A 114602-nucleotide genomic window follows, 5' to 3' on the forward strand; every position below is an offset into this window, starting at 1 on the left:
TTGATTCTCCCCCTGAGCGCAAGGCGTGCTGTCGACGTTGGCTTTGCCAAGCATCTGGATACCGGCGCGGATCAGCCAGCAGGCCAGGATGAACGGCGCGGTCAATGTGGCCAGACCCATGGCGGCGAACAGCGGGGTGATCAGCAATGCCAGGACGATACCGAGCAATGGCAACCATGGTTGTTCGCGTTGAGCACTGAAGGCGAGGGCGGCGAGCACGGCGTTGTAGCTGCCCAGGCCCAGCAGCGCGGAACTGGTTTCGTGGTGCAGCAAACTGGACGCCAGACCGATTGCAGAAGCCAGCAGTGCCCAGGCAAAAGCGCGGCGATCAGCGATCAGCAAACCGATGGCAATCAACCCCCCGGCCAATGGATGCCCGAGGAACATCACCTGTCCGAGCCCTTTGAACTCGGCTGCGAACAGATTGAGCAGGTTCATCTCGACGTGAGCCACCGGCGCCGACGGTTCGGCGAACAGCAGTAACCCCCAACTCATGGCCACGAACGGCGAGGTGTAGGCCGGTATGGATCGGTTGCGGTACACATGTTTGAGCCATTGTTGCGTGAGCATCGCGCTCAAGCCGCCGGCGGCGAGAATCAGCGGCGGCAGCAGCGGTGACCACGGGAAATACAGGCTCAGCAACAAACCAAGCAGAACGCCGTTGTAACTGAACAACCCGGCCTGGCGATCAGCCTTGGCGTAGTTGCGCCGTTGCGCGGTGAGCAATCCGGCGACGGCGCCCAGCAGCGCACCGGCGAATAACACAGGCGCGGTCAGCAGGATCGCCAGCAAACACAGCAGGCCGCACAGTGGATGGCGCTGGAGGAATATCTGACTGAAACCGTTGAGCAAAGCCTCGGCCCAGTCGGGGCAGTGGGTATTGAAATGTTTGGCAGGCATGGCAGTTCTGAAAGTCAGGGAAACCGGGTCACCCGCATCGCCAGCAGGCTGGCTCCCACACTGAATCTCTGTTCAGTCTTGATCTTGTGAACGACACAAAACCCATGTGGGAGCCAGCCTGCTGGCGATGAGGCCAGTTGTAGCGCTCAAGCATTTTGATTGAAGGAATTACCGCTATCCCCCCAGGTGCTTTTTGAGCTTGAAACGGTGTGGCTTAAATCAATGTTTCGATACGCAGCGAGTTCGTCGACCCTGGCTGCCCAAACGGCACGCCGGCAGTGATCAGCAGCGTGTCACCACGCTCGGCCATTCCCTGCGCCTGGGCGATTTCCAGCGCGGTCGAGCAGACTTCATCGACCTGACGCAGGCGATCGTTGACCACCGAGTGAATGCCCCATGCCACGCTCAAACGGCGCGCGGTCTGCAGGTTCGGTGTCAGGTTGAGGATCGGTGCTTTCGGCCGTTCCCGCGATGCACGCAGGCTCGATGCGCCCGACTCGCTGTAGTTGACCAAAACGGCCACCGGCAACACGTTGCTGATGCGCCGGATCGCGCAACTGATCGCATCGGACACGGTGGCCTCAGCCTTCGGCCGACTGACGTCCAGTTGCGTCTGATAATCCGGTCCGTTTTCCACCTGGCGGATGATCTTGCTCATCATCTGCACAGCTTCCAGCGGATACTCGCCGGACGCGGTTTCCGCCGACAGCATGACCGCATCGGCACCTTCGGCCACCGCGTTGGCAACGTCGGTGACTTCGGCGCGAGTCGGGGCAGGGGAGAAGCGCATCGACTCGAGCATTTGCGTCGCGACGACGACAGGTTTGCCGAGTTCGCGGCAAGTAGTGATGATGTTTTTCTGGATCTGCGGCACGCTCTCGGCCGGGACTTCTACGCCCAGATCACCGCGAGCCACCATGATCGCGTCGCTCAGTTCGGCGATTTCACGCAGTTGCTCAACCGCCGACGGCTTCTCGATTTTTGCCATCAGGAACGCTTTGTCACCGATCAGTGTGCGAGCCTCGAGAATGTCTTGCGGGCGCTGCACAAACGACAGCGCGACCCAATCCACACCCAGCTCCAGACCGAAACTCAGGTCACGGCGATCCTTGGCGGTCAGCGGGCTGAGTTCGAGCACCGCTTGTGGCACGTTCACGCCTTTGCGATCCGACAGTTCGCCGCCATTGAGCACGGTGGTGTCGATCGCGTCGGCGTATTTGGTGACCACGCGCAGGCGCAGTTTGCCGTCGTCGAGCAGCAGATCCATGCCCGCTTCCAGCGCTTCGATAATCTCCGGATGGGGCAGGTTGACCCGGCGCTCATCGCCCGGTGTTGCGTCCAGATCGAGGCGGAATGCCTGGCCGCGATGCAACTGCACCTTGCCGTCAGCGAATTTGCCGACGCGCAGTTTCGGCCCTTGCAGGTCCATCAGAATGCCCAGCGGATAGTTGAGCTGGCGCTCGACTTCGCGGATCCACTGATAGCGCTTGGCGTGGTCGGCGTGATCACCGTGGCTGAAGTTGAGGCGGAAGATATTGACCCCGGCCTCGACCAGTTCGCGGATAGCGTCGATGCCATCGACCGCAGGCCCGAGGGTGGCGAGGATTTTGACCTTTTTATCAGGCGTCATGATTTAGAGTTCTCAAGGATCAGAATGGCGCGGAAGTCGTTGACGTTGGTGCGGGTCGGCTCAGTGACGATCAGCGCGTCGAGTGCCTGGAAGTAGCCGTAGCCGTTGTTGTTATCCAGTTCGTCGCTGGCGCTCAGGCCAAGGGCGGCGGCGCGAACGTAGCTGTCCGGGGTCATGATGGCGCCGGCGTTGTCTTCCGAGCCGTCGATGCCGTCAGTGTCACCGGCCAAGGCGTAGACGCCGGGCTGGCCCTTGAGGCTGTCGGTCAGGCTCAGGAGGAATTCGGCATTGCGGCCGCCACGTCCATTGCCGCGCACGGTCACGGTGGTTTCGCCGCCGGAGAGAATCACGCACGGCGCAGCCAGTGGCTGGCCGTGGTTGATGATCTGGCGGGCGATGCCGGCGTGGACTTTCGCCACTTCGCGCGACTCACCTTCCAGGTCGCCGAGGATCAGCGTGCTGAAACCGGCCTGACGGCATTTCACCGCGGCGGCATCCAGCGATTGCTGCGGGCGGGCGATCAACTGGAAATGACTGCGAGCCAGGCTCGGGTCGCCGGGTTTGACGGTTTCCGACTCGGGGCTTAGCAACCAGTTGCGTACCGACGCCGGGATCTCGATGCCGTAGCGCTTGATGATCGCCAAGGCTTCGGCTGACGTGCTCGGGTCGGCCACGGTCGGGCCGGAAGCGATGACCGTGGCGAGGTCGCCCGGTACATCGGAAATCGCATAGGTATAAACAGTCGCCGGCCAGCAGGCCTTGCCGAGTCGGCCTCCCTTGATCGCCGAGAGGTGCTTGCGCACGCAGTTCATCTCGCCGATGGTCGCGCCGGATTTGAGCAGGGCTTTGTTGATCGACTGCTTGTCGGCAAGCGTGATGCCTTCGGCTGGCAGGGCGAGCAAGGCAGAGCCGCCACCGGACAGCAGGAATATCACGCGGTCGTCTTCGCTCAGGTTGCTGACCAGGTCCAGCACGCGTTTGGCTACGGCCAGACCGGCAGCGTCCGGCACCGGATGCGCGGCTTCGACCACTTCGATTTTTTCGCACGGGGCGCCGTGACCGTAACGGGTCACAACCAGGCCAGATACTTCACCCTGCCAGCAGCGCTCGACCACTTGCGCCATGGCGGCGGCGGCTTTGCCGGCGCCGATGACGATCACCCGACCGGTACGATCGGCTGGCAGATGGGCTTCGAGGACTTGCTGCGGATGGGCCGCGTCGATGGCTGTGGCAAACAGCTCGCGCAGCAGTTGTTGCGGATCGACCGACATGGCGGGCTCCCGGAATTCTTGTTATTGGGATAAAGCGACAACGGTGTAGCGACGCGGTCCTTGTGGGAGCTGGCTTGCCAGCGATTCAGGCGCTGCGGTCGTTCAGGCAGACCGAGTTGATGCCATCGCGGGCAAGCCCGCTCCCACAGGGAGCGAGCCATAGGCGCAGATTATTTCTTGTCGCGAATCGAGAAGTTGGCCATGTGTTCCAGACCCTTGATCAGCGCCGAGTGGTCCCAGTTGCTGCCACCGATCGCCGCGCAGGTGCTGAACACTTGCTGAGTGTTGGCGGTGTTCGGCAGGTTGATGTTCAGCTCCTTGGCGCCCTGCAGGGCCAGGTTCAGGTCCTTCTGGTGCAGGCTGATGCGGAAGCCTGGATCGAAGGTGCCTTTGATCATGCGCTCGCCGTGTACTTCGAGAATCTTGGACGAGGCAAAACCACCCATCAGCGCTTCACGCACCTTGGCTGGATCCGCACCGTTTTTCGAAGCGAACAGCAGCGCTTCGGCGACAGCCTGGATGTTCAGGGCAACGATGATCTGGTTGGCGACCTTGGCGGTCTGACCGTCGCCATTGCCACCGACCAGGGTGATGTTCTTGCCCATGGCCTGGAACAGCGGCAATGCGCGTTCGAAGGCGTCGGCGTCGCCACCGATCATGATGCTCAGGGTCGCGGCTTTGGCGCCGACTTCACCGCCGGACACTGGCGCGTCGAGGTATTGCGCGCCTTTCTCGTTGATCTTCGCTGCGAAAGCCTTGGTGGCGGTCGGCGAGATCGAGCTCATGTCGATGACGATTTTGCCTTTGCTGATGCCGGCCGCAACGCCGTCGGCGCGGAACAGCACGTCATCGACCTGCGGGGTATCCGGGACCATGACGATGATGAATTCAGCTTCCTGCGCGACTTCGCGCGGATTGGCCAAAGCGACGGCGCCGGCGGCAACCAGGTCGGCAGGCGCGGCGTCGTGGTGCGCCGACAGGAACAGGCTGTGACCGGCTTTCTGCAGGTTCGCCGCCATTGGGTGGCCCATGATGCCGGTGCCGATAAATCCGATTTTAGCCATGAGAAAATCCTCTTGTTTTTGTCTTGCTCAAGCAAATAGGGGGAGTTGCTTTTATGTGGGAGCGAGCCTGCTCGCGAATGCGATATGCCAGGCGCCACTGATGGTGAATGTGCCGGCCTCTTCGCGAGCAGGCTCGCTCCCACAGGGTTTTTGCAGTGTTCTTAAATTGCGTTGTGGGTTTTCAGCCAGCCCAGACCCGCCTCAGTGGTGGTCAGTGGTTTGTATTCACAGCCAACCCAACCCTGATAACCGATGCGATCAAGGTGTTCGAACAGGAAGCGGTAGTTGATTTCACCGGTGCCCGGCTCGTTACGGCCCGGGTTGTCCGCGAGCTGCACATGGTTGATCTCGCCCAGGTGCGATTGCAGGGTGCGGGCCAGATCGCCTTCCATGATTTGCATGTGATAGATGTCGTATTGCAGGAACAGATTGGCGCTGCCGACCTGCTCGCGAATCGACAGGGCTTGCGCCGTGTTGTTCAGGTAGAAGCCCGGAATGTCACGGGTGTTGATCGCTTCCATCACCAGTTTGATGCCCGCTGCTTGCAGCTTGTCGGCGGCGTACTTGAGGTTGGCGACAAAGGTCTTTTCAACGGTGGCATCGTCAACGCCCTGCGGACGAATACCGGCCAGGCAGTTGATCTGGGTGTTGCCCAGCACTTGTGCGTAAGCAATCGCCAGATCAACCCCGGCGCGGAACTCTTCAACCCGATCCGGCAGGCACGCGATACCGCGCTCGCCCTTGGCCCAGTCACCGGCCGGCAGGTTGAACAGCACTTGGGTCAGACCGTTGGCGTCGAGCCTGGCCTTGATTTCGGCAGAGCTGAAGTCGTACGGGAACAGGTATTCAACACCACTGAAACCAGCCTTGGCGGCGGCGTCGAAACGGGCAAGGAAATCCTGTTCGGTGAACAGCATGGACAGGTTGGCTGCGAAACGCGGCATGGTGGTCTCCTAAAAACGGATTTGACACGGTGGGTCAGACTGAACGCAATCAGTCCCCTCTCCTGGGGGAGAGGGTTAGGGTGAGGGGGAATCCTGAGTCTGATCCCGATTTTGCGAGCACCGCAAAACCTTTCCCTCACCCCAGCCCTCTCCCGGGGGGAGAGGGAGCTAATTACGTTCAATCAAGCAGCGAAATCGCCGTTGGCGCATCGTTGCCGACCAGCGCCAGGTCTTCGAATTCGTTGACGGCGTTGATCTCGGTACCCATGGAGATGTTGGTCACACGCTCCAGAATGATCTCGACGATCACCGGCACCTTGAACTCTTCGATCATCTGTTCGGCCTTGCGCAAGGCAGGGGCGATTTCCGATGGTTCGAACACACGCAGTGCCTTACAGCCCAGGCCTTCGGCAACTGCGACGTGGTCAACACCGTAACCGTTGAGTTCCGGCGCGTTGAGGTTATCGAAGGACAGCTGCACGCAGTAGTCCATTTCAAACCCACGCTGTGCCTGACGAATCAGGCCCAGGTACGAGTTGTTCACCACGACGTGGATGTAAGGCAGTTTGAACTGAGCGCCGACCGCCAGTTCTTCGATCATGAACTGGAAGTCATAGTCCCCCGACAGGGCCACGACTTTACGGCTCGGATCGGCCTTGACCACGCCCAGTGCGGCCGGAATGGTCCAGCCCAACGGGCCAGCCTGACCGCAGTTGATCCAGTGACGCGGCTTGTAGACGTGCAGGAACTGCGCGCCGGCAATCTGCGACAGACCAATGGTGCTGACGTAGCAGGTGTCTTTGCCGAACACCTGGTTCATCTCTTCATACACGCGCTGCGGTTTGACCGGCACGTTGTCGAAGTGGGTCTTGCGGTGCAGGCTGGCTTTGCGCTGCTGGCAATCCTGCAGCCAGGCACTGCGATTTTTCAGCTTGCCGGCCGCTTGCCACTCACGGGCGACTTCGATGAACACGGTCAGCGCGGCAGCGGCGTCGGACACGATGCCCAGATCCGGTGTGAATACGCGGCCGATCTGCGTGCCTTCGATGTCGACGTGAATGAACTTGCGACCTTCGGTATAGACGTCAACCGAACCGGTGTGACGGTTGGCCCAACGGTTACCGATACCCAACACCACGTCGGATTTCAGCATGGTCGCGTTGCCGTAGCGGTGCGAAGTCTGCAGACCGACCATGCCGACCATCAACGGGTGATCGTCCGGGATGGTGCCCCAGCCCATCAGAGTCGGGATGACCGGAATACCGGTCAGTTCAGCGAACTCGACCAGCAGATCGCTGGCATCGGCGTTGATGATGCCACCGCCGGCCACCAGCAGTGGGCGCTCAGCCTGATCGAGCAGGGCCAAAGCCTTCTCGACCTGAACGCGGGTCGCGGTCGGCTTGGCCAGCGGCAGAGGCTGGTAAGCGTCGATGTCGAATTCGATTTCAGCCATTTGTACGTCGAACGGCAGATCGATCAGCACAGGGCCTGGTCGGCCGGAGCGCATTTCAAAGAACGCTTTCTGGAACGCGTACGGCACTTGGCCCGGTTCCAGAACAGTGGTCGCCCACTTGGTGACTGGCTTGACGATGCTGGTGATGTCGACAGCCTGGAAGTCTTCCTTGTGCATACGGGCGCGGGGTGCCTGGCCGGTAATGCACAGGATTGGAATCGAGTCGGCCGAGGCGCTGTAGAGCCCGGTGACCATGTCGGTACCGGCAGGGCCGGAAGTCCCGATGCACACGCCGATGTTGCCGGCCTTGGTGCGGGTGTAGCCCTCGGCCATGTGCGAGGCGCCTTCAACGTGGCGAGCAAGGACGTGATCGATGCCACCGACTTTCTGCAAGGCGGAGTACAGCGGGTTGATTGCAGCGCCCGGAATGCCAAAAGCGGTATCAACCCCTTCACGGCGCATCACCAGAACGGCGGCTTCGATTGCTCTCATTTTGCTCATGGTTTTGTGCCTCTTTACGTTTTGTAATTGTATACAAGTGGCTTTGCGCAGAGTGTATTCACGGCGGACGGCGCAGGTCAATCCATTTTCTCAAGCGACTGTTTCATTCGTCGGAAGCCGGTTCTGCTGTGGCTTTTCGTCGCATGTGGCGCTTTTCGAGAATTATTGTATACAAAAAAATAACTCATTGTGTTCTATTTGTTGCATCGGACTGCGGCACTTAAGCGCAGCTCCACGACTTTCCCTATAACAAAATGAGGACGGCCCCATGAGCGCTTTAACCTTGAAAGTCGCAGTCAACCTGGTCAACGAAGCCATCAGCGCAGGGCGGGGCATCAATGCCGCGCCGTTGACCATCGCGGTACTCGATACCGGCGGCCACCTGATCACCCTGCAACGCGAAGACGGCGCCAGCCTGCTGCGCCCGCAGATCGCCATCGGCAAAGCCTGGGGCGCGATTGCGCTGGGCAAGGGCTCACGCCTGCTGGCAGTGGATGCTCAACAACGCCCGGCATTCTTCGCGGCACTCAACAGCACGGGGCAGGGTAGCGTCGTACCGGCACCGGGCGGTGTGTTGATCCGCGATCAGGCGGGGAATTTGCTGGGTGCGATCGGGATTAGCGGCGACCTGTCGGACATTGATGAGCAGGTGGCGATCAAAGCGGTGCAGGCGCTGGATCTGAGGGCGGATGGGGGGGTGGCTGCTTGATCTTTAGCGTCTGACCGATAGTCATCGCTGGCAAGCCAGATCCCACAAGGTTTTGTGTCGTTCACCCGTTCTGCGTTCGACTCAAAAACCTGTGGGAGCTGGCTTGCCAGCGATGGCGGCTTGATGGACACATGAAGAAAAAAGACTAAATCAGCCAGATGGATCACTGAGGTCTAGCCTTCTGATGAACTCATCATGAAGGGGCAATGGATTGCCTGATTTCCCCGCATCACATCGTCTGCGAGCCGGCCGCTATGCCGAGCCCAACAGAGTCTATCTACTGACAACCAATACACTGAGTCGCGAGCCGGTTTTTGCCGATTTTGCTTTGGGTAGATTGGTAGTTCACCAATTGCGCCGGGCACAAGATCTTGGGTTGGCAAAATCACTGGCGTGGGTAGTCATGCCCGACCACGTTCATTGGCTCGTTGAGTTGGAGAACTGCTCACTGCGCAAGCTGATGCGCGAGACCAAGTCCCTGATTACTCGGGAGGTGAATCTTTGTAGTGGCAGAAGTGGGCAGCTATGGCAGCAGGGCTATCATGACCGGGCACTTCGAAAGGAGGATGATTTGGTGAAAATGGCGCGGTATATCGTCGCCAACCCACTACGGGCAGGTCTGGTTGAGAAGCTCGGCGACTATCCCCTGTGGGATGCCATTTGGATTTGATCTGACACCGGGTTGCCCCTATCGCTGGCAAGCCAGCTCCCACAGGGACCAGTGTCGTTCACAGAATTTGTGTTCGGCACAGAAACCTGAGGGAGCTGGCTTGCCAGCGATGGCCGCGACTCGGTCTCAATCCGGCTCACACCCCTTCAACACCAACCGAATTATCGTCTGCGCCGCGGCTTCATAATCCGCTTCATCCAGCTTGTCCTTGCCGGTGATTGCCGAGATCTGCCAGTCGAAGTCGGCGTAGGTCTGGGTCGCGGCCCAGATGCTGAACATCAGGTGGTTGGGGTCGATCGGGGCAATCTGGCCGCGGTCGATCCAGGTCTGGATGCAGTCGATGTTGTGCTTGGCCTGGCCGTTGAGTTGCTCGACCAGGTCGGCACTCAGGTGCGGGGCGCCGTGCATGATTTCGCTGGCGAATACCTTGGACGCGAAGGGCAGGTCGCGGGAGATGCGGATCTTCGAGCGGATGTAGCCGCTGAGCACTTCGCTCGGCACGCCGTCCGCGTTGAACGGAGTCGAAGCCTGCAAGATCGGCACAATGATGCTTTCCAACACCTCGCGGTAGAGGTTTTCCTTGGACTTGAAGTAGTAGTAGACGTTGGGCTTGGGCAATCCTGCCTTGGCGGCGATGTCGCTGGTTTTTGTCGCAGCGAAGCCCTTGTCGGCAAACTCCTCACTGGCAGCACGCAGGATCAGTTCTTTGTTGCGCTCGCGGATTGTGCTCATAAACCCGGTGGTTCCTTGCCTGTTCTGGCGGTGGCGCATGGTAGCACCGGCCTCGCGCAGCGCTCAACAATGCCCCATGTGGCCTGCGGTCGCGTTATGCTTCGCAACATTCATACATAGAAGGAAACAGGATTCATGGCAGGAAGCAGTTTGCTGGTGTTGATCGACGATATCGCCGCCGTACTGGATGACGTTGCGTTGATGACCAAAATGGCCGCCAAGAAGACCGCCGGGGTGCTTGGCGATGATTTGGCGCTCAACGCCCAGCAGGTCTCCGGCGTGCGCGCCGAGCGGGAAATCCCTGTGGTGTGGGCGGTGGCCAAGGGCTCGTTCCTCAACAAACTGATTCTGGTGCCGTCGGCGCTGGCGATCAGTGCGTTCGTGCCGTGGCTGGTGACGCCGCTGTTGATGGTCGGTGGTGCGTATCTGTGCTTCGAAGGCTTCGAAAAGCTCGCGCACAAATTTCTGCACAGCAAGGCTGAAGATGACGCCGGTCACGCGCAACTGAGCGCGGCCGTAGCCGATCCTGCGACTGATCTGGTGGCGTTCGAGAAGGACAAGATCAAAGGCGCGATCCGCACCGACTTCATCCTTTCGGCAGAAATCATCGCCATCACCCTGGGTGCCGTGGCTGGCGCCACGCTGACCCAGCAAGTGATCGTGCTGTCCGGCATCGCTATTGTCATGACCATTGGTGTGTATGGCCTGGTGGCCGGCATCGTCAAACTCGACGACCTGGGTCTGTGGCTGACCCAGAAGCCTGGGCAAATGGCCAAAAAAATCGGCAACGGCATTCTCGTCGCCGCGCCCTACATGATGAAGGCTCTGTCGGTGATCGGTACGGCGGCGATGTTCCTGGTCGGCGGCGGCATCCTGACCCACGGCGTGCCGGTGGTTCATCACTGGATTGAAAGCGTCGGCGCAGCGGCGGGTAGCGCGGGGTTTGTGGTGCCGGTGCTGCTCAATGGTGTGGCGGGGATTATTGCCGGTGCGGTGGTGCTGGCGGTTGTAACGGTCGTCGGCAAGATCTGGAAAGCTGTCAAAGGTTGAACCCATAACCTTGTGGGAGCTGGCAGACTGGCTCCCACAGTTTTACCGTTGTTGTGTCATGAAAAAGGCCATTCGACTCGCATCGAATGGCCTTTTTTGTACCTGCCGGATCTACTCGGCAATCTGCAACTTGCGCGACTCGGTGTACACGTAGCGCACTTTCTCGTACTCGAACGGTGAATTCAGCTGACCGTAGCGAAAGCCGGTCTGGTAGCGCTTGTCCACCGCGCGCAGGGCCCAGACTTCCGGGTGGTTGGAGCTGACTTCCGAGACGTTGAGGAAGTTGATCGCCGATTCGGTTGTGTAGTCCACGGCCAGACCTGCGGTGTCACGCAGGTTGGATGGGCCGAAAATTGGCAGGACGAAATAGGCGCCGCCCGGTACGCCGTAGAAGCCCAGAGTCTGACCGAAGTCTTCGTTCTGACGCGGCAGGCCCATGGCGGTTGCCGGGTCCCACAGGCCGGCGATGCCGATCGTGGTGTTGAGCAACAGGCGCGCGGTGGTTTCCATCGAGCGCTGGCCTTTGAACTGCAGCAGGCTGTTGACCAGGTTCGGCACATCGCCAAGGTTGTTGAAGAAGTTGCTTACGCCGGTGCGCAGGAAACCTGGCGTGACGTAACGATAGCCGTCGACTACAGGCAGAAACACCCATTGGTCGAAGCGATAGTTAAAGTGGTAAACCCGACGGTTCCACGACTCCAACGGGTCATAGACGGCCAGCGCATTGAGCGTCGAACGTTCGAATTCACGCTGGTCCAGGCCCGGGTTGAACTTGAGTTTGGACAGCGGTTCCTTGAAACCGTCACTGTCGACCACCACCGGTGCGTTGGCTTTGCTGTTGTCGGCCTGGGCCACGCCTGCACAGAGGAACGCTGCTACCAGCAGGAGATATTTAGCCACGGAAGAACTCCAGCATTGCGTCGCTGTTGACGCGGTAGTTAATGTTGCCGCAATGGCCGCCCAGTGGATAAACGGTCAGGCGATCTCCGAAGGTCTTGCGCAGGAAGCCGAGGTCGCCCGGGCCGAGAATCACGTCGTCGGCGTTGTGCATCACCGCGATTTTCGGGCTGTCGTGCAGGTAATCCTTGAGTGCGTACAGGCTGACCTGGTCGATCAGTTGCAGCAGGCTGCCGCCGTCGGTGCGCGCGCGCCACATCGGAATGACCTGTTCGGTCAGGTAGCAATCGAAGTCGCATTGCAGCGCACGCTTGAGGAACGGCGTGAGGCTGGTGCCTTCAGTGATCGGGTATTTCGGCGGGGTGATCAGGCCGCGACGGTTGATCAGATCCGAGGTAAAGGCAATGTCGGCTGCCGAGAAGCGGAACGAAGTGCCGATCAACATCGCCATCTGCTCGTTGCTCAGATGCTGCTTGGACTGCTGGAAGTCGTAAAGCAGGGCGTCATTGAGATCGATGTAGCCTTTCTGCTGGAAGTAGCGGGTCAGCTTGGCCAGCACCAGTTCATAAAAGGTGGTGCTGTTGTTGATGCCTTTAACCTCGGTCTGCACGAGTTTGTCGAGGTTGGTAATAGAGGTGTAGAGATTGACGGGCGGATTGAGCAGCAGAACTTTCTTGAAGTTGAAGCTGCGACGGGTCTCGTCCAGGTGCGCGACGAATGCGGCATCCAGCGCACCGAGGCTATAACCGGTGAGGTAATAGTCGGTGACCGGCACATCCGGATTTTGCGCTCGTACGGCCTGCATCACCCGGTACATGTCTTCGGCGTCTTCTTTTGTAATGCCCGGCGTAGCGAAGCGGGACGCAGCGCTGATGAAGTCGAAGCTGGTCGGTGAAGACAGCTGCACGACGTGGTAGCCGGCCTTGTAGTAGAGCTTTTTCAGGTATTCGTTGAGGGTGCTGTCGAAGCGCGCGCCGGTGCCGGCGATCAGGAAGATCAGCGGCGCGGGTTTGTCCTGTTCGGCGATGCGGTAGGTCAGCTTCTTCACCGGCCAGAAGTTGTCCGGCAGGATGAACTCGCGCTCCGGACGCAGAGTGACGCTGCGGTCCGATTGATTGATGTCGTCGTCCAACGGCAGTTCCGGGCGCAAGTCCGGCGGAGTCGTGGCGATGGTCGCCTCGAACGGGTTGGTCAGGGGATAGCCATAACTGGCGGCGTCGATATCCACCGCCAGTGCGGACGCACTCAAAATAAGGCCGCTAAACAGCGCGGCGAAGCGCAAGGAATGGAGCATGACTGGATCCCTAAGAGGAAGGTGCCGAATGAAGTTCGCAGGCTATGACCACCGTGCTTGCGCCAAAGTGCCATGCCGCGGCACCAAACAGGCAGAATTCGGAGTAATAGTAGCTGGACGATACACTTTGCACTGATCGGATGACTAGTTAACAGTTGTTATTGCTTGCGTATGGTTGGCGGCGGATTAAGCTGGCCGCCGATTTCCGAAGATTGGAGTGCTTCATGTCCCGCCGCTTGCCCGTGATTCTTTTACTCGTTTTGTTGCCATTGTGGCTGGCCGCCAGCTACGGCGCGCGTTATGGCTTCATGGAGGATGGCAAATGGGTGGGGATTTGCGTCGATGAGGCCAGCCGTTGGGAATGTCAGCTGCGAGCCAATCTTGGGCTGATGATTCACTTCAAGGTATTGGGCTGGGCTGCACTGAGCTGTGCGCTGATCGGTTTTGTCTTGCCGGAGCGGGCAGGGTGGTGGTTGGCGGTGTTGGCGCTGGTGTTCGGGCTGCCGGCACTGGCGTTGTACAACACGACGTTGGCGGTGTTTGCCGGGGTGATTGCGGGGCTGCGTCTGGTCCGGGCGTCCCGTAGCGCATAACGGTCAGTCATCGCGGGCAAGCCCGCTCCCACAGGGTATTGGGGAACACCCAGATCTAATGTGGGAGCGAGCCTGCTCGCGAAGAGGCCGGCACAAACGCTGAAGATCAGCGGGTGCGAACGCGAAGGCAGCGCCACAAAGCCACAACCATCAACCCGCTGACCAGTGCCCAACCCCAGGCCTGCTGATTCAGCATGCCTTCCAGATACAACTGCGGCGCAATGCCGGCGCCTATGATGAACGTCAGCAGAGCAATCTCCCGACGCGGCACGCTCACCGGTCGGCACAGATAAACCAACGCAGGCAGCACAAATGCCATGCTGGCAAAGCTGCGATAACGTGCATCGAACACCATCTCGAGCATCATCACCGCTGCCGCAAATCCGGCGGCCGCCACCAGCCATCCCGCACGCCGTTCCAGCAGATTGAAGATGCTTTCACGCCAGCCCGTACGAGCGCTCAGGGTCAGCGCGGCATGCGCCAGCACCAACAGATTCAAGGCCGTCAGCAAGCCGACCCACAGCCATTCGCTGGCAAATCGTGTGGTCACAAATGCCAGATCACCCCAGGCCCCGATCGAGCAAGCGGCGAGCGCGCCCAACAGCGGCAGCACCAATGCCGAGCGCGTATTGCGCACCCGACCACCGAGAAACAGTGTGCCAAGGAAAATCAGACCGCCAACCGCCAGCCACTGCTTCCAGTGCGGCACGTTCGTCACCGGCCCCGCGAGTATGCCTTTGTCCTGACGGTCGGCATCGAACAGCCCCCAATACCCGCCAACCGCGCCTTCACTGGCACGCTTCCATGGCTGATCGAAAGCTTCGATCAGGTTGTAATGCCAGCCTTCTTTCTCGGCCATGGCAACAAAACCACGAATGAACTTTGCTTCGTTGACCCGGCTCGGCAGTGCCGTCTCGCGCTGGCGACCTTCACTCGGCCAGCCGGTTTCGCCAATCATCACGTCCTTGGGCGCGAACTTGTTACCGAATACCTGGCGCACCTGCGCCACATGCTGCAGCGCCGCATCGATATTCGACGGATCGTCTTCCCAGTACGGCAGCAAGTGAATGGTCAGGAAATCCACCGCTGGCGCGACTTCCGGGTGCTTGAGCCAGAATTCCCAGACATCGGCGTACGTCACCGGTTGTTTGATCTGACTTTTGACCTTGTTGATCAGCTTCACCAGCTGTCCGCCGGTGACTTCCTTGCGCAGCAACACTTCGTTGCCGACGATTACCGAACTGACCACGTCCGGGTTGGCGTTGGCCGATGCGATCAGCAGGTCGACTTCCTTTTCGCTGTCCACCGGGTTGCTGTTGACCCAGGCGCCGATCATCAATTTCAGGCCATGTTTACGCGCCAGATCCGGCAGTGCTTCAAGGCCCGTCATCGAGTAGGTGCGGATGCATTCGAAGCGAGTGGCGAGCAGGGCGAGGTCGGCGTCCATGCGCTCCGGGCGCAACTTGAACGGTACGTCGAATGGCGACTGGTCTTTGTCGAACGGGGTGTAGGAGGCGCATTGCAGCTTGTGCGTCGGTGTCGCGGCATCCGGCAGGATCACCGGTTTTCCAAGGCCATACCAGAAGCCGCCGAAGGCAAACAGTCCGAGCAGGCAGGCGAAGAGATAAGGGAGAAAAGGAAAGCGGGACGTCGCGGACATGGTCAGGCCGAATGGCTGCAAAGCGACGCATGTTACCTGCATTTATCCGGCGGTAGGAGGCTCGCATGATTTTGACATGCAAAGTTCGGGCGGATTATTTGGCGTCATTTATATAGACGTGGTTAATGGCCTTCTAATGTCGTTTCTCGTTGCCTTGAGGTCGCTGGCAGAGCAGGTCGCCTTGGGCGTCAGGTTGATGATCGAAGTCGTCAGTAACCCTTATTGATAAATCGCGCTGATGTTCGAATGAGTTTGCGGTCGGGCGTGATGGGGGCGCTGTGCACCATAACAATACGTTGACGATGCCCGGCATCCGTCGGGCGCAGCATTTCGGGGAAGTAACGATGAAGATGCGACGACTTTTAAGCGCAGGTGCCGTTCTGGCGCTTGCGATGAGCTCCACTTTCGCCAGCGCTGAAAAACAGACCCTGAACATCGGTTACGTTGACGGCTGGTCCGACAGCGTCGCGACCACCCACGTGGCGGCCGAAGTGATCAAGCAGAAACTCGGCTACGACGTGAAACTGCAAGCCGTCGCCACCGGGATCATGTGGCAAGGTGTGGCCACCGGCAAACTCGACGCCATGCTCTCGGCCTGGCTGCCAGTAACCCATGGTGATTACTGGACGAAGAACAAGGATCTGGTCGTCGACTACGGCCCGAACTTCAAGGATGCGAAAATCGGCCTGATCGTACCGGAGTACGTCAAAGCCAAATCCATTGAAGACCTGAAAACCGACGACACCTTCAAAAATCGCATCGTCGGCATCGATGCTGGTTCAGGTGTGATGCTCAAGACTGATCAGGCGATCAAGGACTACGGCCTCGACAAATACTCGCTCAAGGCCAGTTCCGGCGCCGGCATGATCGCCGAACTGACCCGCGCCGAGAAGAAAAACGAATCCATCGCCGTCACCGGTTGGGTACCGCACTGGATGTTCGCCAAATGGAAACTGCGTTTCCTCGACGACCCGAAAGGCGTTTACGGTGCAGCTGAAACCGTGAACAGCATCGGCAGCAAAGAGCTTGATGCCAAAGCGCCGGAAGTGGCGAAGTTCCTGAAAAACTTCCAGTGGGCCTCGAAAGACGAAATTGGCGAAGTGATGCTGGCGATTCAGGACGGTGCAAAACCTGACGCCGCTGCTAAAGCCTGGGTAGCCAAGCACCCGGAGCGCGTGGCTGACTGGACTAAATAACCTGACATAGCTTTTTCACCGCGAACCCTGTGGGAGCGGGCTTGCCCGCGATAGCGGTCTGTCGGTTGGCTAATCAGTCGACTGGCATGACGCAATCGCTGGCAAGCCAGCTCCCACAGTTTTTTATATGTGCTTGAGAATGGCAAAGCTGTCATGGCGTTCTACTACTAAGGTCGTCTGGAACCTGGCTCGCAGCCGCATACAGTGGATATCGTTCCAACAATAATCTGTGCTGCGAGGATAAAAACAATGAACGACAGCATTTACCTCTCGATTCAAAACAGTCCCCGATTCAAGGAACTGGTTAGCAAGCGAGAAAAGTTCGCCTGGATTCTTTCAGCGATCATGCTTGGGCTTTACTCCGGTTTCATCCTTCTGATTGCTTACGGGCCGCATCTTCTGGGCGCGAAGATCAGTCCTGAGTCCTCCATTACCTGGGGCATTCCTATCGGTGTCGGGCTGATTCTTTCGGCCTTCATCCTGACCGGCATCTACGTAAAGCGCGCCAATGGCGAGTTCGACGACCTGAACAATGCGATTCTCAAGGAGGCTCAGCAATGATCCGGCGTCTACTGGCTCTATTGAGCGTTGCAGCTTTCGCACCGGGTGCCTGGGCGGCTGATGCCTTGACCGGTGCGGTGGCCAAGCAGCCGCTGAACATTCCCGCGATCCTGATGTTCGTGGCATTTGTCGGCGCCACTTTGTACATCACCTACTGGGCCTCGAAGAAAAACAACTCCGCGGCCGATTACTATGCAGCGGGCGGCAAGATCACCGGTTTCCAGAACGGTCTGGCGATTGCCGGTGACTACATGTCGGCGGCGTCCTTCCTGGGGATTTCCGCGCTGGTGTTCACCTCCGGCTACGATGGCCTGATCTACTCGATCGGCTTCCTGGTGGGCTGGCCGATCATTCTGTTCCTGATCGCCGAGCGTCTGCGTAACCTGGGTAAATACACCTTTGCCGACGTGGCGTCCTACCGCCTCGGGCAAACCCAGATTCGCTCGCTGTCCGCCTGCGGTTCGCTGGTGGTGGTGGCGTTCTACCTGATCGCGCAAATGGTGGGTGCGGGCAAGCTGATCCAGTTGCTGTTTGGTCTGGATTACCACGTTGCGGTGATTCTGGTTGGTGTGCTGATGTGCATGTACGTGCTGTTCGGCGGCATGCTGGCAACCACCTGGGTGCAGATCATCAAGGCTGTGTTGCTGCTGTCGGGTGCATCGTTCATGGCGCTGATGGTGATGAAGCACGTCAACTTCGACTTCAACACGCTGTTCTCCGAGGCGATCAAGGTGCACGCCAAAGGCGAAGCGATCATGAGCCCGGGCGGTCTGGTCAAGGATCCGGTTTCGGCATTCTCGCTGGGTCTGGCGTTGATGTTCGGTACCGCTGGCCTGCCGCACATCCTCATGCGCTTCTTCACCGTGAGTGATGCAAAAGAAGCCCGTAAGAGCGTGCTGTACGCAACCGGGTTCATTGGCTACTTCTACATCCTGACGTTCATCATCGGCTTCGGCGCGATCCTGCTGGTCAGCACTAACCCGGCCTTCAAAGATGCTGCTGGCGCGCTGTTGGGCGGCAACAACATGGCGGCGGTGCACCTGGCCAACGCGGTCGGCGGTAGCATCTTCCTTGGCTTCATCTCGGCGGTTGCCTTCGCGACCATCCTCGCTGTAGTGGCAGGCTTGACCCTGGCGGGTGCTTCGGCGGTTTCTCACGACCTCTACGCCAGCGTTATCAAAAAGGGCAAGGCGAACGAGAAGGACGAGATTCGCGTTTCGAAGATCACCACGATCGCCCTGGCGGTGTTGGCGATTGGTCTGGGCATCCTCTTCGAGAGCCAGAACATTGCGTTCATGGTTGGCCTGGCGTTCTCGATCGCGGCGAGCTGTAACTTCCCGGTATTGCTGCTTTCGATGTACTGGAAGAAGCTGACGACTCGTGGGGCGATGATTGGTGGCTGGTTGGGTCTGGTCAGCGCTGTTGGCCTGATGATTCTCGGCCCGACCATCTGGGTGCAGATTCTGCATCATGAGAAGGCGATCTTCCCTTATGAGTACCCGGCGCTGTTCTCGATGATCATTGCGTTTGTGGGGATCTGGTTCTTCTCGATCACTGACAAGTCGGCGGCTGCGGACCGGGAACGTGCTTTGTTCTTCCCTCAGTTTGTGCGTTCGCAGACAGGGTTGGGGGCGAGTGGCGCGGTTTCGCATTGATCGCTTGATGGTTTTGTAATGTTGTTCTGAATGCCCCGGTTGAGAGATCGGGGCATTTTTTGTGGGCGGTTATCGGGCAGACTGTGTTTTTGTGTGGATCGTGTACATATCCGTTGCTGCGGTGACGGCGGCTTAGGGTTCCGCCCTTACGGCGGGTCACTTTTGACAAGCGCTTCAAAAGTAACCAAAAACGCTTGCTCCTACGTACGGCCCGCTCGCTGGGGCTCGGGGTTCCTTCGCTCCGGGATCGATCCGGGCGCAGCGCCTACGGTTTGCTTCGCCGCACCTCCTCTCGCTGTGTTTGGCTTCGCCAAACGGTCGCTGCGCTCCCACCCCCGGATCAATCCCGGAACGAAGCCTTCCGACGTCGCCTTACAGATCAAAAGCTGCAGCCGAGCTAACGCTCATCCTGTTGAGTGGTGGGAGAGCGATGCGGTCGGCTTAGGTTTTGGGTTGGGTTCGCCCCTCACCCCAGCCCTCTCCCCGAGGAGAGGGAGCCGATTTGTGAGGCTTTCAGAATCTGAGTTCGACTCGGTATCCCAGGTCGGCATAGCTCTGCCAAACACCTCGATCAGTTCCCTCTCCCTCCGGGAGAAGGCTAGGATGAGGGGGCTCTTGATCTTGCTTTGGCTTTGGCTTTGGCTTTTGATTTTTTTGCCCCATCGGCAGGCCGAGCGAAGGTGTTCATCCGGGGGGTAGGCGCGCAGCGCCGTTCGGCGAAGCCGCACCCATCGAAAGGAGGTGCAGCGAAGCAAATCGGAAGCGATGCCCCCGGATGGACACCGTAGCGAGGGAACACTGAGCCTCAGCGAAGTGCCGTACGCCAGGGGCAAAGCCTTTTGGTTCCTTTTTGGCGTTTGAAAAAGGGACTTGCTGTAAGAGCGAAACCGCCAGCGGCAACACCCGCAGTAACAGATATGCCCCAACCAAAAACACAGTCGGCCCACAGGCCGCTGAGACCAAACAAACAAAAACGGCCCCTATGTGAATAGAGGCCGTTTCCGGTGCAACCCTAAGACTTTATAGCAAGACAAATCTTATTTGCGGTCTTCCAGCTTGGTAATGTCACGCGACTCGTAGCCGGTGTACAACTGGCGCGGACGGCCAATCTTGTACGGGCTCGAGAGCATCTCTTTCCAGTGGGAGATCCAGCCAACAGTACGTGCCAGCGCGAAAATCACAGTGAACATGCTGGTTGGAATGCCGATCGCCTTGAGGATGATCCCCGAGTAGAAGTCGACGTTCGGGTACAGCGAGCGTTCGATGAAGTACGGGTCGGTCAGCGCGATCTCTTCCAGGCGCATGGCCAGTTGGAGTTGCGGATCGTTGTTGATGCCCAGTTCCTTCAATACTTCGTCGCAGGTCTGCTTCATCACAGTCGCGCGAGGATCGCGGTTCTTGTAAACGCGGTGACCGAAGCCCATCAGCTTGAACGGGTCGTTCTTGTCCTTGGCCTTGGCGATGAACTTGTCGATGTTGGACACATCGCCAATCTCGTCAAGCATGGTCAGAACGGCTTCGTTCGCACCGCCGTGGGCAGGGCCCCACAGTGCGGCGATACCGGCGGCGATACAGGCGAACGGGTTGGCACCCGAAGAGCCCGCCAGACGCACGGTGGAAGTCGATGCGTTCTGCTCGTGGTCGGCATGGAGGATGAAGATCTTGTCCATGGCCTTGGCGAGCACCGGGCTGATCGGTTTGATCTCGCACGGGGTGTTGAACATCATGTGCAGGAAGTTTTCCGCGTACGTCAGGTCGTTGCGCGGGTACATCATGGGTTGACCCATGGAGTACTTGTAAACCATCGCTGCCAGGGTCGGCATCTTCGCAACCAGACGGATCGCGGAGATTTCGCGATGCTGCGGGTTATTGATGTCGAGGGAGTCGTGGTAGAAGGCCGAGAGGGCGCCGACTACGCCGCACATGACGGCCATCGGGTGGGCGTCGCGACGGAAACCGTTGAAGAAGGTTTTCAGCTGCTCGTGAACCATGGTGTGGTTTTTCACGGTGCTGACGAACTGGGCCTTCTGTTCTGCGGTCGGCAGTTCGCCGTTGAGCAGCAGATAGCAGGTTTCCAGGTAGTCCGACTTTTCAGCCAGCTGTTCGATCGGGTAGCCGCGGTGCAACAGAATGCCGTTGTCGCCGTCGATATAGGTGATCTTCGATTCGCACGAGGCGGTCGACATGAAACCCGGGTCGAAAGTGAAGCGGCCCGTGGCCGTCAGGCCCCGAACATCAATAACATCGGGACCAACGGTGCCGGTTAAAATGGGCAGCTCGACGGGGGCTGCGCCCTCGATGATCAACTGCGCTTTTTTGTCAGCCATGTGGCCTCCTATTTATGCTTGAACCATCAGACAGACCCCCCACGCAGGGCCCGCACCACTATAGTGAGATAAATTCGAATGTCAATTTGCCTAAAGTCTTGCTCCAGAAGGCTTTAACTGCCCTTTTTCCTCGAAATTGACTGCCATTTACGCCTTTTATACGACTTGTGCAATGCGCTATTTGGGGTAGGTGATTGCGTTGTCATTAGTAGCCTAACTGTCTATACTCGGCCACCGACCGCCAAGGGCTTTTGGGCCTGCTTTATTGGGGGTCGCATCCCTGGGTGGTGGTTACCTGACCAGTGCACTCCCCAACAACTTTGCCCTGATTGTTAGGGGCTCTTCAGTGTGAAAAAAAAGCCGTGAAAAGCCAACGACCTGTAAACCTAGACCTAAGGACCATCAAACTCCCCATCACCGGCGTTACGTCGTTTCTTCACCGTGTTTCCGGCATCATCCTCTTCCTGGGCCTGGGCTTCATGCTTTATGCATTGGGCAAATCCCTGGATTCCGAGGAAGGTTTTGCCGAGGTGAAGGCATGCTTGACCAGCCCGCTGGCCAAGTTCGTAGCATGGGGCCTCCTGTCCGCTCTGCTGTATCACCTGGTAGCCGGTGTGCGCCACTTGATCATGGATATGGGCATCGGTGAGACGCTGGAAGGCGGCCGCCTGGGCTCGAAAATCATCGTCGCCATTTCCGTGGTGCTGATCGTTCTGGCAGGAGTTTGGATATGGTAACCAGCGTTACGAACCTTTCGCGTTCGGGCCTCTATGACTGGATGGCGCAACGTGTGTCTGCGGTTGTTCTCGCGGCTTATTTCATCTTCCTGATCGGATACCTTGCAGCGAATCCGGGCATTGGTTACGACCAGTGGCATGGCCTGTTCGCCCACAACGGGATGCGTATATTCAGTCTGCTGGCCCTCGTTGCCCTTGGCGCTCACGCCTGGGTCGGCATGTGGACCATCGCGACCGACTACCTGACGCCAATGGCGCTGGGCAAGTCCGCGACCGCAGTACGTTTCCTTTTCCAGGCAGTATGCGGCGTTGCGATGTTCGCTTACTTCGTCTGGGGTGTGCAGATTCTCTGGGGTATCTGATTCATGGCTAACATTCCAACGATTTCTTTCGACGCCATCATTATTGGTGGCGGCGGTGCTGGCATGCGCGCTGCGCTGCAACTGGCACAGGGTGGTCACAAGACTGCCGTGATCACCAAGGTTTTCCCGACTCGTTCGCACACTGTATCGGCTCAGGGTGGCATCACCTGCGCGATCGCTTCTGCCGATCCGAACGATGACTGGCGCTGGCACATGTACGATACCGTCAAGGGCTCCGACTACATCGGTGACCAGGACGCTATCGAATACATGTGTCAGGAAGGCCCGGCTGCCGTTTATGAGCTGGACCACATGGGGATGCCGTTCTCGCGTACCGAACAGGGCCGCATCTACCAGCGTCCGTTCGGCGGTCAGTCGAAGGATTACGGTAAAGGCGGGCAGGCTGCCCGTACTTGCGCCGCTTCCGACCGAACCGGTCACGCACTGCTGCACACCCTTTATCAGGGCAACCTGAAAGCCGGTACCACGTTCCTGAACGAGTACTACGCTGTCGACCTGGTGAAAAACGCTCAAGGCGAGTTCGTCGGTGTGATCGCCATCTGCATCGAAACCGGTGAAACCACCTACATCCGCGCCAAGGCTACTGTTCTGGCAACCGGCGGTGCAGGTCGTATCTACGCGTCCACCACCAACGCCCTTATCAACACCGGTGACGGCGTCGGCATGGCTCTGCGTGCGGGTGTGCCGGTACAGGACATTGAAATGTGGCAGTTCCACCCAACCGGCATCGCCGGCGCCGGTGTACTGGTTACCGAAGGTTGCCGTGGTGAAGGTGGATACCTGATCAACAAGCACGGCGAGCGTTTCATGGAGCGTTATGCTCCGAACGCCAAAGACCTTGCTGGTCGTGACGTTGTTGCCCGCTCGATGGTTAAGGAAATCATCGCGGGTAACGGTTGCGGTCCGAATGGCGACCACGTGCTGCTCAAGCTCGATCACCTGGGTGAAGAAGTGCTGCACAGCCGTCTGCCAGGCATCTGCGAACTGTCGAAGACTTTCGCACACGTTGACCCGGTTGTTGCTCCGGTTCCGGTTGTTCCGACTTGCCACTATATGATGGGCGGTGTTCCGACCAACATTCATGGCCAGGCGATCACCCAGAACGCTGAAGGCGTGGACGAGATCATTCATGGTCTGTTCGCCGTCGGCGAAGTGGCTTGCGTATCGGTTCATGGTGCCAACCGTCTGGGCGGCAACTCGCTGCTCGACCTGGTAGTGTTCGGTCGCGCTGCCGGCCTGCACCTCGAGAAAGCATTGACTGACGGCATCGAATACGATGACGCCACCGAAGCTGATATCGACGCTGCCCTGTCGCGCCTCAATGCACTGAACAGCCGTACCGATGGCGAAGACGTCGCTACGCTGCGTCGCGAGCTGCAAAGCTGCATGCAGAACTACTTCGGCGTATTCCGTACCGGCGAATACATGCAGAAAGGCATTGCCCAGCTGGCAGACCTGCGCACCCGTATCGCCAACGTGAAAATCAACGATAAGTCGCAGGCGTTCAACACTGCACGTATCGAAGCGCTTGAGCTGCAAAACCTGCTGGAAGTCGCTGAGGCTACTGCCATTGCGGCCGAAGTCCGTAAAGAGTCCCGCGGCGCGCACGCCCGTGAAGACTTTGAAGATCGTGATGACGAAAACTGGCTGTGCCACACCCTGTACTTCCCGGGTGACAAGCGCGTTGCCAAGCGTGCCGTGAATTTCTCGCCGAAAACTGTTCCGACTTTTGAACCTAAGATTCGGACTTATTAAGGGTGGCCGCCATGTTGCAAGTCAGCGTTTATCGTTACAACCCTGATCAGGACGCCGCGCCGTTCATGCAGGAATTCCAGGTCGATACCGGTGGTAAAGACCTGATGGTGCTGGACGTGCTGGCCCTGATCAAAGAGCAGGACGAGGGTTTCTCCTATCGTCGCTCTTGCCGTGAAGGTGTTTGCGGTTCCGACGGCATGAACATCAACGGCAAAAACGGCCTGGCGTGCATCACGCCGCTGTCCGCTGTCGTAAAAGGCAACAAGTTGATCGTTCGTCCGCTGCCAGGTTTGCCGGTTATCCGTGACCTGGTTGTCGATATGAGCATCTTCTACAAGCAATACGAGAAGGTTAAGCCATTCCTGCAGAACGACACGCCGGCTCCGGCCATCGAGCGTCTGCAGTCCCCTGAAGAGCGTGAAAAGCTCGACGGTCTGTACGAGTGCATTCTGTGCGCTTGCTGCTCGACCTCTTGCCCGTCCTTCTGGTGGAACCCGGACAAGTTCCTGGGCCCGGCCGCACTGCTGCAAGCTTATCGCTTCCTGGCAGACAGCCGCGACACCAAGACGTCCGAGCGTCTGGCTTCGCTGGATGACCCGTTCAGCGTTTTCCGCTGCCGGGGCATCATGAACTGCGTCAACGTATGTCCGAAAGGCCTGAACCCGACTAAGGCCATCGGTCACATCCGTAACATGCTGCTTTCGAGCGGCGTGTGATTCAGCTGCTGTAACCGCTGCACCGTAGAGGCTGTGGCGCGGGCTTCAACCCGCGTCATGGCTATAACCAGAGCAGCAGCCACAAGCTGCGGCTCTTATTTTGAAGAAATGAGACAAGCAGGGGCATCCGGGCTGGTACCCGGACTATCAGTGTGATCCTAAGTGGCTTGTTTTAGTCGCTGCATTCGGACTTCTGCAAGTTTGCTCGGTGTCGACATCGATGGTGTTCCCCTAACCGAGGGTGACCAAGCATGCAAGAAAGCGTGATGCAGCGCATGTGGAACAGCGCCTACCTTTCAGGTGGAAACGCTGCCTATGTGGAAGAGCTTTATGAGCTCTACCTGCACGACCCTAACGCTGTGCCAGAAGAGTGGCGCACCTACTTTCAGAAGCTGCCTGCCGACGGCGGCTCTGCCACTGATGTTTCGCACTCCACGATTCGCGATCATTTCGTGCTGCTGGCAAAGAACCAGCGCCGCGCTCAACCGGTTTCCGCCGGCAGCGTGAGCAGTGAGCACGAGAAGAAGCAAGTTGAAGTGCTGCGATTGATCCAGGCCTACCGTATGCGTGGCCACCAGGCAGCCCAGCTTGACCCGCTGGGGCTGTGGCAGCGTCCTGCACCTGCAGACCTGTCGATCAATCATTACGGCTTGACCAATGCCGATCTTGATACGACCTTCCGAGCCGGCGACCTGTTCATCGGCAAAGAGGAAGCGAGCCTACGCGAAATTCACGAAGCGTTGCAGCAGACATATTGCCGCACCATCGGCGCTGAATTCACGCACATCACCGATTCCGAGCAGCGTCACTGGTTCCAGCAGCGTCTGGAAAGCGTGCGCGGCCGTCCAACGTACTCCGCCGACATCAAGAGCCACCTGCTCGAGCGCGTCACCGCCGGCGAAGGTCTGGAAAAATACCTGGGCACCAAATACCCGGGTACCAAGCGTTTCGGTCTGGAAGGCGGCGAAAGCCTGATTCCGATGCTCGACGAGCTGATTCAACGTTCCGGTTCGTATGGCACCAAGGAAGTCGTGATCGGCATGGCCCACCGTGGCCGTCTCAACGTGCTGGTCAACACCTTCGGCAAGAACCCGCGCGAGCTGTTCGACGAGTTCGAAGGCAAGAAGAAGGTCGAGCTGGGTTCCGGTGACGTTAAATACCACCAGGGCTTCTCGTCCAACGTGATGACCACCGGTGGTGAAGTTCACCTGGCCATGGCGTTCAACCCGTCCCACCTGGAAATCGTTTCCCCGGTGGTCGAGGGTTCCGTTCGTGCCCGTCAGGATCGTCGTAACGACCCTACCGGTGAGAAGGTTCTGCCAATCTCCATCCACGGCGACGCGGCATTTGCCGGCCAGGGCGTGGTGATGGAAACCTTCCAGATGTCGCAGACCCGCGGTTTCAAGACCGGCGGTACCGTGCACATCGTGATCAACAACCAGGTTGGTTTCACCATCAGCAACCCGCTGGACTCGCGTTCCACCGAGTACGCGACCGACGTTGCGAAAATGATCCAGGCACCGATCCTCCATGTGAATGGCGATGATCCGGAAGCCGTATTGTTCGTGACTCAGCTGGCCATCGACTACCGCATGCAGTTCAAGCGTGACGTGGTGATCGACCTGGTCTGCTACCGTCGTCGCGGCCACAACGAAGCTGACGAACCGAGCGGCACCCAGCCTCTGATGTATCAGCAGATCACCAAACAGCGCACCACCCGTGAGCTGTACGCTGACAGTCTGACTCAGAGCGGTGTGCTCGACGCTGAGCGTGTTCAGGCGAAAGTCGACGAATACCGCAACGCGCTGGACAACGGTCTGCACGTAGTAAAAAGCCTGGTCAAAGAGCCGAACAAAGAGTTGTTCGTGGACTGGCGTCCGTATCTGGGCCACGCCTGGACCGCGCGTCACGACACTCGCTTCGACCTCAAGACCCTGCAGGAACTGTCCGCCAAGCTGCTGGAAATTCCGGAAGGCTTCGTGGTTCAGCGCCAGGTCTCGAAAATCTACGAAGACCGTCAGAAGATGCAAGCCGGCGGCCTGCCGATCAACTGGGGTTACGCCGAAACCATGGCGTACGCAACCCTGGCGTTCGAAGGTCATCCGATTCGCATGACCGGTCAGGACATCGGCCGCGGTACGTTCTCGCACCGTCACGCTGTTCTGCACAACCAGAAAGATGCGGGCACTTACATTCCGCTGCAGCACTTGTACGACGGTCAGCCACGTTTTGACCTGTACGACTCGTTCCTGTCGGAAGAAGCCGTTCTGGCGTTCGAATACGGTTACTCGACCACCACGCCGGATGCGCTGGTGATCTGGGAAGCCCAGTTCGGCGACTTCGCCAACGGTGCCCAAGTGGTTATCGACCAGTTCATCACCAGTGGCGAGCACAAGTGGGGCCGTCTGTGCGGTCTGACCATGCTGCTGCCGCACGGTTATGAAGGTCAGGGTCCTGAGCACTCTTCGGCTCGTCTGGAGCGTTACCTGCAATTGTGCGCCGAGCACAACATTCAGGTAGCGGTACCGACTACGCCGGCTCAGATCTACCACTTGCTGCGTCGTCAGGTGATTCGCCCGCTGCGCAAACCGTTGATCGTCCTGACTCCGAAGTCGCTGCTGCGCCACAAGCTGGCTGTCTCGACCCTGGAAGATCTGGCCGAGGGTTCGTTCCAGACCGTTATCCCGGAAATCGATGTTCTGGACCCGAACAAGGTCGAGCGCGTTGTTCTGTGTAGCGGCAAGGTCTACTACGACCTGCTGGAAAAACGCCGTGCCGAAGGCCGTGACGATATCGCCATCGTGCGTATCGAGCAGCTGTACCCATTCCCTGAGGACGACTTGATTGAAGTCCTGGCTCCGTACACCAACCTCAAACATATCGTTTGGTGTCAGGAAGAGCCGATGAACCAGGGTGCCTGGTACTGCAGCCAGCACCACATGCGCCGCATCGTTGGCAAACACGACAAATCTCTCGTACTCGAGTACGCGGGCCGTGATGCCTCTGCTGCACCTGCTTGTGGTTACGCATCGATGCACGCCGAGCAGCAGGAAAAACTGCTGCAAGCCGCGTTTACCGTTTAACGCCTTCGCGCACCTGAAACCGAATTTAAGGAACTACAGATAATGGCTATCGAGATCAAAGCCCCCACTTTCCCGGAATCGGTTGCCGATGGCACCGTTGCCACCTGGCACAAGCAACCGGGCGACGCCGTCAAGCGTGACGACCTGATCGTCGACATCGAAACTGACAAAGTCGTACTGGAAGTTCTGGCGACTGCCGACGGCGTACTGGGCGCTATCGTCAAGAACGAAGGCGACACTGTTCTGTCCGACGAAGTCCTGGGCTCCATCGAAGCGGGTGGCGCTGCTGCCGCTGCTCCGGCTGCCGCTGCTGCTCCGGCCGCTGCCCAAGCTGCTGCTGCACCTGCTGCCAGCACCGACGAAGATGCTATCGCCGCGCCTGCTGCACGCAAACTGGCTGAAGAAAACGGCATCAACCTGGCGTCCGTCAAAGGCACCGGTAAAGATGGCCGTGTAACCAAGGAAGACGTGGTTGCCGCTGTTGAAGCCAAGAAAGCTGCTCCGGCCGCCGCTCCTGCCAAGGCTGCTGCACCATCGGCTGCTGCTCCTGTGTTCGCCGCTGGCGACCGCATCGAGAAGCGCGTTCCGATGACCCGCGTTCGTGCCACAGTGGCCAAGCGTCTGGTTGAAGCTCAGTCGAACATGGCGATGCTGACCACTTTCAACGAAGTCGACATGACTGAAGTCATGGCGCTGCGTTCGAAGTACAAGGACCTGTTCGAGAAGTCGCACAACGGCGTACGTCTGGGCTTCATGTCGTTCTTCGTGAAGGCTGCTACCGAAGCGCTGAAACGCTTCCCGGCTGTCAACGCTTCGATCGATGGTGCCGACATTGTTTACCACGGCTATGCCGACGTAGGTGTTGCTGTTTCCAGCGACCGCGGTCTGGTGGTTCCGGTTCTGCGTAACGCCGAACTGATGAGCCTGGCTGAAATCGAAGGCGGCATCGCCACCTTCGGCAAGAAAGCCCGTGACGGCAAACTGTCGATGGACGAGATGACCGGTGGTACCTTCACCATCACCAACGGTGGTACCTTCGGTTCGATGATGTCGACCCCGATCGTTAACCCGCCGCAGGCAGCGATTCTGGGCATGCACAACATCATCCAGCGTCCGATGGCCATCAACGGTCAGGTCGTTATCCGTCCGATGATGTACCTGGCACTGTCCTACGATCACCGTCTGATCGATGGCAAAGAAGCTGTGACCTTCCTGGTGACCATCAAGAACCTGCTGGAAGATCCAGCTCGTCTGTTGCTGGATATCTAAAAAGCAGCTGCAAGCTTTCAGCTACAAGCCTCAAGCTCAAGGCGAGCGGGTGGGCTTGCAGCTTGAAGCTTGCGGCTTGAAGCTTTTCGCTAAAGAGGATTTTTTGAATGTCGCAGAAATTTGACGTAGTAGTGATCGGTGCTGGCCCTGGCGGCTATGTGGCTGCCATCAAGGCCGCGCAGCTGGGTCTGACCACTGCCTGCATCGAGAAGTACACCGACGCCGAAGGCAAGCAAGCCCTGGGCGGCACCTGCCTGAACGTCGGCTGCATTCCTTCCAAGGCGCTGCTCGACAGTTCCTGGAAATACAAGGAAGCGAAAGAAAGCTTCAACGTTCACGGTATCTCGACCGGCGAAGTCAAAATGGACGTTGCTGCGATGGTTGGCCGCAAGGCTGGCATCGTCAAGAACCTGACCGGCGGCGTTGCCACTCTGTTCAAGGCCAACGGCGTTACTTCGATCCAGGGCCACGGCAAACTGCTGGCCGGCAAGAAAGTCGAAGTCACCAAGCCAGACGGCTCGGTAGAAATCATCGACGCTGAAAACGTCATCCTGGCACCAGGTTCGCGTCCGATCGACATCCCACCGGCTCCGGTTGATCAGAACGTCATTGTCGATTCGACTGGCGCACTGGAATTCCAAGCCGTACCTAAGCGTCTGGGCGTTATCGGCGCTGGCGTAATCGGTCTGGAACTGGGTTCGGTATGGTCGCGTCTGGGTTCGCAAGTGGTTGTCCTCGAAGCACTGGACACCTTCCTGATGGCAGCGGACACCGCTGTTTCCAAGGAAGCGCTGAAAACCCTGACCAAGCAAGGTCTGGACATCAAGCTGGGCGCTCGCGTTACCGGTTCTAAAGTGAATGGCGACGAAGTCGTTGTGAACTACACCGATGCCAACGGCGAACAGACCATCACTTTCGACAAGCTGATCGTAGCCGTTGGTCGCCGTCCGGTGACCACTGATCTGCTGGCTGCCGACAGCGGCGTGACCCTGGACGAGCGCGGTTTCGTGCACGTTGACGATCACTGCGCTACCACCGTACCGGGCGTTTTCGCCATCGGTGACGTGGTTCGCGGCATGATGCTGGCTCACAAGGCTTCGGAAGAAGGCATCATGGTTGTCGAGCGCATCAAGGGCCACAAAGCCCAGATGAACTATGACCTGATCCCTTCGGTTATTTATACTCACCCGGAAATCGCGTGGGTTGGCAAAACCGAGCAGGCCTTGAAAGCTGAAGGCGTTGAAGTTAACGTCGGCACCTTCCCGTTCGCCGCTTCCGGCCGTGCCATGGCCGCCAACGATACCGGTGGTTTCGTCAAGGTCATCGCTGATGCCAAGACTGACCGCGTATTGGGCGTGCACGTAATTGGTCCGAGCGCTGCAGAACTGGTTCAGCAGGGCGCGATCGGTATGGAATTCGGCACCAGCGCTGAAGACCTGGGCATGATGGTTTTCTCCCATCCGACCCTGTCTGAAGCCTTGCACGAAGCTGCTCTGGCTGTGAATGGCGGCGCCATCCACATTGCCAACCGCAAGAAGCGTTAACAGACAATAAGAAACCACGGCGGTAACGGCCCGTCGTGAGCCTTGCGAGCAAGACTCACCGCGGAATGTCCGCTGGACGCAGTCTTGCGTAGCTCAGCTACGCAAGCAGCAGTCAAAGGTGGCGCGGCACTCATCACGAGTGCAGCGCCGAATGCGCAGTACCTAACGAAGACGGTAAAAAGCATGAATCTTCACGAGTATCAGGGTAAGCAGCTGTTCGCTGAATACGGCCTGCCAGTTTCCACTGGTTACGCAGTAGACACCCCAGAAGCAGCAGCAGAAGCTTGCGACAAAATCGGCGGCAGCGAGTGGGTTGTCAAAGCCCAGGTCCACGCCGGTGGTCGCGGTAAAGCGGGCGGCGTTAAGCTGGTTCGCAGCAAAGAAGACGCCAAAGCCTTCGCACAGCAGTGGCTGGGCAAGCGTCTGGTGACTTACCAGACTGACGCCAATGGCCAGCCAGTCACCAAGATCCTGGTTGAATCGTGCACTGATATCGCTAAAGAGCTGTACCTGGGCGCTGTCGTTGACCGTTCGAGCCGTCGCATCGTGTTCATGGCTTCCACCGAAGGTGGCGTGGACATCGAGAAAATCGCTCACGACACTCCAGAAAAAATTCTGAAAGCCACTATCGATCCACTGGTTGGCGCTCAGCCATTCCAGGGTCGCGAGCTGGCATTCCAGTTGGGTCTGGAAGGCAAGCAGGTTGCTCAGTTCGCCAAGATCTTCGTAGGTCTGGCCAAACTGTTCAAGGATCACGACCTGGCTCTGCTGGAAGTGAACCCGCTGGTGATCAAGGCTGACGGCGATCTTCACTGCCTCGACGCCAAGATCAACATCGACGCCAACGCAATGTACCGTCAGCCTAAGCTGAAGACTTTCCACGATCCGTCGCAAGACGATCCGCGCGAAGCGCACGCTGCCAAGTTCGAACTGAACTACGTAGCGCTGGAAGGTAACATCGGCTGCATGGTCAACGGTGCTGGCCTGGCCATGGGTACCATGGACATCGTCAACCTGCATGGCGGCAAGCCAGCCAACTTCCTCGACGTAGGTGGTGGTGCTACCAAAGAACGCGTAACTGAAGCGTTCAAGATCATTCTGTCCGACACCAACGTCGCTGCAGTACTGGTCAACATCTTCGGCGGCATCGTTCGCTGCGACATGATTGCCGAAGGCATCATCGGCGCTGTGAAAGAAGTCGGCGTGAAAATCCCGGTTGTTGTTCGCCTTGAAGGCAACAACGCTGAGCTGGGCGCTAAAGTACTGGCAGAAAGCGGTTTGAACATCATCGCTGCTACCAGCCTGACCGACGCTGCTCAACAAGTTGTTAAAGCTGCGGAGGGCAAATAATGAGCGTCCTGATCAATAAAGACACCAAAGTTATCTGCCAGGGTATTACCGGTTCGCAAGGTAGTTTCCACACCCAGCAAGCCATCGAATACGGCACCAAGATGGTCGGTGGCGTTACTCCTGGTAAAGGCGGCACCGAGCACCTGGGGCTGCCAGTGTTCAACACCGTGAAAGATGCTGTTGCTCAAACTGGCGCCACCGCCAGCGTGATCTACGTTCCAGCTCCTTTCTGCAAGGACTCGATCCTGGAAGCGGCTTTCGGCGGCATCAAGCTGATCGTCTGCATCACCGAAGGCATTCCTACCCTGGACATGCTGGACGCTAAAGTTAAGTGCGACGAGCTGGGCGTAGTCCTGATCGGCCCTAACTGCCCAGGCGTTATCACCCCAGGCGAATGCAAGATCGGCATCATGCCAGGTCACATTCACTTGCCAGGCAAGGTCGGTATCGTTTCGCGTTCCGGCACCCTGACCTACGAAGCTGTGAAGCAGACTACTGACGCCGGTTTCGGTCAGTCGACTTGCGTCGGCATCGGTGGTGACCCGATCCCGGGTTCGAACTTCATCGACATCCTGAAGCTGTTCCAGGAAGACCCGAAGACCGAAGCGATCGTGATGATCGGTGAGATCGGCGGTTCGGCTGAAGAAGAAGCGGCTGCCTACATCAAGGCACACGTGACCAAGCCGGTTGTTTCCTACATCGCTGGTGTGACTGCTCCTCCGGGCAAGCGCATGGGCCATGCTGGCGCAATCATCTCTGGCGGCAAAGGCACTGCAGACGAGAAGTTTGCTGCTCTGGAAGACGCAGGCGTTAAAACCGTGCGTTCGCTGGCAGACATCGGCAAGGCTTTGTCCGAGCTGACCGGTTGGGCTGTCAAGTAAGCTTCCCGCTTAGCTGACGCTTTACCAAACAAAGGCCACCTTCGGGTGGCCTTTGTCGTTTTAGAGCGGTTGCAAGCTTCAAGTTGCTAGCTACAAGATAAAAGCTTGCCGCTTGAAACTTGTAGCCTGGAGCGGCTTTTCATACATAAACGCGACACGGAAACGTCGGGTATCGGATAGTTCGCCCTCTAACAGTGCGTTTGTCAGGCAAATTCGTTAGGCTAGCAGCCATTTTTGCGTCTGCCGCCCACAAGGCATGCACCGCGCGTTACGGGTCAGTCCCATACGGATCGACAGCATTTCCCTAATCCCACAGGGCAATCCCCCTCTAAATTCCGATTCAGTAGTGTGGTATTTCCTTAATGAAAGTTTTGAAAGGTCAGGACATCCTGGCACTCGGTTTTATGACGTTTGCCCTGTTCGTTGGGGCCGGTAACATCATCTTCCCGCCTATCGTCGGTTTGCAGGCCGGACCTCACGTCTGGATGGCGGCGCTGGGCTTTTTGATCACCGCAGTCGGTTTGCCGGTGATCACCGTGGTTGCGCTGGCCAAGGTCGGTGGAGCGATGGATGCCCTGAGCAGCCCGATCGGCAAAATTGCCGGTGGTGTGCTGGCTGCCGCGTGCTACCTGGCGGTCGGCCCGCTGTTCGCTACCCCGCGTACTGCAACCGTGTCGTTCGAAGTGGGCCTGGCGCCGTTGACCGGCGAGAGCCCGTTGGCGCTGTTCCTCTACAGCTCGGTTTATTTCCTGCTGGTGTTCTTCATCTCGCTGTATCCGGGCCGTTTGCTGGATACCGTCGGGCGTTTCCTGGCGCCGTTGAAGATCATCGCGCTGGCCGTGCTGGGCATTGCGGCCTTCGCCTTGCCGGCCGGTGATATCGGTCACGGCACGCCTGAATACGTGGCGGCACCGTTCTCCCAGGGTTTCATCAATGGTTACCTGACCATGGATACCCTCGGCGCATTGGTGTTCGGTATCGTCATCGTTAACGCGATTCGCTCCCGTGGCGTCGAGTCGCCAGCGCTGATCACCCGTTACGCGATCATCGCCGGGCTGATTGCCGGTGTCGGTCTGGCGCTGGTGTATGTCAGCCTGTTCCGTCTCGGTTCGGGTAGCCATGAAGTGGCTGTCGGTGCCACCAATGGTGCGGCGGTATTGCACGCTTATGTGCAACACACCTTCGGTTCGTTGGGCAGCGGTTTCCTTGCGGTGCTGATCTCGCTGGCGTGTCTGGTGACGGCGGTGGGCCTGACCTGCGCCTGCGCCGAATATTTTAGCCGTGTGCTGCCACTGTCCTACAAGACGCTGGTGATCATTCTCGCTGTGTTCTCCCTGTTGGTGTCCAACCTGGGCCTGACGAACCTCATTGCCTTCTCGATTCCTGTGCTGACGGCGATTTACCCACCGTGCATCGTTCTGGTCGCCCTGAGTTTCTGCTCGAGCTTCTGGAACGAGCAGGTGCGCATCGTCGGTCCGGTCATGCTGGTGTCGTTCCTGTTCGGCTGCATTGACGCGCTCAAAGGCGCCGATCTGGCAGGTTGGATGCCCGGACCGCTTGCAACGCTGCCACTGAGCGAGCAGGGCCTTGCATGGCTTATCCCGTCCGTGATCACGCTGGTGTTCGCCGTGGTGATCGATAGCGCCCTGGGCAAACGTCGTAGCGCCATCGCCTGACGTTCACCAGGCCCGTCATAAGCGGGCCGGTGACGCTTAAACAGAAATGCCCCGTATCAATCGATACGGGGCATTTTTTATGGGCATCAGGCAGTGTCTTTTTCCGTGAGCTAGCGTCGAAGGGTTGCTTAGGCTCACTCCTACAGGAATCGTGTTCACACATCACAAGGAACCGCATGTCGTTCATCCAGGCCAATCTGATTCATCTGCTCGCCGCACTCTGGTTTGTCATCTGCTGGGGCGGCTATACCCGTTACGCCGGCTGGAAGGCTCGCGACACCGCGTGTCTGGCCAGCGTGCTGCACCTGTACCGCGAAGACTGGATGCGCCGCATGTTGCTGCGCGACAACCGCATCGCGGACGCCAGCGTGATCGGCAACCTGGAGCGTAACGCCTCGTTCTTTGCTTCCAGCACGCTGATTATCCTTGCAGGTATCCTCACCGTGCTGGGCGCTTCCGACCGTGCGGTGTCATTGCTGGCGGATATTCCGATGGTGCAGCAGGCCTCGCAAGGCATGTCGGAGATCAAGTTGCTGTGCCTGGCAATGGTATTTGTCTACGCGTTCTTCACGTTCAGCTGGTGCATGCGCCAGTACAACTTTGCGGCGATTCTGGTGGGCTCGGCCCCGATGATCGGTGAGCGACAAGTCTCGGAGCTGGAGCGCAAAGCCTTCGCTTCGCGAGCGGCGCGGGTGATTTCGATGGCGGCCAACCAGTTCAACTTCGGCCTGCGCTCGTACTACTTCGGCATGAGTATGCTGGCGTGGTTTGTCAGCCCTTGGTTGTTCATGCTGATGAGTGCCGGAGTGGTCGTCGTCTTGTACCGCCGCGAGTTTCATTCCGACGTTCTGGATGTCATGGTCTATACCCCTACAGAGGCGCCCATTCCCGAGGCGAACAAAGAGGTCGTTTCATGAGTATTCCGTTCTGGTGTGTGTTTATCAGTGCCCTGTTGATTTATATCGCGCGCTTGCCGGTGAGCAAGGCCATGAAAGAGCAGGGCGGTTACAACAACCACCTGCCTCGCCAACAGCAGGCACAGCTCACGGGTTACGGTGCGAGGGCACTGGCGGCGCACCAGAACAGCATCGAGGCATTCATATTGTTCGCAGTGGGGGGGCTTATGGCGCATACCACGCAAACAGCGGGATGGCTGATCGATACGTTGGCGATCATTTTTGTAATCGCGCGGATCCTCTACTTGTGGCTCTACCTGGCTGACAAGCCTGCATTGCGCAGCTTGATATGGCTGGTCGGCCTGGTGTGTTCGTTGTTGCTGATGATTAGTCCGACTTTTAAAACTGTCCTGCTCTAAAAAATCATTGCCGATAAAACGCAGGTAAAAGAAAACCCGCACTTGGCGGGTTTTCTTTTGTCACACCAGAAAGCGGATTATTGCTTTTTGGCGGCTTCTTCTTGTGCAGCGGCGTTCGATTCAGCCTGAGCTTTGGCAGCTTCGGCGTTTTCTTTCGCAGCGTCGTTCACTTTATCCTGAGCTTTGTTCATGTCTTGCTGAGCTTGTTCAGCATGTTGGTTTGCATCTTGAGCTTTGTCCTCGGATTTTTTATCGCAGGCAGCGAGACCGAGGGAAGCGGTCAACATCAAGGCAATAGCTAAAGTCTTACGCATGGGGTGTTTCTCCTTATGGAAAATAACTACTGGCCTTAAGAACTCGGCGCCAAGGGTTAAGTTCCTCATTTGTTTCAGATATATAAGATCTTTTTTCAGTGGAACTTTTGCGGTTTTTCTCACTACTGGCAAAAGGCTCTAACGAGAGTAATTATCATATGGCTGAAAACCCCGTTTTTGAGCGTGCCACGCGATTTCTTTCGGCGTTGCGACACTGCCAGGTCCTTGGGTTGCAAGTGCACAGCGCCTCTGTCGATGGGCTCACGGTGATCCTGCCATACAGCACGAAAATCGTCGGTAACCCGCAGACAGGCGTGATACACGGTGGCGCTATCACCTCTTTGATGGACACCGCGTGCGGCATGTCGACCCTGTGCGTACTGCCGGAATTCGAAGTCTGCCCGACCCTCGATCTGCGCATCGACTACATGCACGCCGCAGAACCCCATAAAGACGTTTACGGCTTCGCCCAGTGCTATCGAGTGACGACCGATGTGATCTTCGCTCGCGGCTTCGCCTACCAGGATGATCCCGAGCAGCCGATTGCCCACGTCGTTGGCACTTTCATGCGCATGGGCAAAAACATCAGGGGCACCAAGGGTTTTGGTGGCGCTATCAGGGGAGAGGGCCAATGAGCGACGACCTCAAGGATCAGTTGCAGCGGGCCCATGCGCAAGGCGACTACGCACCGCTGCTCAAGTTGATTCCGTACGCCGGGCTGATCGGCATCGAGTGCTCTCGCGTTGGCGATGACTTGCTGTTCAAGCTGCCGGCGAATAAGGACAACATTGGTAACCCTTTATTGCCGGCGATTCATGGCGGGGTGATTGCCGGGTTCATGGAACTGGCCGCAGCCCTGCATTTATTGATTTTTACCGGGGCGCCGGGTGTACCGAAGATCATCGATTTTTCCCTCGATTACCTGCGCGCCGGGCAGTTTCGCGACACCTGGGCCAGGTGTCAGGTCTGCCGGCAGGGGCGGCGGGTGGCGAACGTTGCGATCACGGCGTGGCAAAGTACCGAAAGCGAACCGATTGCCACGGCGCGGGCGCATTTCAAAATCGATGAGCCCTTGAAATCCTGAACACTGCCCCAAACTCAGATGACAACCCGCCGCAGACCATTCGGGTCGCGGCCAATGCCATCTGATTGGAGTTTGATGACCATGAGTGTGGAAACTCAAAAGGAAACCCTGGGCTTCCAGACCGAGGTGAAGCAGCTGCTGCACCTCATGATCCATTCGCTGTATTCCAACAAGGAAATTTTCCTTCGCGAATTGATCTCGAACGCCTCTGACGCTGTCGACAAGCTGCGCTTCGAAGCCCTGGCCAAGCCTGAGTTGCTCGAAGGTGGCGCAGATCTGAAAATCCGTGTGAGCTTCGACAAGGACGCCAAGACCGTCACCCTCGAAGACAACGGTATCGGCATGAACCGTGACGATGTGATCGCCCACCTGGGGACCATCGCCAAGTCGGGCACCGCCGATTTCATGAAGAATCTGTCGGGCGATCAGAAAAAAGATTCGCACCTGATCGGCCAGTTTGGTGTTGGCTTCTACTCGGCCTTCATCGTTGCCGACCAGGTTGACGTGTACAGCCGTCGCGCCGGCACTCCGGCCAGCGAAGGCGTGCACTGGTCGTCGAAAGGCGAGGGCGAGTTCGAAGTCGCCACCATCGAAAAGCCTGAGCGCGGCACTCGCATCGTTCTGCACCTGAAAGCTGCAGAAGACGAGTTCGCCGATGGCTGGCGTCTGCGCAACATCATCAAGAAGTACTCCGACCATATCGCTTTGCCGATCGAGCTGCCGAAAGAAGTCACGGCTGCCGAAGGCGAAGAGGCGCCAGCGCTCGAGTGGGAAACCGTCAACCGCGCCAGTGCCCTGTGGACTCGTCCACGCACCGAAGTGAAGGACGAGGAATACCAGGAGTTCTACAAGCACATCGCCCACGATTTCGAGAACCCGCTGGCCTGGAGCCACAACAAGGTTGAAGGCAAACTCGAATACAGCTCGCTGTTGTACGTGCCGGCCCGCGCACCGTTCGATTTGTATCAGCGTGAAGCGCCGAAAGGCCTGAAGCTGTACGTGCAACGCGTGTTCGTAATGGATCAGGCCGAGTCGTTCCTGCCGCTCTACCTACGCTTCATCAAAGGCGTGGTCGACTCCAACGACCTGTCGCTGAACGTGTCGCGGGAAATTCTGCAGAAAGACCCGATCATCGATTCGATGAAGTCGGCGCTGACCAAGCGTGTGCTCGACATGCTGGAAAAACTGGCGAAGAACGAGCCTGAGCAATACAAGGGCTTCTGGAAGAACTTCGGTCAGGTCATGAAAGAAGGCCCGGCAGAAGACTTCGCCAACAAGGAAAAAATCGCGGGTCTGCTGCGTTTCGCGTCGACCAACGGCGACGACGGCGAGCAGATCGTCGGTCTGGCTGACTACCTGGCACGCGCCAAGGAAGGTCAGGACAAGATCTACTACCTCACCGGCGAAACCTACGCGCAGGTCAAAAACAGCCCGCACCTGGAAGTCTTCCGCAAGAAAGGCATCGAAGTGCTGCTGTTGACCGACCGTATCGACGAGTGGCTGATGAGCTACCTCAGCGACTTCGACGGCAAGTCGTTTGTTGACGTGGCACGCGGTGACCTGGATCTGGGCAACCTGGACTCGGAAGAGGACAAGAAAGCTGCAGAAGAAGTCGCCAAGTCCAAAGAAGGTCTGGTCGAGCGTCTGAAAACCGCGCTGGGCGATTCCGTTGCTGAAGTGCGGGTTTCCCATCGTCTGACCGATTCGCCGGCCATTCTGGCCATCGGCGAACAGGACCTGGGTCTGCAAATGCGTCAGATCCTCGAAGCCAGCGGCCAGAAAGTGCCGGATTCGAAGCCTATCTTCGAATTCAACCCGAGCCACCCGCTGATCGAGAAACTCGACGGCGAGCAGAGCGAAGAGCGCTTCGGCGACCTGTCGCACATCCTCTTCGATCAGGCAGCCCTGGCTGCCGGCGACAGCTTGAAGGACCCGGCCGCTTATGTGCGCCGCCTGAACAAGCTGTTGGTCGAACTGTCGGTTTGATGAAGTTGTAAAAAAACCCGCTTCGGCGGGTTTTTTCATTCTGGTGTTCAAGTAATCAGGAGTCAGAAATGAGCCAAGTCACAGTACGTTCGGTGATCTATCAGATTGATGGCCAGCCTTATGAAGGTCGGCTTGCATTCGACGCCGAGCACAAAGGCGCCCGTCCGGGTTTGTTGATGGCGCCGAACTGGATGGGCGTCAGCGCTGGCGCTGAAGAAATCGCCAGGTCGGTGGCGGCCGAGGGCTACGTGGTGTTGATCGCTGATGTCTACGGTCAGGCCGTGCGTCCGCAGAACGCTGATCAGGCCGGTGCGGCGATGATGCCGCTCAAGGATGATCGCGCACTGCTGCGCACGCGTATGCAGGTTGCGTTCGAGCAGTTGCAGACTCAGGGCGAAGCGGCAGTCGATACGTCGAAGCTGGCGGTGTTCGGTTTCTGCTTTGGCGGTTGCTGTGCGCTGGATCTGGCGCGCACTGGCGCGCCCGTGAAAGCGGCGGTGTCGTTCCATGGCACGCTGGATTCACCGAATCCTGCGGATGCGCAGAACATCAAAGGCTCGGTGCTTGTGCTTCACGGCGCGTCCGATCCGTTGGTGCCGAAGGAGCAACTGCCTGCCTTCGAAGACGAGATGAACGCGGCGAAGGTGGATTGGCAATTGCTGAGCTACGGCGGTGCGGTGCACTCGTTTACCGACCCGCACGCCAATGTGCCGGGCAAGATGATGTACGACGCGAAGACGGCCAAACGGGCGTTCAAGTCGATGCATGATTTGCTGGATGAAGTGTTCAGCGGTTGATTCAGTTGTCAGGCACTGACTTGGGCGGTGTCTGACAGTGCCTCATCGCTGGCAAGCCAGCTCCCACAGTTATCGAGCCGTTAGCAAAGCCTGTGTTCGACGCGAAAACCTGTGGGAGCTGGCTTGCCAGCGATGGCTGACTCAAAGGCAATACAAGTTCAGGGCAGTTCGATCCGCTCGCTTTCCCCCGGCACCGTCGGCCATTCCCCGGCCGCCCATTTGCGCCGAGCCTCATCTATTGCCGCCGGATCGCTCGCAACAAAATTCCAGTTGATCCGCCTCGGGCCATCCAGCGGTGCGCCGCCGAATACCACCGCGTGAACCTCGCTCTCGGCAAACAGACTCATTTCTTCCCCTACCGGCAACACCACCAGTGCGTGTGGTTCGACCGTTTCGCCGTTCAGTTGTGCATCGCCACTCAATACATACAGCGCCCGCTCTTCATGCTCTGAGGGAATCTGCAATGTGGTCGCCGTTTGCATCTTCACTTCGGCATACAACGTAGGAGAAAGCACCGGGACTGGCGATTCCAGACAAAAGCCTGACCCGGCAATCATCCGAATCTGCACGCCGAGGTTATCGCTGACCGGCAAGGTTGCTGCCGGGTGATGACTGTAATGCCCCGGGCCTTGTTCGTGATCCTTGGGCGAGGCCAGCCAGATCTGCAAACCGTGCATCGTGAAACTCTGATCCCACAGCGGCTCCGGCGTGCGTTCAACGTGGGCAATCGCGCTGCCGGCGGTCATCCAGCTGACATCGCCAGCGCTGACTACCTGATCGGAGCCTAGGCTGTCCTTGTGCTGGAGTTGGCCTTCAAACAGATAGGTCAGTGTTGACAGGCCAATGTGCGGATGCTGTCGGATGTTCATGCCTTTGCCCGTCGGATAAACCGTTTCGAGCATGTGATCAAAAAACACGAATGGCCCGACGCTGCGGCATTTGGCTGACGGCAACGGACGAAGAATCGGCTGGCCTTCGACGTCTTCGGCTCGCGGGCGGATGATCAGGGGTTGCGTGTCCATGGTGCATTCCAGGCTGAGCGGGTGATGCCAGAAGCATAACCCGCCGCTGGCATCAGGATGGTTATTGGCTGTCGAAGCCTTGTGGGGCATGGGTTTCGATGCTGACTTCGCTGGTGGTCATGAGCTTGTGGATCGGGCAGCGGTCGGCGACTCGCAGCAGTTCCTCGCGCTGGGCGTCTGTGAGCACACCTTTGAGGGTGAGGGTGACGTGCAGGGCGTATTTGCCTTTCTGCTCTTCACTGTTATCGCGTTTGACCTCAACACCCACGCCGGTCAGCGGGATGTCTTTCTTCTTCGCGTACATCTTCAGGGTCAGGGCCTTGCAGGCGCCGAGTGCGGCGTCGAAGTAATCGTGCGGCTCTGGCGCCGTGCCTTCGCCGCCGGCAGAGGCCGGTACGTCGGCAAACAGTTCGTGTTCATCGATCTGGACAGTGTGACGAAAACCTTCAGCGGAGACGGTATTGACGGTAACGGTCATGTGAACCTCACTGGCAGTAGGAAAAGTCGTTCGATCAAAAAGACCTTGCAGTTATAGAGCATTGCCAGCGGCACGCGTTCCACTTTCCTGCGGGATGAACCCTTGGGGGCAGGGCGGGGTCTAGGCTATGCCTACTTGTCGGAGATTAATTGTGTCCCTGTATCGTTTGAGTCTTGCCTGCCTGCTGGTGTTTGCCGGTAACGCCGGCGCCCGCGAATACACCTACAGCGATGCGCACCTGCATTACGTGGATTTTTTCCAGGAAACCGCCGGCATGCCGAAATTGCTGACGGCCATGAAGGAAAACTCCATTGAGCATGTGATGATTTCCGGCATTCCCGTGGCGAAGAAGTGGCATGAGGATGAACCGAAACGCCCGCGCTATTACGCCGGTGATGATGCCGACGCCTATTGGTACAGCGCCACCGACGTGATCGTCGCTGATGCAGTGCAAAAACTGACGCCTGAGCAGCGACCCTACTTTCACCCGTTTCTGTCAGGCTTCAACCCTAACGACAAGAACTCCGCCGCACATATTCAGCGCATGCTCGAACTCTATCCGGGGCTGTGGCAAGGCATTGGCGAAGTCTTCACGCGGCATGACGACCTGACGGCGCTGACGTCCGGTGACACGCCGCGCGCCAACAACGAGGCGATGACCAAGATTTATCATCTGGCGGCAGAAAACGATCTGCCGGTAATGGTGCATTCCAACATCACTTCCAAACGTGAGAGAAATCCGCTTTACCTGCAGGAAATCGAAGAGCCGCTGCGTAATCACCCGCACACACGGTTCATCTGGGCGCATGCCGGCACCAGCGCGGAAATCCATCGGCACCAGACACAACTAGACTTTCTCCTGCCGACACTCGCACGCATGCTCGAGGCATATCCGAATCTGTTCATTGATCTGTCGTGGAGCATGCTCACGCCGTATCTGCTGGATGAACACGGCAAGCCACGCCCGGAATGGCTGGCGCTGGTAAAGAAATATCCGGAGCGCTTCATGCTTGGCTCGGATGTCGTAGGGCGATTCAACAAGCTCGGTGAGGAAATGCACAGCTTCGCGCCTTTCCTCGATGCGCTTCCCGAAGAAATTGCACAAAAGGTCGCTCGCGATAACTTCCTGGCGATATTGCCGCGAACAGCGCTCAAGTCCGACAAAATCGCGCTGAATCGTTAATGCCGAGGGTTAGAAGTATTAAGGCGTTTTGATATCACGTTTTCGTCTTACGCAAATTTCTTCCGGGCCGATACCTTCTAGAGCAACCCGCTGTAGGTTGATGCAGCGCTTTTGGAAGGAAGCCAAATTAATGAGTATCCGTAGTCTCAATATTGCCCCGCGTGCCGGCCTCGGTTTTGGCTTGATGGCATTGATGGTGTGCGCCCTCGGGGCGTTCGCTCTGCTGCAAATGTCGAACATGCGCGCCCAGTCCGACGAGGTCGACAACAATTGGCTGCCGAGTGTGATGGCGGTCGGCGAGATGAGTCAGGACATGTTGCGCCTGCGCGCGCTGACCATGCGCCTGTTGCTCAATCGTGATCCGCAGGCGTTGCAGCAGAATGTGGCCAAGCTAGATGAGCTGCGCGGGGTGCTGGGTGAGGCCCAGCAGCGTTATGACGTGCTGATCGTGCTGCCTGAAGAGCGCCAGTTATTCGATCGCTTCAAGGTGGCCGAGCATCAATATCTGGAGCTTCAGGCGCAAGTCTTGCAGTTGTCTGCGCAGAACCGGGTGGAGGAGGCGGCGCGCATTCTCAATGGCGAGATGAGCCCGTTGGCCGATGAAATCGCCGTCGTCCTGCGTCAATTGGTCGAACTGAACAAACACAATGCCAATCTCGCCACCGAGGGCGCGCGGCTGGTGTTCACTCAGTCGCGGGTTTGGGTTGGGGTCATGATCGGCGTTACCGCGCTGATCACCATCGGCCTGGCGCTGTTGCTGACGCGCAGCATCGTCTTGCCATTGGCGCAGTCCTTAGGCGTGGCGCAAGTAGTGGCCGGCGGCGACCTTACCGGTGACATCAATATTTCCGGCAAGGACGAGCCGGCGCGGCTGCTGCAAGCGCTCAAAAGCATGCAGCACAACCTGCGCGACACGATTCGGCAAATTTCCGAGTCGTCCAGTCAGTTGGCTTCGGCGTCGGAAGAGCTGAGTTGCGTCACGGAAGACGCTACGCGTGGGCTGCACCAGCAGAGTCTGGAAATCGAACAGGCGGCTACAGCGGTGAATCAGATGACGGCGGCAGTGGAGGAGGTGGCCAGCAATGCCGTGGCGACCTCCGAGGCCTCGCGCGAATCCGATCGCATTGCCCAGCATGGTCGCCAGCAGGTGCAGCAGACCGTGTCGTCAATCGAATCCCTTGCCGAGGATGTGACGGCCAATGCGACGCAGATGGAAGATCTGGCGCAGAAGGTTCATGGCATCAGCAAAGTGCTGGATGTGATCCGCTCGATCGCCGAGCAGACCAACCTGCTGGCGTTGAACGCGGCGATCGAAGCAGCACGGGCTGGCGATGCCGGGCGCGGTTTTGCAGTGGTCGCGGATGAGGTGCGGGCGCTGGCGCATCGCACTCAGCAGTCGACTCAGGAAATCGAGCAGATGATCGGTGGCATTCAGCAAGGCACGGATTCAGCGGTCGGTTCGATGCAGCAGAGCAATGTGCGGGCGCGTGCGACGCTGGACCTGGCCAAGTCGGCCGGCACTGCGCTGGAGGAAATTGCTTCGGCATTCACCGTGATCAACGAGCGCAATCTGGTGATCGCCAGTGCTTCGGAAGAGCAAGCGGCAGTGGCGCGGGAGGTGGATCGCAATTTGATGAATATCCGTGATCTGGCGATGCAGACGTCGGCGGGTGCGAATCAGACCAGTGCGGCGAGCCAGGAGTTGTCGCGATTGGCAGTGGATTTGAACAGCATGGTGGCCAGGTTTTCAGTTTGAGTGTGTGGTGAGCCCGGGGTTGCCCTCGCCCTAACCCTCTCCCTTGGGAGAGGGCTGGGGTGAGGGGCGAGCCTCGCACCATTCTTCAGGCCAACATTCAGGCAATAAAAAGCCCCGCAATCGCGGGGCTTTTTCACATCACTTCGGGTCAGCTGCCTTTCACAGCCTTGCCGTTGACCGTACCGTCCTGGAGCATGATGTTGTACTCCTTGCCGTCGGTTTCAACTTGTTGCAGGCGAACCAGCAGGTAATCCCAATCCTTGGCGAACCAGAGGACGGTGATGCGCTTGCTTTGTGTCGGGTCGCGTACGCGCTCGACCTTGATCGCATCGATCTTGCCTGCCTTGGTGTCGACTTTTTCCGAGCCAAGCACGCGGAAGTCATAGGTATCGATCTCGCCGTCATCGACCACTTGGTAGCTCATGGTCTTCTTGCCGGCGGCGACGTCATGTTGCAGTGCCAGCTGATAAGTCGATTTGTCGACCATGCCACGGTTCAGCGGGATTTTCACCGCATCGCCACGGTCGGTGCCGGTAACCAGTTTGTTGGTCCAGTCGAAGTCCAGATCAGCCTTCTTCGCCTTGCCCAGACCGCCACGTTCGAAGTGGTAGGACTGAGGCAACAGCGTGTCCTTGTCCAGGGTCAGGGTGCTGGTCTCGGTGAGGCTGGCGATCATCATCGACGCCTTGAAACTGAGCGTCCAGACGCCTTTGGCATCCTTTGACAGGCTGCGCTCGGCAGTGCCGCTCATCGGCAGCTGTTTCCAGTCGGCGGTGTAGCTGGCGGAGAACGGTTGAAGGTCTGCCGCCTGCGCGAAAGGCAGGGCGAGCAGTGCGCAAGCAAATAGCAGGGCGCGACGCATAATATCTCCTAGTGTCGAATCAAATGGCCGCTGGCCGCGAGTAACTGGCCGTCCAGTGAAGCACCTTCGCCCCCGAGTGCAAGTCTGCCTTCGGCAAACCAGCGTACCGCCATGGGGTAGATCAAGTGTTCCTGAGCATGCACTCGCTGCGCCAGACTCTGCGGCGTGTCGTGCAACTCTACCGGTATTACTGCCTGTACGACCAGTGGTCCGCCATCGAGTTCCTCGGTGACGAAGTGGACGGAGCAGCCGTGCTCGGTGTCGCCGGCCTCCAGCGCGCGCTGATGGGTGTGTAACCCTTTGTATTTGGGCAGCAGCGAAGGATGGATGTTGAGCAGGCGACCCTGATAGTGGCGTACGAAGTCAGCGCTGAGAATGCGCATGAATCCGGCCAGTACCACGAGTTTGGGATTGAATTCGTCGATCAGTTCGATCAGGGCAGCATCGAAGGCCTCGCGACCTTCGAAGGCCTTGTGATCCAGCGAGCGGGTGGCGATACCCGCGTCACTGGCGCGTTGCAGGCCGTAAGCGTCGGCGCGGTTGGAAATCACCGCAGCGATGCGGACCGGGCTTTCGCCGGTCCGCGTGCTTTCGATCAAGGCCTGCAAGTTACTGCCGGTGCCGGACAACAGCACCACGACATCACAGGTTGCGGACATTAATGAGCCTTAAGGTTCTTCAGTTCGACCTGAGCAGCGCCTTCGGCAGCGACTGCGATCTGGCCGATGACCCAAGGCTGTTCGCCAGCGTCGCGCAAGGTGTTGAGCGCAACTTCAACGTGCTCCTGAGCCACGCAGATGACCATGCCGACGCCGCAGTTCAGAACGCGGTGCATCTCGGTCTCGTCAACGTTGCCTTTCTCTTGCAGCCAGTCGAACACGGCCGGGCGATTCCAGCTGGCGACGTCGACCACGGCCTGAGCGCCTTTTGGCAGAACGCGCGGGATGTTGTCGAGCAGGCCGCCACCGGTGATGTGGGCCATGGCTTTGACGGCGCCGGTGTCTTTGATCAGCTTGAGCAGCGGCTTCACATAGATACGGGTCGGGGCCATCAGCAGGTCGGTCAGCGGTTTGCCGTCGAGCTGGATGTTTTCGATGTCGGAGCCGGACACTTCGATGATCTTGCGGATCAGCGAGTAGCCGTTGGAGTGCGGGCCGGAGGAAGGCAGAGCGATCAGCGCGTCACCGGTGGCGACTTTCGAGCCGTCGATGATTTCGGCTTTTTCCACGACGCCGACGCAGAAGCCGGCCAGGTCGTAGTCTTCGCCTTCGTACATGCCAGGCATTTCAGCGGTTTCGCCGCCAACCAGCGAGCAACCGGACAGTTCGCAGCCGGCGCCGATGCCGGTCACAACCTGGGCGGCGGTCTCGACGTTGAGTTTGCCGGTGGCGTAGTAGTCGAGGAAGAACAGCGGCTCGGCACCGCACACCACCAGGTCGTTGACGCACATGGCGACCAGGTCGATACCGATGGTGTCGTGCTTGTTCAGGTTCAGGGCCAGACGCAGCTTGGTGCCGACGCCGTCAGTGCCGGAAACCAGTACGGGCTGCTTGTAGCCGGCCGGGATTTCGCAGAGGGCGCCGAAACCGCCCAGGCCGCCCATGACTTCCGGACGCGCAGTGCGCTTGGCGACGCTCTTGATGCGTTCGACCAATGCTTCACCGGCGTCGATGTCTACACCGGCGTCCTTGTAGCTCAGGGAGGGTTGCTTGCTCATGATCCAGGCCTTTAGGGGGGATTCAGGGGTAACGACCGAGTTCAGCGGGGCGCCGAAGTCGATGGGGCGATAGCCTCACGCGAGTTTCGAGGTGCCCGGCTGTTGCCGGTCTGCGAAGGCGCGCGATTTTATCAGGCTTGAGGGGCAGCGGCCATCCTCGTACCGACGGGCAGGGCCATATCACCCGAAATTTTTTGCAATTGAGGCGTACGGCTGCCTGTATAAGGTGTGGCAATTAACCGTCTATCGTTATCACTGTGCAAAAACTTACCGCCGCCGTGTGAATGTTTGGTGCTGGCAGACTGTCACAGCCTTGCCAAATCGGTTCACGCGGCCTGTTCCAGCCGCTCCTGTCGACGGGAATTCTCCATGCGTTTTTGTAAATTGTTGTTTGTGGGCTGTTTGTCTGTGGTCAGCCTGGCGAGTCATGCCGAAAACCTCAAAGGCCTTTATCAAGTGCGTGAGCCGGTCCAGGGCCAGGCTCCGGAGGAGCGTGAACGCGCTACTCAGGCCGCGCTGGATACGTTGGTATTGCGCCTGACCGGTGACCCTAAAGCTGCGCAAAATCCGGGTTTGGCGGCCGTGCGCAAGGATCCGCAGCAGATCATCAGTCAGTTCGGTTTCGATGCCGGGCCGCCGGAGGTGCTGAAAGTCGATTTCGATCCGAGCAGTACCGAGCAGGCATTGCGTCGCGCCGGGTTATCCCTGTGGGGCGCCAGCCGGCCGTCGATACTGAGCTGGTGGCTGAACGACTCGGCCGAAGGTTCGAGTCTGGTCGGTGATGGTCAGGCTGCTGCCGCGCCGTTGCGCACGGCGGCTCAGCATCGTGGTTTGCCGTTGCGTTTGCCGCTGGCTGATCTGAGTGAACAACTGGTCGCCACGGCGCCGGCACTCGAAGGCACGGATGCCGCACCTTTGCGCGATGCGTCGGAGCGCTATAACGCTGACGCCCTGCTGGCTGTGCATGCGCGGGAAGAGGGTGGTCAGTGGCAGGCCAAATGGCATTTGTGGCTAGGTGATCAAAAAGAAGCGGGCAGTGTGCAGGGTGCGGATCAGGCAGCCATTGCGGATGCAGTGATGCGTGCCGTCGCCCAGCGCCTGGCGCCACGCTTTGCTGCCAAGCCTGGGGCAACCGGGCAGCAGACCCTGGAAGTGCAGGGCATGAATCTGGAACGTTACGCTGCGCTGTTGCGGTTACTCGAACCGTTTGGCGTGCGTCTGCAAAGTGTAGATGGCGATCGTATCGTCTATCGGGTCAATGGCAGTGCCGATCAGATGCGTGCGCAGTTGTCGCTGGCCAGGTTGCAGGAACTGCCAGCCGAAGCTCCGGCTCCGGTGGCAGCGCCGCAGCCTGTGGTTGCGGGGGCGGTACCTGTCGCGGCGCCAGCCCCGGCACCTGCGGCGCCGACATTGCGGTTTCGCTGGTAAGTCTTTCCTTATATAGAAACAGTAGGAGTTGTACATGGCCGATACGCGGCGTTGGTTCTGGCTCGGTGGGATAGTCCTGCTTTGCGTGTTTGTGTGGTTATTGCACTCGATCCTCACGCCGTTTCTGGTGGCGCTGTTGCTGGCGTATCTGTTCGATCCGCTGGTGGACCGCCTGGAGAAGCTCGGTTTGTCGCGCACCTGGGGTGTTATCGCGGTGTTCACGTTGTTCACGCTGATCTTCACCGCGCTGATGCTGGTATTGGTGCCGATGCTCGCCAAACAGCTACTGCGCCTGTACGAGCTGGTGCCGCAAATGCTCGACTGGCTGCAGCACTCGGCGGTGCCGTGGGCGCAGTCGAAGCTGGGGCTGTCGGACGGCTTCTGGAAATTCGACAAGGTCAAGGCTGCGATCAGTGAGCACATGGGTCAGACCACCGATATTGTCGGCGTGGTCCTGAGCCAGGCGACGGCTTCGAGTCTGGCGCTGATCGGCTGGCTGGCCAATCTGGTGCTGATCCCGGTGGTGAGTTTCTACTTGCTGCGCGACTGGGACGTGATGATGGCCAAGATCCGCAGCCTGTTGCCGCGTGATCGTGAACCAACCATCGTCGCGCTGGCCGGTGAATGCCATGAGGTGCTCGGTGCATTCGTGCGCGGCCAGTTAATGGTGATGGTGGCGCTGGGGGTGATTTACGCGGCTGGGCTGATGATCGTCGGCCTGGAACTTGGGCTGTTGATCGGATTGATCGCGGGGCTGGCGGCGATCGTGCCGTACATGGGCTTTGTGATCGGCATCGGTGCGGCGTTGGTTGCCGGGCTGTTCCAGTTTGGTGGTGATCTGTATCCGATGGTCGGGATCGTCGCGGTGTTCATGGTCGGTCAGGCCCTGGAAGGCATGGTGTTGACCCCATTATTGGTGGGCGACCGGATCGGCCTGCACCCGGTGGCGGTGATCTTCGCTATCCTGGCCGGCGGCGAGCTGTTTGGCTTCACGGGTGTGTTGCTGGCGCTGCCGGTGGCGGCGGTGATCATGGTGCTAGTGCGCCATATGCACGACTTGTACAAGGACTCCGACATTTATAGTGGTGCTGACGAGCCGCAGCTGTAGCGCAGATGGCCAACCCGGCGAATAGCCGGGTTGGCCCGTGTCTTGCGGGGAATAGTGGCTCGACTGCGTCAGAGAAACTGTCATAAAACCAGTGCGTTAACGCAAACCTTTGATTTTGCTTGGACTCTGTCGCATTGTGCGGTTAGCTTCACGGGTATAAACTTCGCCAACTTTACACAGAGGCCACTAACGGTTCCTTGAGAACTGTTCAGTCAGCATGAAACCGATTCAGCTGCCCCTAGGTGTGCGTCTGCGTGACGACGCCACCTTCATCAACTACTACCCAGGCGCCAATGCCGCTGCACTCGGCTATGTCGAGCGCTTATGCGAAGCCGACGCCGGCTGGACTGAAAGCCTTATCTATCTGTGGGGCAAACACGGCGTAGGGCGTACGCATCTGTTGCAGGCTGCTTGCCTGCGTTTCGAGCAGATGGGTGAACCGGCGGTGTATCTGCCGCTGGCCGAGTTGATGGATCGCGGCACCGAAATTCTCGATAACCTTGAACAGTACGAACTGGTTTGCCTGGATGACTTGCAGGTGATTGCCGGCAAGGCTGATTGGGAAGAGGCGATGTTCCATCTGTTCAATCGTCTGCGTGACAGCGGTCGGCGCCTGCTGATCGCCGCGTCCACCTCACCACGTGAGCTGCCGGTCAAACTGGCTGACCTGAAATCACGCCTGACGCTGGCGCTGATTTTTCAGATGCGCCCCCTTTCCGATGAAGACAAATTGCGTGCCCTGCAATTGCGCGCATCGCGTCGTGGTCTGCATCTGACCGATGAAGTCGGGCATTTTATCTTGACCCGTGGCACCCGCAGCATGAGCGCGCTGTTTGATCTGCTGGAACAGCTCGACCAGGCTTCCTTGCAGGCCCAGCGCAAGCTGACCATTCCCTTCCTGAAAGAAACCCTGGGCTGGTAGCTGGCCCTTGCAGTCTGTGGCTTCCAGCGGGTTTCGGCGTATTTCAGGCGCCAGAAAATCCGCTTTTCTACACGGTGTGCAGGGCGCGTATCGGTTCAAATGGGCTTAAGCGCTTAGATGTAAACGAGAAACCGAGAAGTCACAAAAAGATCGATTGAATTTGCAAATGAGGTTGATAGCGGGCATAGTCTCGCCTTCTTTACAACTATCAGCCACGGTCGTGCCCATGCTAAAGCGCTTCGCACCCCTCGTGCCTCTCGCACTCGTCACCCTGTTATACGGTTGCGCTGCTCATTCTCCAGTTCAAGAGCAGCCTCAGCAGGTCAAGAATTCCGTCACCGCCCAGTCTTCCGTTATTTATCAGGAAGAGCTGGACACCGAAAAAGAACTGTCGGATTTCAATGGCAACAAGCCTTACCAGCTGCCAGTTCTGGCCGACAGTATCCTCGAACGCGGCATGTCCCTGATCGGTACCCGTTACCGTTTCGGCGGTACCTCTGAAGCCGGTTTCGATTGCAGTGGTTTCATCGGCTACCTGTTCCGCGAAGAAGCTGGCATGAACTTGCCACGCTCGACTCGCGAAATGATCAATGTGGATGCGCCGCTGGTTTCGCGCAAAAACCTTGAGCCGGGCGATCTGCTGTTCTTCGCCACCAATGGTCGTCGCGGCCGTGTCAGTCACGCCGGGATCTACCTTGGTGACAACCAGTTCATTCACTCCAGCAGTCGTCGCAGTGGCGGTGTTCGCATCGACAGCCTGGGTGACAGCTACTGGAGCAAGACCTTCATCGAAGCGAAACGCGCTCTGGCTAACGCTCCGACCGTCGTCACCGCTCGCAAGTAATTCCCCGATGCCGCGGCGTTCGCAGCGGCAATCAGGCTCCCGGCAACGGAGTAGACCTAGACTTTACAAGGTGAAGTTAAAGTCTTACTTGAAGTTTGCCGCGTAGCCGCTAGAATCCTGAATCTATATTGATGGCAAACCGCCTGCGTGCTGACGCAGGCGGTTTTGTTTTCTGCCCCTCCGGCAGAAAAAGCCGCAGCCAGATCAGGATGTTCTGCTTATGACCATGTCGGCCCGCCTCACATTGATCTTTTTTGCAGCGCTGCTCAGCGCCTGCGCCAGCCGTACGCCGCCACCAGCACCCGTGGTGCGCGCTCCGGTGGTATTCGGCCCCTCGCAATCATTCTCGCCCGCTGCTGAAGACGTGCTGTTTCGCGCGCTCGGTCTGGTGGGCACGCCTTATCGCTGGGGCGGCAATACGCCGGACTCGGGATTTGATTGCAGTGGGCTGATCGGTTTTGTTTACCGTGATGCGGCGGGTATTTTGCTGCCAAGAACCACACGCGATCTGATCGTGATGCAGGCGCCGAATGTGGGTAAGGAAGGTTTGCAGACAGGCGATCTGATCTTCTTCGCCACCAATGGCGGTTCGCAGGTCAGTCATGCGGGAATTTATGTCGGGGAAGGGCGCTTCGTACATGCGCCCGCAACCGGCGGCACGGTGAAGCTCGATAGCTTGTCGAAGGCGTATTGGCAGAAGGCTTATCTGAGTGCCAAGCGGGTGTTGCAGCCGGAACATCTGGCGCATAACCCATAACAAGTACAACACCAAACCCAATGTGGGAGCGAGCCTGCTCGCGAAAGCGGTGTATCAGCCAACTCACTGTTGACTGATATCACGCCTTCGCGAGCAGGCTCGCTCCCACAGTTGTTTCAGGGCACATCTAAAATCACTTGGTGGCCGACACCCGCCACACTTTGTTGCCCACATCATCAGCCACCAGCAAGCCACCTTGCTGGTCGATCACTACGCCCACAGGGCGACCCAGTGCGTTCTCGTCCTTGTCGAGAAAACCGGTCAGCACATCCACTGGCTGGCCTGTTGGCTTGCCCGCCGCGAACGGTACGAAAATCACTTTATAACCACTGTGCGGCTTGCGGTTCCAGGACCCGTGCTGGCCGATGAATGCGCCTTCCTTGAACTGCGCTGGCAGCTTGTTGCCCTCGGCGAATGTCAGGCCCAGCGAAGCTGTGTGCGGGCCAACGGCGTAGTCTGGCGCAATGGCTTTGGCGACCAGGTCGGGGTTCTGCGGCTCGACGCGCACATCGACATGCTGGCCGTAATAGCTGAACGGCCAACCATAGAAGGCACCGTCCTTGACCGAGGTGATGTAGTCCGGCACCAGATCGCTGCCGATTTCGTCGCGCTCGTTTACTGCGGTCCACAACGCGCCACTGGTGGGCTCCCACGCGAGGCCGTTGGGGTTGCGGATGCCCGATGCGAAGATGCGGTGATTGCCGGTTGCGCGGTCCACTTCCCAGATCGCTGCGCGGCCTTCCTCTTTATCCAGACCGTTTTCGCCGACGTTACTGTTCGAGCCGACTGTGACGTACAGTTTGCTGCCGTCCTTGCTGGCGATGACGTTCTTGGTCCAGTGATGGTTGAGCGTGCCGCCAGGCAGATCGACAACCTTGATCGGCTGCGTCTTGATTTCGGTTGCGCCGGGTTCGTAGTTGAAGCGCAGCAGGCGATCGGTGTCGGCGACGTACAGGTCGTTGCCAACCAGCGTCATGCCGAACGGTGAATTGAGATTTTGCAGGAATACCGTGCGCGTTTCGGCCACGCCATCGTGGTCGGCATCGCGCAGCAGGGTAATGCGATTGGGGCTTGGTACGCCGGCGCCGGCCTTGCCCATGACTTTTTCCATGACCCAGCCGCGCACGCCTTTGCTGTCATCAGGTTTGGGCGGTGCGTTGGTTTCTGCTACCAGCACATCGCCATTGGGCAACACGTAGAGCCAGCGCGGATGATCGAGGCCTTCGGCAAACGCGGCGACTTGTGTGCCTGCCGCAGCGCTCGGCTTACCGCCCGCGGGCCAGCCGACCGCCGGGGCGATATTCACCGTCGGGATCAGGGTTTTGTTCGGTTCGGGCAGTTTCGGTGACGGGCCGGTGCCGTCGATGACCTGCAGGCTGGACGATTCACCACAGGCGGCGAGCCCTCCGGCGAGGGCGATGACGAAAACGAGTTGGGGCTTGCGCATTGCTGATCTTCCCTATGAATGCATTCCTAGTCATAGAGGATCGCACAAGCCCGATGGTTCAACTGCTCAGCCGCGGGCTTCTTTGAACAGCAAGGCAATGCCTGGGTGATAGTTACCGGCCTCATTGCGCAATTTGCGATAGGCGTAGGGGAAATACCAGGCAACGGCGCAGGTGTGTTCCTTTTGCAGGTCGTCGACCATGTCCTGCAATTCTTCCGGACTGGCGCTGTGCTGGGCTTTTTGCGGGGCGACAAACAGGCAGCCGAGCTTGAGGTCGCTGGCGTAGCTGAGGCGTTTGGCGTCGTGGGTGATATCCAGCAGGGGTTGAGTCAGGTTGAGGTTGTTGACGCGTGGCCAGCGTTGCGTGGCCTGGATAAATGCGCGGTCTTCGGCACCCGCCAGAAACAGATCGGCGCGGGCGTTGCGCTCGCCTTCCTCGTTCTGCTTGCGGGTGGCGGTGTCGCGCAGTGTCACCAGTTCGGCCATCCATGCAGCCGCACAGAGCAATCCGAGATTGGCTTTCTCGTCGTGCCAGTAGGGCGTGTCACTGTCGCCGCGCACGGCGTTGTAGCGGTCGATACAGTCAAACCAGCGTTCTAGTACCGGGCGCAGGAACTCCAGGCGCGGATTGCTGATGATCATGCCTTGCATGGTAATCATCCTTATTGTTGTGGTGTGCTTTTGCGGTAAAAGCATGGCTCTTTGATATCATTTGTTTCAGCGTGGCACAAGATTGGCGTCAGATAATTGATCGGCGGCAGTTATTCGCCCGATCCCCCCCTCTTTAATTGACGCTCCACCCCCAACCCTCTAACCTTCGCGGCTTGTTTCAGGTGCTCTGTGACCTGCGTCGACAGAGTGAAACAGGGAAGCCGGTGAGGGTTGTTTTCAAGCGAAGAACAACCACGATCCCGGCGCTGCCCCCGCAACGGTAAATGAGTGAAAACTGCGTCTTGTGCCACTGCTTAACAGCGGGAAGGCGCGCAGTCAGGCGAACGCCGCTCATGAGCCCGGAGACCGGCCTGATCCATCCAGCGGCATCACGGTGGGCGATGCCAGGCTTTTTGCCGTCTATTCTTGTGCCTGCCCGCCGTTATCCAGCCTCAACGGAGAGCTTCCCCCATGACTGATTCCCCCGAGCGTGACGAACGCCACCTGGCGCGTATGCAGCGCAAAAAAGCCGTGATCGATGAACGCATCGCCAACTCCCCCGACGAGTGCGGCCTGGTGCTGGTGCTGACCGGTAACGGCAAAGGCAAAAGCAGCTCGGCGTTCGGCATGCTCGCCCGCGCCATGGGCCACGGCATGCAGTGCGGCGTGGTGCAGTTCATCAAGGGTCGCAACAGCACCGGTGAAGAGCTGTTCTTCCGCCGCTTTCCAGAGCAGGTGCGTTTTCACGTGATGGGCGAGGGCTTCACCTGGGAGACTCAGGATCGCCAGCGCGACATCGCTGCCGCCGAAGCTGCGTGGGCGGTGTCGCGCGAGTTGCTGCGTGATCCGTCGATCGGTCTGGTGGTGCTCGATGAATTGAACATCGCCCTCAAGCACGGCTACCTCGATCTCGATCAGGTGCTGAGCGATTTGCAGGCGCGTCCGCCGATGCAGCACGTGATCGTCACCGGTCGCGGGGCGAAGCCGGAAATGATCGAGATGGGTGACACGGTCACCGAAATGGGCATGCTCAAACACGCCTTTCAGGCTGGCATCAAAGCGCAGAAGGGCGTCGAACTTTGAATCCGCCACGTCACTGCCCGGCGGTATTGATCGCCGCGCCGGCCTCCGGTCAGGGCAAGACCACCGTTACTGCCGCGCTCGCTCGTTTGCATCGCAATCAGGGGCGCAAAGTGCGCGTGTTCAAATGCGGCCCGGACTTCCTCGACCCGATGATTCTCGAGCGCGCCAGCGGTGCGCCGGTTTATCAACTCGATATGTGGATGGTCGGCGAGCAGGAAAGTCGTCGCCTGCTGTGGGAAGCCGCCGCCGAAGCCGATCTGATTTTGATCGAAGGCGTGATGGGACTGTTTGACGGCACACCGTCGAGCGCTGACCTGGCGCGGCATTTCGGTGTGCCGGTGCTCGGCGTGATCGACGGCACCGCGATGGCGCAGACGTTTGGCGCATTGGCGCTGGGCCTTGCGCGTTATCAGCCGGACTTGCCGTTTGCGGGCGTGCTGGCCAATCGCGTGGGGACTTTGCGTCATGCGCAACTGCTTGAAGGCAGCCTCACCGAGGGTTTGCGTTGGTACGGCGCGCTGTCCCGCGAGACCGGGATCGAGCTGCCGAGTCGTCATCTGGGTCTGGTGCAGGCCAGCGAACTGAACGACCTGGATGTTCGTCTCGACGCCGCCGCCCAAGCGCTTGCCAGCAGTTGCGAGGTAGCGCTGCCACCGGCCGTGGAGTTCGCGGCGCCGGAAGTGATCGCTGCCGAACCGCTACTGCAAGGTGTGCGAATCGCTATTGCCCATGATGAGGCGTTTGCCTTCACCTACGGCGCCAGCCTCGATTTGCTGCGGGCGATGGGCGCCGAGTTGAGTTTCTTCTCGCCGATCCGCGACACGCAATTGCCCGAGGCGGACAGTCTGTATCTGCCGGGCGGCTACCCGGAATTGCACCACGTGGCGTTGTCGCAGAACACCGCGATGCTCGACGCGATCCGCGCGCACCATGCGGCGGGCAAACCATTGCTGGCCGAGTGTGGCGGCATGCTTTATCTGCTCGATTCGCTGACTGATGTCGAAGGCACCCGCGCCGAACTGGTCGGTTTGCTGAGCGGCGATGCGGTGATGCAAAAACGTCTGGCGGCATTGGCGCTGCAAGCGGTTGATCTGCCGGAGGGCTCGCTGCGTGGGCACACTTATCATCACTCCCTGACGACGACTGAATTGACCCCGATTGCTCGTGGGCTGAGCCCGAATGGTGGGCGTGGGGCGGAGGCGGTTTATCGCGATGGGCGAATGACCGCTTCTTATGTGCACTTCTACTTTCCATCGAACCCTGCGGCTATCGCAGCACTGTTTGCGCCTCAACTTGAGGCCGCCATCGCTGGCAAGCCAGCTCCCACAGTGGGCGGTGTCATGCCTGAAGAATCGCTATCCCCTGTGGGAGCTGGCTTGCCAGCGATGGGGCCATGACAGACAACGCATTCTCCGAAGCCGAACGCGCAGCGGTCTACAAAGCCATCGCCGAGCGCCGTGACATGCGCCACTTCGCCGGTGGCAGCGTCGCGCCGGAACTGTTGCGGCGCTTGCTCGAAGCCGCGCATCAGGCCCCGAGCGTCGGCCTGATGCAGCCGTGGCGCTTCATTCGCATCAGCGACCGAGCCTTGCGCGGGCAGATCCAGAACCTGGTGGAAGAAGAACGCATCCGTACCGCTGTTGCCCTCGGCGAGCGCAGCGATGAGTTCATGACACTCAAGGTCGAGGGCATCAATGATTGCGCGGAAGTGCTGGTCGCCGCGTTGATGGACGATCGCGAAAAACACATCTTCGGTCGCCGCACGCTGCCGGAAATGGACATGGCGTCGCTGTCCTGTGCGATCCAGAACTTGTGGCTGGCGTCCCGCGCCGAAGGTCTGGGCATGGGCTGGGTCTCGCTGTTCGAGCCCCAGGCGCTGGCCGATCTGTTGAAACTGCCGGAAGGCGCCAAGCCACTTGCGGTGTTGTGCCTGGGCCCGGTCAAGGAATTCTATCCGGCGCCGATGCTGGTGCTTGAGGGGTGGGCGCAGGCGCGTCCGCTCAATGAGTTGCTGTATGAAAATTATTGGGGAGTGAATCAATGAGTGTGGCGTTGTTGAGTGTCGCCGCCGTGGCGCTGGATGCGCTGCTGGGTGAACCGAAACGCTGGCATCCGCTGGTGGCGTTCGGCAACTTTGCCGGACGTATCGAGCAACGTTTCAACGCCGGTGGCCGTGGCTGGCGCAGTCATGGCGTCACCGCGTGGGTGATCGCGGTGCTACCGCTGACGTTGCTCGCCACCGCGTTTTCCTGGGCGCCTTATGTTGGCTGGATCGTCGAGATACTCGCGCTGTATTGCGCCCTCGGCATGCGCAGCCTCGGCGAGCACGTCGAGCCGGTGGCCAAGGCGTTGCGCGCCGATGATCTGGATGAGGCGCGCAAGCGTGTCGGCTATCTGGTCAGCCGCCAGACCCGCGAACTCGACAGCACGGCGGTTGCCCGTGCTGCTACCGAATCGGTGCTGGAGAATGGCAGCGATGCGGTGTTTGCCGCGTTGTTCTGGTTTGCCGTGGCCGGCGCGCCGGGCGTGGTGCTCTATCGCTTGAGCAATACGCTTGATGCGATGTGGGGTTATCGCAACGAACGTTTCGAGCGATTTGGCTGGTGTGCGGCAAAAATCGACGACGTCCTCAACTACATTCCCGCGCGCCTCGTGGCGTTGACCTACGCGCTGCTGGGTAAAACCCGACTGGCCCTGAAGTGCTGGCGTACACAGGCGCCAAAATGGGACAGCCCCAACGCCGGCCCGGTGATGGCGGCAGGCGCGGGCGCGCTGGGCGTGGAACTGGGCGGCCCGGCGATCTATCACGGCGAACTGCATGAACGTCCGCAACTCGGCGAGGGCACACCTGCCGATGCCGATTCCATCGACCGTGGCTGGCAATTGGTCCAGCGCGGGGTATGGTTATGGCTGCTGATTCTTTGCGTGGGAGCTGAATTCTATGCTTGAGCACGGTGGCCGATTGCGCAAGGCTGCACTCGATCACGGCATCGCCGAGGCTGATTGGCTGGATCTTTCCAGCGGTCTGGCGCCATGGCCGTTCCCGATCCCGGATATTCCGCTGCGCGCCTGGGCACGCTTGCCGGAAATCGACGATGGTCTGGAGCAGGCGGCGTGTGATTACTACGGTGCGGCGCAGGTGTTGCCGGTGGCCGGTTCGCAAATGGCCATTCAGTTGCTGCCGCGCTTGCGCCGGGCCGGCAAGGTCGGCGTGTTGTCGCCGTGTTATGCCGAGCACGCCGAGGCGTGGCGCCGCAGCGGTTACATCGTGCGCGAAGTGCTGGAGCAGGAAGTCGAGTTCTTTATCGACAACCTCGACGTACTGGTGGTGGTCAACCCGAACAATCCCACGGGCCTGAGCCTGACCCCAGCGCGTTTGCTCGACTGGCATGCGCGGCTGGCGCAGCGCGGTGGCTGGCTGGTGGTCGATGAAGCGTTCATGGACAACACGCCACAATTGAGTCTGGCCGCGCACACGCATTTGGTGGGCCTGGTCGTATTGCGTTCGTTTGGCAAGTTCTTTGGTCTGGCCGGGGTGCGACTGGGCTTTGTGCTGGCCGAGCGCAAATTTCTCAAGCTGCTCGCCGAACAGGTCGGGCCGTGGGCGGTCAGCGGGCCGACCCGGGTACTCGCCCAGGCCTGTCTGCAAGACACCGAAGGTCATGCACGCCAGCGGATACGCAGCGATGAGGCGAGTGAGCGGCTGGCTGCGTTGCTGGCGCGATACGGCTTTAACCCCCAGGGCGGTTGCGCACTGTTCCAATGGTTGATCACCGATCAGGCGCAAGCACTGCACGAATTCATGGCCCGACGCGGCATCCTCCTGCGCCTCTTCACGCACAACAGCAGTTTGCGTTTCGGCTTGCCTGCCGATGCCGCTGAAGAGGCGCGCCTCGAACAAGCGCTGCAAGCGTTCGCCAAGGAAACCCAATGACAACCCTGATGGTGCAGGGCACCACTTCCGACGCCGGTAAAAGCACACTGGTGACGGCACTCTGCCGCTGGGCCACCCGTCAGGGTGTAGCAGTGGTGCCGTTCAAACCGCAGAACATGGCGCTCAACAGCGCGGTAACGGCTGATGGCGGCGAGATCGGTCGCGCGCAAGCAGTGCAGGCGCAAGCGGCGAATCTTGAACCGCACACCGACATGAACCCGGTGCTGCTCAAGCCGAACAGCGACACCGGCGCGCAAGTGATCATCCATGGCCGCGCCGTCACCAGCATGAACGCCGTCGCCTATCACGACTACAAAGCCATCGCGATGCAAGCCGTGCTGGCCTCCCACGATCGCCTCAGCGCCGCGTATCCGTTGGTGATGGTCGAAGGCGCAGGCTCGCCGGCAGAGATCAACCTGCGCGCCGGTGACATCGCCAACATGGGTTTTGCCGAGGCCGTGGATTGCCCGGTGCTGCTGATTGCCGACATCAATCGCGGCGGAGTTTTTGCCCATCTGGTCGGCACGCTGGAGCTGCTGTCGCCGAGCGAACAGGCGCGGGTCAAAGGCTTCATCATCAACCGTTTTCGCGGCGACATTGCGTTGCTGCAACCGGGCCTCGACTGGCTGGAACAGCGCACTGGCAAACCGGTGGTGGGCGTGTTGCCGTACGTGATGGATCTGCATCTTGAGGCCGAGGACGGCATCGATCAGCGCCAGACCGACAAGGCCGAACACGTGCTGAAAGTCGTGGTGCCGGTGCTGCCGCGCATCAGCAACCACACCGATTTCGATCCGCTGCGTTTGCATCCACAGGTCGATCTGCATTTTGTCGGCCCGGGACAGGCGATTCCGCCGGCCGATCTGATCATTCTGCCGGGCTCGAAAAGCGTACGCAGTGATCTGGCGTATCTGCGAGCCAATGGCTGGGACACAGCGATCAGTCGCCATTTGCGTTACGGCGGCAAAGTGCTGGGTATTTGCGGCGGTCTGCAAATGCTCGGCGAGCAAGTGCACGATCCGCTGGGTCTTGAGGGCGCGCCCGGTTCCAGTGCCGGTTTGGGTTTGCTGGCCTTCGAAACGCAGCTCGAAGCCGAGAAGCAATTGCGCAATGTGCGCGGTCGTCTGGCGCTGGAAGATGCCGAAGTCAGCGGCTACGAAATTCATGCCGGAGTCACCACCGGGCCGGCGCTGGAGAACGCGGCGGTACGGTTGGATGATGGTCGTTGTGACGGTGCGCAGAGTGCTGATGGTCAGGTGTTCGGCACCTATCTGCATGGCTTGTTCGAATCGCCGGCAGCCAGTTCGGCGTTGCTGCGCTGGGCCGGGTTGAGCGATGTGCAAACGGTGGATTACCACGGGTTGCGTGAGCGCGATATCGAGCGCTTGGCGGATCTGGTGGAGAAGCATCTGGATACCGGGTTGTTGCGTCAGCTCTGTGGGATCCAGGGTGAATGTCATGGCCCCATCGCTGGCAAGCCAGCTCCCACAGGGGGCTGAGGTGATCCGGCTAACGCGATCACTGTGTTAGCTGGCCGCCAGCGACGGGGCCGGTTGTCTCAACAGATAATTTTCAGGATGTCTCCATGCTTCAGCTGATCCTCGGCGGCGCCCGCTCCGGCAAAAGTCGCCTCGCCGAAAAACTCGCGACTGACAGCGCGTTGGCCGTCACCTACATCGCCACCAGCCAGCCGCTGGACGGTGAAATGAGCGAGCGTGTCGCCCATCACCGCGCGCGCCGTCCTGTCGAATGGGCACTCATCGAAGAACCGCTGGAACTCGCCCGCATCCTGCGTGAAAACGCCAGCGCCGAGCGCTGCCTGCTGGTCGACTGCCTGACGCTGTGGCTGACCAATCTGCTGATGCTCGAAGACGCCACGCGCCTCGCCGCCGAACGCGAAGCCCTGCTGGACTGCCTGGCGTCACTGCCGGGCGAAATCATTTTTGTCAGCAACGAGACCGGAATGGGTGTCGTACCGCTGGGCGAATTGACTCGCCGCTACGTCGATGAAGCCGGTTGGCTGCATCAAGCCCTGGCTGAGCGCTGTCAGCGTGTCGTGTTGACCGTCGCCGGCCTGCCCCTGACTCTGAAAGGACCTGCGTTATGACTCAAGCCTGGTGGCTCAATCCGTGTAAAGCGGTGCATGCCCATATCGTTGAACAAGCGGCGGCACGGCAACAGCAACTGACCAAACCGGCCGGTTCGCTGGGGCGTCTTGAGTCGGTGGCGGTGCAACTGGCCGGCCTGCAAGGGCAGGTCAAACCGACGCTTGCGCAGGTCTGGATTGCGATTTTTGCCGGAGACCACGGTGTGGTCGCTGAAGGCGTGTCGGCATTTCCGCAGGAAGTCACCGGGCAGATGTTGCTCAACTTCGTCAGCGGTGGCGCGGCGATCAGCGTGCTCGCGCGTCAACTCCATGCGCAGCTGGAAGTGGTGGATCTGGGCACGGTGACGCCGTCGCTGAACCTGCCGGGCGTGCGCCACTTGAACATCGGCCCGGGCACGGCGAATTTCGCCAAGGGCGCAGCGATGACTCAGGCCCAGGGCGAATTGGCGTTGCAGGCAGGTCGCGACAGCGCGCTGCGGGCGAAAGCTGCCGGCACTCAGCTGTTCATCGGCGGGGAAATGGGCATCGGCAACACCACTGCGGCAAGTGCCCTGGCCTGTGCCTTGCTCGATTGCCCGGTGATGCATCTGACCGGCCCGGGTACTGGCCTGAACGCCGAAGGCGTCAGCCATAAAGCGCAAGTGATCGAGCGCGCCCTGGCCCTGCACGCGGCCCAGCGCGGTGATGCATTGCAGACGCTGTTCAACGTGGGCGGTTTTGAAATCGCCGCGCTGGTCGGCGCGTATCTGGCCTGTGCGCAGGAAGGTGTTGCGGTATTGGTCGACGGCTTTATCTGCACAGTCGCTGCGCTGGTGGCGGTGCGTTTGAATCCTGCCTGTCGCGAGTGGCTGCTGTTCGGCCATCGCGGGGCAGAGCCGGGCCATCGTCATGTGCTGGAAACCCTGAGCGCCGAACCGTTGCTCGAACTGGGCCTGCGCCTGGGCGAGGGCAGCGGTGCGGCGTTGGCGGTGCCGTTGTTGCGTCTGGCGTGTGATCTGCACGGGCAGATGGCAACGTTCGCGGAAGCGGCGGTGGCGGATCGTCCGGCATGACCTTGCGACTTGATCTGCTGCGCCATGGTGAAACCGAACTCGGCGGTGGTTTGCGCGGCAGCCTCGACGATGCGCTCACTGAAAAGGGTTGGGCGCAGATGCGCGAAGCGGTGCTCGAAGGGGGGCCGTGGGATCGCTTGGTCAGTTCGCCGTTGCAGCGCTGTGCGCGGTTTGCCGCAGAGTTGGGTGAGCAGCTGAATCTGCCGGTGCATCTGGAAAAGGATCTGCAAGAACTGCATTTCGGCGCGTGGGAGGGGCAGAGCGCGGCGGCGCTGATGGAGACGGATGCCGAGGCGTTAGGGCTGTTCTGGGCCGATCCGTATGCGTTTACGCCACCGCAGGGTGAGCCGGTCAGCGATTTTTCTACGCGAGTATTGACGGCCGTCGCACGGCTGCAAGCATCGTACGCTGGCGAGCGCGTGTTGCTGGTCAGTCATGGCGGTGTCATGCGCCTGCTGCTGGCGCAGGCACGGGGATTGCCGCGTGAGCAATTGCTCAACGTCGAAGTGGCGCACGGTTCGCTGTTTTCGCTGAGTGTTGAAGCTGATGGTTCGCTCAAGGAAGGTCGCTGACATGTTGCCGCTGTGGATCGCTCTGCAATTTCTCAGCAGTCTGCCGATTCGTCTGCCGGGGATGCCGGAGCCCGGACAACTGGGGCGTTCGCTGCTGTTCTATCCGCTGGTGGGATTGCTGTTCGGGGTGATTCTTTGGGGGCTGAACCTTGCTTTGGCGGGCGCGCCACTGCTGTTGCATGCGTCATTGTTGTTGACGATTTGGGTATTGCTCAGCGGCGCATTGCACCTTGATGGCCTGGCGGACAGCGCCGATGCCTGGCTCGGCGGCTTCGGTGATCGCGAACGTACCCTGACGATCATGAAAGATCCGCGCAGCGGGCCGATTGCGGTGGTGACGCTGGTGCTGGTGTTGCTGCTCAAGTTTGCCGCGTTGCTGGCGCTGATCGAGCAGCAGCAAGGTCTGGTGCTGATCATCGCGCCGCTGCTTGGGCGCGCGGCGTTGCTGGGATTGTTTCTGACCACGCCGTACGTGCGCAAGGGTGGGTTGGGGCAGGCACTGGCCGATCATCTGCCGCGCAAGGCGGGTTGGTGGGTGCTGGGCGGCAGCGCGCTAGCCTGCGTGGCGATTGCCGGGTCCCAGGCGATTATTGCGCTGCTGGTGGCGGTCGGCGTGTTTATCTGGCTGCGGCATGTGATGATGCGGCGGTTAGGCGGCACGACCGGCGATACGGCCGGGGCGCTGCTGGAATTGCTGGAGATGGCGGTGCTGGTTGGAATCGTGCTGCTTTAACGTCAAAAGATCGCAGCCTTCGGCAGCTCCTACAGGGTAAGCATCCCAATGCAGGAGCTGCCGAAGGCTGCGATCTTTTGATCTATAACTTGATTTAACACAGTCGCGGGTATATACACGCATCATGCTTCCTTCTCAGTGTTTGTGCACCAACCTGCGTCGCGCCGCTCGTGGCGTCAGCAGGCATTACGACGGCGCTCTCGACGGCTTCGGGATCAACGTTGCCCAGTATTCTTTGCTGTGCAATCTGCAGCGTCTGGATCAGCCGAGCATTTCCGAACTCGCCGAAGCCATGGGCCTGGATCGCAGCACCCTCGGGCGCAATCTGCGGGTGCTGGAAGGCGAAGGGCTGGTGGCGCTGGCTGAGGGCGAAGACATGCGCAATCGCATCGTCTGTCTCACCGAAACCGGTGCGCAACGTCTGGCAGCAGCCTTGCCGGCCTGGGAAGCGGCGCAACAGCGATTGATTGATCGTCTGGGCGCCGAGAAGCGTGAAACCTTGCTGAAATTGCTCGACGAACTGGCTTGATGCCAGTTCGTTCGGGCTCAAGCGGGTATATACCCGCGACTGGAGAATAATAATGACATCGATGTGGCGTACGTGCGGTTGGGTGTTGCTCGGAAGTGCGCTGATCCTGGCGTTGTCATTGGGCGTGCGACACGGCTTTGGCCTGTTCCTTTCACCGATGAGCGCGCAGTTCGGCTGGGGGCGTGAGGTATTCGCCTTCGCCATTGCCTTGCAGAATTTGATCTGGGGTCTGGCGCAGCCGTTCACCGGCGCGCTGGCCGACCGTTTTGGCGCGGCGAAAGTGGTGCTGGTTGGCGGGGTGCTCTATGCCGTGGGTCTGGTGTGCATGGGCTTGTCCGACTCGGCGATGACGTTGTCATTGAGCGCTGGGTTGCTGATAGGTATCGGCCTGTCCGGCACTTCGTTTTCGGTGATCCTCGGCGTGGTCGGGCGGGCCGTGCCGCCGGAGAAACGCAGCATGGGCATGGGCATCGCCAGTGCCGCCGGGTCGTTCGGGCAGTTCGCCATGTTGCCGGGCACGCTCGGACTGATTGGTTGGCTCGGCTGGTCGGCCGCATTGCTCGTGTTGGGTCTGTTGGTGGCGATGATTGTGCCGCTGGTGAGCATGCTCAAGGACAAGCCGCTGCCGGTACTGGGCCATGAGCAGACGCTGTCCGAAGCCCTTCGCGAAGCCTGTTCGCATTCCGGATTCTGGCTGTTGGCGCTCGGTTTCTTCGTCTGCGGGTTTCAGGTGGTGTTTATCGGCGTGCATTTGCCGGCGTATCTGGTCGATCAACATCTGCCGGCCACCGTCGGCACTACGGTGCTGGCGTTGATCGGGTTGTTCAACATCTTCGGCACGTACACGGCCGGATGGTTGGGTGGACGTATGTCCAAACCGCGTTTGCTGACGGCGCTGTATCTGATGCGGGCGGTGGTGATCGTGCTGTTCCTGTGGCTGCCGGTGACGACCACGACGGCTTATCTGTTCGGCATGGCCATGGGCTTCCTTTGGCTGTCGACGGTGCCATTGACCAACGGCACGGTGGCGACCTTGTTCGGCGTGCGAAATCTGTCCATGCTCGGAGGCATCGTGTTCCTGTTCCATCAGCTCGGCTCGTTCCTCGGCGGCTGGCTGGGCGGGGTGGTGTATGACCGTACCGGGAGTTATGACTTGATCTGGCAAGTGGCGGTGCTTCTGAGTCTGCTGGCGGCGGCGTTGAACTGGCCGGTGCGCGAGCGTCCGGTCGAACGTCTGCAACCTCGTGTGAGCGTCGCATGAGCCGTCTCTGGCCGCGAATCGTCATTACCGCACTGGCTGCGGCATTGTTGGCGCTGGTGTGGTGGGGCTGGCAGCAGGGTGGCCTTGCCTTGATGCAATTGGGCATGAGCATTTGCTAGAGACGAGCTTGGCGAGTAACTTCGAAGGCTGATGACTGCTCAAGGATGCTCGACATGCTGATGCGCTGGTGTGCTGTTCCCGTGTTGCTGATGGCGTTGACTGGCGTGGCCCAGGCCGCTGACTGTCCGGAATTGTTGCAAGGCTCGCTGCCCAAGTTGCGTGCCAAGGAATCCATCGATCTGTGCAAACAGTACGCGGACAAACCGCTGGTGGTGATCAACACCGCCAGCTTCTGCGGTTTTGCGCCGCAATTCGAAGGCCTTGAGGGGCTCAATCAACGCTACAAGGCGCAGGGGCTGGAAATGCTCGGCGTGCCTTCCAATGACTTCAAGCAGGAGTCCAAGGACAGCGTCGAGACCGCCAAGGTCTGCTACGCCAACTACGGCGTGACGTTTGCCATGACCGAGCCGCAAAAAGTCCGCGGCGATGATGCCACGCATATGTTCCAGGTGTTGGCCGCTCAGAGCAGCGCGCCGAAGTGGAATTTCTACAAATATGTAGTGGATCGCCAAGGCAAGGTGATCGCCAACTTCTCCAGCCTGACCAAACCGGATGATCCGGAGTTTATTGCGGCGATCGAAAAAGCTATCGCCTCGAAACCGTTGAAACCCTAAGGCTCAGGGTCAACGAGCCAGACATAAAAAAGCCCCGCCTTCTGCAAAGAGAGCGGGGCTTTTCAGTGGGCGAGGGGTTAGCCCCGCCCGATAGCATCAGAAGCGGTAGGTAGCGCCGACGCCGAAGCCGTTTGCCGAGTTTTCATACTTGGCGTTGTAAGTCTGGCCACGATTGTTTTCGTTACGAACGTTGACCGACTCTTCCTTCAGGTACGAATAGGCGACGTCGATGGTCAGGTCTTCGGTCGGGCTCCAGCCGGCACCGACGCTGAAGATGGTCCGGTCGCCGGTCGGGATGCGTGGCGAACGGTCGACGTTGTTGGTCGGCGACTGGTCGAAGGTCAGACCGGTGCGCAGCACCCATTCCTTGTTCAACTGGTACGAAGTACCGATCGCGTACGCCCAGGAGTCGTGCCAGTTCTGGTCTTCGTTGATTTCGCCGAACTGACCGGCCAGTGCAGGCTGAACGCCGGAGTTCTCGACGGTGATTTTATCCAGCTGGCTCCAGCGGGTAAAAGTCGAACCGGCGTAAACAGTCCACTGATCGTTGATCGCTTGAGTGACGGACAGATCCACCGACTCAGGTGTGGTGATCTTCAGCGACGCGTCGTACTTCTGGCTGGAGCTCAGACCGGCCAGGCCCAGTACGCCGTAGTTGACCTTGGTGTCGCCTTCGAGCTTGTAGTCGACTTTCGAGTGATAAGTCAGACCCACGCGGGTGGAGTCGGTCGCTTGTACCAATACACCGATGTTGTAGCCCAGCGCGGTGTCGTCACCCTTGATCTTGACCTTGCCATCGGGGAAGGCCGGGGTGATTGACAGGTTGGATTCCAGCTTGCCGTCGATGCGGTTGATGGTCGGACCGAAACCGATCGACACCTTGTCGTTGAAGGCGTAGCTGATGGTCGGCTGGAAGGTGATGACTTGCACTTCAGACTTGCTGCCAAAGTAGCGGCCGGCGAAGTTGTTTTCGTAGTCGGTGATCAGGCCGAACGGCACGTAAACGCCGAAACCGAATGCCCAGTGATCGTCGATTGGCTTGACGTAGTAGCCCATAGGTACGGCGGTGAAGGGCACCATGTCGCCTTTGTTGCTCCCGCCATTCGGGCTGGAGCTGGCGTTGCTGATATCGGTCGATGCGTCGAGGAATGCAGCGCCACCGGTGATTTGTTCGCGCTTGATGCGCGACATGCCGGCAGGGTTGCCATAAACAGTGCTTGCGTCATCGGCAGAAGAAGATCGCCCGGCGTACCCAGTCCCCATCCCGCTAATGCTGTGTTCGTTGATGGCAAAGCCAGCGGCGAAAATCTGCGTGGATGCCAAGGTAACGGCAAGGCTAAGGGTGGTTTTGAGCATTACTTTTTTCATTATTAGAACTCCTGGTGATCACCGGGGCGAAAATTACCAACATTTTCGTCCCAGCGCTATAGCCTGAATGCCTTGATTTAGAGCGGTTTTGTAGGACAATCCGACCAAATTCGCGACCTGTTACAGGATCTTGCGGAACTGGACGGTCAGCAAGCGACCTGATTCAGCGGTGAAACACAAGTCTGCCAGGCGCAGGTGAAATCGCGCAGACGACCTTGAGGCTGGAAGGTCTGACGCCAGATACGCGCCATACCGAGCAAGTCGTTCGGGTCGGGGAGGGTGGGGTTTTGTTCTTCGACCAGCAGCCAGGCGATAGCTGTGGCGTAACGCAGATTGACGGTCAATTCCAGGTGCGGTCCGCTGAGAAATGCGTGTTGGCTGGCCAGTCCGCGAACGAGGCTGGCACGTTCCGGATCAAGCGCCAGATAGTCATCCCACAGTGCTTGATGGCGATGCTCGGCAATGCGGTAGAGGCCGTGTCCACGGCGGTCATGCAGGGCGGAGCCGAGGGCTGACTGGCTGGCGGCAATGCCCAGCAACAGTGATTCGGCGGTGGCGCAGTGACGGCCCAGATAAATCAGGGTGGGGCGAATCACGTAGCGGCACAGTTCGCTGGCAGCGATACCCATAAAGCCCTCGATCTTGTTATTGGGCGGCGACACCTGAAAGGGGCCTTGGCAGCGATGGATCGGTTCAGGCTCGCCGGAAGCGGACAACGCCGCTTGAGTTGAAGTGTAGTGTCATATTCGCGACGTAAAGGACTGTTTTTAAAATATTTCCGGCTGCACGTTATAACCGTTATATCCGATGGTGCTTAGGCGCCAAGGCTTAAAAGTGAAACATCAGGCAATAAAAAGCCCCGCTTTTTAAGCGGGGCTTCGTTTGTTGCAGCCTTTTCGGCTATCAGGCAACCAGTGCCTGACGCGTTCGATCAATGACAGCCTGCAGCGGTTCGGCGCTGGAGTACTGATCGGGATACAGACGCTCGCTGTGGCGGGCGATCCCGTGTTCGTTGACCAGTGTGAAGCTGAAGCAGCCTTTGCGAGCGGCCATGATCAGGCAGTTCATTGGAGCAAAAGCGTTGGTTAGGGCGCGAATGGCGTCCTGAGTATGGATTTGAGTCGACATAGTTATTAGGTGTTCCTACAAATGACACGGATAAGAACCGTGCAACGTTAAAACGTTCCAGTAACGTCGACCACCATTGGTCGAACGAAGAACCCGACTGGAACAAAGCAGCCAGTTTGAAGCGCTGATAATTTGGCGCGCTTGGGCTGGCAGGTAGGTACTTAGGAGGACAGGCAACACATCAAGGGCAAAGGTTCTGGGCCCGGGGTGAAGATCCTGATCAATTTGCAGGTTGGTTCGGTCAGAGTAATCGGTCTTCGCAACACCCTTTGATCATTCAAAGGCTGTGTCGTCGCAAGATTTACCTGGAAACCATCGAGGGGTCGTATCCGCTTTTTTTCGGTGAGGGCTTCTTGTTTGAAGGCGCACCGTGGGGATTGTTCGACCGGAATTGACTTTCAGCTTGGTACTAACGCCGCGGATAGTAACGGATCGAAATTGGTAAAGCAAACTCTGCGCAAAAAAGTTGTGTTCTACAAGAAAACGCAGCCGATTGTGGGGGCGATCGTCCTCGCGGGGGCGGTAATCAGATAACAAATGAAACGTCAGGTTGACCACTCGTCGCCACAAAACCGTGCGCGGTTCCCACCGAGACGCCGCTTATCCCCAGTCCGAAGCGCAAAACGACCCGAAAAAGCGCACCGATATAACCGGGTAACAGGTACTTGTGCACATTAGTTGCACAGGCTGTAACGGCACTGTCATATCAAACCTGACCTTGATGGCTGCCTGTATCGAAAGTTTAAGTCAATGAAAAACATCGCTTTTTTTTGTTGGTGAAAAAATCGTCAGTTTGACTGCGGGCCCCATTCCATAAGGCTTTGCGAGGGTTGGAGGACGGTTGTCCACTGACTTATCCACAGCTTCTGTGGATTGTCCCGAGCGCTTGCTCTAGGACGGGCGTGCCGGGTTTTATTTCGACTTTACCTGTAAGAAAAAGAGAGTAGAGTGGCGCGCCTTCCGATCTGTCCCACAGTGCTTTATGAAGTTTCGCTCAGTATCAGACCCTGTTACCTCACAGCCCCCTCCTGTTATCCCGCCCAAGCGATTTTCCGTGCGCGTGGCCGAATGGCTGCTCGACAGCCCGCGCCTGAGCGAAAGCCACAACGCCAAGCACCTTGCCGGTCGCCTGCTCAAGCAACCGGCGCGCGAAGGTGTGGTTGCCGCGCAAAGCCGCCTCGGCCAGTTGATGTGCCGCGAGTGTGGTAATGCACGCGATCGCCGCATCGGTCAGGATCTGCTGCGTCAGGCTGCTCGCGCTGGCGATCATCGTGCCCAAGTGGAACTCGGCCTGCTCGAAGACTGAGCTGTCCAAGTTCTGACACCTTGGTTACCCTTCAGGCTTTAACCGATCGGCAGGAGTCGCTATGGCTATGGACTTGACCAGCGTATTGCTCGGTCTCGCAGGCGCTGGGCTGCCGTTGTTGGCTTTGGCCTGGCAACTGCAACGTCGGGCAAGCAACGGGCAAGCGCAGGTGGCGTTGCTGGAAGAGCGGTTGGCCATGGCGCAACTGGCGCAGGACGGGCTCAACGCGCAACTGGATGCCGGTCGCGATGAAATCGCCGACCTCGGCCAGGCCAACGCCGCCAAGCAAGCAGAACTGGCAGCCCTGCGCCGCGAAGTCGAGCTGTTGCAGATAGAACGTGACGACGCCCGTGACGCCTCCCACGCCTGGAACCTTGAGCGCGCCAACAAGGAGGCCGAACTGCGCCGTCTCGACGCGCAGGCGGCTTCGCTGAACGCCGAACTGCGCGAGCAGCAGGAGAGCCATCAACAGCGCCTCGATGATCTGCAGGGTTCGCGTGATGAGTTGCGGGCGCAGTTCGCCGAGCTGGCGGGCAAGATCTTCGACGAGCGTGAGCAGCGCTTTGCCGAAACCAGCCAACAACGCCTCGGTCAGTTGCTCGATCCGTTGAAAGAACGCATTCAATCCTTCGAAAAACGTGTGGAAGAAAGTTACCAGGCCGAGGCCCGCGAACGCTTTTCGCTGGCCAAGGAACTGGAGCGTCTGCAAGCGCTCAATCTGCGTTTGAGTGACGAAGCCACGAACCTGACCCGTGCCCTTAAAGGCCAGAAAACCCAAGGCAATTGGGGCGAGTTGATTCTCGAACGCGTGCTGGAACACGCAGGCCTGGAGAAGGGGCGCGAGTACCAGACGCAGGTCAATCTCAAAGGCCCGGATGGTGAGCGTTTCCAGCCAGACGTGGTCATTTATCTGCCAGGCGACAAACAGGTGGTGGTCGACTCCAAGGTCAGTCTCACGGCGTATCAGCAATACGTCGCGGCCGAGGACGACACGCTCGGGCAGATCGCGATCAAGCAGCACGTACTGTCCCTGCGCAACCATGTCAAAGGCCTGGCCGGCAAGGATTACAAGCGCCTGGAGGGCCTGCACAGCCTCGATTTCGTTTTGCTCTTCGTGCCGATCGAGGCCGCGTTTTCGGCGGCATTGCAGGCCGAGCCATCGCTGTTTCAGGAAGCGTTCGACCGCAACATCGTGATCGTCAGCCCAACCACATTGCTGGCGACATTGCGCGTCATTGACAGCCTGTGGAAGCAAGAGCGTCAGAGCCAGAACGCCCGCGAAATCGCCGAGCGCGCCGGGTGGCTTTACGACAAGTTCGTGCTGTTCATTCAGGATCTGGACGAAGTTGGCAATCGTCTGCAACAACTGGACAAAGCCTACAGCTCGGCGCGCAACAAACTGACAGAAGGGCGCGGCAACCTGGTCAGCCGCAGTGAGCAACTCAAACTGTTGGGCGCACGGGCGAGCAAAAGCTTGCCGGCGGATCTGCTGGAGCGGGCGATGACGGATGTAGATGGGTTGGTTGAGTTGCCGGAATAGTCTGGAAAGCTTCGCGAGCAGGCTCGCTCCCACATGAATCATCTGAACATTGTGGGAGCGAGCTTGCTTGCAAGGACGACAGCGGTATCGCTACAACACCCAAGTCATACGTTTACAGCGGCAGATACCGACTCAACAACGCCCGCAACGCCGCCGGTTTCACCGGTTTGGCCAGATAATCCAGCCCTGCCGCATGCACCTGCGCAATCATCTCCGGGCGCCCGTCGGCGCTGATCACCACGCCCGGCACCGGCTCGCCGAGACGCGTGCGCAGCCACGCCATCAACTCGGTGCCGGTATCGCCGTGATCCAGGTGGTAGTCGACCAGCGCCAGTTGCGGCCGCACTCCGTCACTGAGCAACGCCTCGCATTCCTCGCGATTGCGCGCCGTCCAGACCTGGCAGCCCCAGCGGCTTAACAGGCTGTTCATGCCGATCAGAATGCTGTCTTCATTGTCGATGCACAGCACTTGTGCGCCGTTCTGCAATTTGCCGTTCAATTCCACAGCGGCAGTGGCCGGTATGGTTTGTGTGCGCGCATACGGCACCGTAACGCTGAACACACTGCCGCGCCCCGGCCACGAGCGCACGCGCAGGGTATGCCCGAGTACGCGACACAGGCCATCAGCGATTGCCAGCCCAAGCCCCAGGCCTTTTTCGGCGCGCGTCTGATGGCTGTCGAGACGTTTGAATTCCTCGAATATCACCTGTTGCTTGTCTTCCGGAATGCCCGGTCCGCGATCCCATACTTCCAGGCACAACTTCCCGCCGCGCCGCCGTACACCGAGCAATACCGGGCCTTTGGCATAGCGGAAAGCGTTGGTCAGGAAGTTTTGCAGAATCCGCCGCAGCAACTTGATGTCGCTGTCGATGCGCATGTGGCTGCCACGCACACGGAAGGTCAAACCTTGCTCCTGGGCCAGCGCCTTGAACTCGGCGCCGAGAATGTCGAACAGTTCGTTCACCGCAAAGGACTTGCGATCGGGATTGATCTTGCCGTTTTCCAGGCGGGAAATGTCCAGCAGATCGCTGATCAGGTCCTCGGCCGAGCGCAACGAACTGTCGAGATGCTGCACCAGTTTCTGCGCCTCGCTGCTCAAGCCGTCGTCTTGGTGGGAGAGGGCGGCGGAGAACAGTCGCGCGGCGTTCAACGGTTGCATCAAGTCATGGCTGACTGCCGCGAGAAAGCGGGTTTTCGATTGGTTGGCGGTTTCGGCGGTGCCCTTGGCTTCGGTCAGCGCGACGTTGAGTTGCGACAGTTCCTGGGTTCGCTCGCTGACCCGTTGTTCCAGGCCTTCGTTGGCCTCGGTCAGCGCCTGTTCGGCTTCACGGAACGCGGTGATGTCGGTGAAACTCATGACGAAGCCGCCCCCGGGCATCGGATTGCCGATCAGCTCAATCACCCGGCCGTTGGGGAACAGGCGTTCGGAGGTGTGCGCGCGGCCCTGACGCATCCAGTGCAAACGACGCGCGACATGCACTTCCGCCTCGCCGGGACCACACAACCCGCGCTCGGCGTTGTAGCGAATGATGTCGGCGATTGGCCTGCCGACGCTGATCAAACCGTCCGGGTAGTTGAACAACTCCAGGTAACGTCGGTTCCAGGCGACAAGCTTCAGCGACTGGTCGACCACGCTGATGCCTTGGGTGATGTTTTCAATCGCGCCTTGCAGCAGAGCGCGGTTGAATTGCAGGACTTCCGAGGCTTCGTCAGCGATTCGGACTACGTCCTCCAACTGCATTTCCCGACCTTCGATGGCGGCTTTTACCACCGCTCGCGTCGAAGAAGCGCCCAGGACGCCGGCCAGCAAGCGCTCGGTATGGGCGATCCATTCGCCGTCGGCGTTCTGGTTCGGGTTGAAAGCCTTGCCTTGGCGGTAGGCGAATCGAATGAAGCTCTGGCGAGCGCGCTCCTCACCGACAAACCGCGCCGCCAGTTGCAGCAGATCGTCGACTTGCACCGACAGCATCGACCGCGCACTGGGTCGGGCGCTGATCTCCTGACCGATGAATCGCCCAGCCTGCCAGTGCTCCGATACCCGCGTGCGCGACAGCACCGAAACCCAGGCAAACAGCGTGAAATTGCCGGCCAGTGACAACACCACGCCTTGGGTCAGCGGGCTGATTGGCAGGTTCAGCGGGTTACTGTGCAGCCACGCCAACCCCGGGAAACTGTTCAGCGACCAGCCGAGGCTGTGGGCGGCAATCGGCAAAACCAGCGTGTAAAACCACAGGAAAGTGCCGGCGGCGAGACCGGCGAACACGCCGCGCCGGTTGGCTTGTTTCCAGTACAGCGCGCCGAGCATGGCCGGCGCCAGTTGGGTCACGGCGGCGAAGGCAATCTGGCCGATGGTCGCCAGGCTCGCCGTCGAACCGAGCAGGCGATAGCTGACGTACGCCAGCAACAGAATCACCACAATGCTCACGCGGCGCACCGACAGCATCCACTGGCGGAACACTTCAAACGGGCGCTCGGCGTTATTGCGCCGCAGCAGCCACGGCAACAGCATATCGTTGGAAACCATCGTCGACAGCGCCACACTCGCGACAATGACCATACCGGTGGCCGCCGACGCGCCGCCGATAAACGCCAGCATCGCCAACGCCGGATGGGCCTGAGCCAGCGGCAGACTGATCACGAACGAGTCGGGCAATACGTCGCTCGGCAGCAGCATCTGACCGGCCAAAGCGATCGGGACTACAAACAGTGCCGCCAGCGCGAGGTACGCGGGGAACACCCATTTGGCCAGGCGCAGATCCTGCGGATCAATGTTCTCGACCACCGTGACGTGAAACTGCCGTGGCAGGCAGATGATCGCCATCATCGCGACGCCGGTCTGTACCACCATCGACGGCCAATTAATGGTTTCTTTCCAGTATTCCTCGAGGCGTGGCGCGAGTTTCGCTTGATTGAACAGGTCGTCGAAGCCGTCATAGAGGCCATAGGTGACGAACGCGCCGACGGCGAGAAAGGCGAACAGCTTGACCAGCGACTCAAAGGCAATCGCCAGCACCATGCCGCGGTGGTGCTCGGTGGCGTCGAGGTTGCGCGTACCGAAGACGATGGTGAACAGCGCCAGCACCAGTGACACGATCAATGCGGTGTCCTGGGCGCGAGTGCCCATTGCATCGGCACCAGCACCGATCAACAGGTTCACACCGAGGACGATGCCCTTGAGTTGCAGGGCGATGTAGGGGAGGACACCGACCAGGCAGATCAGCGCGACGACGACCGCCAGCGATTGCGATTTGCCGTAGCGCGCAGCGATGAAGTCAGCGATGGAGGTGATGTTCTCCTGTTTGCTGATCATCACCATTTTTTGCAAGACCCACGGCGCCCCGACCAACAGCAATATCGGCCCGAGGTAAATCGGCAGGAATGACCACAACTGTTCAGCCGCCTGGCCGACCGCGCCGAAGAATGTCCAACTGGTGCAATACACCGCCAGCGACAGGCTGTAGACCCACGCGCGCACTCGCGGTGGCAACGGCGTGCTGCGACGGTCGCCGTAGAAGGCGATGGCGAACATGATGGCCATATAGGCCAGGGCGACGGCGGCGATCAGCCCGGTGGACAACGACATGCAACACTCCCGACGAAAGACTCCCCGGCACTCCTGCCCGGGCGGACAGTCTCGCATGCGCGCGGCGGTTAGTCAGTGTCGACCAAGGTCGTGGCGTGGCGGGGTGTCGCAGGAATGGAACCGTGTGGTTCTGCGGTGACCGTTAAGGTCTCATCGCGAGCAGGCACCGCAAGATTCAGTGCCGGAAATCCTGTAGGAGCTGTCGAGTGAAACGAGGCTGCGATCTCTTGATCCTGTTTTTAAGGATCAAGATCAAAAGATCGCAGCGTGCCGCAGCTCCTACAGGGAGGTCGGTGTCAATCCTGCTGCAACGCGATATCAATCAACCTGTGCAATTCATCCACCTCCAGCGCCGCCGCTGAAAACAGAATCCGGAACACGACCGGCGCCACCACCTGATTGATCAACTGATCAACACTGGGCGCCGCCTCATCGGGATGACGCTCGATAATGGTCTGCAACTGCGCGCCGATGATCGCCACGCAATACCCCGGTGTGGCGCTCGCCTGCACGTCGCGCATCATGTTGCGCCCGGGCTCGGAGCTCATCTCGTCGAGATATTGCTCGGCCCATGCGCGGATGTCGCTGCGCAGGCTGCCGGTTTCTGCGGGCTCGCTGTCGGGGCGCATGCGGGCGAGGGCGACGTCGGCCAGCAACGCCGCCAGATCGCCCCAGCGCCGATAGATCGTCGACGGCGTAACGCCCGCACGCGCCGCAATCTGCGGGACGGTCACGGTCGAGCGCTCCTGCTCTTGCAGCAGTGCGCGGACTGCCGAATGTATCGACTCTTGCACCCGGGCACTGCGACCGCCGGGGCGTAAACCTTCTTTAATAGCCATGCGTCAGACCTTAACACAAAGAATTTGCTTTAAGCATTGAGCGGTAGCACACTCCGCAAAAGCAAAAAATTAGCTTTTGCGGAGTGTGCATATGATTAACCCCCAGTCCCGATTAGCGTCCAACCGTCCCAGCCTGTGGTTTCTGGCGATCACGTTACTCAGTTTTCTCGCCGCTTCCACCGCGCCGACACCGCTGTACCACCTGTATCAGGATCAACTGCACTTCTCGGCAGCGGTGCTGACCCTGATTTTCGGCGTCTACGCTCTGAGTCTGTTGGCGGCGCTATTAACCGTCGGTTCGCTCTCCGATCATCTGGGGCGCAAACCGGTGATCTTCACCGCCGTGTTGCTCAACGCACTGGCGATGTTGCTGTTCATCAGCGCCGACAGTGTGACGTGGTTGATCAGCGCGCGCGTGCTGCAAGGTTTCGCCACCGGCATGGCGACTGCCGTCCTCAGCGCCACATTGCTCGACATTGACCGTCAGCAAGGGCCGTTGATCAACAGCGTCGCGCCATTGCTGGGCATGGCGCTGGGCGGCATGGGCTGTGGCTTGTTGGCGGAGTTCGCGCCGGCGCCGTTGCAACTGACCTATTGGTTACTGCTCGCGCTGTTTGTGGGGCAGGCACTTTATGTCTGGCGGCTACCCGAAAGCGTCACCCCGCAAGCGGGCGCATGGGCATCGTTGCGACCGACACTGCATGTGCCGGTTCAGGCTCGCGCAACGCTGTGGCGGGTCCTGCCACTGAATACCGCGACCTGGGCGCTCGGTGGTTTTTACGCATCGCTCGCACCGTCGCTGGTGCGCACCGCCACAGGCTCCACGTCCAACCTGATCGGCGGCGCAACCGTAGCGGCATTGACCGTGACCGGGGCACTGATGATCTTCACCCTGCGCAATCGTCCTGCCATGCGCGCCTTGCAGTTGGGCGCAAGTCTGCTGCCGATCGGGCTGGTGCTGATTCTGCTCGGTGTGCACAGCGCCAGCCTGTCGCTGTTCTTCCTCGGCACACTGGTGGCCGGTTGTGGTTTCGGTGCCGGATTTCTCGGCGCGGTGCGCAGCCTCGTACCGCTGGCCTTGCCCCATGAGCGGGCCGGGTTGATGTCGGCGTTTTATGTGCTGAGTTATCTGGCGTTTTGCTTGCCGGCGCTATTGGCAGGGCATTTCACCCATCGCCTGGGGCTGCTTGCGACGACCGATGTGTATGGCGCGGTGCTGATCGTGCTGGCAGTGGCGGCGCTTTTGCTCAGTCTGCGGGCTCGACCGGCCAAGGTGTGCGGCGCTCCATAACCACCGCGCTTTCGGTTAGCCTTGCGCAGCCATTCTGCCAACGGATCGACTCATGAAAATTATCCGCAGCAAAACCTTCACCGCCGAGCGTGCCTGGGGTGCCCTGGACATCGCCAACATGAACGGCATCACCACGCGCCTGCACTGGACTGATCAGCCGTATAAATGGCACGTCAACGACGGCGAGGAAGTGTTCGTGGTACTCGATGGGCAGGTGCAGATGCGCTATCGCGAAAATGGTGAAGAAGAGCAAGTCATGCTCGAAGTTGGTGACATCTTTTACGCCTCGGTCGGCACCGAACACGTTGCCCATCCGCAGGGTGTGGCGCGCATTCTGGTGATCGAGTGCGAAGGTAGCGTTTGACTGCTTATCTGTAGAATAGATAACAGTTAGAGATATTACCCGTTATATAGATATTCGATTCGGATCTACCATGGACTCAACCTCACCAGAGGAAGAGGATTTCATGATGATTTGCCCCAACAACGCCAAACCCGGTTTAAAGCCGCTCAGCCAACTTCAGCACCCGCGCGAAGTGATCCGCCAATTCACCCCGAACTGGTTCGCTGCGACCATGGGTACCGGTGTGCTGGCACTGGCCTTGGCGAATTTGCCGGTCGCGATCCCCGGTTTACACGCCGTGGCCGAAGGGCTGTGGCTGTTCAACATCCTGTTGTTCATCTTGTTTACCGTAGCCTACGCCGCCCGCTGGATTCTGTTCTTCGACGAGGCACGGCGGATTTTCGGGCATTCCACCGTGTCGATGTTCTTCGGCACCATTCCCATGGGCCTGGCAACGATCATCAACGGCTTTCTGCTGTTCGGGCTACCGCGTTGGGGCGAGGGCGTCATTCAGCTTGCCGAAGCGCTGTGGTGGATCGATCTGGCGATGTCGCTGGCCTGTGGCGTATTGATCCCCTACATGATGTTTACCCGTCAGGAACACAGCATCGACCAGATGACTGCCGTTTGGCTGTTGCCGGTGGTGGCAGCAGAAGTCGCGGCGGCCAGTGGTGGTCTGCTCGCGCCGCACCTGACCGATGCTCACTCGCAACTGGTGGTGCTGACCACAAGCTACGTGCTCTGGGCATTTTCCCTACCGGTGGCGTTCAGCATTCTGACCATCCTGTTGTTGCGCATGGCCCTGCACAAACTGCCCCACGAAAACATGGCCGCCTCGAGCTGGCTGGCACTCGGGCCAATCGGCACCGGTGCGCTGGGCATGTTGTTGATGGGCGCTGAAGCACCGGCGATTTTCGCTGCCAACGGCTTGCCGGGCATTGGCGAAATCGCTTCGGGCATCGGTCTGGTGGCCGGGATCACCCTGTGGGGGTTCGGGCTGTGGTGGATGCTGATGGCATTGCTGATCACCGTTCGCTATCTGCGTGACGGCATTCCGTTCAACCTCGGCTGGTGGGGTTTCACCTTCCCGTTGGGCGTGTATTCGCTGGCGACCCTGAAACTCGCCAGTACGCTGAACCTTGGCTTTTTCAGCGTGGTCGGCTGCGTGTTGGTGACATTGTTGGCGGTGATGTGGCTGATCGTTGGCAAGCGCACCGTACAAGGAGCGTGGCGCGGCGAACTGTTTGTCTCGCCGTGCATTGCAGGTTTGAAGAAATAACCTGAAAAGTTTAGGTAAGGTGTGGCCTGGATCGCGGATCGGCATTCCAATAAGCAGTATCCAGGCCTCTCTACCTTAAACATCAGGGAAACACGGAAGATGAGTCACCCCTCACAGTTCAACCTGCTGCGCACCCGGCGCTTCCTGCCGTTCTTCATTACGCAGTCGCTCGGCGCGTTTAACGACAACGTGTTCAAGCAGTCGTTGATCCTCGCCATTCTCTATCGGCTGACCATCGAAGGTGACCGCTCGATTTGGGTCAACCTGTGTGCGTTGCTGTTTATCCTGCCGTTCTTCCTGTTCTCGGCGCTGGCCGGGCAGTTCGGCGAGAAATTCGCCAAGGATGCGTTGATCCGTCTGATCAAACTGGCGGAAATCGCCATCATGGCTGTGGGATCCGTCGGCTTTCTCTTTGATCACTTGTGGCTGATGCTGGTGGCGTTGTTCGCCATGGGCACCCACTCGGCGCTGTTCGGGCCGGTGAAGTATTCGATCCTGCCGCAAGCCTTGCGCGAAGAAGAGCTGGTCGGCGGCAACGGTCTGGTGGAGATGGGCACGTTCCTGGCGATTCTGGCCGGCACCATCGGCGCCGGTGTGATCATGTCGTCGACCCACTACGCGCCGCTGGTGTCGATCGCAATCGTCGGCATTGCGGTGCTGGGTTATCTGGCCAGCCGCAGCATTCCCCGCGCGGCGGCTTCATCCCCGGATATGCGCCTGAACTGGAACATCTTCAGCCAATCCTGGGCCACCCTGAAACTGGGCTTGGGCCAGACGCCGGCGGTGTCGCGCTCGATAGTCGGTAACTCGTGGTTCTGGTTTGTCGGGGCGATTTATCTGACGCAGATCCCGGCCTACGCCAAGGAGTGGATGCACGGCGACGAAACCGTGGTCACCTTGATCCTCACTGTATTCTCGGTCGGGATCGCGCTGGGTTCGATGCTCTGCGAGAAGCTTTCCGGGCGCAAAGTCGAGATCGGTCTGGTGCCGTTTGGTTCGTTCGGTCTGACCGTGTTCGGCCTGCTGCTGTGGTGGCATTCCGGGGGAATTCCCGACAGCGTCACCGGCCATAGCTGGATTGAAGTGCTGAGTTTTGGCCACACCTGGGCGGTGCTGTTCGATATTCTCGGCCTCGGTGTCTTCGGTGGTTTCTACATCGTGCCGCTGTATGCGTTGATCCAGTCGCGCACTGCCGAGAACGAGCGGGCACGGGTGATCGCGGCCAACAACATTCTCAACGCGCTGTTTATGGTTATTTCGGCCATCGTATCGATCGTGCTGCTGAGTGTGGTCGAGCTGTCGATCCCGCAGCTGTTCCTCGTGGTGTCGCTGCTCAACATCGGCGTCAATGCCTACATCTTCAAGATCGTCCCCGAGTTCAGCATGCGTTTCATGATCTGGCTGCTCAGCCATTCCATGTACCGCGTCGAACATCGCAACCTGGACGCGATTCCGGATGAAGGTGCGGCGTTACTGGTGTGCAATCACGTTTCGTTCGTCGACGCGTTGCTGATTGGCGGCGCAGTGCGTAGGCCAATTCGCTTCGTCATGTACTACAAAATCTACAACCTGCCGGTGCTGAATTTTATCTTTCGCACGGCCGGGACGATTCCGATTGCCGGCCGCAACGAAGACATCCAGATCTACGAAAAAGCCTTCAGCCGGATCGCCCAATATCTGAAGGACGGTGAACTGGTGTGCATCTTCCCTGAGGGCAAGTTGACGACCGATGGCGAGATCAACGAGTTCAAGGGCGGGCTGACGCGAATTCTCGAAGAGACACCGGTGCCGGTGATTCCGCTGGCATTGCAGGGGTTGTGGGGAAGTTTCTTTAGTCGCGACCCGAACAAAGGCGTGTTTCGGCGGTTGTGGTCGCGGGTGACGCTGGTGGCGGGTTCTGCTGTTGCTGTGGAAGCGGCTGAGCCGGCGAAGTTGCAGGGGTTGGTGGGAGAGTTGCGTGGGGCAGTTAGATAAACAATGATTGTGCTGGCCTCATCGCTGGCAAGCCAGCTCCCACAGGGAGCTTCGGTGAACACCGGTTTTGTGTACACCAACGAAACTGTGGGAGCTGGCTTGCCAGCGATGGGGCCAGTGGTCTAAGCGCTGACCTTAAGGCCAATCAACCCGGTAATGATCAGCGCCACACTGGCCAGCCGAATCAGCGCCATCGACTCACCAAACAGAATGATCCCGGCAATCACCGTGCCCACGGCACCGACGCCCGTCCAGATCGCATAGGCCGTGCCCAGCGGCAATTCCTTCATCGCAAGGCCCAGCAAGCCAAGGCTGACGGCCATGGCTGCAATGGTCAGTGCGGTGGGGAGTGGACGGCTGAAGCCATCGGTGTACTTGAGGCCGACGGCCCAGCCGACTTCGAACAGGCCGGCGAAAAACAGAATAATCCAGGACATGAAAAACCTCCATCGGTTGACGGGGTCGTCCCCAGATTAAAACTCGATCGAGCCGCAGGGTCGTCCCCGCGTTACGCAACATATTGACGAGCATTAATCCGGGGATCAAGTTCGCAGGTCAGTCAGTCGCCTGCTGTGCTAACGTTTCGCGATCTTTCTTTTCGCTCACCCGCCGGAAATACGTCGACAGCAGCGCCCCGGAAATATTGTGCCAAACGCTGAACAAGGCGCTTGGTACCGCCGCCAGTGGCGAGAAATGTGCACTGGCCAGCGCGGCGCCCAATCCCGAATTCTGCATGCCCACTTCCAGTGCCAGCGATTTGCGCTGCGCCAGCGGCAAGTTGAACAAACGGCCGGTGAAGTAGCCCAGCAAGTAGCCGAAGCTGTTGTGCAGCATCACCACCGCCATGATCAATACGCCGGATTCGGCGATTTTGGCCTGACTGGCCGCCACTACAGCGGTGACGATGATCACGATGCTCACCACCGACACCAGCGGCAGCACCGCCACCGCATGACGAACCTTGTCGCCCAGCAAACGTTGCGCAACCACGCCCAGAACGATCGGCAACAGCACCACTTGCAGGATCGACCAGAACAGCTCCATGAACGACACCGGCAACCACGCCGAGGCCAGCAGCCAGATCAGCGCCGGGGTCAACAGCGGGGCGAGGAGGGTGGTGACGGCGGCGATGGCCACCGACAACGCCAGATCACCTCGGGCCAGCCAGGTCATCACGTTGGATGAAGTGCCGCTCGGGCAGCAACCGACCAGAATCACGCCGACGGCGATCTCCGGTGGCAGATGAAAAATCTGGCAAAGCAACCACGCCATGCCCGGCATGATCACGAAATGTGCGACCACGCCCAGCGCTACACGCCAGGGTTGGCGGGCGACGGCGGCGAAGTCGTCGAGTTTGAGGGTCAGGCCCATGCCGAACATCACCAGCCCGAGCAACGGCACGATCGCGCTCTTCAGACCGAGGAACCACGAAGGTTGCAGGAAGGCCACAACGGCGAAAATCAGAACCCAGTAAGCGAAAGTGTTGCCGACAAAGCGGCTGAGTGCTGCCAGTGCGCGCATGGCTTGTTCCTTGTTATGCGAAAGCGTTAGGAAGCTAAGCATACGTCGCCAGAAAAAAGATCGCAGCCTCCGGCAGCTCCTACAGGAAAATGCATTCCAGATGTAGAAGCTGCCGAAGGCTGCGATCTTTCAAGCTTTCACACAAAAGGCAGGTCAGATCCCCTGCGGAGTCTCTTCGCCACCCAATGCTTCAACTAGCGCCGGCAGGAAGTCGCCGAACGTCAGCATCATCAGTGTAAAGCTGGCATCCAGTTGGCCGAGGGCTTCTTCGCCGCCGTCCTGTTCCGCCTGATCCTGCAACAGATCTTCGAACTTCAGGCGTTTGACGGTCATCTTGTCGTCGAGCATGAACGACAACTTGTCCTGCCAGGCCAGCGACAGTTGAGTAACGACTTTGCCGGTGCTCAGGTGCAGCTGGATTTCTTCGCTGGTCAGGTCCTGACGCTTGCAACGCACGATACCGCCGTCTTCGTGGGTGTCGCGCAGTTCGCACTCGTCCAGCACGTAGAAGTCGTCGGCGGCTTTCTGCGTGGTGACCCATTCGGTCATGGTCGCGGTTGGCGACATTTTCACGGTCAACGGGCGGACGGGCAGGGTGCCGATCACTTCACGCAGGGTCGACAGCAGGTCTTCGGCGCGTTTCGGGCTGGCCGAGTTGACCAGGATCAGACCCTGTTTCGGCGCGATGGCAGCGAAGGTCGACGAACGACGGATGAAGGCGCGCGGCAGGAAGGCCTGGATGATTTCATCCTTGATCTGGTCGCGTTCCTTCTTATAGACCTTGCGCATCTGCTCGGCTTCGATCTCTTCGACCTTTTCCTTGACCGCATCACGTACGACGCTGCCCGGCAGAATGCGTTCTTCTTTACGCGCAGAGATCAGCAGGAAATCACCGCTGACGTGCACCAGTGGGGCATCTTCGCCTTTGCCGAACGGCGCGACGAAACCGTAGGTGGTCAACTCCTGGCTTGCACATGGACGCGCCAGTTTGGTGGCCAGTGCAGTTTCCAGCGCCTCGGCATCGACAGGCAGGTCTTGGGTCAGGCGATAGATAAGCAGGTTTTTGAACCACATGGGGTGAGTCTCTCCTTTATACAAAGGGGGGCATTATTGTCTTCGCCGTGGCATAGGCCAACCCTTCTCTAAGCCTTTGGAAGGCCTCGGAAAATTATTTAAAAAAGTGCTTGCCAGAGGTGGGGTCGCTCCGTAGAATGCGCGCCACACCGAAGCGAAGGGTGATTAGCTCAGCTGGGAGAGCGTCTGCCTTACAAGCAGAATGTCGGCGGTTCGATCCCGTCATCACCCACCATTCGTTTCATGTGTTACGCGCAGCGGTAGTTCAGTCGGTTAGAATACCGGCCTGTCACGCCGGGGGTCGCGGGTTCGAGTCCCGTCCGCTGCGCCATATTCGGTAACCTGGAACACTGAACGCCAGGTCACCACGGAAAAACCCGCCAAGGCGGGTTTTTTTCTGCTCCAAGGTTGTACCCGCGGGATGTGTCGTTTTACCTGTTTTCGGATTTATTTGAAAAAATATTCAATTAAATCAACACGTTACGAAAACTTGTGGCATAATGCGTCCCGTAACGAAGCGAAGGGTGATTAGCTCAGCTGGGAGAGCGTCTGCCTTACAAGCAGAATGTCGGCGGTTCGATCCCGTCATCACCCACCATTCGTTTCAAGCGTTTCGCGCAGCGGTAGTTCAGTCGGTTAGAATACCGGCCTGTCACGCCGGGGGTCGCGGGTTCGAGTCCCGTCCGCTGCGCCATATTCGGTAATCTGGAACACTGAACGCCAGATCGCCACACAAAGCCCGCCTAGTGCGGGCTTTTTGCTGTCTGGCGTTTGGCTTTTTGTGTGCCAGACACAAGTCCTGTGGTGATGGGACTTAATTTCCCGATGGCTTGCATCGCAGGCTCAGGATTTCAGATGCTGGGGCCGCTTAGCAGCCCATCGTGGATTAAATCCGATCGCCACAGCTAGTCTGCCTGTCCCGCTATTGTGTGGCGTTTTGGCTATGTCGATAGTCACTCACGGCCTCATACACGGCTTTACGCAAGCGGTTGATTCCGCCAATCGGCCGATGCGCCTCAATGCCAAACCACGGATTGAACGAAAGGTTGTCGCACGCGAGATTCAGCGCCGGGGTGTCGAAGTCCTGCGGAGGCAGCGTGATGTGGGCCACGGTTTCGAAGGGAGCATCGCGCTCGCGCCACTCGATGCTGGTGTCCTCGATGGGCATGTATCGGTTGGCGTCCTGACGCTGAATCTGCAAGACAAAACACGCGGGGACGCGATCTGTCGACAACTGCTGGGTCAAGGCACTGCGCAGGAAATTCGGCAGATCCTGATTTTGCCGGGGCAGGGTGTACGCCGGGCAATTGTCGGGGGCCGGTGCCACCCTGAACTTGGCGTTGGCTTCACTGAATTTATACGGCGAGACCGAGAAATACGTAGTCTCTGTCGGGCTCTTGGGGGCCGGCGACAGGGTTGCCAAGGCGATAAACAAATGCCGGACCTGCCAGGTACGTGGGTCCCATCCGGGGAAAAATGCCATGACCTTTTTGCCGTCAGCCTGCGCGGCCACATTCTGACGGTACTCGGCGACATTGCTGACAAAGAAGTTCGGGTGACTGAACATCACGAAATCTTGTTCATGTTGTTGCTGGCGGTTTTCAAGTAATTGTTTGCCGGGAACGTCGAACAGTTTAATCGCCATGCCGCGGGCATCACGCATGCTGTCGAACTGCGGGTAGGCATTGCCGTTGGACAGGCGAATCATCGCCTGCCAGGTTTTGCCCGGCTCACTGAACACGCCTTGTCGCAACGACTGAGCCAGTTCCGGCAATACTTTCACTTCAGCTTTTACGCAACCATGCGCCTTGGCGTGAGCATCGCGAAGATAGCGCGTGCCTTCACGGTGTTGATCGACGATGCGCACAGCCGTTTGGATCACGTCCTGAGTCATGCCTCCCTCATCGGCCGGGATCTGCTCCAGTGTCGACACCGGGCCACGATGCTGCCAAGCAAACCATGCAGTGCCGATGGCCCAGCCGAGCAGGCCGATGGCGAGCAGGATCAACAGGGTTTTGCCTAGTAGACGTCCCAGCCATAGCCAGAATCGAGCCAGCAGTGGCAGTTCTTTCTTGAAGGTCGAGATCATGGCAATTGCGCCTCCAATGGGCCGCCGAGAACTTTCAGGTATTCCAGCAATGCCCATCGCTCTTGAGGTTGCAGCAGGCGGCCGATGACGCCATTGCCACGTTCGCCGGCGCGGAATTCATGACCGCTGTTACGATTGCCGCTGATCCGCGTATCGAACAGGAAGCCGTTGGTAAAGGCTTCGGTGCGATAGCCCAGATGCCGAGGGTCGTATTCGAAGGTGCCTTTATAGAAGGTGGTGGCGCGCTCATCCTGTGGCGACAGCAACTGATAAAGGCTCGGCACCGAGCCGTTGTGCAAAAACGGTGCGGTGGCCCACACGCCAGCCAGTGGGCGCGCCTTGTAGGCGACCTTTTCGCGCACGCCGATGGGCAGACCGAAACCGTCGAGGCGGGGTTTTTCTTCAGGACTGACGTTTGCCTCGCGATAAGCACGGTTTTCGACGAATGCGGTGACGTACGCCAGGCCTTTGGCCACGGACAACAGGCTAAGGTCCAGCGGTTCCTTGGGCGACGGATGCAGTTTTACGTCCATTTTTTCCAGCTCCTGCAGATTCCATTGCAGGGCTGTCAGGTCGAAGCGGTGGTTGGCAACGTTGTTGGCCGCGTTCGGATCGGTGCCGATCACCGCGACGGGCAACATGTGCAAATGCTGCACCCAGCGGTCGCCCTCATGAGCCTTGCGCGGGACGTGGCAACTGGCGCAGTTTTCGGCAAACAGCGTACGGCCCTTGGCGGCCAGTGCCTTGTCGGCCGCCCCGAACAGCTCCTCGGGCCAGGCGGGCGGTTGCAGGCGTTGCAGGGTTTCTTCGATTTTATTCAGGTCGCGCACGCGCACGCTGGAGGGGTAGCGATCATTGCCTTGCAGCGGCTGGCCGTTGGCATCGAAGAAGTTCAGAGTCGCGCCGACGCCCAGAGCCTCGCCAATATTGCGCGCCATCGGCTGTTGCGCCGAACCGTTCCACTGCACCCAGTCAAACGTCCACATGTCCCACAGTTGCGGGTAGTCCACTGGCGCGTTGGCCACGCGATAGTTGGCGGGGGAAATCGCGTCGCCGAATGTCGCGTTGGCAATTCGCCCGAACGCATCGGTACGGCCCGGCCCTTCCTCGGTTGGGTAAAGGCCACGGTGAGTGTCGTTCCAGGCGACTTTCAGAAAGGTGTCCAGCGAGGCTTTGAAATCTTTGCGCAGCTGTTCGTGGCGAGCGTCGTAGTCATCGCCCAGAACGCTTCGCGCGAAGCGTTCGAATTTCCACGGGTTGTAGTAAGTCGAGGTCAGACTGGCGACCAATGCCTGTCCGAAACTGCCACCGCGTAACGTAGGAACGCTGGAAGGCAGGACATGCTGTGCCGTGCCGCCGTCGATGCGCACAGCCTGACCGTTGAAGCGCAGTTCACCGGTGTGGCAAGCCGCGCAAGTTATGTCCAGATATTGCTCGGAGCTGCGAGGATTCTGGTGTCGTGCGAAACCGACCGGAAGGTTGCCAGGGTTGTCTGGCGTGGCTTTCTGCTGCGGATCAATCAAAAAGCCAAAGCGTGCGAGGTATTCAGGGGAGGCGAAGCGCTGCTGCGAGAATGGCAACTCCAATGCCTGGAACCATTGATAGCGCAGCCCTTTGACCCGTGTGCCCTGGGGCGTGAAGTAATAGGTCTGCCGCTCCTGTTCAGTCCACTGATTCAGGTAATGCACCTGCTGGGCCGGGGTGTAGAAGGGCAATTTCGGGTTGGCGACGTAATACAAAACCACCGCAAGGACGAGTCCCAGCAGGAGCGCGATCAGGGTCAGAACGCGGAGTAAGAGGCGCAAGTTAAACATCCTTGTCGAATTGTTGCGCTGTTATGCCTGAGCCTGACCTTGTGTGGCAAGTGGCCATCATGCCAGATGTTGCAGCAAGGAGAGTCGGTCGTTGGCGTCGGCAGATGACAGAAGCTTCATCGTGTCTGCGCCCCAATGCGTTTTAATCCCTGAACTTATCGGAAGTTTCCTGCTCTCATGCCGGTAGCCATTGGTCGTGGCGGCCTGATAAGCTCGCGGCTTTACTCGATTGCCCTTTCGGCGCATGAACAAGGAAATAGCATGAAACAGCATCGGTTGGCGGCGGCGGTAGCCCTGGTTAGCCTGGTACTTGCGGGTTGTGATTCGCAGACCAGCGTAGAGCTGAAAACCCCGGCGCAAAAAGCTTCCTACGGTATCGGCCTGAACATGGGCAAGAGCCTGGCTCAGGAAGGCATGGATGATCTGGACTCCAAAGCGGTAGCCCAGGGCATCGAAGATGCCGTCGGCAAGAAAGAACAGAAGCTGAAAGATGAAGAGCTGGTCGAAGCTTTCGCCGCGCTGCAAAAGCGTGCCGAAGAGCGTATGGCCAAGATGAGCGAAGAGTCGGCATCCGCCGGCAAGAAATTCCTCGAAGAAAACGGCAAGAAGGCTGGTGTGACTACTACCGCTTCCGGCCTGCAATACGAAGTGGTCAAGAAAGCCGACGGCGCACAGCCTAAGCCTACCGACGTAGTGACCGTTCACTACACTGGCAAGCTGACCAATGGCACCGTCTTCGACAGCTCCGTCGAGCGCGGCAGCCCGATCGATCTGCCGGTGAGCGGCGTGATTCCGGGTTGGGTTGAAGGTCTGCAACTGATGCACGTTGGTGAGAAGTACAAACTGTACATCCCTAGCGATCTGGCTTACGGTGCGCAATCGCCAAGCCCGGCAATCCCGGCCAACTCGGTTCTGGTCTTCGACTTGGAACTGCTGGCTATCAAGGATCCAGCCAAAGAAGACGCCGCTGCCAAGTAATCGGCGACGGCTTCGACAACAACGCCTCGCTTATGCGGGGCGTTGTTGCATCTGGACCTTGAGGAGGGTAAACAAAGCGAACCGATGCCGGTCAGAAGAGTCATAGGCTTTGAGGCTGCCCGCGCTAGACGCCCTGAGCCGCCAAGTCAATGAAATATTGGGGTTTTTTATGTGAGTAAAAAACGCCCGATCTGAGCGCAGCCCTTATAAAACGGGGCTCTCAGCGCGCAAATGCAGCTCTGTTCACAAGGTTATCCACAATTTGTGTGGATAACATTTCAACGGGAGGAATAGATGAAAGCTCCGTGGAATTTCGCTCGATTCCTGCCTTTGGCTGGCCGCCTGCTGGCTCGCGGCCGTCTGCCGACCTTGCTGTTCGCGGTGGCCAGCAAAGGCGCGGCGCAAGGCAATCGGCTCGGCAAGCTCAAGGATGACCTGCGTTTGCTTCAGGCTTTGTGTCTGGCCTACTGGCGCGGAGAGTACCGGGCGATCAGTGGCAAGGCCCTGGTTTCAGTGGTCGCGGGCCTGATGTACTTTCTCAGCCCGGTGGACGCGATTCCGGATTTCATCCCGGTATTCGGCATGCTCGATGACATCGCCGTCCTCGCCTGGCTGATGAAAGTCCTCGATGATGAACTCGGTGCCTTCCGGCTCTGGCGCAATCGCCAGAATCCGGAAAAACTGGCAGTCGCGGAACGCTTGCCCGATACCCCCGAACAACTTCAGCTCCAGGGACCGAAAAAGCCCTGATTCATCCGGCTCGCAGACAGATAGATACCCCTCGCGACCTTGGCCGCTGTTAGGATTACACTTCTAGGGAAAAGTGCCGACTCGCTAAGTGTTGTTGTCCTACGGGGTAGTCATGGATATTCAGATAATTGCACGCGATGGCGAACCCGAATACGCGGTTCTGCCTTGGGCTCAGTATCAGGCTCTACTAAAAGCAGCAGGTATCAAAGAAGCACCGTCGCAGCAGGCTCCAGAGCCGCTCGCGGCAACGCCGGACCCGATTCTTCCAGGTCTGGATCAACTACGCAGTTTGCGCGAAGGGAAGGGCATCGCCATCGAGGCGTTGGCCCGCACGGTAGGCATTAGCCCGTCATATCTGGCCATGATCGAAAGTGGTGAGCGTCTGCCTGACGCCGCGATTCGTCGTAGCCTCGCTTGGGAGCTGACGGTGCCAGGGTGGAGGGATGAATCGTGAGCGTACGCATCAGTCGTCAACATTGGGACGGATTACTCGGGGAACTGGACCAGGCGCGCCGACAGCGTCATCTGCTGACCTACCGGGCCTTGCTTGAACGGCTGCAATTGCCGACACCGGCGATGCAAACCCTGACTGCCGCGCTTGAGCACCTGGCCGCGCTGGATGCCAAGGCCGAACAGCCGTTGCGCAGCTCGCTGGTGATCAGCCAAGGCGCGAGTCGCTTGCCGCGCACCGGTTTTTTTGAATGTGTCGAACGTCTGGGGCGGTTTTCCGGGCCGTCCGATGGCGTTGCCGCAGCGTCCTGGCATGCATCGGAAGTGGTCAGGGTTTTCGAATATGAATACCCGGAATCAGCGGAGGCCTGAGTGTTTCTACGACTCAAGGCGCGGGCCAGCTATTGGCTGGCTCGCAGGCTGTTTCACTGGTCATGGTTTGTGCGCCAGCCTCGCGGGTGGCGCTGGCTTGAAGGTCAGTTTGCACGCATGGCCAACCTCGGCGATGTCGGCGCGCAAAGCTTCTATGGCCACATTCTGACCTTTCGCGGTGTGGGGCTGGGAGCGCGTGAAGAAGGCGTGCGCCTGTTGCGGTTGGCGGCTCTGGCGGGTGATGGCAAAGCGGCCTATCAGGTTGGTGTGATCAGCCTGGCTGGTACCGCGAGCAAAGCGCCAGACCCTGCCGAAGCCGCGCGCTGGTGGAGAATTGCCGCCAAGGCCGGGCACCCGTTGGCCGAGCTTAAATTGAAAGAGCTGGGTGCTGGAGATTCAACGCAGTAAATCCATTTGTGTCGTCCGATAAACGGGGCGTGAGGGAAACCTCACGCCCCGTTTGCGTTTTGTCTGTCCGTTTAGCTCTTTTGCTGTTTTTGCAGATAAATCCTACAGCTATCGCTTACTCGCCTGACTTCTTTTCTGATTGATCCGCCGCACAGTTCCCGCGCCTATTTTTTGCGCGAGGGAACGCTCATGTTCGACCCGGTAACTCAGTCCGCCCAGCACCCCGACGTGCGTTGATGGAAGCCATCACTCGCATCGAGCAAGCACTCGACAGCTTCCCCGACACCCTCAGTCTCTACCGCGAACAGCTCGAACACTGGGCCAGCCGCACGGCCGACACTGTCAGCCACGCCGCTGATCTGCCGTCGCTGGTGGGCATGGAGCGGATCATCCGCTTCGGCGATCGCACTACGGCCGTCAGCAGCAGCGACGACGCATTTTTCTCCAATATCGTCCAGTGCCCGAAGGGCGGATTGATGTTGATCGAGAGCAAGTTCGAATCGGTCTACGACATTCCGCTGGGCAACATCGTGGTCGATGTGGTGGCTGTGGATGGAGGCGAAACAACACCCATCACCCTCAATGCCGAAGGCAAGGGCGAATTCAGGGGAACAGAAGGTAAGTTCTATCGCGTGCATGTGCACGGTGAGGTCACCGTGGAACAGGTCAGGGCGTTGTTCAAGTCCTATGACGGTTTAACCGGTGAGCTGGATGACTGGTTGCGCGGCGAATGGCAAGGGTTCAAGCCGCAGTGGTCGCATTCGGTGGCGACGGCGGCGGGCAACGGCATGCTCGCCGGCAGTTGGGCGGCGATCGAGGGGGTGTGGGACAGCATCGGGATGCTGTCGGACATTCTCAAGGATCCGGGCAAGTTTGCCGAGCGGTTGGGCAGTGGCGCGACTGACTTGATTGATCTGGCCGCCACAGCTCCTGAGGTCATGGAGAAGCTTCAGTTACTGGTCAGTGACGAAGCGGTGCTGTGTTTGCTGTTGCGTACCGCCAGCCTGTGGCTGGAGATGCTGCCGCCGAGCCAGATCGCCGGTAAAACCGCGCAAGCGGTATCGATGATGATGGTGCAAGTGCTGATCGACGTGCTGATTGCCGTCATTCTGACTTTCGCCAGTGGTGGCGGAGGGATCGCTTATCTGACGCTACGTCTGGCAGGTCACGCGGTTCAACTGCTCTCGGCGCTGGTGCGGTTGGTGAAGGCGATGTTCGGCATCGTCAGCGGTTTCATCAAGTACGTTGATCAATACAAGACTGTTGCCGCGCGCGGGATCGCCGCGGGTATCAAAAAAGGCCGGATGCAATTGCGCTGGAATGCCAAGCGCAACACCTTGCTGAAAAAAGACGAACACCACGACGATTCGCCGGACCAGGCAAAAAACCCCAACGGCAACAGCGCCGATTGTGTGCCACTCACCTGCAGAGACGGCTGCCCGGTGTCGATGGTTACCGGCGAAGAACTACTGACCCTGAGCGATGGCGTGCTCGATGGGCTGCTGCCATTCGAGTTCACAAGGCTGTATCGCACCAGTGCCGCCGAAATCGATGTCGGGCTGGGTTTTGGCTGGAGTCATTCGCTGGCGCATCGACTGGAGCTCGATGGCGACGGTGTTGTTTGGGTTGATCATGAAAACCGGCGTACGCGGTTCCCGTTGCCGAGTGTTGAGCGCCCGGCGATTCATAACAGTCTGTCGCGGGCGGCGATTTTTCTCGGGGATGAACCGGAAGAACTGATCCTCGCGCTGGCGGGGGATGCGGCACGGTTTTATCACTTTCGGGCCGGGCGTCTGACGGCGGTTAGTGATGCGTATGGCAATCGTCTGCGCATTGTTCGGGATCGGCAGGATCGGGTTCAGCGTCTGGACAACGGCGCGGGTCGGGCGCTGTTGTTGCGTTATGACCGCCAGCACTTGGTGGCCGTCGACTATCAGTCGTTTCAGCAGGATGAATGGACGACTGAGCAAACCCTCGTCAGCTACCGCTACGACGCCTATCAGCGTCTGGTCGAGGCGCGTAACGCGGTTGGCGACAGCGAGCGTTACGACTACGACGATCAGCACGTCATCCTGCAGCGCCAACTCACGGGCGGCGCGAGCTTCTTCTGGGAGTGGGAACGCGCTGGCAAAGCTGCCCGTTGTGTCAGGCACTGGGCGTCGTTCTCGCAGATGAACACGCGTTATGTCTGGCATGACGACGGCAGTGTCGTCGTGCATTACGTCGATGGCACCGAAGAAACCTACGTCCACGATGACCGCGCACGACTGGTGCGCAAGGTTGAGGCCGATGGCGGCGAACACCTTAAGGCCTACGACGGTTCGGGCCGTTTGGTCGCCGAGCAGGATCCCTTAGGCGCCGTCACAGAATACCGCTACGACGATGTCGGACGGCTGATCGCGCTGCTTCCGCCAGACGATGTGCCAACGTCCTACGAGTACCGCAACGGTTTCCTGCACAGCCGTTCCCGTGGCGACGCGGTATGGACCTACCGGCGCAATGCTCAGGGCGATGTGACTGAGGCGGTCGATCCTGATGGTCAGGTCACGCATTACCACTACGACGCTCGCGGACAGCTGCTGTCGATCCGTTACCCGGACACCAGTCGGCACGTTTTTGTCTGGAACACCCTCGGTCAGTTGGTTGAAGAAACCCTGCCCGATGGCGGTGTGCGGCGCTTTTCCTACGATGCACTGGGGCGGCGGAGCACAACCCAGGACGAACACGGTGCGGTCACGCGTCAGCATTGGGACGCCATTGGCCGACTGATCCAGACGACTTCTCCTACGGGCGCTACTCGCGCCTACAGTTATGGCGCCTACCACCAGGTTACTGCCGAACGCGACGAGCTCGGGCGCATCACCCGTTTCGAGTATGACGACGACCTGCACCTGGTCTCGCGTCGGATCAACCCCGACGGCACGCGGGTGCAGTACCGCTACGACCATGCGCAACTGCTGCTCACCGAAATCGAGAACGAGTCCGGCGAAAAGTACCGACTGGACTACACGCCGACCGGACTGATCCGACAGGAAACCGGCTTTGACGGGCGGCGTACGGCCTACGCTTACGATCTTAACGGTCATCTGCTGGAAAAGACCGAGTTCGGCGATGACGGCTCGGTGTTGGTCACGCACTACGAGCGCGATGCGGCCGGGCGCCTGCTGGTCAAGACCTTGCCTGACGGGGGCAAGGTTATCTATCAGTACGACCGACTCGGTCGGCTGACTGGCGTCGACGACGGCCAGAAACATCCGTTGGCCTTCGAATACGACCTGCAGGATCGGTTGATCACCGAGCATCAGGGCTGGGGCACGCTGCGTTATGCCTATGACGCCTGCGGCCAGCTCAAACGCATGCGCCTGCCGGACAACAGCAAGCTCGATTATCAGTACGCCAAGGGCGGCGCACTGACCGCCATCCACCTCAACGGCGCGCCGCTGACGCAACACATCTATCAGTCGGGCCGCGAACAACAACGTCAGCAAGGCCTGCTGCTCAGCGAATATGCCTACGACGATCAGGGCCGACTGCTCGCCCACGCCGTAGGCCATCAGCACGATTCGCTGTACCGCCGCGATTATGCCTACAGCGCCAACGGCAATCTGGAGCACATCGCCGACACCCGTCACGGCCAACGCACCTACGGCTACGACGCTCTCGACCGCCTGATCCGGGTGCGCCACTCACGCGACGAACTGCCGGAATCCTTCGCCCACGATCCGGCCGGCAACCTGCTCATGCAGGACCATTGCGGCCCGACACACATCAAGGGCAACCGCCTGCTGATGCAGGGCGATCGCCACTACGACTACGACGCCTTCGGCAACCTGATCCGCGAACGCCGCGGCACCGCACAGAAACTCGTTACCGAATACCGCTACGACTGCCAGCACCGCCTCATCGGCCTGACCCGTCCCGACGGCAAAACCGCGACCTACCAGTACGACGCCTTCGGCCGGCGGATCAGCAAAACCGTCGACGGCGAAAAAACCGAGTTCTTCTGGCAAGGCGACCACCTCGTCGCCGAAAGCAGCAAAACCCAGCACCGCAGCTACGTCTACGAACCCGGCACCTTCCGCCCGCTGGCACTGCTCGACGGCAAAGGCCCAAAAAAGGCCTGCCCGTTCTACTACCAACTCGACCACCTCGGCACCCCACAAGAACTCACCGACTACAGCGGCGAAATTGTCTGGTCAGCGCAATACGACGCCTACGGCAAAGTCGCCGCAATCACCCTGGCCGGCAAGGAATACCTGGATCAACCGCTGCGGTTTCAGGGGCAGTACTTCGACGCGGAAAGCGGGCTGCATTACAACCGGCATCGGTACTACGACCCAAGGCTTGGACGGTATTTGACGCCGGACCCGATCAAGTTGGCGGGTGGGATCAATCAGTACCAGTACGTGCCGAATCCGACGGGGTGGGTGGATCCGTTGGGGTTGAGTTCCAATTGTCCGCCGTCAGCACCGCGTCGTCCGATGCGGTACGAGGCTGGTCGCGTGGTCGTCGAAGAGGGCGCGCCCCCGCTGCCGAAAATGACGGCGCAGGAGCGACGGGCGAGGCTTGATGAGGTGGCTGAAGAGAATGCGAAGCGTCGGGTACATGAATATGAAGAACTCTATGATATGCACACTGTAAAAAAGCACAGTTCTGAAATTCCCGATCGAGCCCTAAAACAGCGAGCAATCAATGGCGCTGATCCTCACACTGGCGTCGTTCCAATACCACCTAGAGGAAACCCAAGCTCACAATTCCATAACTGGCGGATGCATCTGGGCGCTTTGAATAAAGCGATGACAAAGGATAAAGATGGTTTAATTATGCACACAGGGGAAGATCAAAGACGTAATCCAATAGTTAGGTTGGAGTTGCCTGGGGCAGGGCGTGGGTATAAGCCAAATAGGGCGGATGAGCAAAATCCAAGCCTCAATGAAAATATGAATTGGTTTGAAGTGAAATTCGATCAGGAAAATACACAGAGGCCATTTACAGGGTTTCCTGCTGAGGGTAAGTAATGTTGAAACATCCTTTTTTAAAAAAGCCTTTTGAACCAGGGTTGATGTGGTTCATTGGTATGTTCGATGTTTATGATCGAGAAGAAACTCGAGGTGTAGAGCTCGGGGTCTACAACCCCAATGAGTCTGGTGATCGGGAGGTTCTGATCAGAAAGTATTGTCTGAATCTGCCGTACCTCTCCTATAGGCATCGGCTGGTATTAGTTGAACACTTGAAAGCAAAACTAGAAGATCCAACATACGACTTTCAGCTTTTGTTCGAGATCGACCCGTGCGAAGCCGCAAGTTGGCCTCGTGGAGAGTGGGACTCACTGGATAATCCACGCGGTTTTTTCTTAGATATCTATAAGTTGGCGATAGAGGTTTGGGAGCTGGATCTTGCAAAAGCCGCTAGTGAAGATCGTTCTGTATGGTAGTTTTGGAGTGGTTCGAAACATCAACGATGGCCAGAAACGAGCGCTTCGGTAAAGGGTAGAGCATTCATACTTTCGATAACATGCACGCTATACCCCGGCACATTCTTCGCATGATGTTTCGCCTGCGAAGCCATCTCCGCAAGCTGACTGGCGTCGAGTTGCGCACATGCTTCAGGATGCAAGTGCACCACGCCAATGGACAGTGACAGCAACGGAAACTCTTGACGAATGCCTTGGCGATTCGGGGCAATGAAGCAGCCAGCCTCAAGATGCTCAGGCCGATAGAAGCGCCGGCATTGGCTTTGGAAGTCGTCGAGTAGTTGGTTGAGGCGTTTGCGCCAGTCTTCGGGGCCGAGGACGAGGAGGAAGTCGTCGCCGCCGATGTGGCCGACGAAGTCGCGGGAGGGGTCGACGCGTTCGTTGAGGCATTGCGCCAGGCACAGCAGGACTTCGTCGCCGCGGCCGTAGCCGTAGATGTCGTTGAAGGGTTTGAAGCTGTCGATGTCGACGTAGCAGATGACCGACTCGCGGCCTTGTTGCAGAAGGCGGGTCAGGCATTGCTGGATCGGCACGTTGCCGGGCAGCAGGGTCAGCGGGTTGGCGTAGCGGGCCTGCTGGATTTTCAGTTCGGTGATCAGTTTGAGTACGTCGATCACCCGGCCAAGGCCGAGGTATCCGCCGTTGAGGGTGATGATGAAATCTTCTTCGATGCGTTGGCGGGCGCGGCTGGTGATCAGGCGGCTGACCTGTTGCAGCGACTGGCTCATTTCCACGGCGAGGAAGTCGTCGTTCATCAGGCGGCTGATGGGTTTGCGGGCGAACAGGTCGGTGGCGAACGGTTTGAGCAAGGCATCCGACAGGGAGTGGCGGTGGACGATGCCGCACGGCTGGCCTTGTTCGTCCAGCACTGCCAGCGAGTTGAGATTGGCCTGGCGGCGGAAGGCTTCCAGCACGGTGGCGGTCGGCGTATCGCGCCCCACGGCCGGTTGCTCGTTGAGCAAGGCACTGAGATCGCTGCCTTCGTCGTTCAGCGCCACCGCGCTGCTGTCGTGTTTGGGCATCAAAGCGCGGGCATCGCGGGGTGGATGCTCTTGCGGACGGCCGAGCAGATAACCCTGCACCAGATCGACACCCATTTCCGTCAGCACCGCCAGTTCTTCCGGCAATTCGATACCTTCGGCAATCACTTGAGCCCGTGACGCCTTGGCGATTTGCAGGATCGACCCGACGAACTCGCGCTTCAAGGCGTCCTGATGGATACCGTCGATAAAGTGCCGGTCGATTTTCACGTAATCCGGGCGCAGTTCCGACCACAGGCGCAGGCTCGAATATCCGGCGCCGAGATCATCCAGCGCAATGGAAAAACCCATGGCCCGATAGTGATGCAACGCGGTCTGCAACAACTGGAAGTCGTCGATCGGCGTCTGTTCGGTGAGTTCGATGACCACCTGGCTAGGTGGAATGCCGAAGTCCTGCAGCAGTTGCAACGTGCGCCCCGGCTGGTGCGCGGCTTCGAGCAAGGATTCCGGCGAGACGTTAAGAAACAGCTTGCCCGGCAGTTGCTGCTCGTTGAAACGGCGGCAAGCACTTTGTCGGCAGGCGATCTCCAGTTCGCTCAGGCGCCCGGCCTGACGCGCCACGGCGAACAGCGCGATCGGTGAGTGCAGAGGACTGTTGGACGGGCCGCGGGTGAGGGCTTCGTAGCCGAGAATGCGGCGCTCTGAGAGACAGATGATCGGCTGAAACAGGCTGTGTAATCCGCTTTGAGTCAGGATTGAGCTCAAAGCACTCAGCTGTTCGGTCGTGGTCATGGCAATCTCTGGCGATAAAAAAAGGACTGGGAGCGCTCTCTATGAAGAGAGTGGCTCCCAGTCCTTTATTGCACGACAGAATGATGACTGTTTGATGACGATCCGGGGATCGTCAGCATTAAATCGCCATCACCTTACTTCTTGGCGACCTGGTTGCTCAGCTTCAAGTAATCCAGCAGAACGCGCCCGGTTTCGCTCAGATAAGCATCGTCTTCTGGTTTGAGCTTGTCCGGCTCAGCTGCTGCGAGGGCGTCCTCGTCTTCTTTCTTCAGCTCTTTGAGCGGCTCTTCGCCCTTGGCCTTGCGACGGATGTTCTCCATCACCAGTTGCTTGGCGTCGATGTCGGCATGCTGGGCACGGCGGTCGGCTTCGTTGAGGCTGACGGTTTTTTCCAGCATCAGTTTCTGCGCCAGGGCCAGCTTGTCACGGATGAATACGAACTCGGCATCCTTGGCGGTGCGCGTGTCATGTTCGGACTTGAGCTGTGCCAGGAACGGTTTGAACGGATCGGCCGCCGGTTTGATCGCCGCGCGGATAGTGTCCCACGGCATGGCTTCCGGCAGGGCGCTCTCGCCGATTTCCTTGGTGTCGATCAGCGACGGGTAGTCGATGTCCGGCAGGACGCCTTGGTGCTGGGTGCTCTGACCGGAAACCCGGTAGAACTTGGCCAAGGTCAGTTTCAGTTCGCCATGGTTCAGCGGCTGAATGGTCTGCACGGTGCCTTTACCGAAGGTCTGGCCGCCGATGATCAGTGCGCGGTGGTAGTCCTGCATGGCGCCGGCGAAGATCTCCGAGGCCGAGGCGGACAGGCGGTTGACCAGCAGTGCCATCGGACCTTTATAGAACGCGCCCGGGTTTTCATCTTCCAGCACGTCGACGCGGCCATCAGCATTACGCACCAGAACGGTCGGGCCCTTGTCGATGAACAGGCTGGTCAACTCCGTAGCTTCCTGCAGGGAACCGCCGCCATTGTTGCGCAGGTCGATAACCACGCCGTCGACTTTTTCTTTCTGCAGTTCAGTCAGCAGTTTCTTGACGTCACGGGTGGTGCTCTTGTAATCCGGATCACCGGCACGGAACGCCTTGAAGTCGAGGTAGAAGGCTGGAATCTCGATCACGCCGAGTTTGTAATCCTTGCCGTCCTGTTTCAGGTTCAGCACAGATTTTTTCACGGCCTGGTCTTCGAGCTTCACCGCTTCACGGGTGATCGGCACGATCTTGGTGGTCTGGTCGTTCGGTGCATTGCTGGCCGGAATCACTTCCAGGCGCACCACGGTGCCTTTCGGGCCGCGGATCAGCTTGACCACTTCGTCCAGACGCCAGCCGACCACGTCCACCATTTCTTTGTTGCCTTGGGCAACGCCGATGATCTTGTCGGCCGGGGCTACCATTTTTGTCTTGTCGGCCGGGCCTGCTGGCACCAGACGCACGACTTTCACCTGATCGTTGTCGCTCTGCAACACGGCGCCGATGCCTTCGAGGGACAGGCTCATGTTGATGTCGAAGTTTTCCGCGTTATCCGGCGACAGATAGTTGGTGTGCGGATCGTAGGACATGGCAAAGGTGTTGATGTAAGCCTGGAAGATATCTTCCGGACGGGTCTGGTCCAGACGCGACAATTGATTCTTGTAGCGCTTGGTCAGGGTTTCCTGGATCTGCTTGGACTCTTTGCCGGCGATCTTCATCCGCAGGACTTCGTCCTTGACGCGTTTGCGCCACAGGTCGTCGAGTTCGGCGGTGGATTTGAGCCAAGGTGCGTCCTTGCGATCAATCAGCAAGGTCTCCTTGGTGTTGAAGTCCATCTTGTCGACGCCTTTGTTCAGCTCGGCAAGGGCGAAGTCCAGACGCGATTTGACGCGATCCAGATAGCGCTTGTAGATGGTGAACCCGGCGTTGAGGTCGCCGCTTTTGAGGAAGTCGTCGAACTGGGTCTTCCACTTGTCGAATTCGGCGATGTCGCTGGCCATGAAGTAGCTGCGCGACGGATCCAGCAGCTTGAGGTAGCTGTCATAGATGATCACCGAGCGCGCATCGTCGAGCGGCGGCTTGCTGTAGTGGTGACGCTTGAGCAACTCGACGACGTTCAGGCTGGCGATCACTTCGTCGCGATCAGGCTGTAACTTGTCCCAGCTGTTGGCTGCGAATGTATTGCCCGACACCGGCAACAGGCCGATACCGATGAAAAGTGCTAGGGCGGTGCTGGGGAGCAAATGCTTCATGCTGATTCGACGCGGGGACAATTGATAACGCATATTAGGCCGTCTTTGAAGTCGCCGGTTCTACAAGAGCCGGTCGCATAATGCAAAAAGCCCGGCGCTACAGCTTCGGGCTCAGTCCAGACTCACTATGGAGGCACTGTGAAGGCATTGCAAGGCGTGGAAGGTCAAGTGGCATGGGTTGAAGAGCCGAGTCCTACATGTGATGTAGGACAAGTCCGCATTCGCGTGGCGGCAGCGGGCCTCAATCGAGCCGATTTATTACAGAAGGCAGGGCTTTATCCACCTCCGCCGGGTGCCAGCCAAGTACTCGGTCTTGAGTGCTCGGGGGTGATCAGCGAGGTCGGCGCAGGTTCGTCCTGGCAGGTAGGCGATAGGGTTTGCGCCTTGCTGGCCGGGGGCGGGATGGCCGAAGAGGTGGTGGTCGACGGGCGGCATGTGCTGCCGGTGCCGGAAGGTGTTTCGCTGATCGAAGCGGCGGCATTGCCTGAGGTTTACGCAACAGTCTGGCTGAATGTGTTTCAACTTGCGGCGCTCAAACCGGGTGAGAAAGTTCTCTTGCACGCCGGAGCAAGTGGAATCGGTTCAGCCGCCATTCAGCTGTGCAAGGCGTTTGGCAATCCGTGCTGGGTCAGCGTCGGTTCAGCCGAACGTTTGGCCTACTGTGAAAGTCTGGGCGCGCAGGGCGGGGTGGTGCGCACGGATGATCTGGAAAGCCTGCGCGACCTCGGCCCGTTCGATGTCATCCTCGATCCGGTCGGCGGGAATTATTCGGCGCTGAATCTCAAGCTGATAGCGCTGGATGGACGCTGGGTGTTAATTGGTCTGATGGGTGGCCGCGAGGCTAAACTGGATCTGGCACAGGTATTGGCCAAGCGTGTGCAATTGCTGGGCTCGACCTTGCGCAGCCGTGACGATCAGTTCAAGGCAGACCTGTTCAGTGACCTGAGCCAGCACGTGTGGCCGTTGTTTGCCGAAGGGCGGTTGAAACCGCAATTGGCAAAGGCTTTCCCGGTGAAAGATGCCGAGGCGGCGTTTGCGGAGCTGGCGAGCAATACGGTGGCGGGGAAACTGGTCTTGGTGATTGACGACAGCCTTAGCTGAAAAAACGGCGAGATCAAAAGATCGCAGCCCTCGGCAGCTCCTGCATTGGCAAAGTGAACGCCCTGTAGGAGCTGCCGAAGGCTGCGATCTTTTGTTTTTACTTCCAGATGTGGATCGGCCAGCCGGACTTTTCGGCATGCTCAAGCAACACCGGATCCGGGTTGACCACGTGCGGGAAATCCACCTTCAGCAACAACGGAAGGTCATTGCGTGAGTCGGAATAGAAACTCGCGCCCTCCAGATTTTCTTCTTCAGCATCCAGCCATTCCAGCAAGCGGATGATCTTGCCTTCGCGGTAGGTCAGGGTCCCGACGGTGTGACCGCTGTATACGCCGTGCGCGACTTCCAGTTCGATGCCGAGAATTTCGTCGATGCCCAATCGATCGGCAATCGGTTTGACCAGGTGCGTGCCCGACGCCGAGATCACCAGAATCCGATCGCCGGCCTTGCGGTGGGCGGCGATGGTTTTGGTCGCGTCGCTGAAGATGATCGGCTCGATGAAGTCTTCCACCCACGGGCCGACCAGGTGCTCGACCTCTTCCGGCGTGCGACCGATCAACGGCTCAAGGCTGAACTCCATGTAGTCTTCCATGCGCAATTTGCCATGGCTGTAGGCATCCATCAGCTCGTTGTTCTTGCGCATGAACGACTCGGGGTCGACCCACCCCAAGCGTCCCATCTGCTCGCTCCAGAGGGTGGCGCAGTCACCGTGAATCAGGGTTTCGTCCAGATCAAAAATTGCCAGGGCCATCAGTGCGATTCTCTCTTCAACGTCAGCAAAGTCATCAGGCTACCTCACACAGGGCCGTCGGATCGATGGAAAGCGCCAGACGCTGACCGTCGGGATGCAGATCGGCGGCCGAGCGATTGAGCACGTCCACTACCAGTTCCACGCCGCGTGCTTCAACGCGATATCGGATGACGTTGCCAAGCAGGCTGTGGCTGCGGATCTGCGCGTCGAGCTCGCCGTTGAGGCTCAACTCGATGGCTTCCGGGCGAATGGCGATGCGGTGATTGATCGGGCGCTGCAACAGCTTCGATGCTTGCTCTGCTTCGAGCAGGTTGTAGTTGCCGATGAAGCCCGCAGCGAACACATCGACCGGCGCCGTATACAGGGTTTCAGCATCGCCACTTTGTACGATTTTTCCCTGATTCATGAGGAAAATCCGGTCAGACATGGTCAGCGCTTCTTCCTGGTCGTGTGTAACGAAAATCGTGGTCAGGCCAAGTTCGCGCTGGATCTGGCGAATCTGCTCGCGCAGGTGTTTGCGAATTCGCGCATCAAGTGCCGACAGTGGTTCATCCAGCAACAACAATCGCGGGCGAGTCACCAGCGAGCGGGCCAAGGCAACGCGCTGACATTGGCCGCCGGACAGTTGATGCGGGTAACGGCCAGCGAAGTCGTTCAGTTCAACGAGTTTCAACACCTCGGTAACCCGTTTGTGGCTGTCGTCGGCGTTGACCTTTTGCATGCGCAGGCCGAACGCGACGTTCTGTTCCACGGTCATGTTGGGGAACAGCGCATAGCTCTGGAACACCATGCCGATGCCACGCTTCTGCGGACTGAGCGGCACGATATCGACGCCATCAAGCAATATCTTGCCGCCATCCACCGATGTCAGGCCGGCGATGCAACGCAGCAGGGTGGATTTGCCGCAACCGGAAGGGCCGAGCAGGGTGACGAATTCGCCCTTGTTGATTTCGCAGTCGATATCGCTGAATACGGTAGTGCCCGCATAACTTTTCTGCAGATGTTGGACGCTGACATAGCTCATTCGCTTTTGTCCTTGTTCAAGATGTTGGCGATCCAGGTCAGGACCAGCACGAATAAGAAGTAGGATATAACCAGCGCACTGGTGAAGTGCCCGCTGCTGTTGCGCATGTTGTTCAGATAGACCTGCAGGGTTTCGTAGCGGGTGCCGACGAGGATGTTGGCAAACACGAACTCACCGAACAGGAACGAGAACGACAGCAGCAACGCCACCATCAGGCCTTTGCGCAGGTTCGGCAGTACCACCAGAATCGCCGCCTGAAAGGTGCTGGCACCGAGCAGTTGTGCAGCGTCCATCAGGTCGCGCAGGTTGATCGCTTGCAGGTTGTTGGTAATCGCCCGGTACATGAACGGCAGCGCCACGGTGAAGTAGCAACCGATCAAAATCCACGGCGTGCCGACCATTGCCATCGGTCCGGAACCGTACAGTTGCAACAGGCCTACGGACGACACCACTGGCGGCACCGCGAAGGGCAGAAGGATGAGGATGTTCATCAGCGCATCGAGTTTCGGGAAGTGGTAATGCACCACGAACAACAGCGGCAGGATCAACACCACCGACAGCACCAGCGCGCCGACACACACCAGCAGTGACTGGCCGAAAGCGTGGAGGAAACGCGGGTCGCTCCACAACTGGATGTACCACTTGAAGGTAAAGCCGCTGGGCAGAATGGTCGCCGACCAACTGCTGGCAATCGAGTAGATCAGCGTGCCCACCAGCGGCAGCAAGAGGATGGCGAACAGCAGGTAGACCACGACGCGGTGGTAGATGCCGACCGGGCCGGATTCAACGCGAGACATGGTAGCTCCTCTTCAACAGCAGTTGATGCACGACGGTGACGATGGTCATCAGCGCGACCAGCACCACGGCCAGCGCACTGGCCAGATTCGGATCGAGCGAAATATCGCCGGAAACCATCGCGGCAATGCGGATCGGCAGCACGTTGAAGTTGCCCGTCGTCAGCGCATACACCGTGGCATAAGCGCCGAGGGCGTTGGCCAGCAGTATCACGAAAGTACCGAGCAGTGCCGGGGTCAGTACCGGTAAGCCAATGTGGCGCCAGAACTGCCAGCCGTTGGCGCCGAGCAGCGCGGCGGACTCGCGCCAGTCTTCACGCAAGGCATCGAAGGCCGGGTAGAGCAGCAGCACGCCGAGGGGAATCTGGAAATAGGTGTAGAGGATGATCAGCCCGGTTTTCGAGTACAGGTTGAAGTCCTCAATGATCCCGGCCTGCTTGAGCATGATCGTGATGCTGCCGTTGAAACCGAGCAGGATGATGAACGCGAAAGCCAGGGGCACACCCGCAAAGTTGCTGGTCATGTTGGCGAAGGCATTCACAAAATTGCGCAGTTTCGAATCCACCCGGCGCAGGGAATACGCGCCCAGTACGGCGATGATGATGCCGAATACGCTCGACCAGAAACTGATCTCGAGGCTGTACTGGATCGCCTGCAAATAGAATTTTGAACTGAAGATTTTGGTGAAGTTTTCAACGCCCCAACCGAACTCCTCCGATTGCAGGCTGTTGATCATCACCCAGATCAGCGGGGCGATTTCGAAGACGATAAAGAATAAAGCGAAGGGCACAAGGCACAGGGCTGCCAGCCATTTGCCGCGAGTCATAGCGTTCACTTGAGCAGCTCCCGGCACACAGGTTTGTCGTGGGGCACGCCTAGTAGTTCGCAGACCGTGCCGCAGATTTCGGTCTGCTTGGGGACAGCGCCTGCGTTGAGGCTGAAGGCGTCACCGAGGACGAACAGCGGCACCTGGCGTTCTTCAGGCAGCAGGCCGTTGTGCGAGCGGTCGTTGTTCATGCCGTGGTCGGCGGTCACCAGCACCTGATAACCCGCGTCGAGCCAGCCCTGCAAATAGTCGGCGAGGATGATGTCGGCCGAGCGCGCGCTGTTGCGGTACTGCGAGCTGTCGAGGCCGTGTTTGTGCCCGGCGTCGTCGATGTTCATCGGGTGGATCAGCAGGAAGTTTGGCGCGTGGCGCAGGCGCAGGTTTTCCGCATCGGCGAACAGGTGCGAATCAGGGTAGTGATCGTTCCAGTAGAAATGTCCGTGCTGGATCGGCAGCGATGGGTCGTCGGTGTGACGGTCGCGTGCGGCCACAAATGGCGAGCGGTTGTACAGCTCGCTGACCCAGTGATAAGCCGCCGCTGCGGTTATCAGGCCGGCGTCGCGGGCGTAGTGATAGATGCTGCGCTGACTGGACAGGCGCGAGACGTTGTTGTGGACGATGCCGCTGTCGATGGGCGGCACGCCGGTAAGAATGCATTCATAAAGCGGTCGGGACAGGGCCGGCAACTCGCACTCCAACTGATAGAGCGCGGCGCGTCCTGCGCCAACGTAAGCCTGCAGATGCCCCATGGCGTGGCGCGCGACTTCATGGCTGAGGCCGTCGAGCACGACAAGGATGACGTTGTGCTTCATAGGGGCAAAAACTCCGCGAAACAGGAAACTTCAAATTCAACCCGGATCCCCTGTGGGAGCGAGCCTGCTCGCGAATGCGCCAGATCATTCAACATTGATGTCGACTGACACAACGCCTTCGCGAGCAGGCTCGCTCCCACATTTGGATCTCAACAGATTACGCAGTAGGGATCAGCCGCCTTATTTCATCTCTACGATGACTTCTTCGTTCCACTTCTGCGGCAGAGCTTTCGAGGTCTTTTCCCAGGCATCGGCGTCCTTGATCGGGGTGACCTTTTTGTACTGCTCGTTCGGCAGCAGTTTGGCCTTCACGTCTTCCGGCAATTGCAGGTGTTCGGCACGGATCGGACGCGCGTTGCCGCGAGCGAGGTTGGTCTGGCCGGCGTCGCTGAAGATGTATTCGCGGGTCAGCTTGGCGGCGTTGGGGTTTTTCGCATACTTGTTGATGATGGTGGTGTAGCCGGAAATCACCGAACCGTCGGACGGGATCAGCACCACGTAGTCATCCGGGTTGGCCATCTTGGCTTTGTAGCTCAGGCCGTTGAAGTCCCAGACCACGCCAACTTCGATCTCGCCTTTTTCCATGGTGGCGATGGTCGGGTTGGCCATCGACAGACGACCTTGCTTGGCGATGTCTGCGAAGAGCAACAGGGCAGGCTGAATGTTTTTCTCGTCGCCACCGTTGGCCAGTGCTGCGGCGAGAACGCCGTTGGCAGCTTGTGCGGCGGTGCTCACGTCACCGATGGAAACCTTGTATTTGCCGCCCTTGAGGTCAGCCCATTTGGTTGGCACTTCGGAACCGTGCAGCAGCTTCTTGTTGACGATGAAGGCGATGGTGCCGGTGTAGGCCAGTGCCCAGTTGCCGTCCTTGTCCTTGGCCCAGTCCGGGACTTGATCCCAGGTGCTTGGCTTGTAGGGTTGCACCACGCCTTGCTTGACTGCGATCGGGCCGAAGGCAGCACCGACGTCGCCGATGTCTGCGCTGGCGTTGTCTTTTTCTGCGGCGAACTTGGCGATTTCCTGAGCCGAACTCATGTCGGTGTCGATGTGTTTCAGGCCGTATTTTTTGGCCAGGTCTTCCCAGGTGCCTTTCCAGTTCGCCCAGTCATCGGGCATGCCGACGCTGTTGACGGCGCCTTCCGCTTTCGCAGCGGCTTCGAGGGTTTTCAGATCGGTGTCGGCCGCCATGGCGGCGGTGCACATGGCAATGGTCGAGCCTAACAGTGTTGCCAGGAAAAGCTGTTTCATTCCGAAGCTCCTTGGTCGTGTTCAACGCTGCGATTGCGGTTTGTGTTGGTCTAGGTCAGCAATACCTGAGCCAATTTAAGGGGGCTGGATGACACTTTGATGTCGGTGACCTGGCGTCAGGCCTTTTTTTTGCCCGGTTTTTGCGGCTGCTCGATAAGCGTAGACCATGCCCAAAGCCCCGGAGGGCAGGGATTTGGCCGATGTATTGCAAGTCGTGAGTGCGACCGTTGAGCCGTTTTGTCATCTCTCGGTCATCTGCACTGCCTAGGCTTGCAGCACATGGAAACGGCGTGATCGTCGTGCAGTCTTGCCCCGAAACAGTGCTGGTCTAGTCCAGATAGGTAACGTTGATGCGCGATGAGGCAACAAAAGCGGTGACAGCGATCGGCCAGGTGTTGCAGGAGCAACTCGACCACGGACTTTTGGCGCCCGGCAGCAAATTGCCGGCCGAGCGCAAGCTCAGTGAGTTGTTCGGCACGACGCGGATAACTGTGCGTGAGGCGTTGTTGCAATTGGAGGCGCAGGGCCAGATTTATCGTGAGGAGCGGCGGGGCTGGTTCGTTTCGCCGCCGCGTCTGGCGTACAACCTGATGCAGCGCAGTCACTTTCACGCGATGGTCAGTGCGCAGGGACGGGTACCTTCGACCGAGGTTATTTCAGCCCGACTACAACCGGCTTCGGCGGCGGTGTGTGCGTGGTTGCAACTGCCGGCGTTGTCGAGTGTGATTCAGATTTGTCGGTCGCGGCGGATTGATGGGCGGCTGGTGCTTTATGTTGAGCATTATCTGAATCCGCAGTTTTTTCCGGGGATTCTGGAGTTTGATCTGAATCAGTCGATTACCGAGTTGTATGCGCGGCATTACGATTTGCACTATGGGCGGGTGCGGTTCGAGATTGTGCCGACGTCTTTGTCGGTGGATGCGGCGGCGGCTTTACGGGTATCTGTTGGGAGCCCGGGGTTGCGGATTGCCCGGGTTAATTATGATCAGCATGAGCGGTTGATTGATTGTGATCTGGAGTTTTGGCGACATGATGCGATTCACGTAGGGGTTGATGTGGTTTGAGGGTTTTGGGTAAATATCCGTTGCCACGGTAGAGAAGCAACAGCGCAGTGCTGCTTTTTGCGGGAGCTGGCTTGCCAGCGATGGCGCCCTTGCGACCGTCCAGTCTCTGCCAGGCTGCACACGGTCCAAATGTGGGAGCGAGCCTGCTCGCGAAAGCGCCCCCACGTTCACCTCAAGCTTATTTACCCGCCCCCGCATTGGCATACAAATAATCCGTCGCCAGCGAGGCCAATGTCCTCACCCCCACCACCAACGCCGACTCATCCACAAAGAACCCCGGATTGTGGTTCGGTGCAGCCTTGCTCATGTCCTGATCTTTTGGCGTCACACCCAGAAATACAAACAATCCCGGCACTTCTTTGGCGAAGAACGAGAAGTCTTCCGCGCCACCCACCAGCGGCGCATTCACCACGTCATCCCTGGCTGCCCACTTCAATGTCGGCAGCATTTTGTCCGTCAGCGCCGGGTTGTTTATCGTCGGGTCGTATTTTTCGATGATGGTGACATCGGCTTTCGCACCGCCACTTTCAGCGATTTTCTCGATGGTCTGGCGTACGTCGGCGTGCAGTTTCTGACGGATGCCGTAGTCGTACGAGCGGATGGTGCCGGTCATGTCGACTGATTCGGGGATGATGTTGTAACGCGTGCCGCCATTGATGGTGCCGATGCTGACCACCGACGGATAAGACGAAATATCGGTGCGGCGGCTGACCACGGTTTGCAGGCCGACGATGGTTTGTGCACCGACGGTGATCGGGTCGATGCCGTCCCACGGGCGGCCGGCGTGGGTTTGTTTGCCAAGGATTTTGATGCGCAGGTCATCGGAGCTGGCGAGGGTGGCGCCGGGCCGGTAGGCGATCTGGCCGGCGGGGATGCCGGCCCAGACGTGCAGGCCGAAGACGGCGTCGGGTTTCGGCGATTTCATCACGCCTTCCTCGACCATCATTTTCGCGCCCCAGGTGTTTTTGCCGTCGGGAATGAAGTCGCTTGGGCCTTCTTCTGCCGGTTGGAAATAGAACACCACGGTGCCGGGCAGGGTGTCGCGCATGCCTGTGAGAATTTTCGCTGTGCTGAGCAGGATCGCGGTGTGGGCGTCGTGGCCGCAGGCGTGCATGACGTCGACTTCTTTGCCGAGGTAGGTGCCTTTAGCTTTGGAGGCGAATGGCAGGTCGGCGATTTCCTTGACTGGCAGTGCATCCATGTCGGCGCGCAAGGCCACGGTCGGGCCGGGCAGGCCACCCTTGAGGATGGCGACTACGCCCGTGCGGGCGACGCCGGTTTTGACTTCCAGGCCCAGGGCTTTCAGTTGCTTGGCGACCAGTTCCGATGTGCGTTTTTCCGTGTTGCCCAGTTCCGGGTGGGCGTGGAGGTCACGGCGGGTTTCCAGCAGTTCGGGTTCGAACTGTTTGGCTTGTGCGGCGATCTGTTCACGGGTGCTTTCCATCGTTGCCGCACTGGCGTGGCTGGCGAACAGAGTGAGCAAAACGGCTTGGGCAATGCGTGTCAGCTGCATCGGGTTTCTCCATGGTTATTGTTTTTCTGGCTTCCCTGCCTGTGACCCAAGTGTCGCTGCGAAGTGCTATTCCTTCGGCTGGCCACCACCGGCGGTGATCACTTGCACGCTCATGCGTGGCGTTGCCAGGTCCAGCCCGGCTTCGTCCAGATGTCGTTTCAGGGAAAGGTTAAACGCCCGCGAGACTTCCCACTGTTTGATCGGCGCAGTCTTGAATCGCGCGCGGAGGATCGCACTGCCGGATTCGAAACTTTCCACGCCTTGAATCTCCAGTGGCGACCAGATGTTGCGGCGTTGCAGCGGGTCGGTGCGCATTTTCTGGCCGACGTCGCGCATGAGTTTGATCGCGTCATCGATTTCCATGTTGTACGGCACGGCGACGCGGAAGATCGCGTAGCCGAATTCCCGCGAGTAGTTTTTGATGCTTTTGATTTCACTGAACGGGATGGTGTGGACGATGCCGTCGATGTCACGCAGGCGTACGGTGCGGATGGTCAGGCCTTCGACGGTACCGAGGTGGCCGCCGACATCGACGTAGTCGTCGATGGCCAGCGAGTCTTCGATGATGATGAACAGGCCGGTGATCAAATCCGCGACCAGTGACTGCGCGCCGAAACCGATGGCCAGACCGATGACACCGGCACCGGCCAGCAGTGGCGTGACGTTCATGCCCATGTTCGCCAGAGCGACGATCAGCGCGATGATGAAAATCGTCACGAACAGCACGTTACGGATCAGCGGCATCATGGTTTGCGCGCGTGCGTTGGCCAGGCCTTTGCGCGAGCGGGTGAGGGCGTGGTGCACGGCAGTGTCGGCGAGGATCCAGATCAGCCAGGAGAAAATCAGTGTGCCGATCAGGCTGAACAGTTTGACGCTGATGTCATGGCCGTCACCTTCGGCGAAACCGATCAGCGACTGGCCCCAGACGCGCAGGCCGAGTTCGATGAATACCAGCCACACGAACAGATGCGCGAGGGTATAGAAGAAGTTTTTCAGGCGCTCGGAATAGAGCGCGTGGCGTTTCGGCCCGCGTTGCGGTTTGAGTGAGTGACGGCGGACGAGGCCGTTTATCACCATGCACAACACCAGCAGCACGGTGCAAATCAGCGACTGGCGCAGCGCGGTGCTGGTGTCGCCAGCGGAAACGAAAGTGGCGAACAGCGAGATGCCGACCAGCACCAGCGCTGGCACGTACCAGAAGGTGCCGAGGATTTCGATGGTGTCGCTGAGGGCGCGGCGGGTCAGGCGGCGGGACAGCGGCTGGTTGCGAATCAGGTGCGCTACCGGCCGGCGGAAACGCAGGATGAACAATCCGGTCGACAGTGCCGCGAGCACATTGGCGATGGTCGCGGCAGTGTGCGCCAGATGCACGCCGAGTCCTTCGACCAGTCGCGGGTCGCTCAGGGCTTCACCGAACGCGGCGAAGCTGCCGATCAGCCACAGCGGCCGAAACGCCTGGTGGCGCAGGATGTACAACGCGCGATGGCGGTGCGGGCCGTCGAGCAGGGAAAAGGCGATGACGCAGATCGCCGAGAAGCAGGTGCCGACCACCAGCGCGTAGGCCAATAGCATCGCCAGGCTTTTGCCCAGTGACGATGGCAGCGCGTAGCTCATGTAAACGGTGATCACCAGGGCGATCAGCCACGGCCCGAGTTTGCGTAAAGCGAAGCGCAACATGTCGAGGGCCTTGGGGTGTTGCGGCAGTTCTTCGGTGAGACCGAAGCGCATGCGTACGCGATGGCCGAGCCAGATCAGCGCGGCGGCGAGCAGGCTCCAGACCATCAGAATGATGGCGAAGGCAAAGATGATGGGCAGCCATTCGCTGGCCGGCAGTATCAGCGCCTTGAACTCATCCTTGGCCAGATCGAACTCGCTGGACCAGCGCGTCACCGGGCTGTCGGCGCCGGAGAACTGTTTCTCGAAATTGCTCAGTGTGCCGCCAATCAGGCCGAGCACGCCTTGTTCAGGTGAGGCCTGGGCTTTTTTCGTGGCGTCGCGGAGTTTCTTCAGATCGGTCAGCAACTGCGCGCGTTGCTTGTCGTTTTCCAGCGACTTGATGACTTCGTCGAGGGACTGCCCGAGCGGTTCCTGGGCTTCGGGCTGCGCCTTGCCGGTGTTGAGCAGGCCCGGCAGACCGACCGCGTGGGCAGGCGCCACTGGCAGCAACGTCATCAGGCAGATGAGGAAAATACAGGGCAGAGCAAACAGACGAGCAAACACTAGGCGGTCAACCTCGCAAGGGGCGGATTCGCTGAAGTGTACGAGCCCGCCGAAAGCAATGCGAGCCGGGCGCGGTTTTATTCGTTGAGTTTGGCGAGGATCTTGTAGACCACGGTGGCGAGGATCGTCAGCATGCCGATCCACATCGCGAACACACCCGCGTTCTTGTCGCGGAAGTTGAAACCGATGGCCAGCAGGATCATTCCGCACAGGATGGGAATGAGCATGGCGTGGAAAGAGGACATCGAGATCATGGTGACTGCCTTGTCGAAATGAATGATGTAAGTCTAGGCCGCTTCGGGCTGATCGGTATTGATCTGTGTCGGAGCTGCCTTCGGCAGCTCCTAGAGTGGGTCAGGGCAAATCGCGGCAGGCGTAGAACGCGCTCAGCACTTTGACCAGGTGCGCCAGGTCATGGCTGCCGCACAGTTCGCGGATCGAGTGCATGGCGAACGTCGGCAGACCGATGTCGACGGTGCGCACGCCCAGGTGGCTGGCGGTGATCGGGCCGATGGTCGAGCCGCAGCCCATGTCGCTGCGCACCACGAAGCTTTGCACCGGAACTTCTTCAGCCATGCACAGATGACGGAAGAACCCGGCGGTTTCGCTGTTGGTGGCGTAGCGCTGGTTGCTGTTGACCTTGATCACCGGGCCGGCGTTGAGTTTCGGGCCGTGGTTGGCGTCGTGTTTGTCGGCGTAATTGGGGTGCACGCCGTGGGCGTTGTCGGCCGAAACCAGCAGGGATTTCTGAATGGTACGGACGAACTCATCACCTTCGGGCAATAGACGACGCAGGGTCTGCTCGAGCATCGGGCCATCGGCACCGCAGGCCGAGCAGGAGCCGACTTCTTCGTGGTCGTTGGCGACCAGGACGCAGGTCTCGTCGGTTTCGGCAGTGAGCAAGGCTTGCAGGCCGGCGTAGCACGACAGGAGGTTGTCGAGTCGCGCGCCGGCAATGAAGTCACCGTTCAGCCCAATGACTGCAGCGCTCTGCGTGTCGTAGAAACTCAGCTCGTAATCGAGCACGACGTCGGCGTTCAGACCATGTTCGCGCGCCAGTTGATCGGTGAGCACGGCACGGAAATCGACGCGCTCGTCACCGGCGAACTGCGCAAGAATCGGCGGCAATTCGGTCTGGGCATTGATCGCCCAGCCCATGTTGGCTTCACGGTTAAGGTGAATGGCCAGGTTGGGGATGATCGCGATGGGCGCCTTGAAGTCGATCAACTGGCTTTCGACTTTGCCATCGCGGCGGAAGGTTACGCGGCCGGCCAGCGAGAGGTCACGGTCGAACCACGGCGCCAGCAGCGCACCACCGTAGACTTCAACACCCAGTTGCCAGAAGCCCTGGCGTTGCAGTTCCGGTTGCGGCTTGACCCGCAGGCACGGGCTGTCGGTGTGTGCGCCAACCAGGCGGATGCCACCGTGCAGCGGCGAGTTGCGGCCCATTTTGATCGCGACAATCGAGGAGTCATTGCGGGTGACGTAGTAGCGGCCGTTGGCCTCGGTGGTCCATGGCTCGCGCTCGTCGAGGCGCACAAAACCGGCAGCCTCCAGACGTTGCACCAGGCTGGCGGTAGCGTGGAACGGGGTAGGGGAGGCCTTGAGGAAGTCGATCAGGCCTTGGTTCAACTCTTCGCGCATAAGAAGCTCCAGACAGCAATGGGCGGGAGTTTAACGCATTGACCAGGGAATTGAATCTGCACCGGGTCCCTGTGGGAGCGAGCCTGCTCGCGAAAGAGATTGATCAGTCAACATCAATACTGAATGTGATACCGCTTTCGCGAGCAGGCTCACTCCTACAGGGTTTCTGCGGTGCTTGTCAGAACGGGGCCGGGCACTCGAAGCGCAGGCGTTCGCTGGTTTGCGGATGGGTGAAGCTGAGCATGCTCGCGTGCAGACACAGGCGTGGCCAGGCGGCGAGCGCTTGCTCGTGTGCGTAGAGGCCGTCACCGAGCAGCGGATGCCCGATCGACAGCATGTGCACCCGCAACTGGTGCGAACGGCCGGTGATTGGCGTCAGCTCGACGCGACACCAGTCGCCGCAACGCTCCAGCACACGCCAGAAGGTCAGCGCATGTTTGCCGAATTCGTGATCGACCACGTGACGTGGCTTGGTGGGCGGATCGTAGCGCAGCGGCAGGTCGATGCTGCCACTGTCCAGTTCCGGCTGCCCCCAGGCCAACGCTGTGTAGGCCTTTTCGGTTTCGCGGTCGTGAAACTGGCGCGACAGTTCGCGATGGGTATCGGCGTCACGGGCGAGCAGAATGATCCCCGAGGTTTCCCAGTCCAGACGGTGGACGATGCGCGCTTCAGGGTAGCCGTTTTCCTGCAGGCGGGTAATCAGGCAGTCCTTGTTGTCGTCGGCGCGGCCGGGCACCGAGAGCAGCAGGGTCGGTTTGTTGACCACCAGTACGGCGGCGTCCTGATGGAGGATGTGGATGTTGGACAACGGCATTAAAACAGCCTCGTAACAAATGCCAACGGCGGCTCAGAACCATTCCGGGGTCGGAATGGCCCTGAGCCGCCGTAGCGACTACCGGATCGGCTTAACGATCAGGCAGGGTGATGTTGAGTTCCAGAATCGAGCAACTGCCCTGGCTTTCCAGTGCAACATGTACGTCGTCGTTACCGATGTTGACGTACTTGCGGATCACGTCGACCAGTTCCTTCTGCAAGGCTGGCAAGTAATCCGGCGTGCTGCGCTGGCCGCGCTCATGCGCCACGATGATCTGTAGACGCTCTTTCGCTACCGAGGCGGTACTTGGCTTTTTGTTGGCACGAAAGAAGTCAAAAAGGTTCATTACCTACCTCCAAACAGGCGCTCGAAGAATCCCTTCTTCGTAACATCGAGGAAACGATGTTCTTTTTCTTTGCCCAGCAGACGATCAACGGCATCGCTGTAGGCCTGACCGGCATCGCTTTGGTCGTCGAGAATAACCGGGACACCCGAGTTGGAAGCCTTCAGGACAGCCTGGGATTCCGGAATGACACCCAGCAGGGTCACTGCCAGGATTTCCTTCACGTCTTCGACGCCCAGCATTTCGCCATCACTGACGCGCTGCGGGTTGTATCGGGTCAGCAGCAGGTGTTCCTTGATCGGCTCTTCGCCTTGTTCGGCACGACGCGACTTGCTGGCCAAGAGGCCGAGCATGCGGTCGGAGTCACGTACCGAGGACACTTCCGGGTTGGTCACGATGATCGCTTCGTCGGCGAAGTACATGGCCAGGTGTGCACCTTTCTCGATGCCTGCCGGGGAGTCGCACACCACGAAGTCAAAATCTGCCTTGAGTTGCATCAGGACTTTTTCCACGCCTTCGACGGTCAGCGCGTCTTTGTCGCGGGTCTGACTGGCGGCCAGTACGTAGAGGTTTTCCAGGCGCTTGTCTTTGATAAGGGCCTGTTGCAGGTTGGCTTCGCCGTTGACCACGTTGACGAAGTCATACACCACGCGGCGCTCGCAACCCATGATCAGGTCAAGGTTACGCAAGCCCACGTCGA

103 protein-coding genes, 4 tRNA genes, 1 pseudogene and 1 riboswitch (2 of these 109 only partly in view) are annotated in these 114602 nt (G+C 59.1%); of the genes and pseudogenes, 64 read left to right on the forward strand and 44 right to left on the reverse strand.

Annotation, left to right across the window (positions count from 1 at the left end):
* The 6 genes from H8B20_RS02495 to gcl form a co-directional block, all read right to left on the reverse strand.
* Positions 1-900, reverse strand: the 5' portion of a protein-coding gene (locus H8B20_RS02495; protein WP_210622258.1) for an urea transporter. The gene continues 15 nt to the left of window position 1, outside the view; 900 of the gene's 915 nt are visible here — the first part of the coding sequence; the start codon lies at positions 898-900; its stop codon lies off the left edge, out of view.
* 214 nt (positions 901-1114) lie between these two features.
* Positions 1115-2530: a pyruvate kinase gene (pyk, locus tag H8B20_RS02500; RefSeq protein ID WP_210622259.1), complete on the reverse strand. Its 1416-nt coding sequence runs from the start codon at positions 2528-2530 to the stop codon at positions 1115-1117.
* Positions 2527-3801: a glycerate kinase type-2 family protein gene (locus H8B20_RS02505; RefSeq protein ID WP_210622260.1), complete on the reverse strand. Its 1275-nt coding sequence runs from the start codon at positions 3799-3801 to the stop codon at positions 2527-2529. The genes pyk and H8B20_RS02505 overlap by 4 nt, the downstream gene beginning before the upstream one ends.
* 170 nt (positions 3802-3971) lie before the next feature.
* Positions 3972-4865: a 2-hydroxy-3-oxopropionate reductase gene (locus H8B20_RS02510; RefSeq protein WP_042558274.1), complete on the reverse strand. Its 894-nt coding sequence runs from the start codon at positions 4863-4865 to the stop codon at positions 3972-3974.
* Between the two features lie 161 nt (positions 4866-5026).
* The gene (gene hyi / locus H8B20_RS02515) at positions 5027-5809 is read right to left on the reverse strand and encodes a hydroxypyruvate isomerase (protein ID WP_016987505.1); all 783 of its coding nucleotides are present in this window, start codon (positions 5807-5809) and stop codon (positions 5027-5029) included.
* Positions 5810-5987: 178 nt separating this feature from the next.
* The gene (gene gcl / locus H8B20_RS02520) at positions 5988-7763 is read right to left on the reverse strand and encodes a glyoxylate carboligase (protein WP_007919935.1); all 1776 of its coding nucleotides are present in this window, start codon (positions 7761-7763) and stop codon (positions 5988-5990) included.
* A 268-nt stretch (positions 7764-8031) separates the two neighbouring features.
* On the opposite strand from gcl, the gene H8B20_RS02525 reads away from it, so the two are divergent.
* Entirely contained in the window at positions 8032-8472 is a 441-nt protein-coding gene (locus H8B20_RS02525; protein WP_115147802.1) for a GlcG/HbpS family heme-binding protein, read from the forward strand.
* A 211-nt stretch (positions 8473-8683) separates the two neighbouring features.
* The gene (locus H8B20_RS02530) at positions 8684-9142 is read left to right on the forward strand and encodes an REP-associated tyrosine transposase (protein ID WP_210622261.1); all 459 of its coding nucleotides are present in this window, start codon (positions 8684-8686) and stop codon (positions 9140-9142) included.
* Positions 9143-9268: 126 nt separating this feature from the next.
* On the opposite strand, the gene H8B20_RS02535 is transcribed toward H8B20_RS02530, so the two are convergent.
* Positions 9269-9874, reverse strand: coding sequence for a TetR/AcrR family transcriptional regulator (locus H8B20_RS02535; RefSeq protein WP_042558279.1), 606 nt, complete (start codon positions 9872-9874; stop codon positions 9269-9271).
* A 135-nt stretch (positions 9875-10009) separates the two neighbouring features.
* Here H8B20_RS02535 and H8B20_RS02540 point away from each other — a divergent pair, with 135 nt between their 5' ends.
* Positions 10010-10924, forward strand: a complete 915-nt coding sequence (locus H8B20_RS02540) for a DUF808 domain-containing protein (protein WP_210622262.1) — start codon at positions 10010-10012, stop codon at positions 10922-10924.
* 111 nt (positions 10925-11035) lie between these two features.
* Here the strand turns inward: H8B20_RS02540 and H8B20_RS02545 are convergent, their stop codons facing one another.
* Both H8B20_RS02545 and H8B20_RS02550 read right to left on the reverse strand, forming a co-directional pair.
* Positions 11036-11824 carry an MlaA family lipoprotein gene (locus tag H8B20_RS02545; protein WP_047300299.1) on the reverse strand — a complete coding sequence of 263 codons (789 nt, stop codon included), beginning with the start codon at positions 11822-11824 and terminating at the stop codon, positions 11036-11038.
* A complete protein-coding gene (locus H8B20_RS02550; RefSeq protein ID WP_042558282.1) occupies positions 11817-13115 on the reverse strand; it encodes a serine/threonine protein kinase in 1299 nt (432 codons plus the stop codon). The genes H8B20_RS02545 and H8B20_RS02550 overlap by 8 nt, the downstream gene beginning before the upstream one ends.
* Before the next feature lie 224 nt (positions 13116-13339).
* Between H8B20_RS02550 and H8B20_RS02555 the strand changes: the two genes are divergently transcribed.
* Positions 13340-13708 carry a hypothetical protein gene (locus H8B20_RS02555; RefSeq protein ID WP_210622263.1) on the forward strand — a complete coding sequence of 123 codons (369 nt, stop codon included), beginning with the start codon at positions 13340-13342 and terminating at the stop codon, positions 13706-13708.
* A 106-nt stretch (positions 13709-13814) separates the two neighbouring features.
* Here H8B20_RS02555 and H8B20_RS02560 read toward each other — a convergent pair whose 3' ends face one another.
* A complete protein-coding gene (locus tag H8B20_RS02560; RefSeq protein ID WP_210622264.1) occupies positions 13815-15410 on the reverse strand; it encodes a glycoside hydrolase family 17 protein in 1596 nt (531 codons plus the stop codon).
* Positions 15411-15712: 302 nt separating this feature from the next.
* On the opposite strand from H8B20_RS02560, the gene H8B20_RS02565 reads away from it, so the two are divergent.
* From H8B20_RS02565 to H8B20_RS02575, 3 genes are all read left to right on the forward strand, one after another.
* Entirely contained in the window at positions 15713-16564 is an 852-nt protein-coding gene (locus H8B20_RS02565) for a glycine betaine ABC transporter substrate-binding protein (RefSeq protein ID WP_210622265.1), read from the forward strand.
* Positions 16565-16813: 249 nt separating this feature from the next.
* Positions 16814-17125, forward strand: coding sequence for a DUF485 domain-containing protein (locus H8B20_RS02570; RefSeq protein WP_042558286.1), 312 nt, complete (start codon positions 16814-16816; stop codon positions 17123-17125).
* A complete protein-coding gene (locus H8B20_RS02575) occupies positions 17122-18780 on the forward strand; it encodes a cation acetate symporter (protein ID WP_150594211.1) in 1659 nt (552 codons plus the stop codon). The genes H8B20_RS02570 and H8B20_RS02575 overlap by 4 nt, the downstream gene beginning before the upstream one ends.
* Before the next feature lie 1037 nt (positions 18781-19817).
* Here the strand turns inward: H8B20_RS02575 and gltA are convergent.
* The gene (gltA, locus tag H8B20_RS02580; protein WP_042558288.1) at positions 19818-21107 is read right to left on the reverse strand and encodes a citrate synthase; all 1290 of its coding nucleotides are present in this window, start codon (positions 21105-21107) and stop codon (positions 19818-19820) included.
* 362 nt (positions 21108-21469) lie between these two features.
* Here gltA and sdhC point away from each other — a divergent pair, with 362 nt between their 5' ends.
* The 12 genes from sdhC to H8B20_RS02640 all read left to right on the forward strand — a co-directional run bounded on the left by sdhC (position 21470) and on the right by H8B20_RS02640 (position 35816).
* Complete coding sequence (gene sdhC / locus H8B20_RS02585) at positions 21470-21844, forward strand: succinate dehydrogenase, cytochrome b556 subunit (RefSeq protein WP_080896000.1); 375 nt, start codon at positions 21470-21472, stop codon at positions 21842-21844.
* Positions 21838-22206, forward strand: a complete 369-nt coding sequence (gene sdhD, locus H8B20_RS02590; RefSeq protein WP_007977503.1) for a succinate dehydrogenase, hydrophobic membrane anchor protein — start codon at positions 21838-21840, stop codon at positions 22204-22206. The genes sdhC and sdhD overlap by 7 nt, the downstream gene beginning before the upstream one ends.
* A 3-nt stretch (positions 22207-22209) precedes the next feature.
* A complete protein-coding gene (gene sdhA, locus H8B20_RS02595) occupies positions 22210-23982 on the forward strand; it encodes a succinate dehydrogenase flavoprotein subunit (protein ID WP_042558290.1) in 1773 nt (590 codons plus the stop codon).
* Positions 23983-23993: 11 nt separating this feature from the next.
* Complete coding sequence (locus H8B20_RS02600; protein ID WP_007959035.1) at positions 23994-24698, forward strand: succinate dehydrogenase iron-sulfur subunit; 705 nt, start codon at positions 23994-23996, stop codon at positions 24696-24698.
* Between the two features lie 251 nt (positions 24699-24949).
* Complete coding sequence (locus tag H8B20_RS02605; protein ID WP_210622266.1) at positions 24950-27781, forward strand: 2-oxoglutarate dehydrogenase E1 component; 2832 nt, start codon at positions 24950-24952, stop codon at positions 27779-27781.
* A gap of 42 nt (positions 27782-27823) precedes the next feature.
* Positions 27824-29050 carry a 2-oxoglutarate dehydrogenase complex dihydrolipoyllysine-residue succinyltransferase gene (odhB, locus tag H8B20_RS02610; protein WP_210622267.1) on the forward strand — a complete coding sequence of 409 codons (1227 nt, stop codon included), beginning with the start codon at positions 27824-27826 and terminating at the stop codon, positions 29048-29050.
* A gap of 107 nt (positions 29051-29157) precedes the next feature.
* Positions 29158-30594 carry a dihydrolipoyl dehydrogenase gene (gene lpdA, locus H8B20_RS02615; RefSeq protein ID WP_150594207.1) on the forward strand — a complete coding sequence of 479 codons (1437 nt, stop codon included), beginning with the start codon at positions 29158-29160 and terminating at the stop codon, positions 30592-30594.
* 183 nt (positions 30595-30777) lie between these two features.
* The gene (gene sucC, locus H8B20_RS02620) at positions 30778-31944 is read left to right on the forward strand and encodes an ADP-forming succinate--CoA ligase subunit beta (RefSeq protein ID WP_007919879.1); all 1167 of its coding nucleotides are present in this window, start codon (positions 30778-30780) and stop codon (positions 31942-31944) included.
* On the forward strand, positions 31944-32825 hold the full coding sequence (gene sucD / locus H8B20_RS02625; protein WP_042558294.1) for a succinate--CoA ligase subunit alpha: 882 nt from the start codon (positions 31944-31946) through the stop codon (positions 32823-32825). Before sucC ends, sucD begins: the two co-directional genes overlap by 1 nt.
* A 362-nt stretch (positions 32826-33187) precedes the next feature.
* Positions 33188-34501: a branched-chain amino acid transport system II carrier protein gene (gene brnQ, locus H8B20_RS02630; protein WP_210622268.1), complete on the forward strand. Its 1314-nt coding sequence runs from the start codon at positions 33188-33190 to the stop codon at positions 34499-34501.
* A gap of 176 nt (positions 34502-34677) precedes the next feature.
* A complete protein-coding gene (locus H8B20_RS02635; protein WP_042558296.1) occupies positions 34678-35418 on the forward strand; it encodes a DUF599 domain-containing protein in 741 nt (246 codons plus the stop codon).
* A complete protein-coding gene (locus H8B20_RS02640; protein WP_210622269.1) occupies positions 35415-35816 on the forward strand; it encodes an MAPEG family protein in 402 nt (133 codons plus the stop codon). The genes H8B20_RS02635 and H8B20_RS02640 overlap by 4 nt, the downstream gene beginning before the upstream one ends.
* A 77-nt stretch (positions 35817-35893) precedes the next feature.
* On the opposite strand, the gene H8B20_RS02645 is transcribed toward H8B20_RS02640, so the two are convergent.
* Positions 35894-36130 (reverse strand): hypothetical protein, encoded by a 237-nt coding sequence (locus tag H8B20_RS02645; protein ID WP_007959016.1) that lies wholly within the window; start codon positions 36128-36130, stop codon positions 35894-35896.
* 158 nt (positions 36131-36288) lie between these two features.
* Here H8B20_RS02645 and H8B20_RS02650 point away from each other — a divergent pair, with 158 nt between their 5' ends.
* The 4 genes from H8B20_RS02650 (at position 36289) to H8B20_RS02665 (ending at position 39997) form a co-directional block, all read left to right on the forward strand.
* Positions 36289-36765, forward strand: coding sequence for a PaaI family thioesterase (locus tag H8B20_RS02650; protein ID WP_210622270.1), 477 nt, complete (start codon positions 36289-36291; stop codon positions 36763-36765).
* Entirely contained in the window at positions 36762-37214 is a 453-nt protein-coding gene (locus tag H8B20_RS02655) for a PaaI family thioesterase (protein WP_210622271.1), read from the forward strand. Before H8B20_RS02650 ends, H8B20_RS02655 begins: the two co-directional genes overlap by 4 nt.
* Before the next feature lie 81 nt (positions 37215-37295).
* The gene (gene htpG, locus H8B20_RS02660; RefSeq protein ID WP_210622272.1) at positions 37296-39200 is read left to right on the forward strand and encodes a molecular chaperone HtpG; all 1905 of its coding nucleotides are present in this window, start codon (positions 37296-37298) and stop codon (positions 39198-39200) included.
* A gap of 68 nt (positions 39201-39268) precedes the next feature.
* Positions 39269-39997: a dienelactone hydrolase family protein gene (locus tag H8B20_RS02665; RefSeq protein ID WP_210622273.1), complete on the forward strand. Its 729-nt coding sequence runs from the start codon at positions 39269-39271 to the stop codon at positions 39995-39997.
* A gap of 158 nt (positions 39998-40155) precedes the next feature.
* On the opposite strand, the gene H8B20_RS02670 is transcribed toward H8B20_RS02665, so the two are convergent.
* Positions 40156-41019 (reverse strand): pirin family protein, encoded by an 864-nt coding sequence (locus H8B20_RS02670; protein ID WP_210622274.1) that lies wholly within the window; start codon positions 41017-41019, stop codon positions 40156-40158.
* A 61-nt stretch (positions 41020-41080) separates the two neighbouring features.
* Positions 41081-41497: an OsmC family protein gene (locus tag H8B20_RS02675; protein ID WP_042558302.1), complete on the reverse strand. Its 417-nt coding sequence runs from the start codon at positions 41495-41497 to the stop codon at positions 41081-41083.
* Between the two features lie 127 nt (positions 41498-41624).
* Between H8B20_RS02675 and H8B20_RS02680 the strand changes: the two genes are divergently transcribed.
* The 3 genes and pseudogenes from H8B20_RS02680 (at position 41625) to H8B20_RS28190 (ending at position 44436) form a co-directional block, all read left to right on the forward strand.
* Positions 41625-42680 (forward strand): amidohydrolase family protein, encoded by a 1056-nt coding sequence (locus H8B20_RS02680; RefSeq protein ID WP_215729185.1) that lies wholly within the window; start codon positions 41625-41627, stop codon positions 42678-42680.
* A gap of 130 nt (positions 42681-42810) precedes the next feature.
* Positions 42811-43581, forward strand: a pseudogene (locus H8B20_RS28185) (MCP four helix bundle domain-containing protein); the annotation flags it as partial.
* Positions 43573-44436 (forward strand): methyl-accepting chemotaxis protein, encoded by an 864-nt coding sequence (locus H8B20_RS28190; protein ID WP_390896403.1) that lies wholly within the window; start codon positions 43573-43575, stop codon positions 44434-44436. The pseudogene H8B20_RS28185 and the gene H8B20_RS28190, both read left to right, overlap by 9 nt.
* Before the next feature lie 148 nt (positions 44437-44584).
* On the opposite strand, the gene H8B20_RS02690 is transcribed toward H8B20_RS28190, so the two are convergent.
* Genes H8B20_RS02690 through purM form a run of 3 tightly spaced genes read right to left on the reverse strand, consistent with a single transcriptional unit; the run spans position 44585 to position 47015 of the window.
* A complete protein-coding gene (locus tag H8B20_RS02690) occupies positions 44585-45298 on the reverse strand; it encodes a DUF3108 domain-containing protein (RefSeq protein WP_042558305.1) in 714 nt (237 codons plus the stop codon).
* Positions 45299-45306: 8 nt separating this feature from the next.
* Complete coding sequence (gene purN / locus H8B20_RS02695; protein ID WP_210622277.1) at positions 45307-45957, reverse strand: phosphoribosylglycinamide formyltransferase; 651 nt, start codon at positions 45955-45957, stop codon at positions 45307-45309.
* On the reverse strand, positions 45957-47015 hold the full coding sequence (purM, locus tag H8B20_RS02700) for a phosphoribosylformylglycinamidine cyclo-ligase (RefSeq protein WP_042558307.1): 1059 nt from the start codon (positions 47013-47015) through the stop codon (positions 45957-45959). The genes purN and purM overlap by 1 nt, the downstream gene beginning before the upstream one ends.
* Positions 47016-47384: 369 nt before the next feature.
* On the opposite strand from purM, the gene H8B20_RS02705 reads away from it, so the two are divergent.
* From H8B20_RS02705 to H8B20_RS02725, 5 genes are all read left to right on the forward strand, one after another.
* Positions 47385-48443 carry a DUF2066 domain-containing protein gene (locus H8B20_RS02705; protein WP_210622278.1) on the forward strand — a complete coding sequence of 353 codons (1059 nt, stop codon included), beginning with the start codon at positions 47385-47387 and terminating at the stop codon, positions 48441-48443.
* A gap of 34 nt (positions 48444-48477) precedes the next feature.
* On the forward strand, positions 48478-49551 hold the full coding sequence (locus H8B20_RS02710) for an AI-2E family transporter (protein ID WP_115148239.1): 1074 nt from the start codon (positions 48478-48480) through the stop codon (positions 49549-49551).
* A gap of 217 nt (positions 49552-49768) precedes the next feature.
* Positions 49769-50473, forward strand: a complete 705-nt coding sequence (gene hda / locus H8B20_RS02715; protein WP_042558310.1) for a DnaA regulatory inactivator Hda — start codon at positions 49769-49771, stop codon at positions 50471-50473.
* Between the two features lie 226 nt (positions 50474-50699).
* On the forward strand, positions 50700-51317 hold the full coding sequence (locus tag H8B20_RS02720) for a C40 family peptidase (RefSeq protein ID WP_042558311.1): 618 nt from the start codon (positions 50700-50702) through the stop codon (positions 51315-51317).
* 220 nt (positions 51318-51537) lie between these two features.
* Positions 51538-52074, forward strand: a complete 537-nt coding sequence (locus H8B20_RS02725; protein ID WP_047300311.1) for a C40 family peptidase — start codon at positions 51538-51540, stop codon at positions 52072-52074.
* Positions 52075-52207: 133 nt separating this feature from the next.
* Here the strand turns inward: H8B20_RS02725 and H8B20_RS02730 are convergent, their stop codons facing one another.
* The gene (locus H8B20_RS02730) at positions 52208-53521 is read right to left on the reverse strand and encodes a PQQ-dependent sugar dehydrogenase (RefSeq protein WP_210622279.1); all 1314 of its coding nucleotides are present in this window, start codon (positions 53519-53521) and stop codon (positions 52208-52210) included.
* 66 nt (positions 53522-53587) lie between these two features.
* Entirely contained in the window at positions 53588-54172 is a 585-nt protein-coding gene (locus tag H8B20_RS02735) for a hypothetical protein (protein ID WP_115148241.1), read from the reverse strand.
* A gap of 163 nt (positions 54173-54335) precedes the next feature.
* Positions 54336-54561, forward strand: a riboswitch (cobalamin riboswitch).
* An 82-nt stretch (positions 54562-54643) separates the two neighbouring features.
* On the opposite strand from H8B20_RS02735, the gene cobO reads away from it, so the two are divergent.
* From cobO to H8B20_RS02800, 14 genes are all read left to right on the forward strand, one after another.
* On the forward strand, positions 54644-55255 hold the full coding sequence (gene cobO, locus H8B20_RS02740) for a cob(I)yrinic acid a,c-diamide adenosyltransferase (RefSeq protein WP_047300314.1): 612 nt from the start codon (positions 54644-54646) through the stop codon (positions 55253-55255).
* Complete coding sequence (locus H8B20_RS02745; RefSeq protein ID WP_210622280.1) at positions 55252-56652, forward strand: cobyrinic acid a,c-diamide synthase CobB; 1401 nt, start codon at positions 55252-55254, stop codon at positions 56650-56652. The genes cobO and H8B20_RS02745 overlap by 4 nt, the downstream gene beginning before the upstream one ends.
* Positions 56649-57299, forward strand: coding sequence for a 5,6-dimethylbenzimidazole synthase (gene bluB / locus H8B20_RS02750; RefSeq protein WP_210622281.1), 651 nt, complete (start codon positions 56649-56651; stop codon positions 57297-57299). The genes H8B20_RS02745 and bluB overlap by 4 nt, the downstream gene beginning before the upstream one ends.
* A complete protein-coding gene (gene cbiB / locus H8B20_RS02755) occupies positions 57296-58204 on the forward strand; it encodes an adenosylcobinamide-phosphate synthase CbiB (RefSeq protein WP_210622282.1) in 909 nt (302 codons plus the stop codon). Before bluB ends, cbiB begins: the two co-directional genes overlap by 4 nt.
* Positions 58197-59189, forward strand: a complete 993-nt coding sequence (cobD, locus tag H8B20_RS02760) for a threonine-phosphate decarboxylase CobD (RefSeq protein ID WP_210622283.1) — start codon at positions 58197-58199, stop codon at positions 59187-59189. The genes cbiB and cobD overlap by 8 nt, the downstream gene beginning before the upstream one ends.
* Positions 59186-60688, forward strand: coding sequence for a cobyric acid synthase (locus H8B20_RS02765; RefSeq protein ID WP_047300317.1), 1503 nt, complete (start codon positions 59186-59188; stop codon positions 60686-60688). The genes cobD and H8B20_RS02765 overlap by 4 nt, the downstream gene beginning before the upstream one ends.
* 86 nt (positions 60689-60774) lie before the next feature.
* Positions 60775-61296, forward strand: a complete 522-nt coding sequence (gene cobU / locus H8B20_RS02770; protein WP_047300318.1) for a bifunctional adenosylcobinamide kinase/adenosylcobinamide-phosphate guanylyltransferase — start codon at positions 60775-60777, stop codon at positions 61294-61296.
* Positions 61293-62348, forward strand: a complete 1056-nt coding sequence (gene cobT / locus H8B20_RS02775; RefSeq protein WP_210622284.1) for a nicotinate-nucleotide--dimethylbenzimidazole phosphoribosyltransferase — start codon at positions 61293-61295, stop codon at positions 62346-62348. Before cobU ends, cobT begins: the two co-directional genes overlap by 4 nt.
* Positions 62345-62920 carry an alpha-ribazole phosphatase family protein gene (cobC, locus tag H8B20_RS02780; protein WP_210622285.1) on the forward strand — a complete coding sequence of 192 codons (576 nt, stop codon included), beginning with the start codon at positions 62345-62347 and terminating at the stop codon, positions 62918-62920. The genes cobT and cobC overlap by 4 nt, the downstream gene beginning before the upstream one ends.
* A 1-nt stretch (position 62921) precedes the next feature.
* On the forward strand, positions 62922-63653 hold the full coding sequence (locus tag H8B20_RS02785; protein ID WP_210622286.1) for an adenosylcobinamide-GDP ribazoletransferase: 732 nt from the start codon (positions 62922-62924) through the stop codon (positions 63651-63653).
* Between the two features lie 124 nt (positions 63654-63777).
* The gene (locus H8B20_RS02790; RefSeq protein WP_042558324.1) at positions 63778-64182 is read left to right on the forward strand and encodes a MarR family winged helix-turn-helix transcriptional regulator; all 405 of its coding nucleotides are present in this window, start codon (positions 63778-63780) and stop codon (positions 64180-64182) included.
* Between the two features lie 52 nt (positions 64183-64234).
* Positions 64235-65443: an MFS transporter gene (locus H8B20_RS02795; RefSeq protein ID WP_042558325.1), complete on the forward strand. Its 1209-nt coding sequence runs from the start codon at positions 64235-64237 to the stop codon at positions 65441-65443.
* Positions 65440-65562 (forward strand): hypothetical protein, encoded by a 123-nt coding sequence (locus H8B20_RS28055; RefSeq protein ID WP_267910631.1) that lies wholly within the window; start codon positions 65440-65442, stop codon positions 65560-65562. The genes H8B20_RS02795 and H8B20_RS28055 overlap by 4 nt, the downstream gene beginning before the upstream one ends.
* Positions 65563-65616: 54 nt before the next feature.
* Positions 65617-66177 (forward strand): glutathione peroxidase, encoded by a 561-nt coding sequence (locus H8B20_RS02800; RefSeq protein ID WP_210622287.1) that lies wholly within the window; start codon positions 65617-65619, stop codon positions 66175-66177.
* Between the two features lie 96 nt (positions 66178-66273).
* On the opposite strand, the gene H8B20_RS02805 is transcribed toward H8B20_RS02800, so the two are convergent.
* From H8B20_RS02805 to H8B20_RS02815, 3 genes are all read right to left on the reverse strand, one after another.
* Positions 66274-67545, reverse strand: a complete 1272-nt coding sequence (locus H8B20_RS02805) for an OmpP1/FadL family transporter (protein WP_042558327.1) — start codon at positions 67543-67545, stop codon at positions 66274-66276.
* Between the two features lie 146 nt (positions 67546-67691).
* Positions 67692-68174 carry a hypothetical protein gene (locus H8B20_RS02810; protein ID WP_042558328.1) on the reverse strand — a complete coding sequence of 161 codons (483 nt, stop codon included), beginning with the start codon at positions 68172-68174 and terminating at the stop codon, positions 67692-67694.
* A gap of 274 nt (positions 68175-68448) precedes the next feature.
* The gene (locus H8B20_RS02815) at positions 68449-68673 is read right to left on the reverse strand and encodes a hypothetical protein (RefSeq protein WP_042558329.1); all 225 of its coding nucleotides are present in this window, start codon (positions 68671-68673) and stop codon (positions 68449-68451) included.
* Positions 68674-69655: 982 nt separating this feature from the next.
* On the opposite strand from H8B20_RS02815, the gene H8B20_RS02820 reads away from it, so the two are divergent.
* Both H8B20_RS02820 and H8B20_RS02825 read left to right on the forward strand, forming a co-directional pair.
* Complete coding sequence (locus H8B20_RS02820; RefSeq protein ID WP_047300324.1) at positions 69656-69979, forward strand: SEL1-like repeat protein; 324 nt, start codon at positions 69656-69658, stop codon at positions 69977-69979.
* Positions 69980-70154: 175 nt separating this feature from the next.
* Positions 70155-71519 (forward strand): DNA recombination protein RmuC, encoded by a 1365-nt coding sequence (locus H8B20_RS02825; RefSeq protein ID WP_162184597.1) that lies wholly within the window; start codon positions 70155-70157, stop codon positions 71517-71519.
* Between the two features lie 112 nt (positions 71520-71631).
* On the opposite strand, the gene H8B20_RS02830 is transcribed toward H8B20_RS02825, so the two are convergent.
* Positions 71632-75102, reverse strand: a complete 3471-nt coding sequence (locus H8B20_RS02830) for a hybrid sensor histidine kinase/response regulator (RefSeq protein WP_210622288.1) — start codon at positions 75100-75102, stop codon at positions 71632-71634.
* Positions 75103-75398: 296 nt separating this feature from the next.
* On the reverse strand, positions 75399-75941 hold the full coding sequence (locus tag H8B20_RS02835; protein WP_200610685.1) for a TetR/AcrR family transcriptional regulator: 543 nt from the start codon (positions 75939-75941) through the stop codon (positions 75399-75401).
* A gap of 91 nt (positions 75942-76032) precedes the next feature.
* Here H8B20_RS02835 and H8B20_RS02840 point away from each other — a divergent pair, with 91 nt between their 5' ends.
* The 4 genes from H8B20_RS02840 (at position 76033) to H8B20_RS02855 (ending at position 80828) form a co-directional block, all read left to right on the forward strand.
* A complete protein-coding gene (locus H8B20_RS02840; protein ID WP_210622289.1) occupies positions 76033-77232 on the forward strand; it encodes an MFS transporter in 1200 nt (399 codons plus the stop codon).
* Positions 77233-77284: 52 nt separating this feature from the next.
* Positions 77285-77596, forward strand: a complete 312-nt coding sequence (locus H8B20_RS02845) for a cupin domain-containing protein (protein ID WP_210622290.1) — start codon at positions 77285-77287, stop codon at positions 77594-77596.
* A gap of 106 nt (positions 77597-77702) precedes the next feature.
* The gene (locus H8B20_RS02850; protein WP_210622518.1) at positions 77703-78854 is read left to right on the forward strand and encodes a TDT family transporter; all 1152 of its coding nucleotides are present in this window, start codon (positions 77703-77705) and stop codon (positions 78852-78854) included.
* 99 nt (positions 78855-78953) lie between these two features.
* On the forward strand, positions 78954-80828 hold the full coding sequence (locus H8B20_RS02855; RefSeq protein ID WP_042558336.1) for an MFS transporter: 1875 nt from the start codon (positions 78954-78956) through the stop codon (positions 80826-80828).
* 122 nt (positions 80829-80950) lie between these two features.
* Here H8B20_RS02855 and sugE read toward each other — a convergent pair whose 3' ends face one another.
* From sugE to rdgC, 3 genes are all read right to left on the reverse strand, one after another.
* Positions 80951-81265 carry a quaternary ammonium compound efflux SMR transporter SugE gene (gene sugE, locus H8B20_RS02860; RefSeq protein WP_042558337.1) on the reverse strand — a complete coding sequence of 105 codons (315 nt, stop codon included), beginning with the start codon at positions 81263-81265 and terminating at the stop codon, positions 80951-80953.
* A 118-nt stretch (positions 81266-81383) separates the two neighbouring features.
* The gene (locus H8B20_RS02865; protein ID WP_210622291.1) at positions 81384-82349 is read right to left on the reverse strand and encodes a bile acid:sodium symporter family protein; all 966 of its coding nucleotides are present in this window, start codon (positions 82347-82349) and stop codon (positions 81384-81386) included.
* A 153-nt stretch (positions 82350-82502) separates the two neighbouring features.
* Positions 82503-83423 (reverse strand): recombination-associated protein RdgC, encoded by a 921-nt coding sequence (gene rdgC / locus H8B20_RS02870; RefSeq protein ID WP_042558339.1) that lies wholly within the window; start codon positions 83421-83423, stop codon positions 82503-82505.
* A 159-nt stretch (positions 83424-83582) separates the two neighbouring features.
* Here rdgC and H8B20_RS02875 point away from each other — a divergent pair.
* The 4 genes from H8B20_RS02875 to H8B20_RS02890 all read left to right on the forward strand — a co-directional run bounded on the left by H8B20_RS02875 (position 83583) and on the right by H8B20_RS02890 (position 84117).
* A tRNA-Val gene (locus H8B20_RS02875) sits at positions 83583-83658 on the forward strand.
* 19 nt (positions 83659-83677) lie between these two features.
* A tRNA-Asp gene (locus tag H8B20_RS02880) sits at positions 83678-83754 on the forward strand.
* A 191-nt stretch (positions 83755-83945) separates the two neighbouring features.
* Positions 83946-84021, forward strand: a tRNA-Val gene (locus H8B20_RS02885).
* A 19-nt stretch (positions 84022-84040) separates the two neighbouring features.
* Positions 84041-84117 (forward strand) — tRNA-Asp (locus tag H8B20_RS02890).
* A gap of 228 nt (positions 84118-84345) precedes the next feature.
* Here H8B20_RS02890 and H8B20_RS02895 read toward each other — a convergent pair.
* On the reverse strand, positions 84346-85512 hold the full coding sequence (locus H8B20_RS02895; protein ID WP_210622292.1) for a catalase family protein: 1167 nt from the start codon (positions 85510-85512) through the stop codon (positions 84346-84348).
* The gene (locus tag H8B20_RS02900; RefSeq protein WP_210622293.1) at positions 85509-87317 is read right to left on the reverse strand and encodes a di-heme-cytochrome C peroxidase; all 1809 of its coding nucleotides are present in this window, start codon (positions 87315-87317) and stop codon (positions 85509-85511) included. The genes H8B20_RS02895 and H8B20_RS02900 overlap by 4 nt, the downstream gene beginning before the upstream one ends.
* Positions 87318-87587: 270 nt before the next feature.
* On the opposite strand from H8B20_RS02900, the gene H8B20_RS02905 reads away from it, so the two are divergent.
* From H8B20_RS02905 to H8B20_RS02935, 7 genes are all read left to right on the forward strand, one after another.
* Complete coding sequence (locus H8B20_RS02905) at positions 87588-88304, forward strand: BamJ family beta-barrel-assembly machinery protein (RefSeq protein WP_042558398.1); 717 nt, start codon at positions 87588-87590, stop codon at positions 88302-88304.
* 294 nt (positions 88305-88598) lie between these two features.
* A complete protein-coding gene (locus H8B20_RS02910) occupies positions 88599-89054 on the forward strand; it encodes a YkvA family protein (RefSeq protein ID WP_042558399.1) in 456 nt (151 codons plus the stop codon).
* 112 nt (positions 89055-89166) lie between these two features.
* The gene (locus tag H8B20_RS02915; protein WP_042558400.1) at positions 89167-89508 is read left to right on the forward strand and encodes a helix-turn-helix domain-containing protein; all 342 of its coding nucleotides are present in this window, start codon (positions 89167-89169) and stop codon (positions 89506-89508) included.
* Positions 89505-89876, forward strand: coding sequence for a hypothetical protein (locus H8B20_RS02920; protein WP_003223109.1), 372 nt, complete (start codon positions 89505-89507; stop codon positions 89874-89876). Before H8B20_RS02915 ends, H8B20_RS02920 begins: the two co-directional genes overlap by 4 nt.
* The gene (locus tag H8B20_RS02925) at positions 89877-90284 is read left to right on the forward strand and encodes a sel1 repeat family protein (RefSeq protein ID WP_210622294.1); all 408 of its coding nucleotides are present in this window, start codon (positions 89877-89879) and stop codon (positions 90282-90284) included.
* Positions 90285-90520: 236 nt separating this feature from the next.
* Entirely contained in the window at positions 90521-95302 is a 4782-nt protein-coding gene (locus tag H8B20_RS02930) for an RHS repeat-associated core domain-containing protein (RefSeq protein WP_210622295.1), read from the forward strand.
* Positions 95302-95718, forward strand: coding sequence for a hypothetical protein (locus H8B20_RS02935; protein WP_210622296.1), 417 nt, complete (start codon positions 95302-95304; stop codon positions 95716-95718). Before H8B20_RS02930 ends, H8B20_RS02935 begins: the two co-directional genes overlap by 1 nt.
* A 20-nt stretch (positions 95719-95738) precedes the next feature.
* Here H8B20_RS02935 and H8B20_RS02940 read toward each other — a convergent pair whose 3' ends face one another.
* Together H8B20_RS02940 and H8B20_RS02945 are read right to left on the reverse strand one after the other, a co-directional pair.
* Complete coding sequence (locus H8B20_RS02940) at positions 95739-97529, reverse strand: bifunctional diguanylate cyclase/phosphodiesterase (protein WP_210622297.1); 1791 nt, start codon at positions 97527-97529, stop codon at positions 95739-95741.
* 134 nt (positions 97530-97663) lie between these two features.
* On the reverse strand, positions 97664-99748 hold the full coding sequence (locus tag H8B20_RS02945; RefSeq protein WP_210622298.1) for a carboxy terminal-processing peptidase: 2085 nt from the start codon (positions 99746-99748) through the stop codon (positions 97664-97666).
* 138 nt (positions 99749-99886) lie between these two features.
* Between H8B20_RS02945 and H8B20_RS02950 the strand changes: the two genes are divergently transcribed.
* A complete protein-coding gene (locus H8B20_RS02950; RefSeq protein WP_115148225.1) occupies positions 99887-100849 on the forward strand; it encodes a zinc-binding dehydrogenase in 963 nt (320 codons plus the stop codon).
* 97 nt (positions 100850-100946) lie between these two features.
* On the opposite strand, the gene H8B20_RS02955 is transcribed toward H8B20_RS02950, so the two are convergent.
* The 6 genes from H8B20_RS02955 to H8B20_RS02980 form a co-directional block, all read right to left on the reverse strand.
* On the reverse strand, positions 100947-101600 hold the full coding sequence (locus H8B20_RS02955) for an HAD family hydrolase (RefSeq protein WP_210622299.1): 654 nt from the start codon (positions 101598-101600) through the stop codon (positions 100947-100949).
* Between the two features lie 34 nt (positions 101601-101634).
* Positions 101635-102624, reverse strand: coding sequence for an ABC transporter ATP-binding protein (locus tag H8B20_RS02960; protein ID WP_210622300.1), 990 nt, complete (start codon positions 102622-102624; stop codon positions 101635-101637).
* Positions 102621-103421, reverse strand: a complete 801-nt coding sequence (locus H8B20_RS02965; protein ID WP_042558409.1) for an ABC transporter permease — start codon at positions 103419-103421, stop codon at positions 102621-102623. The genes H8B20_RS02960 and H8B20_RS02965 overlap by 4 nt, the downstream gene beginning before the upstream one ends.
* Positions 103408-104244 (reverse strand): ABC transporter permease, encoded by an 837-nt coding sequence (locus H8B20_RS02970; protein WP_162184598.1) that lies wholly within the window; start codon positions 104242-104244, stop codon positions 103408-103410. The genes H8B20_RS02965 and H8B20_RS02970 overlap by 14 nt, the downstream gene beginning before the upstream one ends.
* A gap of 5 nt (positions 104245-104249) precedes the next feature.
* Positions 104250-105056 carry an alkaline phosphatase family protein gene (locus H8B20_RS02975; RefSeq protein WP_210622301.1) on the reverse strand — a complete coding sequence of 269 codons (807 nt, stop codon included), beginning with the start codon at positions 105054-105056 and terminating at the stop codon, positions 104250-104252.
* A 180-nt stretch (positions 105057-105236) separates the two neighbouring features.
* Positions 105237-106304: an ABC transporter substrate-binding protein gene (locus tag H8B20_RS02980; protein ID WP_047300342.1), complete on the reverse strand. Its 1068-nt coding sequence runs from the start codon at positions 106302-106304 to the stop codon at positions 105237-105239.
* A 350-nt stretch (positions 106305-106654) separates the two neighbouring features.
* Between H8B20_RS02980 and H8B20_RS02985 the strand changes: the two genes are divergently transcribed.
* Positions 106655-107368 (forward strand): UTRA domain-containing protein, encoded by a 714-nt coding sequence (locus tag H8B20_RS02985; protein ID WP_047300343.1) that lies wholly within the window; start codon positions 106655-106657, stop codon positions 107366-107368.
* A gap of 178 nt (positions 107369-107546) precedes the next feature.
* Here H8B20_RS02985 and H8B20_RS02990 read toward each other — a convergent pair whose 3' ends face one another.
* From H8B20_RS02990 to minD, 7 genes are all read right to left on the reverse strand, one after another.
* Positions 107547-108881 carry an amidohydrolase gene (locus tag H8B20_RS02990; protein WP_210622302.1) on the reverse strand — a complete coding sequence of 445 codons (1335 nt, stop codon included), beginning with the start codon at positions 108879-108881 and terminating at the stop codon, positions 107547-107549.
* A gap of 66 nt (positions 108882-108947) precedes the next feature.
* Positions 108948-111101, reverse strand: coding sequence for a mechanosensitive ion channel domain-containing protein (locus H8B20_RS02995; protein WP_210622303.1), 2154 nt, complete (start codon positions 111099-111101; stop codon positions 108948-108950).
* A 77-nt stretch (positions 111102-111178) separates the two neighbouring features.
* Entirely contained in the window at positions 111179-111355 is a 177-nt protein-coding gene (locus H8B20_RS03000; RefSeq protein ID WP_162835980.1) for a hypothetical protein, read from the reverse strand.
* Positions 111356-111455: 100 nt separating this feature from the next.
* On the reverse strand, positions 111456-112745 hold the full coding sequence (locus H8B20_RS03005; protein ID WP_047300347.1) for a M18 family aminopeptidase: 1290 nt from the start codon (positions 112743-112745) through the stop codon (positions 111456-111458).
* 178 nt (positions 112746-112923) lie between these two features.
* Entirely contained in the window at positions 112924-113559 is a 636-nt protein-coding gene (locus H8B20_RS03010; protein WP_210622304.1) for an RluA family pseudouridine synthase, read from the reverse strand.
* Between the two features lie 91 nt (positions 113560-113650).
* Positions 113651-113905, reverse strand: a complete 255-nt coding sequence (gene minE, locus H8B20_RS03015; RefSeq protein WP_003223146.1) for a cell division topological specificity factor MinE — start codon at positions 113903-113905, stop codon at positions 113651-113653.
* Positions 113905-114602, reverse strand: partial view of a septum site-determining protein MinD gene (gene minD, locus H8B20_RS03020; protein WP_042558418.1) — the 3' portion only. The gene runs 115 nt beyond the window's last position; the window shows 698 of its 813 coding nt (coding positions 116-813); its start codon lies off the right edge, out of view; the stop codon is at positions 113905-113907. The genes minE and minD overlap by 1 nt, the downstream gene beginning before the upstream one ends.

Origin of the sequence: Pseudomonas sp. P42 (assembly GCF_017973755.1) — a bacterium.
GTDB classification, from domain to species: domain Bacteria; phylum Pseudomonadota; class Gammaproteobacteria; order Pseudomonadales; family Pseudomonadaceae; genus Aquipseudomonas; species Aquipseudomonas iridis.

Excerpts from the sequence above, each read along its gene's own strand:
- H8B20_RS02805 (WP_042558327.1), bottom strand. The coding sequence starts at position 67,545 with ATGAAAAAAGTAATGCTCAAAACCACCCTTAGCCTTGCCGTTACCTTG.
- H8B20_RS03010 (WP_210622304.1), bottom strand. The coding sequence starts at position 113,559 with ATGCCGTTGTCCAACATCCACATCCTCCATCAGGACGCCGCCGTACTG.
- cobD (WP_210622283.1), top strand. The coding sequence starts at position 58,197 with ATGCTTGAGCACGGTGGCCGATTGCGCAAGGCTGCACTCGATCACGGC.
- H8B20_RS02940 (WP_210622297.1), bottom strand. The coding sequence starts at position 97,529 with ATGACCACGACCGAACAGCTGAGTGCTTTGAGCTCAATCCTGACTCAA.
- H8B20_RS02510 (WP_042558274.1), bottom strand. The coding sequence starts at position 4,865 with ATGGCTAAAATCGGATTTATCGGCACCGGCATCATGGGCCACCCAATG.
- H8B20_RS02690 (WP_042558305.1), bottom strand. The coding sequence starts at position 45,298 with ATGCGTCGCGCCCTGCTATTTGCTTGCGCACTGCTCGCCCTGCCTTTC.
- H8B20_RS02650 (WP_210622270.1), top strand. The coding sequence starts at position 36,289 with ATGGCTGAAAACCCCGTTTTTGAGCGTGCCACGCGATTTCTTTCGGCG.
- H8B20_RS02645 (WP_007959016.1), bottom strand. The coding sequence starts at position 36,130 with ATGCGTAAGACTTTAGCTATTGCCTTGATGTTGACCGCTTCCCTCGGT.
- H8B20_RS02945 (WP_210622298.1), bottom strand. The coding sequence starts at position 99,748 with ATGAAGCATTTGCTCCCCAGCACCGCCCTAGCACTTTTCATCGGTATC.
- H8B20_RS02505 (WP_210622260.1), bottom strand. The coding sequence starts at position 3,801 with ATGTCGGTCGATCCGCAACAACTGCTGCGCGAGCTGTTTGCCACAGCC.
- H8B20_RS02855 (WP_042558336.1), top strand. The coding sequence starts at position 78,954 with ATGAGTCACCCCTCACAGTTCAACCTGCTGCGCACCCGGCGCTTCCTG.
- H8B20_RS02605 (WP_210622266.1), top strand. The coding sequence starts at position 24,950 with ATGCAAGAAAGCGTGATGCAGCGCATGTGGAACAGCGCCTACCTTTCA.
- H8B20_RS02965 (WP_042558409.1), bottom strand. The coding sequence starts at position 103,421 with ATGTCTCGCGTTGAATCCGGCCCGGTCGGCATCTACCACCGCGTCGTG.
- H8B20_RS28190 (WP_390896403.1), top strand. The coding sequence starts at position 43,573 with ATGCAGCACAACCTGCGCGACACGATTCGGCAAATTTCCGAGTCGTCC.
- cobC (WP_210622285.1), top strand. The coding sequence starts at position 62,345 with ATGACCTTGCGACTTGATCTGCTGCGCCATGGTGAAACCGAACTCGGC.
- H8B20_RS02970 (WP_162184598.1), bottom strand. The coding sequence starts at position 104,244 with ATGACTCGCGGCAAATGGCTGGCAGCCCTGTGCCTTGTGCCCTTCGCT.
- gcl (WP_007919935.1), bottom strand. The coding sequence starts at position 7,763 with ATGAGCAAAATGAGAGCAATCGAAGCCGCCGTTCTGGTGATGCGCCGT.
- sugE (WP_042558337.1), bottom strand. The coding sequence starts at position 81,265 with ATGTCCTGGATTATTCTGTTTTTCGCCGGCCTGTTCGAAGTCGGCTGG.
- H8B20_RS02830 (WP_210622288.1), bottom strand. The coding sequence starts at position 75,102 with ATGTCGTTGTCCACCGGGCTGATCGCCGCCGTCGCCCTGGCCTATATG.
- H8B20_RS02635 (WP_042558296.1), top strand. The coding sequence starts at position 34,678 with ATGTCGTTCATCCAGGCCAATCTGATTCATCTGCTCGCCGCACTCTGG.
- sucC (WP_007919879.1), top strand. The coding sequence starts at position 30,778 with ATGAATCTTCACGAGTATCAGGGTAAGCAGCTGTTCGCTGAATACGGC.
- H8B20_RS02705 (WP_210622278.1), top strand. The coding sequence starts at position 47,385 with ATGCGTTTTTGTAAATTGTTGTTTGTGGGCTGTTTGTCTGTGGTCAGC.
- sdhD (WP_007977503.1), top strand. The coding sequence starts at position 21,838 with ATGGTAACCAGCGTTACGAACCTTTCGCGTTCGGGCCTCTATGACTGG.
- H8B20_RS02560 (WP_210622264.1), bottom strand. The coding sequence starts at position 15,410 with ATGCAGGTAACATGCGTCGCTTTGCAGCCATTCGGCCTGACCATGTCC.
- H8B20_RS02930 (WP_210622295.1), top strand. The coding sequence starts at position 90,521 with ATGGAAGCCATCACTCGCATCGAGCAAGCACTCGACAGCTTCCCCGAC.
- H8B20_RS02815 (WP_042558329.1), bottom strand. The coding sequence starts at position 68,673 with ATGTCGACTCAAATCCATACTCAGGACGCCATTCGCGCCCTAACCAAC.
- purN (WP_210622277.1), bottom strand. The coding sequence starts at position 45,957 with ATGTCCGCAACCTGTGATGTCGTGGTGCTGTTGTCCGGCACCGGCAGT.
- H8B20_RS02820 (WP_047300324.1), top strand. The coding sequence starts at position 69,656 with ATGAAGTTTCGCTCAGTATCAGACCCTGTTACCTCACAGCCCCCTCCT.
- H8B20_RS02765 (WP_047300317.1), top strand. The coding sequence starts at position 59,186 with ATGACAACCCTGATGGTGCAGGGCACCACTTCCGACGCCGGTAAAAGC.
- cobT (WP_210622284.1), top strand. The coding sequence starts at position 61,293 with ATGACTCAAGCCTGGTGGCTCAATCCGTGTAAAGCGGTGCATGCCCAT.
- hda (WP_042558310.1), top strand. The coding sequence starts at position 49,769 with ATGAAACCGATTCAGCTGCCCCTAGGTGTGCGTCTGCGTGACGACGCC.
- H8B20_RS02570 (WP_042558286.1), top strand. The coding sequence starts at position 16,814 with ATGAACGACAGCATTTACCTCTCGATTCAAAACAGTCCCCGATTCAAG.
- H8B20_RS02835 (WP_200610685.1), bottom strand. The coding sequence starts at position 75,941 with ATGGCTATTAAAGAAGGTTTACGCCCCGGCGGTCGCAGTGCCCGGGTG.
- rdgC (WP_042558339.1), bottom strand. The coding sequence starts at position 83,423 with ATGTGGTTCAAAAACCTGCTTATCTATCGCCTGACCCAAGACCTGCCT.
- H8B20_RS02845 (WP_210622290.1), top strand. The coding sequence starts at position 77,285 with ATGAAAATTATCCGCAGCAAAACCTTCACCGCCGAGCGTGCCTGGGGT.
- H8B20_RS02735 (WP_115148241.1), bottom strand. The coding sequence starts at position 54,172 with ATGCAAGGCATGATCATCAGCAATCCGCGCCTGGAGTTCCTGCGCCCG.
- H8B20_RS02665 (WP_210622273.1), top strand. The coding sequence starts at position 39,269 with ATGAGCCAAGTCACAGTACGTTCGGTGATCTATCAGATTGATGGCCAG.
- purM (WP_042558307.1), bottom strand. The coding sequence starts at position 47,015 with ATGAGCAAGCAACCCTCCCTGAGCTACAAGGACGCCGGTGTAGACATC.
- minE (WP_003223146.1), bottom strand. The coding sequence starts at position 113,905 with ATGAACCTTTTTGACTTCTTTCGTGCCAACAAAAAGCCAAGTACCGCC.
- H8B20_RS02725 (WP_047300311.1), top strand. The coding sequence starts at position 51,538 with ATGACCATGTCGGCCCGCCTCACATTGATCTTTTTTGCAGCGCTGCTC.
- H8B20_RS02670 (WP_210622274.1), bottom strand. The coding sequence starts at position 41,019 with ATGGACACGCAACCCCTGATCATCCGCCCGCGAGCCGAAGACGTCGAA.
- bluB (WP_210622281.1), top strand. The coding sequence starts at position 56,649 with ATGACAGACAACGCATTCTCCGAAGCCGAACGCGCAGCGGTCTACAAA.
- odhB (WP_210622267.1), top strand. The coding sequence starts at position 27,824 with ATGGCTATCGAGATCAAAGCCCCCACTTTCCCGGAATCGGTTGCCGAT.
- sdhA (WP_042558290.1), top strand. The coding sequence starts at position 22,210 with ATGGCTAACATTCCAACGATTTCTTTCGACGCCATCATTATTGGTGGC.
- H8B20_RS02675 (WP_042558302.1), bottom strand. The coding sequence starts at position 41,497 with ATGACCGTTACCGTCAATACCGTCTCCGCTGAAGGTTTTCGTCACACT.
- H8B20_RS02895 (WP_210622292.1), bottom strand. The coding sequence starts at position 85,512 with ATGATCTCGACCTTCAAGAAAGAACTGCCACTGCTGGCTCGATTCTGG.
- H8B20_RS02720 (WP_042558311.1), top strand. The coding sequence starts at position 50,700 with ATGCTAAAGCGCTTCGCACCCCTCGTGCCTCTCGCACTCGTCACCCTG.
- sucD (WP_042558294.1), top strand. The coding sequence starts at position 31,944 with ATGAGCGTCCTGATCAATAAAGACACCAAAGTTATCTGCCAGGGTATT.
- H8B20_RS02980 (WP_047300342.1), bottom strand. The coding sequence starts at position 106,304 with ATGAAACAGCTTTTCCTGGCAACACTGTTAGGCTCGACCATTGCCATG.
- H8B20_RS02640 (WP_210622269.1), top strand. The coding sequence starts at position 35,415 with ATGAGTATTCCGTTCTGGTGTGTGTTTATCAGTGCCCTGTTGATTTAT.
- H8B20_RS02915 (WP_042558400.1), top strand. The coding sequence starts at position 89,167 with ATGGATATTCAGATAATTGCACGCGATGGCGAACCCGAATACGCGGTT.
- cbiB (WP_210622282.1), top strand. The coding sequence starts at position 57,296 with ATGAGTGTGGCGTTGTTGAGTGTCGCCGCCGTGGCGCTGGATGCGCTG.
- H8B20_RS02790 (WP_042558324.1), top strand. The coding sequence starts at position 63,778 with ATGCTTCCTTCTCAGTGTTTGTGCACCAACCTGCGTCGCGCCGCTCGT.
- H8B20_RS28055 (WP_267910631.1), top strand. The coding sequence starts at position 65,440 with ATGAGCCGTCTCTGGCCGCGAATCGTCATTACCGCACTGGCTGCGGCA.
- H8B20_RS02600 (WP_007959035.1), top strand. The coding sequence starts at position 23,994 with ATGTTGCAAGTCAGCGTTTATCGTTACAACCCTGATCAGGACGCCGCG.
- H8B20_RS02955 (WP_210622299.1), bottom strand. The coding sequence starts at position 101,600 with ATGGCCCTGGCAATTTTTGATCTGGACGAAACCCTGATTCACGGTGAC.
- pyk (WP_210622259.1), bottom strand. The coding sequence starts at position 2,530 with ATGACGCCTGATAAAAAGGTCAAAATCCTCGCCACCCTCGGGCCTGCG.
- H8B20_RS02905 (WP_042558398.1), top strand. The coding sequence starts at position 87,588 with ATGAAACAGCATCGGTTGGCGGCGGCGGTAGCCCTGGTTAGCCTGGTA.
- H8B20_RS02555 (WP_210622263.1), top strand. The coding sequence starts at position 13,340 with ATGTCCCGCCGCTTGCCCGTGATTCTTTTACTCGTTTTGTTGCCATTG.
- gltA (WP_042558288.1), bottom strand. The coding sequence starts at position 21,107 with ATGGCTGACAAAAAAGCGCAGTTGATCATCGAGGGCGCAGCCCCCGTC.
- H8B20_RS02710 (WP_115148239.1), top strand. The coding sequence starts at position 48,478 with ATGGCCGATACGCGGCGTTGGTTCTGGCTCGGTGGGATAGTCCTGCTT.
- H8B20_RS02865 (WP_210622291.1), bottom strand. The coding sequence starts at position 82,349 with ATGCGCGCACTGGCAGCACTCAGCCGCTTTGTCGGCAACACTTTCGCT.
- H8B20_RS02785 (WP_210622286.1), top strand. The coding sequence starts at position 62,922 with ATGTTGCCGCTGTGGATCGCTCTGCAATTTCTCAGCAGTCTGCCGATT.
- H8B20_RS02910 (WP_042558399.1), top strand. The coding sequence starts at position 88,599 with ATGAAAGCTCCGTGGAATTTCGCTCGATTCCTGCCTTTGGCTGGCCGC.
- H8B20_RS02540 (WP_210622262.1), top strand. The coding sequence starts at position 10,010 with ATGGCAGGAAGCAGTTTGCTGGTGTTGATCGACGATATCGCCGCCGTA.
- H8B20_RS02840 (WP_210622289.1), top strand. The coding sequence starts at position 76,033 with ATGATTAACCCCCAGTCCCGATTAGCGTCCAACCGTCCCAGCCTGTGG.
- brnQ (WP_210622268.1), top strand. The coding sequence starts at position 33,188 with ATGAAAGTTTTGAAAGGTCAGGACATCCTGGCACTCGGTTTTATGACG.
- H8B20_RS02850 (WP_210622518.1), top strand. The coding sequence starts at position 77,703 with ATGATTTGCCCCAACAACGCCAAACCCGGTTTAAAGCCGCTCAGCCAA.
- H8B20_RS02960 (WP_210622300.1), bottom strand. The coding sequence starts at position 102,624 with ATGAGCTATGTCAGCGTCCAACATCTGCAGAAAAGTTATGCGGGCACT.
- H8B20_RS02730 (WP_210622279.1), bottom strand. The coding sequence starts at position 53,521 with ATGCGCAAGCCCCAACTCGTTTTCGTCATCGCCCTCGCCGGAGGGCTC.
- H8B20_RS02565 (WP_210622265.1), top strand. The coding sequence starts at position 15,713 with ATGAAGATGCGACGACTTTTAAGCGCAGGTGCCGTTCTGGCGCTTGCG.
- cobO (WP_047300314.1), top strand. The coding sequence starts at position 54,644 with ATGACTGATTCCCCCGAGCGTGACGAACGCCACCTGGCGCGTATGCAG.
- H8B20_RS02550 (WP_042558282.1), bottom strand. The coding sequence starts at position 13,115 with ATGCTCCATTCCTTGCGCTTCGCCGCGCTGTTTAGCGGCCTTATTTTG.
- H8B20_RS02535 (WP_042558279.1), bottom strand. The coding sequence starts at position 9,874 with ATGAGCACAATCCGCGAGCGCAACAAAGAACTGATCCTGCGTGCTGCC.
- H8B20_RS02680 (WP_215729185.1), top strand. The coding sequence starts at position 41,625 with ATGCCTACTTGTCGGAGATTAATTGTGTCCCTGTATCGTTTGAGTCTT.
- H8B20_RS03000 (WP_162835980.1), bottom strand. The coding sequence starts at position 111,355 with ATGATCTCGATGTCCTCTTTCCACGCCATGCTCATTCCCATCCTGTGC.
- H8B20_RS03005 (WP_047300347.1), bottom strand. The coding sequence starts at position 112,745 with ATGCGCGAAGAGTTGAACCAAGGCCTGATCGACTTCCTCAAGGCCTCC.
- H8B20_RS02975 (WP_210622301.1), bottom strand. The coding sequence starts at position 105,056 with ATGAAGCACAACGTCATCCTTGTCGTGCTCGACGGCCTCAGCCATGAA.
- H8B20_RS02985 (WP_047300343.1), top strand. The coding sequence starts at position 106,655 with ATGCGCGATGAGGCAACAAAAGCGGTGACAGCGATCGGCCAGGTGTTG.
- lpdA (WP_150594207.1), top strand. The coding sequence starts at position 29,158 with ATGTCGCAGAAATTTGACGTAGTAGTGATCGGTGCTGGCCCTGGCGGC.
- H8B20_RS02990 (WP_210622302.1), bottom strand. The coding sequence starts at position 108,881 with ATGCAGCTGACACGCATTGCCCAAGCCGTTTTGCTCACTCTGTTCGCC.
- cobU (WP_047300318.1), top strand. The coding sequence starts at position 60,775 with ATGCTTCAGCTGATCCTCGGCGGCGCCCGCTCCGGCAAAAGTCGCCTC.
- H8B20_RS02575 (WP_150594211.1), top strand. The coding sequence starts at position 17,122 with ATGATCCGGCGTCTACTGGCTCTATTGAGCGTTGCAGCTTTCGCACCG.
- H8B20_RS02655 (WP_210622271.1), top strand. The coding sequence starts at position 36,762 with ATGAGCGACGACCTCAAGGATCAGTTGCAGCGGGCCCATGCGCAAGGC.
- H8B20_RS02800 (WP_210622287.1), top strand. The coding sequence starts at position 65,617 with ATGCTGATGCGCTGGTGTGCTGTTCCCGTGTTGCTGATGGCGTTGACT.
- H8B20_RS02935 (WP_210622296.1), top strand. The coding sequence starts at position 95,302 with ATGTTGAAACATCCTTTTTTAAAAAAGCCTTTTGAACCAGGGTTGATG.
- htpG (WP_210622272.1), top strand. The coding sequence starts at position 37,296 with ATGAGTGTGGAAACTCAAAAGGAAACCCTGGGCTTCCAGACCGAGGTG.
- H8B20_RS02810 (WP_042558328.1), bottom strand. The coding sequence starts at position 68,174 with ATGGGTATCGCTGCCAGCGAACTGTGCCGCTACGTGATTCGCCCCACC.
- hyi (WP_016987505.1), bottom strand. The coding sequence starts at position 5,809 with ATGCCGCGTTTCGCAGCCAACCTGTCCATGCTGTTCACCGAACAGGAT.
- H8B20_RS02525 (WP_115147802.1), top strand. The coding sequence starts at position 8,032 with ATGAGCGCTTTAACCTTGAAAGTCGCAGTCAACCTGGTCAACGAAGCC.
- H8B20_RS02795 (WP_042558325.1), top strand. The coding sequence starts at position 64,235 with ATGACATCGATGTGGCGTACGTGCGGTTGGGTGTTGCTCGGAAGTGCG.